This is a genomic window from Acinetobacter nematophilus, from assembly GCF_026344175.1.
Lineage (GTDB): Bacteria > Pseudomonadota > Gammaproteobacteria > Pseudomonadales > Moraxellaceae > Acinetobacter > Acinetobacter nematophilus.
In genome coordinates, this window is the sequence record NZ_JAPKMY010000008.1 from 1 (window position 1) to 115,343 (window position 115,343).

The 115,343-nt window shown below is 38.4% G+C and carries 92 protein-coding genes and 8 pseudogenes (1 of these 100 running past the window's edge); 72 read left to right on the forward strand and 28 right to left on the reverse strand.

The annotated features are described in order from the left end of the window. The 4 genes and pseudogenes from OSH00_RS14260 to OSH00_RS14275 all read left to right on the forward strand — a co-directional run. Positions 1 to 1,507, forward strand: a 1,507-nt coding sequence (locus OSH00_RS14260) for a YadA-like family protein (protein WP_266130973.1), incomplete at its 5' end; no start/stop codon positions are given. 104 nt (positions 1,508 to 1,611) lie between these two features. Beyond that, complete coding sequence (locus tag OSH00_RS14265) at positions 1,612 to 2,445, forward strand: OmpA family protein (protein ID WP_266130974.1); 834 nt, start codon at positions 1,612 to 1,614, stop codon at positions 2,443 to 2,445. A 198-nt stretch (positions 2,446 to 2,643) separates the two neighbouring features. After that, the gene (locus OSH00_RS14270; RefSeq protein WP_266130975.1) at positions 2,644 to 3,222 is read left to right on the forward strand and encodes a hypothetical protein; all 579 of its coding nucleotides are present in this window, start codon (positions 2,644 to 2,646) and stop codon (positions 3,220 to 3,222) included. Between the two features lie 199 nt (positions 3,223 to 3,421). Beyond that, positions 3,422 to 4,376: pseudogene (locus OSH00_RS14275) on the forward strand (IS5 family transposase). A 69-nt stretch (positions 4,377 to 4,445) separates the two neighbouring features. Here OSH00_RS14275 and OSH00_RS14280 read toward each other — a convergent pair. From OSH00_RS14280 to OSH00_RS14305, 6 genes and pseudogenes are all read right to left on the reverse strand, one after another. Beyond that, positions 4,446 to 5,362 (reverse strand): annotated as a pseudogene (locus OSH00_RS14280) (IS3 family transposase); the annotation flags it as partial. Positions 5,363 to 5,576: 214 nt separating this feature from the next. Next, complete coding sequence (locus OSH00_RS14285) at positions 5,577 to 6,917, reverse strand: PepSY-associated TM helix domain-containing protein (protein WP_266130976.1); 1,341 nt, start codon at positions 6,915 to 6,917, stop codon at positions 5,577 to 5,579. Between the two features lie 198 nt (positions 6,918 to 7,115). Then, positions 7,116 to 9,206, reverse strand: a complete 2,091-nt coding sequence (locus tag OSH00_RS14290) for a TonB-dependent siderophore receptor (protein ID WP_266130977.1) — start codon at positions 9,204 to 9,206, stop codon at positions 7,116 to 7,118. A 383-nt stretch (positions 9,207 to 9,589) separates the two neighbouring features. Next, positions 9,590 to 9,994, reverse strand: a complete 405-nt coding sequence (locus OSH00_RS14295; protein ID WP_266130978.1) for a hypothetical protein — start codon at positions 9,992 to 9,994, stop codon at positions 9,590 to 9,592. 33 nt (positions 9,995 to 10,027) lie between these two features. Then, a pseudogene (locus OSH00_RS14300) lies at positions 10,028 to 10,195 on the reverse strand (TetR family transcriptional regulator); the annotation flags it as partial. A gap of 131 nt (positions 10,196 to 10,326) precedes the next feature. Then, positions 10,327 to 10,932 carry an HvfX family Cu-binding RiPP maturation protein gene (locus OSH00_RS14305; protein WP_266130979.1) on the reverse strand — a complete coding sequence of 202 codons (606 nt, stop codon included), beginning with the start codon at positions 10,930 to 10,932 and terminating at the stop codon, positions 10,327 to 10,329. Positions 10,933 to 11,090: 158 nt separating this feature from the next. Between OSH00_RS14305 and OSH00_RS14310 the strand changes: the two genes are divergently transcribed. From OSH00_RS14310 to OSH00_RS14335, 6 genes are all read left to right on the forward strand, one after another. Next, the gene (locus tag OSH00_RS14310; RefSeq protein ID WP_100885835.1) at positions 11,091 to 11,399 is read left to right on the forward strand and encodes an HvfA family oxazolone/thioamide-modified RiPP metallophore; all 309 of its coding nucleotides are present in this window, start codon (positions 11,091 to 11,093) and stop codon (positions 11,397 to 11,399) included. 70 nt (positions 11,400 to 11,469) lie between these two features. After that, a complete protein-coding gene (locus OSH00_RS14315; protein ID WP_266130980.1) occupies positions 11,470 to 12,333 on the forward strand; it encodes an HvfB family MNIO-type RiPP peptide maturase in 864 nt (287 codons plus the stop codon). Further along, the gene (locus OSH00_RS14320) at positions 12,284 to 13,042 is read left to right on the forward strand and encodes an HvfC family RiPP maturation protein (RefSeq protein WP_266130981.1); all 759 of its coding nucleotides are present in this window, start codon (positions 12,284 to 12,286) and stop codon (positions 13,040 to 13,042) included. The genes OSH00_RS14315 and OSH00_RS14320 overlap by 50 nt, the downstream gene beginning before the upstream one ends. Continuing rightward, positions 13,039 to 13,659, forward strand: a complete 621-nt coding sequence (locus OSH00_RS14325) for an RNA polymerase factor sigma-70 (RefSeq protein ID WP_266130982.1) — start codon at positions 13,039 to 13,041, stop codon at positions 13,657 to 13,659. Before OSH00_RS14320 ends, OSH00_RS14325 begins: the two co-directional genes overlap by 4 nt. Further along, entirely contained in the window at positions 13,653 to 13,838 is a 186-nt protein-coding gene (locus tag OSH00_RS14330) for a zf-HC2 domain-containing protein (protein WP_266130983.1), read from the forward strand. The genes OSH00_RS14325 and OSH00_RS14330 overlap by 7 nt, the downstream gene beginning before the upstream one ends. A 165-nt stretch (positions 13,839 to 14,003) precedes the next feature. Next, positions 14,004 to 14,751 (forward strand): IS5 family transposase gene (locus OSH00_RS14335; RefSeq protein ID WP_266130984.1). Its coding sequence is split into 2 segments (ribosomal slippage): positions 14,004 to 14,690 and positions 14,692 to 14,751, totalling 747 coding nucleotides; the frame shifts between segments, so codons are not numbered across the junction. Between the two features lie 488 nt (positions 14,752 to 15,239). On the opposite strand, the pseudogene OSH00_RS14340 reads toward OSH00_RS14335, so the two are convergent. Continuing rightward, a pseudogene (locus OSH00_RS14340) lies at positions 15,240 to 15,422 on the reverse strand (site-specific integrase); the annotation flags it as partial. Between OSH00_RS14340 and OSH00_RS14345 the strand changes: the two are divergent. From OSH00_RS14345 to OSH00_RS14465, 24 genes and pseudogenes are all read left to right on the forward strand, one after another. Beyond that, a pseudogene (locus OSH00_RS14345) lies at positions 15,409 to 15,546 on the forward strand (tyrosine-type recombinase/integrase); the annotation flags it as partial. The pseudogenes OSH00_RS14340 and OSH00_RS14345 overlap by 14 nt on opposite strands. Positions 15,547 to 15,857: 311 nt before the next feature. Then, complete coding sequence (gene arsC, locus OSH00_RS14350; RefSeq protein WP_266130985.1) at positions 15,858 to 16,292, forward strand: arsenate reductase (glutaredoxin); 435 nt, start codon at positions 15,858 to 15,860, stop codon at positions 16,290 to 16,292. A 58-nt stretch (positions 16,293 to 16,350) separates the two neighbouring features. Further along, a complete protein-coding gene (locus OSH00_RS14355) occupies positions 16,351 to 16,671 on the forward strand; it encodes a metalloregulator ArsR/SmtB family transcription factor (protein WP_266130986.1) in 321 nt (106 codons plus the stop codon). Between the two features lie 6 nt (positions 16,672 to 16,677). Continuing rightward, positions 16,678 to 17,151 (forward strand): arsenate reductase ArsC, encoded by a 474-nt coding sequence (locus OSH00_RS14360; protein ID WP_266130987.1) that lies wholly within the window; start codon positions 16,678 to 16,680, stop codon positions 17,149 to 17,151. Between the two features lie 7 nt (positions 17,152 to 17,158). Next, the gene (arsB, locus tag OSH00_RS14365; protein WP_266130988.1) at positions 17,159 to 18,211 is read left to right on the forward strand and encodes an ACR3 family arsenite efflux transporter; all 1,053 of its coding nucleotides are present in this window, start codon (positions 17,159 to 17,161) and stop codon (positions 18,209 to 18,211) included. Next, complete coding sequence (arsH, locus tag OSH00_RS14370; protein ID WP_266130989.1) at positions 18,208 to 18,912, forward strand: arsenical resistance protein ArsH; 705 nt, start codon at positions 18,208 to 18,210, stop codon at positions 18,910 to 18,912. Before arsB ends, arsH begins: the two co-directional genes overlap by 4 nt. Before the next feature lie 137 nt (positions 18,913 to 19,049). Next, on the forward strand, positions 19,050 to 19,235 hold the full coding sequence (locus OSH00_RS14375) for a hypothetical protein (RefSeq protein WP_266130990.1): 186 nt from the start codon (positions 19,050 to 19,052) through the stop codon (positions 19,233 to 19,235). A 756-nt stretch (positions 19,236 to 19,991) separates the two neighbouring features. Further along, entirely contained in the window at positions 19,992 to 21,737 is a 1,746-nt protein-coding gene (locus tag OSH00_RS14385) for a ShlB/FhaC/HecB family hemolysin secretion/activation protein (protein WP_266130991.1), read from the forward strand. A gap of 48 nt (positions 21,738 to 21,785) precedes the next feature. Beyond that, positions 21,786 to 22,310, forward strand: a complete 525-nt coding sequence (locus OSH00_RS14390; protein ID WP_266130992.1) for a toxin-activating lysine-acyltransferase — start codon at positions 21,786 to 21,788, stop codon at positions 22,308 to 22,310. Between the two features lie 55 nt (positions 22,311 to 22,365). Next, positions 22,366 to 33,933: a two-partner secretion domain-containing protein gene (locus OSH00_RS14395; protein ID WP_266130993.1), complete on the forward strand. Its 11,568-nt coding sequence runs from the start codon at positions 22,366 to 22,368 to the stop codon at positions 33,931 to 33,933. Continuing rightward, complete coding sequence (locus OSH00_RS14400; protein ID WP_266130994.1) at positions 33,933 to 34,313, forward strand: hypothetical protein; 381 nt, start codon at positions 33,933 to 33,935, stop codon at positions 34,311 to 34,313. The genes OSH00_RS14395 and OSH00_RS14400 overlap by 1 nt, the downstream gene beginning before the upstream one ends. A gap of 14 nt (positions 34,314 to 34,327) precedes the next feature. Then, positions 34,328 to 34,834, forward strand: a pseudogene (locus OSH00_RS20580) (VENN motif pre-toxin domain-containing protein); the annotation flags it as partial. Between the two features lie 643 nt (positions 34,835 to 35,477). Beyond that, positions 35,478 to 35,840 carry a DUF7674 family protein gene (locus OSH00_RS14410; RefSeq protein ID WP_266130996.1) on the forward strand — a complete coding sequence of 121 codons (363 nt, stop codon included), beginning with the start codon at positions 35,478 to 35,480 and terminating at the stop codon, positions 35,838 to 35,840. Beyond that, positions 35,837 to 36,427, forward strand: a complete 591-nt coding sequence (locus tag OSH00_RS14415) for a hypothetical protein (protein WP_266130997.1) — start codon at positions 35,837 to 35,839, stop codon at positions 36,425 to 36,427. Before OSH00_RS14410 ends, OSH00_RS14415 begins: the two co-directional genes overlap by 4 nt. Before the next feature lies 1 nt (position 36,428). Further along, positions 36,429 to 37,286 (forward strand): Imm49 family immunity protein, encoded by an 858-nt coding sequence (locus tag OSH00_RS14420; RefSeq protein ID WP_266130998.1) that lies wholly within the window; start codon positions 36,429 to 36,431, stop codon positions 37,284 to 37,286. A 146-nt stretch (positions 37,287 to 37,432) separates the two neighbouring features. Then, a pseudogene (locus tag OSH00_RS20585) lies at positions 37,433 to 38,064 on the forward strand (VENN motif pre-toxin domain-containing protein); the annotation flags it as partial. A gap of 1,437 nt (positions 38,065 to 39,501) precedes the next feature. Then, complete coding sequence (locus OSH00_RS20590; protein ID WP_420909533.1) at positions 39,502 to 40,041, forward strand: DNA/RNA non-specific endonuclease; 540 nt, start codon at positions 39,502 to 39,504, stop codon at positions 40,039 to 40,041. Beyond that, complete coding sequence (locus tag OSH00_RS14435) at positions 40,038 to 40,379, forward strand: hypothetical protein (RefSeq protein ID WP_266131001.1); 342 nt, start codon at positions 40,038 to 40,040, stop codon at positions 40,377 to 40,379. The genes OSH00_RS20590 and OSH00_RS14435 overlap by 4 nt, the downstream gene beginning before the upstream one ends. A gap of 228 nt (positions 40,380 to 40,607) precedes the next feature. Beyond that, a complete protein-coding gene (locus tag OSH00_RS14440; protein ID WP_266131002.1) occupies positions 40,608 to 41,078 on the forward strand; it encodes an SMI1/KNR4 family protein in 471 nt (156 codons plus the stop codon). Positions 41,079 to 41,292: 214 nt separating this feature from the next. Next, positions 41,293 to 41,565 (forward strand): hypothetical protein, encoded by a 273-nt coding sequence (locus OSH00_RS14445; protein WP_266131003.1) that lies wholly within the window; start codon positions 41,293 to 41,295, stop codon positions 41,563 to 41,565. Positions 41,566 to 41,744: 179 nt separating this feature from the next. Beyond that, a complete protein-coding gene (locus OSH00_RS14450) occupies positions 41,745 to 42,080 on the forward strand; it encodes a hypothetical protein (RefSeq protein WP_266131004.1) in 336 nt (111 codons plus the stop codon). A 46-nt stretch (positions 42,081 to 42,126) separates the two neighbouring features. Beyond that, positions 42,127 to 42,480: pseudogene (locus OSH00_RS14455) on the forward strand (hypothetical protein); the annotation flags it as partial. Positions 42,481 to 43,035: 555 nt separating this feature from the next. Beyond that, positions 43,036 to 45,096 carry a choline transporter gene (locus tag OSH00_RS14460; protein ID WP_266131006.1) on the forward strand — a complete coding sequence of 687 codons (2,061 nt, stop codon included), beginning with the start codon at positions 43,036 to 43,038 and terminating at the stop codon, positions 45,094 to 45,096. Between the two features lie 254 nt (positions 45,097 to 45,350). Next, the gene (locus OSH00_RS14465; RefSeq protein WP_266131125.1) at positions 45,351 to 45,809 is read left to right on the forward strand and encodes a hypothetical protein; all 459 of its coding nucleotides are present in this window, start codon (positions 45,351 to 45,353) and stop codon (positions 45,807 to 45,809) included. Positions 45,810 to 45,944: 135 nt separating this feature from the next. On the opposite strand, the gene OSH00_RS14470 is transcribed toward OSH00_RS14465, so the two are convergent. The 5 genes from OSH00_RS14470 to OSH00_RS14490 all read right to left on the reverse strand — a co-directional run bounded on the left by OSH00_RS14470 (position 45,945) and on the right by OSH00_RS14490 (position 54,716). Next, entirely contained in the window at positions 45,945 to 47,546 is a 1,602-nt protein-coding gene (locus tag OSH00_RS14470) for a bifunctional aspartate transaminase/aspartate 4-decarboxylase (RefSeq protein WP_266131007.1), read from the reverse strand. Between the two features lie 54 nt (positions 47,547 to 47,600). Next, positions 47,601 to 49,286, reverse strand: a complete 1,686-nt coding sequence (gene aspT / locus OSH00_RS14475; protein ID WP_266131008.1) for an aspartate-alanine antiporter — start codon at positions 49,284 to 49,286, stop codon at positions 47,601 to 47,603. 880 nt (positions 49,287 to 50,166) lie between these two features. Beyond that, positions 50,167 to 51,228, reverse strand: coding sequence for an alpha/beta hydrolase (locus OSH00_RS14480; RefSeq protein WP_266131009.1), 1,062 nt, complete (start codon positions 51,226 to 51,228; stop codon positions 50,167 to 50,169). A 165-nt stretch (positions 51,229 to 51,393) separates the two neighbouring features. Beyond that, positions 51,394 to 53,604 (reverse strand): TonB-dependent siderophore receptor, encoded by a 2,211-nt coding sequence (locus OSH00_RS14485; protein WP_266131010.1) that lies wholly within the window; start codon positions 53,602 to 53,604, stop codon positions 51,394 to 51,396. A 302-nt stretch (positions 53,605 to 53,906) separates the two neighbouring features. After that, positions 53,907 to 54,716, reverse strand: coding sequence for an IclR family transcriptional regulator domain-containing protein (locus OSH00_RS14490; RefSeq protein WP_266131011.1), 810 nt, complete (start codon positions 54,714 to 54,716; stop codon positions 53,907 to 53,909). A 140-nt stretch (positions 54,717 to 54,856) separates the two neighbouring features. On the opposite strand from OSH00_RS14490, the gene pobA reads away from it, so the two are divergent. The 3 genes from pobA to OSH00_RS14505 all read left to right on the forward strand — a co-directional run bounded on the left by pobA (position 54,857) and on the right by OSH00_RS14505 (position 57,880). Beyond that, the gene (gene pobA / locus OSH00_RS14495) at positions 54,857 to 56,089 is read left to right on the forward strand and encodes a 4-hydroxybenzoate 3-monooxygenase (protein WP_266131012.1); all 1,233 of its coding nucleotides are present in this window, start codon (positions 54,857 to 54,859) and stop codon (positions 56,087 to 56,089) included. A gap of 412 nt (positions 56,090 to 56,501) precedes the next feature. Continuing rightward, positions 56,502 to 56,936, forward strand: coding sequence for a hypothetical protein (locus tag OSH00_RS14500; protein WP_266131013.1), 435 nt, complete (start codon positions 56,502 to 56,504; stop codon positions 56,934 to 56,936). A 263-nt stretch (positions 56,937 to 57,199) separates the two neighbouring features. Beyond that, entirely contained in the window at positions 57,200 to 57,880 is a 681-nt protein-coding gene (locus OSH00_RS14505) for a GntR family transcriptional regulator (protein ID WP_266131014.1), read from the forward strand. 63 nt (positions 57,881 to 57,943) lie between these two features. Here OSH00_RS14505 and OSH00_RS14510 read toward each other — a convergent pair whose 3' ends face one another. Beyond that, entirely contained in the window at positions 57,944 to 58,891 is a 948-nt protein-coding gene (locus OSH00_RS14510; RefSeq protein ID WP_266131015.1) for a PDR/VanB family oxidoreductase, read from the reverse strand. 12 nt (positions 58,892 to 58,903) lie between these two features. After that, entirely contained in the window at positions 58,904 to 59,980 is a 1,077-nt protein-coding gene (locus OSH00_RS14515) for an aromatic ring-hydroxylating dioxygenase subunit alpha (protein WP_266131016.1), read from the reverse strand. Between the two features lie 644 nt (positions 59,981 to 60,624). Here OSH00_RS14515 and OSH00_RS14520 point away from each other — a divergent pair. Both OSH00_RS14520 and OSH00_RS14525 read left to right on the forward strand, forming a co-directional pair. Further along, positions 60,625 to 61,971: an MFS transporter gene (locus tag OSH00_RS14520; RefSeq protein ID WP_266131017.1), complete on the forward strand. Its 1,347-nt coding sequence runs from the start codon at positions 60,625 to 60,627 to the stop codon at positions 61,969 to 61,971. 32 nt (positions 61,972 to 62,003) lie between these two features. Then, on the forward strand, positions 62,004 to 63,287 hold the full coding sequence (locus tag OSH00_RS14525) for an OprD family outer membrane porin (RefSeq protein WP_266131018.1): 1,284 nt from the start codon (positions 62,004 to 62,006) through the stop codon (positions 63,285 to 63,287). A gap of 56 nt (positions 63,288 to 63,343) precedes the next feature. Here the strand turns inward: OSH00_RS14525 and OSH00_RS14530 are convergent, their stop codons facing one another. Continuing rightward, complete coding sequence (locus OSH00_RS14530) at positions 63,344 to 63,685, reverse strand: winged helix-turn-helix transcriptional regulator (RefSeq protein ID WP_266131019.1); 342 nt, start codon at positions 63,683 to 63,685, stop codon at positions 63,344 to 63,346. 134 nt (positions 63,686 to 63,819) lie between these two features. On the opposite strand from OSH00_RS14530, the gene OSH00_RS14535 reads away from it, so the two are divergent. The 4 genes from OSH00_RS14535 to OSH00_RS14550 all read left to right on the forward strand — a co-directional run bounded on the left by OSH00_RS14535 (position 63,820) and on the right by OSH00_RS14550 (position 67,486). Then, complete coding sequence (locus OSH00_RS14535; RefSeq protein WP_266131020.1) at positions 63,820 to 64,497, forward strand: DsbA family protein; 678 nt, start codon at positions 63,820 to 63,822, stop codon at positions 64,495 to 64,497. A gap of 4 nt (positions 64,498 to 64,501) precedes the next feature. Further along, a complete protein-coding gene (locus tag OSH00_RS14540) occupies positions 64,502 to 65,362 on the forward strand; it encodes a Vmh family MBL fold metallo-hydrolase (protein ID WP_266131021.1) in 861 nt (286 codons plus the stop codon). A 395-nt stretch (positions 65,363 to 65,757) separates the two neighbouring features. Further along, complete coding sequence (gene hchA, locus OSH00_RS14545) at positions 65,758 to 66,627, forward strand: glyoxalase III HchA (protein WP_266131022.1); 870 nt, start codon at positions 65,758 to 65,760, stop codon at positions 66,625 to 66,627. A 106-nt stretch (positions 66,628 to 66,733) separates the two neighbouring features. Further along, on the forward strand, positions 66,734 to 67,486 hold the full coding sequence (locus tag OSH00_RS14550; RefSeq protein ID WP_266131023.1) for a PA1136 family autoinducer-binding transcriptional regulator: 753 nt from the start codon (positions 66,734 to 66,736) through the stop codon (positions 67,484 to 67,486). A gap of 319 nt (positions 67,487 to 67,805) precedes the next feature. Here OSH00_RS14550 and OSH00_RS14555 read toward each other — a convergent pair whose 3' ends face one another. From OSH00_RS14555 to OSH00_RS14565, 3 genes are read right to left on the reverse strand one after another with little or no spacing between them, the layout of a single operon-like run. Further along, the gene (locus OSH00_RS14555) at positions 67,806 to 70,886 is read right to left on the reverse strand and encodes a MexW/MexI family multidrug efflux RND transporter permease subunit (protein WP_266131024.1); all 3,081 of its coding nucleotides are present in this window, start codon (positions 70,884 to 70,886) and stop codon (positions 67,806 to 67,808) included. Between the two features lie 12 nt (positions 70,887 to 70,898). Next, positions 70,899 to 72,002, reverse strand: coding sequence for an efflux RND transporter periplasmic adaptor subunit (locus tag OSH00_RS14560; RefSeq protein WP_266131025.1), 1,104 nt, complete (start codon positions 72,000 to 72,002; stop codon positions 70,899 to 70,901). Next, on the reverse strand, positions 71,999 to 72,427 hold the full coding sequence (locus OSH00_RS14565) for a DoxX family membrane protein (protein ID WP_266131026.1): 429 nt from the start codon (positions 72,425 to 72,427) through the stop codon (positions 71,999 to 72,001). Before OSH00_RS14565 ends, OSH00_RS14560 begins: the two co-directional genes overlap by 4 nt. Positions 72,428 to 72,750: 323 nt before the next feature. Here OSH00_RS14565 and soxR point away from each other — a divergent pair, with 323 nt between their 5' ends. Then, the gene (gene soxR, locus OSH00_RS14570) at positions 72,751 to 73,230 is read left to right on the forward strand and encodes a redox-sensitive transcriptional activator SoxR (protein WP_266131027.1); all 480 of its coding nucleotides are present in this window, start codon (positions 72,751 to 72,753) and stop codon (positions 73,228 to 73,230) included. A 179-nt stretch (positions 73,231 to 73,409) separates the two neighbouring features. Continuing rightward, positions 73,410 to 74,255 carry a siderophore-interacting protein gene (locus OSH00_RS14575; RefSeq protein WP_266131028.1) on the forward strand — a complete coding sequence of 282 codons (846 nt, stop codon included), beginning with the start codon at positions 73,410 to 73,412 and terminating at the stop codon, positions 74,253 to 74,255. Positions 74,256 to 74,399: 144 nt separating this feature from the next. Here OSH00_RS14575 and OSH00_RS14580 read toward each other — a convergent pair whose 3' ends face one another. After that, positions 74,400 to 75,008 (reverse strand): TetR/AcrR family transcriptional regulator, encoded by a 609-nt coding sequence (locus OSH00_RS14580; RefSeq protein WP_266131029.1) that lies wholly within the window; start codon positions 75,006 to 75,008, stop codon positions 74,400 to 74,402. 206 nt (positions 75,009 to 75,214) lie between these two features. On the opposite strand from OSH00_RS14580, the gene OSH00_RS14585 reads away from it, so the two are divergent. From OSH00_RS14585 to OSH00_RS14615, 7 genes are all read left to right on the forward strand, one after another. After that, on the forward strand, positions 75,215 to 77,020 hold the full coding sequence (locus tag OSH00_RS14585; RefSeq protein WP_266131030.1) for an ABC transporter ATP-binding protein: 1,806 nt from the start codon (positions 75,215 to 75,217) through the stop codon (positions 77,018 to 77,020). After that, on the forward strand, positions 77,014 to 78,792 hold the full coding sequence (locus OSH00_RS14590; RefSeq protein ID WP_266131031.1) for an ABC transporter ATP-binding protein: 1,779 nt from the start codon (positions 77,014 to 77,016) through the stop codon (positions 78,790 to 78,792). The genes OSH00_RS14585 and OSH00_RS14590 overlap by 7 nt, the downstream gene beginning before the upstream one ends. Beyond that, complete coding sequence (locus OSH00_RS14595) at positions 78,783 to 79,724, forward strand: ABC transporter permease (RefSeq protein ID WP_266131032.1); 942 nt, start codon at positions 78,783 to 78,785, stop codon at positions 79,722 to 79,724. The genes OSH00_RS14590 and OSH00_RS14595 overlap by 10 nt, the downstream gene beginning before the upstream one ends. Continuing rightward, the gene (locus tag OSH00_RS14600) at positions 79,724 to 80,671 is read left to right on the forward strand and encodes an iron chelate uptake ABC transporter family permease subunit (RefSeq protein WP_266131033.1); all 948 of its coding nucleotides are present in this window, start codon (positions 79,724 to 79,726) and stop codon (positions 80,669 to 80,671) included. The genes OSH00_RS14595 and OSH00_RS14600 overlap by 1 nt, the downstream gene beginning before the upstream one ends. Continuing rightward, complete coding sequence (locus OSH00_RS14605) at positions 80,668 to 81,438, forward strand: iron ABC transporter ATP-binding protein (RefSeq protein ID WP_266131034.1); 771 nt, start codon at positions 80,668 to 80,670, stop codon at positions 81,436 to 81,438. Before OSH00_RS14600 ends, OSH00_RS14605 begins: the two co-directional genes overlap by 4 nt. 43 nt (positions 81,439 to 81,481) lie before the next feature. Continuing rightward, complete coding sequence (locus tag OSH00_RS14610; RefSeq protein ID WP_420909534.1) at positions 81,482 to 82,432, forward strand: siderophore ABC transporter substrate-binding protein; 951 nt, start codon at positions 81,482 to 81,484, stop codon at positions 82,430 to 82,432. A 139-nt stretch (positions 82,433 to 82,571) separates the two neighbouring features. Next, positions 82,572 to 84,800, forward strand: a complete 2,229-nt coding sequence (locus OSH00_RS14615; RefSeq protein WP_266131036.1) for a TonB-dependent receptor — start codon at positions 82,572 to 82,574, stop codon at positions 84,798 to 84,800. Positions 84,801 to 84,928: 128 nt separating this feature from the next. Here the strand turns inward: OSH00_RS14615 and OSH00_RS14620 are convergent, their stop codons facing one another. The 4 genes from OSH00_RS14620 to OSH00_RS14635 all read right to left on the reverse strand — a co-directional run bounded on the left by OSH00_RS14620 (position 84,929) and on the right by OSH00_RS14635 (position 87,731). After that, a complete protein-coding gene (locus OSH00_RS14620) occupies positions 84,929 to 85,546 on the reverse strand; it encodes a suppressor of fused domain protein (protein ID WP_266131037.1) in 618 nt (205 codons plus the stop codon). Positions 85,547 to 85,587: 41 nt separating this feature from the next. Continuing rightward, positions 85,588 to 86,262 carry a hypothetical protein gene (locus OSH00_RS14625; protein ID WP_266131038.1) on the reverse strand — a complete coding sequence of 225 codons (675 nt, stop codon included), beginning with the start codon at positions 86,260 to 86,262 and terminating at the stop codon, positions 85,588 to 85,590. A gap of 470 nt (positions 86,263 to 86,732) precedes the next feature. Then, positions 86,733 to 87,020, reverse strand: coding sequence for a DUF1330 domain-containing protein (locus OSH00_RS14630; RefSeq protein WP_266131039.1), 288 nt, complete (start codon positions 87,018 to 87,020; stop codon positions 86,733 to 86,735). Positions 87,021 to 87,068: 48 nt separating this feature from the next. Continuing rightward, a complete protein-coding gene (locus tag OSH00_RS14635; protein ID WP_266131040.1) occupies positions 87,069 to 87,731 on the reverse strand; it encodes a GntR family transcriptional regulator in 663 nt (220 codons plus the stop codon). Between the two features lie 148 nt (positions 87,732 to 87,879). Between OSH00_RS14635 and OSH00_RS14640 the strand changes: the two genes are divergently transcribed. The 9 genes from OSH00_RS14640 (at position 87,880) to OSH00_RS14680 (ending at position 97,669) form a co-directional block, all read left to right on the forward strand. Then, on the forward strand, positions 87,880 to 88,482 hold the full coding sequence (locus OSH00_RS14640; RefSeq protein WP_266131041.1) for an amino acid synthesis family protein: 603 nt from the start codon (positions 87,880 to 87,882) through the stop codon (positions 88,480 to 88,482). Then, positions 88,451 to 89,242 (forward strand): alpha/beta fold hydrolase, encoded by a 792-nt coding sequence (locus OSH00_RS14645; protein WP_266131042.1) that lies wholly within the window; start codon positions 88,451 to 88,453, stop codon positions 89,240 to 89,242. The genes OSH00_RS14640 and OSH00_RS14645 overlap by 32 nt, the downstream gene beginning before the upstream one ends. A gap of 24 nt (positions 89,243 to 89,266) precedes the next feature. After that, positions 89,267 to 90,199, forward strand: coding sequence for a flavin-dependent trigonelline monooxygenase reductase component (tgnA, locus tag OSH00_RS14650; RefSeq protein WP_266131043.1), 933 nt, complete (start codon positions 89,267 to 89,269; stop codon positions 90,197 to 90,199). 2 nt (positions 90,200 to 90,201) lie between these two features. After that, positions 90,202 to 91,239: a flavin-dependent trigonelline monooxygenase oxygenase component gene (gene tgnB / locus OSH00_RS14655; RefSeq protein WP_266131044.1), complete on the forward strand. Its 1,038-nt coding sequence runs from the start codon at positions 90,202 to 90,204 to the stop codon at positions 91,237 to 91,239. A gap of 11 nt (positions 91,240 to 91,250) precedes the next feature. Further along, entirely contained in the window at positions 91,251 to 92,720 is a 1,470-nt protein-coding gene (gene tgnC, locus OSH00_RS14660; protein ID WP_266131045.1) for a (Z)-2-((N-methylformamido)methylene)-5-hydroxybutyrolactone dehydrogenase, read from the forward strand. 367 nt (positions 92,721 to 93,087) lie between these two features. Continuing rightward, on the forward strand, positions 93,088 to 94,482 hold the full coding sequence (locus OSH00_RS14665; RefSeq protein ID WP_266131046.1) for a purine-cytosine permease family protein: 1,395 nt from the start codon (positions 93,088 to 93,090) through the stop codon (positions 94,480 to 94,482). 31 nt (positions 94,483 to 94,513) lie between these two features. Further along, positions 94,514 to 95,686 (forward strand): hypothetical protein, encoded by a 1,173-nt coding sequence (locus OSH00_RS14670; RefSeq protein WP_266131047.1) that lies wholly within the window; start codon positions 94,514 to 94,516, stop codon positions 95,684 to 95,686. 142 nt (positions 95,687 to 95,828) lie between these two features. After that, complete coding sequence (locus tag OSH00_RS14675; protein ID WP_266131048.1) at positions 95,829 to 97,286, forward strand: NAD-dependent succinate-semialdehyde dehydrogenase; 1,458 nt, start codon at positions 95,829 to 95,831, stop codon at positions 97,284 to 97,286. Next, complete coding sequence (locus OSH00_RS14680) at positions 97,283 to 97,669, forward strand: carboxymuconolactone decarboxylase family protein (protein ID WP_266131049.1); 387 nt, start codon at positions 97,283 to 97,285, stop codon at positions 97,667 to 97,669. Before OSH00_RS14675 ends, OSH00_RS14680 begins: the two co-directional genes overlap by 4 nt. 122 nt (positions 97,670 to 97,791) lie before the next feature. Here the strand turns inward: OSH00_RS14680 and pdxR are convergent, their stop codons facing one another. Beyond that, positions 97,792 to 99,294 carry a MocR-like pyridoxine biosynthesis transcription factor PdxR gene (pdxR, locus tag OSH00_RS14685; protein ID WP_266131050.1) on the reverse strand — a complete coding sequence of 501 codons (1,503 nt, stop codon included), beginning with the start codon at positions 99,292 to 99,294 and terminating at the stop codon, positions 97,792 to 97,794. Positions 99,295 to 99,407: 113 nt separating this feature from the next. On the opposite strand from pdxR, the gene OSH00_RS14690 reads away from it, so the two are divergent. From OSH00_RS14690 to OSH00_RS14735, 10 genes are all read left to right on the forward strand, one after another. Beyond that, complete coding sequence (locus tag OSH00_RS14690; protein ID WP_266131051.1) at positions 99,408 to 100,046, forward strand: FMN-binding negative transcriptional regulator; 639 nt, start codon at positions 99,408 to 99,410, stop codon at positions 100,044 to 100,046. A 34-nt stretch (positions 100,047 to 100,080) separates the two neighbouring features. Next, complete coding sequence (locus OSH00_RS14695; protein WP_266131052.1) at positions 100,081 to 100,689, forward strand: GNAT family N-acetyltransferase; 609 nt, start codon at positions 100,081 to 100,083, stop codon at positions 100,687 to 100,689. A gap of 626 nt (positions 100,690 to 101,315) precedes the next feature. Continuing rightward, positions 101,316 to 102,914 (forward strand): sensor domain-containing diguanylate cyclase, encoded by a 1,599-nt coding sequence (locus OSH00_RS14700; RefSeq protein WP_420909527.1) that lies wholly within the window; start codon positions 101,316 to 101,318, stop codon positions 102,912 to 102,914. A 120-nt stretch (positions 102,915 to 103,034) separates the two neighbouring features. Continuing rightward, positions 103,035 to 104,015, forward strand: a complete 981-nt coding sequence (locus OSH00_RS14705) for an aliphatic sulfonate ABC transporter substrate-binding protein (protein ID WP_266131054.1) — start codon at positions 103,035 to 103,037, stop codon at positions 104,013 to 104,015. A 179-nt stretch (positions 104,016 to 104,194) separates the two neighbouring features. After that, positions 104,195 to 104,932 (forward strand): YggS family pyridoxal phosphate-dependent enzyme, encoded by a 738-nt coding sequence (locus OSH00_RS14710; protein WP_266131055.1) that lies wholly within the window; start codon positions 104,195 to 104,197, stop codon positions 104,930 to 104,932. 6 nt (positions 104,933 to 104,938) lie between these two features. Then, positions 104,939 to 105,199: a hypothetical protein gene (locus OSH00_RS14715; protein ID WP_266131056.1), complete on the forward strand. Its 261-nt coding sequence runs from the start codon at positions 104,939 to 104,941 to the stop codon at positions 105,197 to 105,199. Beyond that, positions 105,196 to 106,377 carry an aspartate aminotransferase family protein gene (locus OSH00_RS14720; RefSeq protein WP_266131057.1) on the forward strand — a complete coding sequence of 394 codons (1,182 nt, stop codon included), beginning with the start codon at positions 105,196 to 105,198 and terminating at the stop codon, positions 106,375 to 106,377. The genes OSH00_RS14715 and OSH00_RS14720 overlap by 4 nt, the downstream gene beginning before the upstream one ends. Positions 106,378 to 106,382: 5 nt before the next feature. Further along, positions 106,383 to 107,081: a glutamine amidotransferase gene (locus tag OSH00_RS14725; RefSeq protein WP_266131058.1), complete on the forward strand. Its 699-nt coding sequence runs from the start codon at positions 106,383 to 106,385 to the stop codon at positions 107,079 to 107,081. A gap of 20 nt (positions 107,082 to 107,101) precedes the next feature. Next, on the forward strand, positions 107,102 to 108,409 hold the full coding sequence (locus tag OSH00_RS14730) for an aminotransferase class I/II-fold pyridoxal phosphate-dependent enzyme (protein ID WP_266131059.1): 1,308 nt from the start codon (positions 107,102 to 107,104) through the stop codon (positions 108,407 to 108,409). 323 nt (positions 108,410 to 108,732) lie between these two features. Then, positions 108,733 to 109,341, forward strand: a complete 609-nt coding sequence (locus tag OSH00_RS14735; RefSeq protein ID WP_266131060.1) for a hypothetical protein — start codon at positions 108,733 to 108,735, stop codon at positions 109,339 to 109,341. A 61-nt stretch (positions 109,342 to 109,402) separates the two neighbouring features. On the opposite strand, the gene OSH00_RS14740 is transcribed toward OSH00_RS14735, so the two are convergent. Further along, positions 109,403 to 110,044 (reverse strand): alanyl-tRNA editing protein, encoded by a 642-nt coding sequence (locus tag OSH00_RS14740; RefSeq protein WP_266131126.1) that lies wholly within the window; start codon positions 110,042 to 110,044, stop codon positions 109,403 to 109,405. Between the two features lie 89 nt (positions 110,045 to 110,133). Here OSH00_RS14740 and OSH00_RS14745 point away from each other — a divergent pair, with 89 nt between their 5' ends. Next, entirely contained in the window at positions 110,134 to 111,078 is a 945-nt protein-coding gene (locus OSH00_RS14745; protein WP_266131061.1) for a LysR family transcriptional regulator, read from the forward strand. Between the two features lie 110 nt (positions 111,079 to 111,188). Here the strand turns inward: OSH00_RS14745 and OSH00_RS14750 are convergent, their stop codons facing one another. The 3 genes from OSH00_RS14750 to OSH00_RS14760 form a co-directional block, all read right to left on the reverse strand. After that, positions 111,189 to 112,340: an acetyltransferase domain-containing protein gene (locus OSH00_RS14750; protein WP_266131127.1), complete on the reverse strand. Its 1,152-nt coding sequence runs from the start codon at positions 112,338 to 112,340 to the stop codon at positions 111,189 to 111,191. A 250-nt stretch (positions 112,341 to 112,590) separates the two neighbouring features. Continuing rightward, the gene (adeC, locus tag OSH00_RS14755) at positions 112,591 to 114,000 is read right to left on the reverse strand and encodes an AdeC/AdeK/OprM family multidrug efflux complex outer membrane factor (RefSeq protein ID WP_266131062.1); all 1,410 of its coding nucleotides are present in this window, start codon (positions 113,998 to 114,000) and stop codon (positions 112,591 to 112,593) included. Between the two features lie 80 nt (positions 114,001 to 114,080). Beyond that, positions 114,081 to 115,343, reverse strand: partial view of an efflux RND transporter permease subunit gene (locus OSH00_RS14760; protein ID WP_266131063.1) — the end only. Its footprint extends 1,857 nt past the window's final position; 1,263 of the gene's 3,120 nt are visible here — the last part of the coding sequence; its start codon lies off the right edge, out of view — the gene reads right to left on this strand; its stop codon occupies positions 114,081 to 114,083.

The window sequence follows — 115,343 nt, forward strand, 5'->3', positions numbered from 1 at the left end:
ACAAGGTAAAAATATTCAGGTCAGTTCAACAACTGGGGCGGATGGTCAAACAATTTATACTGTTGCTACAGCTGATGATGTCGATTTCAATAAAGTAACCGTTGGAGATACCACGATTACATCAAATGGATTAGTCATTGCAAATGGACCAAGCATTACCAAAAATGGAATCAGTGCAGGAGACCAAAAAATCACTGATGTTGCTGAAGGTGTGATTAGTGCAGACTCTAAAGATGCGGTTAATGGCAGTCAGCTTAATAGTTTAGGTAGCAATGTGACCCAACTGTTTGGCGGTAATGCACTTTATGTGAATAACCAGATTAGTTGGAGCAATATTGGTGGTACTGGTCAGAATAACATTGATGATGCAATTAAATATGTCAATGATCAGGCAGCAAATGCAAACCAAGGTTGGAAAATCACAACAGATTCTGGATCAAATGCGACAAGTACTGTTAAACCAAGCGATACAGTAAATATTAATGGCGATAAAGCTAGCGGAGTTACCGTTACCAATACAGGTAATAATATTACAGTGGGTTTAAGTGACCAAATTCAAGTTGGCTCAGGAAATAATGCTGTATCGATTGATGGTAGTGCGGGAATAATCCAAGTTGGTGATGTTCAAATTGATGGATCAAAAGGAACAATCACTGCAGGTCAAGTTTCAGTAAATGGTGATGCTGGTACCGTAAACGGTTTATCGAACACCACATGGGATCCAAATAATATTGTTTCTGGTCAAGCTGCAACAGAAGATCAATTAAAGCAAGTTGCACAAAATGCAACACAGGCTGCAACTGCAGCGAAATCAACAGTCACTGCAGGTGACAATATCACTGTATCCTCCAGTAAGAATGCAGATGGTAGTACGAACTATCAAGTTGCAACTCAAAAAGATGTGACTTTTGATACGGTTAAATCAGGTTCAGTGACCAGCGATAAAGTAACAGTTGGAAATGTTGTTATTGATCAAGCAGGTATTAATGCTGGAGGAAATAAAGTAACCAATGTTACAAATGGTACCATTAGTTCAACGTCAACAGATGCTATAAACGGCTCACAATTACATGCGAGTAATACGAACATATACAACTATTTAGGTGGTGGTGCTAATTATGAGACCAATACTGGTCCAACCTATAACGTTGGTGGAGGCTCGTACAATAATGTGGGTGATGCACTTAACTCATTGGATCAAAGTGTGACCAATGTGAGTAATCGACTTGAACAAGCCTTTTATACAACAAACAAACGCATCGATGATGTAGAAAATCGTGCCAATGCAGGTAATGCACAAGCATTAGCTACAGCAGGTTTACCACAGGCTTATATCCCAGGGAAAAGCATGATGGCAATCAGTGGCGGTACATTCCGAGGTGAGAGTGGCTATGCGATTGGTATGTCATCAATATCAGATAATGGTCGATGGGTTTTCAAAATAAGTGGAAGCGGTAACTCTCGTGGCGATTTTGGTGGAACAGTCGGCACAGGAATTCAATGGTAACTTTTTAACAAAAGGTCAGATACTTTTGAGGATTTAAAAGTATCTGACACTACACCAAATTGAATTCAACTTACCTAAAACAGAATTGATGCGAGATTTTAATCATGAAAAAATTAATGATATTGGGTTTATTTGCGGGACTAATGGGTGGATGTACCACTGGAACAATCATTACTCAAGAAGGTACAACAGAGCAACCTAAATGGCACAACGCAGAAAAGGTAACCTTTAATAAAGATTTAGGGACCTTTCCAAATTTACAAAGTTTAAATCAGATCAGAGACGGGATGACTAAAGATCAGTTATATGAATTGATTGGACGCCCTCAATATGATGATGGTTGGAGACCTCGTGAATGGAACTATTTATTTCATTTTACAACCCCTGGTCAAGGTGAAAATAATATAACAACGTGCCAATTTAAGGTTCTATTTGATCAAAATATGTATGCACGTAGTTTTTACTGGAATCCAATCAATCCTGAAAATGCTGTATGTCCCCCGAATTTGACACCTCCTGTTAAAGAACCGATTGAGGACAAAGTAACAACACAGCGTTATACCTTAGGTGCAGATGCATTATTTAAATTTGATAAAAGTGATATCCAAAATTTGAATCCAAAAGGACGAGTGGATTTAGATAGTTTGATCACGGAGTTGGGGAAATTTAAAGTACTCAATTCAATCAGAATCACAGGCTATACTGATCGATTAGGATCACCTTCCTATAATCAAAAGCTTTCTCAAGACCGTGCTGAAAGCATCAAACAGTATTTAGTTAATCGAGGAGTAAATCCCAATATCGTGACTTCACAAGGACGAGGATCTGCACAATCTGTTACTGAGTGTGAAAACAATTTATCGAGAACAGAACTCATTAATTGTTTAGCGCCTAACCGTCGAGTAGTCATTGATGTAGATGGTTATATTGAACAGTAATGAAATAACAAAAATTTAGAAATTATTATCAAATGCTGATTTGATAGATTTTTGATTAAAAATAATCCGATGCTCAATACAGTATCTATTTTTATTCAAATTCTTCTAAATAAAGATTAAGAAAATTGATGAGCCAACTTTTTTAGAAAAGTTGGTGCATTCATTTTTTAAATTTAGATAAAAGTAAGAGAAATACTGATGTCAAAAAAGACAATCATATGTTTGTGGTGGATAAAAGATAGTAATTTTAAAATTATTATTGAAGGATTAAGTCTTAGATTAAAAATTGGTGTGTTAAAAATATTAATTTTGATTGCAATAAAATCAAGTGGTAATAATGAAAGTATACTCATTTCGTTAAAAGAGGTTTCATTAGAAGAAGAAGTGATGATTGCTGCATTGTTCTGGTTGTCAAAAATCAAAATAATTAAATTTGATGGAGAATTGGATCTAATGAATGTAGATAAATATTTAATATTTTATTCAGACCAAGAAAAATACTTAAGAGAAACATATGAAGACTGCTGGGTAGAACTTCCAATACAAAATATTTTGAATTTAATTAAGAGTACATCAAGTAATGAGCAGTTAACTTATGATGCAATAAGTAATTACTTAATGATGACTAAAGGATATAAAATAGATAATTTTAAATTAAAGAAAATTTTTTATGATGAGGAGTATTTGAAAGGTAATTACATAGGTACTTGGAGAGAGTTATTAGTAAAATATGAGTTAGTTGAATTTTTAGATGTAGATTATGTGAAAATTTATTAAAATTTCTCATACTTTGAATACATATTTAGTGCTAGCTTTCATTTTACTTTCAATGGTGTTAAGTTTATTTTGTTAATTTGTTTAATGATTAATTTTAGAGAAAATTAACCTATAATTCTGAATGTTGTGTAGTTTATTTAAAAACGGCTTTGTTGCACAAACCTATCTCTAAAGGCTTATTGAGCAATATAATTCTTAGATGAATAAACCTGCCCCAAAAACCTAACGTACAACCAATTGGTCTTCCTGTAATCGAGCTTTCATTAACCGAGGTAATATTTCCATTTGGTTTAATCCAAAAATAGAGTGGTATGCTCAACTAGAATGCAAGCAAGGTCGAAATCAAACCTACTCCAATACAGCTATTTAATGCTGCTTAATCATCAAATCTCTATTTCACCTTTCTTTAGTTATGGTCAGAGGCTTTGTTCATAGCCTCATTAGATTCAGTGGGTTAGATTATATAGCCCCAGATTATTTTAGCTTCTGTAGAAGACAAAAGCATATTGATATTACGATTAGCTATCCAAAAAGTAGCGATAGGTCACATCTACTCGTGGATTCCACTGGTTTGAAGTTTTTAGGTCAGGGGGAGTGGAAACGTGAGAAACAACAGCCTGAATTACGTCGTTAATGGCGTAAACTGTATATCGATATAAATGCTAAAAAACCTGCAAATAAGTGCTGTTCAGATATGGATGAACAATGTCAGTGATTCGCAAGTACTTTTAGATTTACTTGATTAAACTCCACCAGATAAGCGAATTGACTCTGTTTCTAATGACACTACATGCTGCCGACAAATCATTTTAGATCGAGATGCACATGTGGTCATTTCACCAACGAAAAATGCGAAACTTTGGAAAGATCAAATGCTGAGGTCTATGCAGAGAAATGAACTACTAAAAACAGTCAACCGTCTGGGAAGATGTCTTCTGGAAAAAGGAGCACTTCCATGTGCTGAATGTTCGGCATTTTGTGAAGGCTGTAATGGTATGAAGGTAGATTTAAAAAATTATTCAGATCAGACTTTTTGGTTAGAGCGGACAAGTAATATTGATCATAATAAACATGAGCTGTATGCAGGAAATTTTAGTTTCTTAGATAATGAGAAAGTAAAAATCCAATTACAAAGTGTGAAAGAGCGAAATTAGCTAATTTTAGGTCATGGGGTAATACTCCCATTTTAAATTGATTTTATAAGTAGAAAGGCAAAGTCCTTATCATTGTTTAAATTTAGGTGGTTTACCATCAACTGACATATGTGGTCGTTCATGATTATAAAAATGTTGCCATATCGTTGTATAGTCTTTAACTTCTTCAAGCTCTCGAAATAAAAATTGATTCAAACATTCATATCTAACCGTCCTGTTGAAGCGTTCGACATAAGCATTCTGTTGTGGATGACCTGGTTGGGTAAATACATGCTCAATTCCATGTTGAGTACACCATGCTTCCATCAAATCACTAACATATTCGGGTCCATTATCATTACGGATACGCTTTGGCTTACCTCGCCATGTAATTAATTGATCCAATCCCCTCAGTACTCGTTGAGCTGGCAAAGAAAAATCAATCAATATATCCAATGCCTCACGGTTATAATCATCAATAACATTGTGAATTCGGTAACTACGACCATCACTCAGTTGGTCATGCATAAAGTCCATTGACCACGATTCATTTGGTGCTGATGGAACTGTAAACGGTTCAGGCTTTATTCGCTGAATGCGTTTGTTGGGTTTAATTCCTAGGTTAAGCTCAAGCTCCTTATAAATTCGATAAACACGTTTATGGTTCCATGAGTAGCCTTTGACATTACGTAGGTACAAGAAGCAAAGCTGAAAGCCCCAAGTCTTATTCTCGTTGGTGAGCTTCAGTAGCCAGTCTGCAATCATCTTATTTTGCTCATCTAATTGAGCTTTATAACGATAACAGGTTTGACTAAGTTGAAAGATGAAGCAAGCTTTACTCACTGAAATCTTAAATTGTTCAACGGCTCGCTGAGCAAGAGATTTACGTTGTGCAGGCTTTATAACTTCTTTGACAGTGCATCCTGAAGAATATCTGCTTTAAGGCGTTCGTCAGCATACATACGTTTCAGACGAGCATTTTCAGCCTCTAATTCTTTAAGTCGTGTATCATTGAAATATCCATCATAAAAAATCTCCTTGAACAGGATTATTCGATTTTCTACTTTTAATTTCAATTATTTTGAGGGGGGGATTACCATGGTTATTTTGAAGTTTTAGAGACTAAGACGGGTTCACCTTATCAGTTCTTTGAAGATTTCCAACTCGATAAAATTGCCTAATAAAGTGGCTAGGCACTATTTTTAGTGCCTAGCCAACCAATTATAACAATCTGGATTGATACTGTTTAAGCATGATGAAAGCAATAGCCACGGCTATGCTGATTGCTAAGGTAGGCAAACAAATTAGAAGGATAACCAGAGACAGAAGAAGAAGAAATCTCTGTTTTATATTACCATTTCGCCAAAGTTGTAAGCTCTGCTTTACGAAATTGGATGTTGTCTGTTTTAAATTAAATGTACGGCCCCACAGCCAAAAAGCCAAAAGAATCAGAAAGCATAGAGCAAGTGCATAGATCATTAAGATCAATTGATTGACCCAACCAAATAAAACACCAATATGCGCATCAACACCCCAGCGTGTGAGTTTTGCTGCGATTGGAAAATCTTTAAAGTGTAAATGATCAATAACCTTATTATTTCTAAGATCAATAGCGATACTATCTGCTTCTGTAGGCCAACGACGACGTATTTCAGAAACTGTCCATGTTGTATTCATCGTTGTCGGTGGTTTTATTTGAAGTTCAGCACCGCGAATACCATTTTGTCTGGCAACCTGTAGCACTTGATCAAAATCTTCTGCTTTTATAAGCGGCTGATGGCCCATTTGACCCATATCGGTATGATGACGTGCATGACTATCAATCGAATGAGTAGCCGAAAGAGAGCTAACGAGAACTGGTGTTTGCCAACTCAAGGCTTGGCGAAGTATGCGGATATTTTCACCTGTCCATTTAGACCAAGTTAGTCCTGTAATCGCAACAATGAGTAATAATGGAAGCAAGACTATTCCAATTGAGCTATGCCATTTTAAAACTTTATTTCGGACGGTCTTGCTCTGATAAAATTGTTTTCTACGTTTATACCAATGATAAAGTCCTGACAGACTGAGAATTGCTAACCAACTTGCTGCAAGCTCACTATAGAATCTTCCAACGTCACCCAGTAGTAAATTGCTATGGAGTTGATCGATTAGCGTTCTTAAGGGAAGTACACCGCTCGTACCATAAACAGGTAGTTGCCCCATAACCTTTAATGTATACGGATTCACAAAAACTGCTTGGTTATTCAGTTTATTTTCTGGATCTGAATAAATAACCCGAGTGGTTTGATCCGATGCTGGTGCTGGACGTAGCTCAGTAATTCTTGCTGATTCTGCCATCTTTGACTGAGCTGCAAGAACTTGCAGACTCAGTTGTTGTTGAGGGCGAGTTTCACTGTGTATATACAACTGCTCCTTATAAAGATATTGCTCTAATTGCGGAGTGCTGACATACAGAAAACCCGTAAATGCGGCAATAAAAATAAATGGCGCAACAAATATTCCTGCATAAATATGGACTAAGCGGAATAGATTTTGCCAATAAGAGGGTTGTTGGGGCATGGCAATCAGAAGTTAATTATGAGCTATTGGGGGGATGAAATTATAACTGTCTAGACCATATAGCGCGACAGGGTAATGTTAATGCGTATTAAAAGCTTGGCGGTTATATTCGATGCTGACAATATGTTTACACTTTTATAAGTTTAATGGTTAAGGCTATATCAGCTTAGCTAGCCTTAACCCATTCATTCAAATATTTTAAAATTTCCATTGCACTGCCAATGATGCATTCAACGGTTCACCAGGCTGTATCCACATTTCACTATAACTCGCCGTGTAATAAGTTTTGTCGAGAAGGTTATGTAGGTTGAACTGATAACGTATTTGTTCACTTGGCACATAGTAAGCATTTAAATTAATTAATATATATTCAGGAAGATTGAATCCGTTATCGGTGCTATGACCGCTACGTTTCCCAATATAAACAGCTGTTGCCCCAACGCCTACATTTGAGTTGTTTGATAACGTCCATTCATAGTTTGTACTAATTGAACCCCTATGTTTGGGAACGTTACTTAAGCGGGAACCTTTAGCAAGCGTTTGATCCTTCTCAATTTGAGCATCTGTGTAACTATAGTTGGCACGGAGCGATAACTGGTCATTCAGTTGTGTTTCGACATCTAGCTCTATCCCTTGGCTAGAGACTTCTCCCGCCGTTATCTGGAAGTTGTTATCTATTGGGTCTGTTGTGAGCACATTTTCCTTATCCATTTTAAATAATGCAATACTGATCAGACTTTGTGGGTTGAGTTGGTATTTACTGCCAATCTCATAACTTTGACCTTTTTCTGGGTCAAAGGTTTGATTATTACGATCCATCCCACTATTAATTGCAAATGATTGGCCATAATTGGCATAGACTGACCATGCATCATTCAAACGATAGTTCAAACCAAAACGTGGACTAGTTTGTTGTAAGTCTTTTTGATTTGAGGTCGTGGCAATCTTATTCACAAATTCTTGTGTGACATGATCAAAGCGTAGACCAAGTAAAACACTCCATTGATCATTTAAAAATATCTGATCTTGGATATTGAAGGCGAAGTATTTTTGTCGATCCTCAGTGTCAATAAATAGGGGAAGGTTTGGTAAATATTTTCCATAGGTAGGTTGGTAAATATCAATGATGTTGGTGCTATCTGAACTGTGATTACGGCGTAGTTGCAATTGGCGATATTTCATTTGTCCTGTTTCAGCACTTAACAATATTTCATGTTTTGCCCAGTCTTGCTGGATCGTGCCTAACATTTCTGTTTGGAATAACACATCATCACTTTTATTATCCCGATAACGTCGCTGCCGCTCTAAAGTACGACCATCGCTTTGTATACGACGAGGTTCACTTGAAAAACCTTTTAACAAACTATCTTTCACACTTACAGCACTTTTGACCTTCCAATCGTCATTTAACTCATGCGTGAGTCGAATTTGATAAAAATTATCAGTTTGTAAATGATTTCCATCATTTGTTTCACCTGTATAGGTTTTTGGATTCATCACAATTTGTTTCTGATAAGCACTAATACCACGATCAAATAATCCTTCTACGCGAGTGAATTCTGTGTCTAAGTCCAATTGAGTTCGATCGGATAACTTCCAGCTTAATTGCGGAGAAAAAAACCAGCGTGAATTACTCACATAGTCCCGAAAACTCTTATTATCTTCATGTGCAATAGCAAAACGATATGCTAATTGGTCGTTAATAGGAGCGGTATGCTCAAAGCTAGTACGATATTTTTCTAGACTATTCGCTCGTAAATTGATTTCACTAGATGATTCCCATGCTGGCTTTTTAGTATTGATATTGAGTAAACCACCTGTTTCTCCACGTCCATATAGTGCAGCCATTGGACCTTTTAGAAACTCTAGAGATTCAATATTGACCATATCCCGAGACGCACTGAGACCACGATTTACACTTAATCCATTACGAATAATTTGCGGCCCGATATTCGGGTCAGTACTAAATCCACGGAATGAGAAATTATCCCAGAAGCCGCCACCATAATTGGTTTGGCTAAATACGCCACTCACTTGATTTAATGCATCATCTATACGTTGCACATCTTGCTGTTTTAAAACCTCCTGAGAAAGAAAGCTACGACTGGAAGGGGTATCAAGTACATTATGGGTAAATTTAGTTGATGCAGATGTTGTTAAGATATTTTGATCTGTTTTTTGTGCTTGTATGACAATTGTGGGCAGGGAACTCGTTGGATCAGATGTTTGTGCCCAGACTAAGTTTGAGAGTAAGGAACATGAAGAAATTAGATAAAATTTGGAAAGCATAGTAAGAACACACAAAGCAAGTGTAATGTTATATTATTACAATAAATTTGATTTTGCATTTTATTTCTTAAATATTTCAGAAGATTGGAGGTACTTCCTTATTCTAAGCACTCCCAATCACATATTTTTAAAAGAGCGAAAATTCACTTTCAATTAAAAATACTTAAGTAAGGTGATAAGCTTGGTTCTATGTTTAAATTCAGAAAATTTAACAATAAGTGGATAGAGTAATTCACTGAATACGATAGCAATAGCTCAAAGCGTCCAAATGCCTTCTACACCGTAATATTTGCCGTAATTTTTACCAAAAATATAGAAAGTAATAATGATGTAATTTTACTAGTCATACTTTACAATTAATTCATCAATAATTTTGATATTATTTATATATTTTGTTTATAGATGATCGAGAATTTTATAAAGTCAACTAAATCATCTTCAATATTTAACAGATCATCAAATTTATTTTGACAGATATAACGAAAAATAATTTCATAAGCTCCGCCAATCGCCGCGTCATAAAATAAATCAGGAACAGCTACCCACAATTCAGGTTGTTTGATCTTTATAGCACTATGAATTAATTTAAGTCTTTGTCCTAATTCTGAAAAAAATAAATTGCGTTGCTCTAAACATCGACTCCCAGCTTTAGGGAATTCAATTGCCCATGCCTTAGTGAAGTCCTGTTCACTAACACACAGTTGTAAATAGGCACGTAAAGCAGACCTGATCCATTGATCGCCGTTGCTCCCCTGAGCTTTGATATCCGTAAGCACTTGTTCATACAAGGCTTTTCGACCTAAATCATCAGCGGCGAGAAAACAATCTTCTTTATTTTCAAATATTTCATAAAATGCCTGTTTAGATACTCGTGCTGTTTTAACAATGTCAGCAATCGTTGTGGTAGCAAACCCCTTTTCAGCGAATACACTAATTGCTGCTTTAACTAAACGTCGACGTTGATTTTCACGTGTTTCTTCAGTTAACAGGCTGGTACGACCTCTTGGTAAGCCTGCAGCTTGAGTATATCTTTCTGATTTTGGTTTAAAGCGTAATCCAAGTTGCTTTAATAGTTACTAGTGAGAGATATAAGGGAATAAACTTTATTCCCTCATTCATTTCATTTTAAGAAAAAATGCTTCACCCAGTAATCAAAACTTAGATAGCGCCCACCGCCCAGCACAATTAATGCTAATAGCATGACTAAATAAGTTACAGCAAATTCAATACCATTATTTAATATGACAAATGATCCACTTGAGGTTAACCAATCATAATTTCCATGCGTCTCTAAGATTTGACGCGCCTTTTCTAACTTTTCAGTTGAAGCTAGGACTTGAGCACTAGCAAATGGAGCATTGGGATCAGCTATTGCTTGCCATCCATTTGGTAAATGTACCGTAACAATGGCAACAAGCATGGTGATAATGAGTGGAATGCTAATTAACCGGGTCAAGAAACCAAAGGCTAATAGAATTGCTCCAATAATTTCAGCAGAAGTCGCAATGGTTGCTAACAGCATCGGGAATGGTAAACCTAAGCCCCAATCTGTATTACCAAACCATTCCACGGTTTGTTGAAAATGCGCAAGTTTGTTTGTACCTGCCATCCAGAATATAGGGACTAAATAAAGTCTTAATGTAAGTGCTGCGATACCATCACCATGTTTTATGAGACTACAAAATATTTGGTATTTTTTTGATAAAGCATAAATAAAATTGTTCACGATAATTTCACACCGACTGCGATTGAATAGTAATTAGTCGGGTGATAACTGTGTTTCTTACACAATTTTTAATTTGGACTGTAATAAATGGCAGTTTAAGTCGTCTAACTATATGTACCTGAGTACAACACGGTAAATTATCTTAAAGGAATAGAACAATGAACAAACTCAACTCAATCACATCAGTCGCAGCACTGCTAGCTTTATCTGTTGCTGGTGTAACTCAAGTATCAGCAGCCCCAACAACGCATTCGACAGAAACCCATGCGAAGAAAGCCAGTGATGCAAAATGTGGTGAAGCCAAGTGTGGATCGAACAAAATGACGAAATCACAAAAAGCAGCTGAAGCAAAATGTGGTGCTGATAAAAAGGCAGCAGATGGTAAATGTGGTGCAACGAAGAAAGCAACGGATGCGAAATGTGGTGCTGATAAAAAAGTTGCTGATGGCAAGTGTGGTAGTAAATAGTCAATCAGTTAAAGAATGATGTCGCTATCAATCACATAGACGGCATCATTTCCAAAGTTGGAGTATCACCATGGTTAATTTGGCTGGTGTAGGGCTTGGGCTAAGAAGGGATTTTATTGATGAGTTTTTAAGTGCTAAAAAAGTGCCAGACTTTATTGAAATCGCGCCTGAAAATTGGATAGGTTTTGGTGGTCGGCATGCAAAGTTATTAGCTCGGTGTGTGGAAAAAGCACCTTTAATCTGTCATGGGCTGTCTTTATCCATTGGTGGGCCACATCCACTCAATTTAGAGTTTATTCAAAAAATTAAAGGGTTTTTAGAAGATTATCATATCCCGATTTATTCCGAGCATTTAAGTTATACCCATGATCGTGGCTACTTATACGACTTGATGCCAATTCCAATGACTGAGGCGGCAGTTAAATATGTAGCCGAACGTATTTTACGTGTCCAAGATATTTTAGGTAAAAGGCTGGTGATCGAAAATGTCTCAACCTATTTGATGCCAAATGCTGAAATGAGTGAGGCCGATTTTGTATCTGAAGTGCTTCAGCAGGCAGACTGCGAGTTATTACTCGATGTGAATAACGTCTATGTAAACAGTATAAACCACGGCAGTGATGGGTATGCCTTTATTCGAGCAATGCCAAAAGAGCGGATTCGTTATATACATATTGCTGGGCATGAACAAGTTGAACAAAATCTATTGATTGATACGCATGGTGCTGAAGTATGCGATTCTGTCTGGCAATTATTACAATATACTTATCAAGTATGTGGTGTAAAACCAACATTACTTGAGCGTGATTTTAATATTCCATCATGGCAAGAGTTACAAGATGAAATGACGAGAATTAAAACAATTCAGCAGCAGGAGGGCGGTGATGAAAACAGAGCAAATATCTTTCCAAGCTACACAGCAGCAGTTTTGTAATTGGATTCGCTTTCCTCAATCTGAGTTACCAAAAGCTTTCCCTGCGGAACGAATGCAGATTTATCGAGATTTACTTTTTAATAATGTTTGTTCTTTTATTGACTTGGTCTATCCCATTACTCGTGCAATATTACCTGCGATAGAGTGGCAAAAGTTATTAACTGAGTTTTTCCAACAAGCGCAATGTGAATCACCGTTTTATAATGATATTTCCCTACAATTTAGAGAGTATCTGACAGATTGTCAGCATCCCAGCTTACACGAATACTCCTGGTTAGCTGAGCTATTACATTTTGAATGGCTTGAACTCTATTTAGATACAGTTCAAATTGAAAAAAAACTCCTTACTCAGCAGAGTGAATGGCAGTTAAATACTCAAGTCTGGGTGCTCGTTTATCAATATCCAGTCTATCAATGGTCATCAAGCACGATGATTGCTGAAGTTGAGCCTATGCCTAGTGTTATATTGGTTTGGCGAAATGATCAAGATAATATCTGCGTAGAAAGCTTATCTGTTTTATTCGCTGTGGTGATTGAACAACTCAATCAACAAGAGTTAGTTGAACAAGATATTAGAAGTTTAATAAAAGCGACGTTTCCTGATTTTTCTAGCGTTCAGATTCAAACCCAGATCGATGAGTTAAAAGTACTATTAATTCGATTGAAATTGTTAGATCTACCCCATACAAATGATGAGGAAAATGGATGAGCGTAGAGCCTGAAAATGCGAATCAAGAAATATTACAACAACTACAAAATCCAGCTTTTGTAATAGAGTTACGACAACAAATGCTGAAATTCGCAATTCTACAACTGTCATCATTACAGCAGGCTGAAGATGCTGTTCAAGAAGCATTAATGAGCGCATTTCAACATATTGATTCTTTTACTGGCCGAGCAGCTTTTAAAACGTGGGTTTTTGCAATTTTAAAAAACAAGATTTTTGATTTAATTCGGCAAAAATCTCGTTTAATGACGATGAGTGAATTGTTTAATGATGAGGACAGTGAACAAAGTATAGATGCATTATTTGATGCTTCTGGGCATTGGAATAAATATGAAGCACCTCAAGTATGGCCCAGTCCAGAAGAAATATTGGAGCAACAAGATTTTTGGATTATTTTTGATGCCTGTTTGAATCATTTACCAGCCAAATATGCACAAGTTTTCATGCTTAGAGAAATGATTGAACTAAGTTCAGATGAAATTTGTGAAAAGCTAGGACTGACTGTGACTAATTTAAATGTGCTCATGTATAGAAGTCGGACAAGATTACGCGAATGTTTAGAAAACAAATGGTTATTGAAGGATGATTGCTCATGTTAACCTGTCGCCAAGCCACCCAGCTATTATCTGAAAGATTAGATCGAACACTTCAATTTCGAGAGCAGGGCAATTTACAAATTCATTTATTGCTTTGCCGTTCATGCCGCCGCTATGGAAAACAAGTTAAAACACTCAGTTACCTTTCCAAAGAGTTTAAAAATTTTGATGAGGGTAAGTAGTTTGTGTCTGCTGTTTCCAAAAACAAAGTCCTCAGGCCAAGTTGATGTGAGCAATGTAAAAGAACTATTAATTAGATTTTTTTTATATAGGGTGTGTTGACACTTTTAGATTAAAAATAGCGAAGTAGTAAAATTAAATCGCCAAACCCAATTCTACTATTCGCTATGCCTCGTAACATGTTAACAGATCAACCCTGGCAAAAGTTGAAAGCTATTTTGCGTAATTTATCCATTCATCTCAACTCAAATTTAAGAAATTTTATTGAAGCGATTCTTTATAGGATAAGAACTGGATGTCCTTGGCGTGACATACCCACTTGCTTTGGACAACCGAACTCTATTTTTAAACGTTTTAATCGCTGGTCAATTAGTGGTAAGTTACTCACTATATTCAAATTATTATCACTGAATACCGATATGGAATGGCTATTCATCGATGGTTCCCATATTCGTGCTCATCAACATTCTGCGGGTATAGCTGATCAGGCAATCTCTAAAAGTGCAGGAGGAAACTCCTCCAAAATACATTTAGTAGTAGATTCAAATGGGAATCCTATTGATTTCATTATTACTGATGGAACCATACATGATATTAAGGTCGCACCTGATTTAATTTCAAAACTCGATTTAAATGAGGCAGAGATTGTATGTGCAGATAAAGGCTACGATTCAGAGCCATTAAGACAGCAGATTAGAGCAACTGGAACAAAAGCGAATATACCTAAAAAATCCAATAGCCAATCAAACAATGACCATATGGATTGGTATTTATATAAAATCAGGCACTTAGTAGGAAATATGTTTTGTAGGTTAAAGCAATTTAGAGGGATAGCCACTCGATACGACAAGTTAAAAACGGAACTATGAAAGTTCTGTTGCATTAGCTTGTATATTTTTATGGCTCCCCTTGTAGGTTAAATTATGAAACCTAAATGTCAATAGACCCTAGTGTTTTAGCAAAAATACTCTGTAGAGTAATCATACAAGTGTTTGTTACACAGGCCAAACTTTACTGGAGAGAATGGACTAGATAACAGTACCGTTGATTTCACGCTACATGCAAATCACAATAGAGTAGTTAATTGCTCATAAAGAATTTGTACTCACACTTAGAATTTAAAGATATGCATGTAGTCCGATTAACTCTTTTACAGTTAGAGTTTTTAACCCATAAAAAAATGTACAAAAAGCTAATGGGGCAAAATTGGGTAAATTTGATTTGTATAAAAATAAAATTTAAATAAAACAGTAGGTTGTTGATCAAGTTCAACTGACGCCATCTCCACCAAAATTCTTGTTATAAATCAGCCACTTATCTTAAGTGGCTTTTTTATTGCCACATTTTTGCCACACCCCCCACCTTTTTCGCCACATACTTATAAATATTAAAAAAGGCACTTATTAAGTGCCTGTATTTAGTTTTGCCATCTCTATCCTATTTTTATCACCATGTATCCATTTTGCATATCGCTTGATTAGCATTTGCAAGCTATGGCCAAGTTGATCAGCAACGAATACAGGATTAACACCATCCATTAATAACATCGTGACGTAAGTATAACTTGCATTGTATGCATGGCGAATGACTACACATGGATTTAGATCATTATTTAGTACATTAGTGAATGAATCGAATTTATTCAACCCTGATGCTATTGAACAACAACTTGCCTATGCGCCACAGAACCGTATTCGCTCTGCATATAATTGAATGCAATATTGGGACGAACGTGTAAAGATCATGGACTGATATGGGGAGTAAGTAGAAAATTGGTTGCTAAAATTATAGTATGGAAAAAAGAGGCTAAAAAAGCCTCTTATCTTGAGATGATTAAATATTTATCCAACATAAAATTGAGGTGAACCAGAAAGCTATATTTGAATCTATTAGGACATGCCTGGTTTCGCTTTGACCCATTTGTTAATTTAGAGTATTTTTGGGATAATTATATATGGATTTGCATATATATGATAATTCATATATAAAGGTGTTGTAAAATCTCAAAAGAGCTTAATGCGATGACAACTTCATCAAATGTGAAGATTTATCACAACCCAGCTTGTGGAACATCTAGGAATACTTTGGCTTTGATCCGTAATACAGGAGTCGAGCCAATTGTGATTGAATATCTCATTACACCACCTAGTCATGATGAATTAGTGAAATTGATTCAGGACGCAAAATTAACAGTAAGAGAGGCCATTCGCCAGAATGTAGATCTTTATCGGGATTTAGATCTTGATCGTAGCAATTTGAGTGATGAGCAGTTAATTGGTTTTATGCTTGATCATCCAATATTGATTAATCGACCATTTGTTGTTACTGATCTAGGCACTCGCTTAAGTCGTCCCTCAGAAGTTGTCTTAGATATTTTACCATTACCTCAAAAGGGTGCCTTTGCGAAAGAGGATGGTGAAAAAGTGATTGATGAAAATGGTCAACGAGTAAGTTAAAAGTTTACTTTTTGTATATGATTATCTGTATATCCAAATAAGTGAAGGGAAGATAAGAATGGACCAAGTTAATTTTTTTAAATGTTTATCAGATGAAACTCGGCTCAATATCGTGACTTTAGTCACTGAGAATAAAGAATTATGTGTTTGTGATTTGACTGAAAAGTTGCAACTGAGTCAACCAAAGATTTCTAGGCATTTAGCATTATTACGTTCTTCTGGTCTCCTTCAGGACCGAAGACAAAGCCAATGGGTGTATTACAGCATTAATCCTCAGTTACCCACATGGTGCCATGACGTTCTGAATCTTTTGGTAAGCACTCGAACCATAGCGAATAAAGATTCTCATACTATCCAAATAAAAAGTTATTGTGAGTAATAGCGTATGAAATTTCTTTTTTTATGTACTGGCAATAGTTGCCGTAGCATTCTATCAGAAGTGCTTTTTAACAGTCGCGCACTTGAAGGGTGGAAAGCATACAGTGCTGGTAGTAAGCCATCAGGGCAAGTACATCCACTGACCCTTGAGACATTAGAAAATCTTGATCTTTCAACAGATGCTTTGTGGAGCAAAACCATTGATGACTGTGAACAATATCAACCTGACGTGGTGATTACTGTTTGCGATTCAGCAGCTCAGGAAGCGTGTCCACTTTATTTGGGCGGAGCGATTAAGGCGCATTGGGGTTTGGCTGATCCTTCACATTTAGATTTGCCGAAAGAAGAAAAATTAAAAGCATTCCAAATGACTGTTGATCATATCAATCGACGCTTAGACGCTTTATTGGCACTGGATACAGCAAATATGACACGCCCTGAATTGATTGCTGCAATCAATCGCATCTCAGAGATTGCATGAGAACATTATGGCTCAACAAAGATTATCTTTTCTAGATCGCAACCTTACGCTATGGATTTTTATTGCCATGGCATTGGGGATTGCGATCAGTGTGTTTTTTCCGCAAGCCTCCGTTGCTTTAGATAAGATGAGTGTGGATTCGATTAATATTCCAATTGCGATTGGTTTGATCCTGATGATGTATCCACCCTTAGCCAAAGTGAACTATGCAGCGCTACCCCAAGTATTTAAAGACAAAAAAACTTTAACTTTATCACTGCTACAAAACTGGGTGATTGCGCCAGCATTGATGTTTGCATTAGCTATTATTTTTTTGCATAGCTATCCTGAATATATGACAGGTTTAATCCTGATAGGACTGGCTCGCTGTATTGCAATGGTTTTGGTATGGAATGGGTTAGCCTGTGGTGATAACCAATATGTAGCTGCATTGGTCGCTTTTAACAGCATCTTCCAAATTTTATTTTTCAGTACGTATGCGTGGTTGTTCTTGACCTTCTTACCACCTTATTTTGGTGTTGCAGGGCAAGTGATCAATGTCGATTTCTGGACGATTACCCATGCGGTATTGGTGTATTTGGGAATTCCATTTTTACTTGGCTTTATTACGCGGTTCACTCTAATGAAAGCAAAAGGTCTGGATTGGTATCAAAATGTTTTCTTACCTAAAATCAGTCCACTGAGTTTGTTGGCTTTATTGTTCACGATTGTGGCGATGTTTAGCCTAAAAGGTAACGATGTGGTGAGCTTACCGATGGACGTCTTGCGTATTGCCATTCCATTGACGATTTACTTCATCGTGATGTTCTTCATTAGCTTCTTTATGAGCAAATGGATGGGGAACGATTATCCTAAAACCACAGCAATTTCGTTTACTGCTGCTGGGAACAACTTTGAGTTGGCGTTGGCTGTAGCGATTGCAACCTTTGGTTTAGCTTCACCAGTCGCTTTTACCACGGTAATTGGACCATTGGTTGAAGTGCCTGTGTTGATTGCTTTAGTCAGTGTGTCTTTGTGGCTTAAAAAAAAGTTTTTTAAAGAAGAGGTATCAATTCTATGACTCTCCCAAATGTAGATATGAATCTTCTCGATCAACCTACTTTAGATAAAGTACGGGCAAAGGAGCTGAATCATTCACCTCGTATTTTGTTGCTCTATGGCTCTAACCGTGAGCGTTCATATAGCCGATTGGCGGTAATGGAAGCAGGACGTATCTTGGAGCAGTTTGGTGCTGAAGTGAAAATCTTTCATCCTAAAGGTTTGCCCTTACCTGAAGATGCAGATACTGAGCATCCAAAGGTGAAAGAATTGCATGATTTACTTGCTTGGACAGAAGGAATGGTGTGGTGCTCACCTGAACGTCATGGCGCTATGAGTTCAATTTTTAAATCACAAATTGACTGGATACCATTGGCAGGCGGTGCAATTCGCGCAACGCAAGGAAAAACTTTGGCCTTGATGCAGGTGAGTGGTGGTTCGCAGTCATTTAACAGCTTAAACCAGATGCGTATTTTAGGTCGTTGGATGCGCATGATCACCATTCCTAACCAATCATCGATTCCAAAAGCTTTTTTAGAGTTTGAAGAAGATGGCAGGATGAAACCTTCATCCTTCTATGATCGAATTGTCGATGTAATGGAAGAGCTGTATAAATTTACGCTACTGACACGTGGGCAAAGTCAGTATCTTACAGATCGTTATTCAGAGCGAAAAGAGTCAGCTGAAGAGTTATCAAAACGTGTTAATCAGCGCAATCTATAAATATGAACTTACATATGTACTCTATACCCGGATAAAAAATATTTATCTTGATTAAGTTTTAAGTGATCACAGATAACAAAATATAGATTGAAGAAAATGCGAAATAATTTTATTTTCTTATCAAAGAGGAGTCGATCATGAAATATTTTTTATTACTAATGACATTATTAGGCAGCGTGGGGCTTACGGCTTGTGCTGTACATACACGTGAAGGAAGTATTGTTGTTGATCCAGAAGGCCGACTGAATGATGGTCGTTATAATGATGGTCATGGGAATGGACGTTTCTGTCCACCAGGGCAAGCGAAGAAAGGGAATTGTTAGTAGTTTATCAAACTCATTGGTCCATAAATAAATATACAAAAAATTAGTGATCAAGATTGTGTGAATTGGAGTTGTATGAAAAATAAAATATCAATAAAATATAATATTATTGATTTGGTTCAACTGACGCCATCTTCATAAAACTCAATTTAGAGATGTTTGGTTGATTGTAAAAAGCCCTTTAAATCAATATTAAAGGGCTTTTTGCCTAAATTACTATCACCCTCGATCACTAATATTATTCGAGAATAATGCACTATCGAAATTTGATTTTATATAAGAAAGTACATGCAGTCATTCTACTAAGAAAGAATGCAATGCCTTGGAAAGATACAAAAATTTGTTCTCTAGAAGATACTGAACTGTAATGTTTGAATGATTAATCTTGCAAAGTAGAGCCGATAAATTTGTGGAATTAGGTCGAGCTAATCCCCCAAGTTATGCCCTAAATTTGAGTTGCTTGAGTAAGTATTAACATTTAAGTCTTTGTGCAATAATGCCGTTTTGAGTTAAGTTAAAATAAATATTTTAAATGCGATATTTTTAGTCTATTGCTCATTTTTTTGAGAAAAGTATCAATGTTTACAAACTCGTACTTTTTTAAGGTATGGGCATTTTTATGACTACAAATTATTGATTATTGTATAATTTAAAATATTGTTTAGAATTTATTAAAGACTATACTGCTTGTCCTATTTACAAAGTGTAAACATTTAAACATAATAAAACGTAAAGTACATCACAATTACTATTGACATGAAAAATTTAAAATTTAATAAGGTTACGATAGCCGTTTTATTCATGATTTTGGGAACAACTACACGTGCAGATGATCCACAAATACATCCAGCGTTGACGACAGATGCTGTACAGCGCCAACAACAACGTGATGAAGCATTACAAAAACAATTACAGCCTGAAGCTGTAGTACAGACGGGCTTGGCGCAACAATTAATTACACAGCCTCAGCTCCAATATCTAAAATCACACAGTGAAGATGTGTGTTTTGACATTAAAAAGTTTGTATTGATTGGTGATGATGCTCGTAAATTTACTTTTGCGATGCGTCCTGTGACCCAAGGTCAACATAATTTAATTGGACGCTGTATTGGAGTACAGGGATTAAACCAAGCCTTAGATTTAATCCAAAACAGCATCATTAGTCATGGCTATGTCACTACACGCATGCTTTTGCCTCAACAGAACATCGCTTCTGGTGAAATTAAACTCCAAGTCATCGCAGGCAAGATTGACCAAGTACAATTTGCTCAAGGGACGTCTAAGCGCGCGCACAAATTTAATGCTTTGCCTGTTCGAACTGGGGGTATTTTAAATATTCGAGATATTGAGCAAGGTTTAGAAAACTTTAAACGCGTACCGACTGTTGAAGCAGATTTTAAGATTAAACCTTCAGAGCAACGTAAAGAACCAGGGTACAGTGATCTGGAACTCGCTTGGCAACAATCCAAGCCTTACCGCATTCATTTGGGGATTGATGATGCAGGTTCAGATTCAACAGGAAAATATCAAGGCACAGCAACTTTATCTTTAGACCATCTGTTTACCGCAAATGATTTATTTTATGGCAGTTATAACCATGATCTTGGTGGTGGTGATTCGGGTAAACGTGGCACAGATGGTTATTATTTAAGTTATAGCATTCCGTTTCGATACTGGATGCTGAGTAGCAGCTATAGCCAATCTGATTATAATCAGACGGTTGCAGGCGCCAGTGAAAGTTATAGCTATAGCGGGAAAAGTAAGCTGATTGGCGCAGATTTATCGCGTGTCCTTTATCGAGATGCAAAACGCAAAACTACGGCCAGTGTTGGTGGATGGTATCGAGAATCGCAAAACTTCATCAATGATGTAGAAATAGAAGTACAGCGCCGTAAGACAGCAGGATGGAAAGCCAGTCTGGACCATACCGAATATTTAGCCCATGCAACCTTAAACGGAAATTTAACCTATAAGCGTGGTACAGGCGCATTTAATGCAATGCGTGCCCCAGAAGAAGAGTTTGGTGAAGCTTATACCCATGTTGGGATTTTACAAGCCAATGCTAGTCTTCAAGTTCCATTTAAGGTGGGCAATCAAGCACTACAATATCTTGCTGAATGGCGAACTCAACATAGTCAAAAACCATTGACACCTCAAGACCGTTTTTCGATTGGGAACCGTTATACCGTAAGAGGTTTTGATGGTGAACAGACTTTATTGGCAGACAATGGATTTTTGGTCCGCAATGAAATTAGTGGCTCGATGTTTAAGCTACCCATGCAATGGTACACCGGCATTGATTATGGTGAGGTCGGTGGAAAAACAGCGTATGAACCTAATCCATTGTTGGGAACCAGCTTAATGGGTGCTGCCTTTGGATTGCGTGGTCAAATTTTAAAATCCGTCAGTTATGACGTTTTTGTTGGCACACCATTAAAAAAACCAGACCACTATAGAACAGATAAGGTGACAACAGGCTTTAGCCTGAACTGGATGTATTAAGTCTAATCATTAAGCCAAATAAATATTTAAAAAGAATAGGTTGAAACCATGAAATTTGAAGATATAGATGTCATTTCACCCGCGTTATTTCCCAAAGAACAATGGAATGAAGCTGAGGTTCTTGGCGCAATGACATGGTTGTGGCTTTTATCTGAAAATTGTAAGCACTCAACAGTATCGGATATGGCAAGACGTGTTTTACCTGTGATTAAAAGTCGTCAATTTGCACTGTTTAGTCAGGGTTCTCAACCATTGGGCTATATTTCATGGGCGAATTTAGATGAACAATCTGAGGCTGAATATGTACATTCAGAACCATGGATCTATAGCCAACAAAATTGGAATTGTGGTGATCGCATGTGGTTGATCAATTGGTTTGCGCCTTTGGGCCAAAGTGCTTTGATTAAGCACCTCATTGAAAAACACTTATTTCCTGAGCAATGTTTTAGAGCGCTTTATCATAAGGGCGCTATTCGTGGGCTTAAAGTCATGACATTCCATGGCAAATCGGTTTCTAAGTTAGAAACTCAGGATTGGATTAAACAACATCCGATTCTTGCCACTGATCATTGATGGATTTCAAAAAATTCAACATTGAAAAAAGATTAAAAAATTAAGGTAAAACATTATGAATAAGAATCGTTATCGTATTATTTTTAGCCAAGCGCGTGGCATGTTTATTGCGGTTGCTGAGATTGTAAAAAGCCGTACAAAAACGGCAGGGCAATCACATGCGATTGGTGAAATCGAAATAGAGGATGTCACAGGCGCATCTTCAATCACTTATAAAAAGCTAAATCCAGTCAACTTTGCAGTGGTGAGTTTATTAGGCGCGGCAATTTATACCTTGCCGATGGCGACAATCGCTGAAAGCCATATCGTTGCAGATAAATCAGCACCCAATTCACAACAAGCGACCATACTCAATACCAGTAATGGCTTAACACAAGTCAATATTCAAACCCCAAGCGCAGGCGGTGTATCACGTAATACCTATACCCAATTTGATGTTGGGCAAGAAGGTGCGATTCTGAATAATGCGCGAAACAACACCCAAACCCAATTGGGTGGTTGGGTGCAAGGTAACCCTTGGCTGGCCAAAGGCGAAGCTAAAGTTATTTTAAATGAAGTGAACAGTAGTAATCCAAGTCAACTCAAAGGCTATTTGGAAGTTGCAGGTAAACAAGCTCAAGTGGTGATTGCCAATCCGTCAGGTTTGGTCTGTGATGGTTGTGGGGTGATTAATGCAGACCGTTTTACTTTAACGACGGGTCAGGCGGTGATGCATCAAGGTTATCTTGATTCGTTTCGAGTGCGTGAAGGTCAAGTCACGATTGAAGGGAAAGGCTTAAATGGAAGTTTAACGCCTTATACGGATATCTATACACGTGCTTTAAATGTCAATGCAGGCTTATATGCCAATGAGCTCAAAACAGTATTGGGTCAAAACGACATCAGTATTCAAGACCCATCTGCACCACAAATTGCCAAAGCAGCGAGCGGAACGAATACAACATCTCAACCAAACTTTGCCCTTGATGTGGGTCAATTGGGTGGCATGTACGCTGGAAAAATCTATTTGGTCGGAACTGAAAATGGTTTAGGTGTACGTAATGCAGGCTCAATCAATGCAACGACAGGGCAACTAAGTTTAAGTGCCAATGGTGATCTGACCAATACGGGCAATATGATTGCCAATAAAGATCAAGTTATTGTTCAAGCACAAGACGTTAAGAATAGTGGCAATATCAGTAGCACCCAACACAAAATTCAAATCCAAGCCGATAATTTTCAAAACAATGGTTTGATTGCGACCAATGATGAAATTAAACTCAAAGTTCAAGGTGAAATTAACAATAATGAAGGTGTGATTAATGCTGGACGAGTTGATTTTACTGCGCAAAACTTAAGTAATAATAAAGGTAAAATCGAACAAACAGGTCAGCAACAACTCAATATCCACAGTAAAACTTTAGACAATAGCTTAGGTCTGATCGGGCAGGCGGCGAAAGAGAATACAGGTACGGGACAGCAACCTGGCGGCACAACAGAACCTACAGTGACAGATCCCGAGCAGCAATCTACCGCAAAAGATTCCAGTACAGTTGGTGTAGCTGAACCGTCAGATTTAACTCCAAAGACTTTTGAAGCTGGGCATATCCAGATTGCTCAAGATATTGCCAATATTGAAGGTCGTATTGTAAACAATGCAGATATCAGTCTAAACGTACAAGACAGCATTAAAAACAAGGGCGGTGAAATTCAACTGCCTGAATTACAATTTAATGGACAAAATTTCGAAAACCAACAAGGTAAATTGACGGCTAAAGTGGTGAATATCACAGCTCAGAATGTAGATAACCAGAAAGGTCTGATTGATGCCAATCAAAGCTTTGATTTAACGGCACAAAAACTTAACAATAGCCAAGGCCGTTTACAAAGTGCCAAAACATTCAACCTCACCTCGACCAAGATTGATAACAGCCTAGGTCAAATCCTTGCTGCGGATGCACTCACTCTAACTTCTGTGAATACGAATAATACACAAGGCGTAATGGGTTCAGTGAATGCGGATGCCAAACTTTCTATTCAAACTTTAGACAATACTCAAGGGGAGATTTCGGCACAGAATGTACACCTGACAGGCCAGAACTTAAATAACCAACAGGGTACGATCCAGTCTAAAGCAGCTGATCTCAATATCAGTGTGGGACAAATTGATAATGGTACGATGCAGGATTCAGCAGGGAATTTGATTGCTGCACAAAACCTAAAATTGGATGCACAGCAGTTACAAAGTACTGGGCAAATTTATGCTGGCAATAGTGCTGATTTAACAGTCACTCAGTTGAAACAGCATGGTCAGCTTGCTGCACACCACCGAATTAATGTTCAGTCAAACAGCATTGAAAGTAATCAAAATGCCGTATGGGCAGCTGGATTAGACAAAGACGGAAAACTCAGCAATACCGATGCCATCCTTAATATTGATGGACAAAATGTACAGATTGCAGGCAAGATTTTATCAGGCAAACAAATTCAAATTAAAGCAGTTCAACGCACGGACTTAAGCCAAAGTGAAAGCCAAGCCAAAAACGTTAAAATTGAAACTACACAGCTGAATACAAGCAATACCAAAATCATTGCAGATCAGCAATTGGATTTAACTGCAACGCAAAATATTGTCAATCAAAAAGGACAGTACAGTGCGGAACACGTCACTATACATACAGCACAGTTGAACAATGATCAGGGCTTAATTCAACATACAGGTAAACAAGATTTTATTCTGGATGTGGCGGATCAGATTGATAACCATGCTGGTCAGATGATCAGTAATGCCAACAATACAGAAATTAAAACCAATATTTTAAACTCCACAGCAGGTGAAATTCTCCATGCAGGCGATCAGCAGTTAAAAATTACAGCGCAAAACTTGCAAGGACAACAGGGTAAAATCCAAAGTAATAGCCATCTACAACTCGAATTAGGCACAGCCAACCTAGACCAAGCCAGCACCTCAGCGCAACAGATTGATTTAAATGCCACAGCACTCAGCCATCAACAAGGGCAATTGATTCAAAGTGATGCCAATGGACAACTGAATCTGAATGTTGCGCAAACACTGAATAATACTTCAGGTGTAATCAGTGCTGCGGGTCATGCGAACTTTAAAACTGCCGATTTAAATAACCAACAAGGTGTGATCCAAACGCTTGAAGATAAAGATTTAACGATTCTTAGTCAGAAATTGGAAAATCAGTCAGGTAAAATTATTGCAGGACGCAATGTTGATCTACAGACAGATCAATTGAATAACGATGCTGGTACTGTTTATGCAGCAGGAAAATTAGGACTGCATGCAACACAAGATGTTTCCAACCAACAGGGTTTAATTGCTTCAAAACTGCAACTGACGATAGAAGCCAAAAATCTCAATAATCAAAAAGGTCAGATACAAACTGAATCTGGCGATGCAAGTTTGAAGATTACGCAGAGCTTGAATAATCAGGCAGGGAGTATTCAAAGTGGCAACGCATTAAATATTGATGCTGCACATGTTGAAAACCAAGGTGGTCAATTACTTGCGGGTACTGATGCCAAGATAGATGTTGCACAGTTCAATAACCAATCAGGCACAATCTATACTAAAAAACAACTGGATCTGAATGTTTCAGGTACAACGGATAACAGTGCAGGTATACTTGCAGCAGACCAAAATCTCAATCTAAATACACAGAATTTATTCAATCAAGCAGGACAAATCCGTTCAGAAAATGCGGATGTAAATCTTAGTATTATTCAAGATATTCAGAACAATAGCGGATTAATTTCAGCCGCGAAAAATCTGAATTTAACTGCACAGAACGTTATTTCGCAAAAAGGTAAAATCCAGTCGGGTGCAAATGCCAATGTTCAAGTCAATCATTTGAATAATACCGAAGGTGTTGTATATGCCGCTGAACAATTACAGCTCTTAGCCACAGGTGAGCTCAACAATACTCAAGGTGTTGTTGCTGCTGAACAATTGACGGACATCAAAGCTGACTCCGTCATCAATGATGTAGGGCAAATTCGTTCACAAAAAGATCAACTTAAACTCCATGTTCAAAACAATATCAGCAACCAATCAGGTGAAATCTCCGCAGCAAAAGCCATTGAATTGAATGCAGCCAAAATCACCAATCAAAAAGGTAAAGTGATTGCGGATAAGTCTGTTACTGCTACTGTCCAACAGTGGGACAATACAGAAGGTACGGTCTATGCCAAAGATCAATTACAATTAACGGTTGCAGAACAACTCAATAACCAATCAGGTACGATTGCAGCTAATCAACTCGTTCAGATTCAAGCTAAAAATCTGAACAATACGGCAGGCAAAATCCGTTCAGAACAGAATCAACTGGATTTGAACGTAGAGCAGAACCTCAACAATCAGTCAGGTGAAATATTTGCAGGCACGCAAGCCAAGATTAATGCAGCGGCACTGAATAACCAACAGGGCACCATCTATAGCAAAAATCAGTTGGATTTAAGCAGCAAGCAATTGAACAATCAGCAAGGGCAGATCTACTCTGAAGATCAAGCACAAATTCATGTTCAAGGGGATATTCAAAACCATAAGGGTGTATTGCTTGCTGGGAAAAATTTAGATATACAAAGCCATGTTTTGGATAATACTGAAGGTACGATTAGATCAGAAAAATCTGATCTTCAGATTGCTGCACAAGGACAATTGATTAACCAAAACGGCGATATTTACGCAGCACAAAATGCACAATTGACTGCTGTTGGTGTGGACAACAACAATGGACAAATTGCATCAAATGGCTTGGTGAGTTTAGACAGCCAACAACAGCAATTGAATAATCAAAACGGAAAAATAATTGCTAAAACAGTGGCGTTAAAAACAGGAAAACTGGATAACCAAACAGGCTTAATTCAAGCTGAACAGTCAGTTAAGATTGATACACAACAAAATACCTTGCTAAATAATCATTCAGGAAGCAATGCGGGAATACTCAGCCAAGGCAGTCTTGATCTGCTCAATATTACTCAGCTTGAAAATACCAGCGGTTATATTGCAGCGATTGGCTCAGGCAATATCACTGCACAGAATATTAATAACAACAGCGGTCAAATCAATAGCCAAGCAGACTTAAACATTCATCAGAAAACAATTGGCGGACGTATTGATAACCTTGCTGGGCAAATTCAGGCACAGCAAAATGTCAGTTTAAATTCAGATACGATCAATAATAGTGGTGTAGGTAGTCATATTGTTGCAGGTGAAAAACTGACTGCAACGGCTAATCAATTCATCAATGCGCAGACCAAGGATAGCACTGTACTGGGTGGACTTGATGCGAAACATATTGAAATCAATGCACAAATACTCGATAACCAATCTGGTGTGATCCGTGCCAGCGACAATGCCATATTGAATATCAGCCAAGCATTAAAAAATCAATTGGGTTCAATCAGCAGTTTAAATACACTCAGTATGGGTACAGCGAATAAGACGCTGAATTTAAATAATACAGAGGGTGAATTATTAGCAAAGAATCAACTCAATATTAAAGCCAATGAATTGATTAACAAAGGTAAGATCATCAGTGAGGGTAATGTCGATATCGACTTAAAACAAAGCTATACCCATACCCAAGCAGATCAAATTGCTGCCAATGGCACATTAAAGCTCAGCACAGAACAAGACTTAATCAATCAGTCTGAACTGACCGCAGGGCAAAAAGTTGAACTCAATGCAAAAAATATTCAAAACCAAGTAGGTGCGAGTATTTCATCCAATGAGACCCATCTGATTGCTCAAGATACCGCACACAACCAAGGTTTAATCAATGGTGAGCTGACCCATATTCAGGCCAATCGTGTTTGGAATGATGGCGCACGGATTTATGGTACGCATGTTGCGATACAGGCCAACACCTTAGATAACAAGTCCAACTCGGCTGGCACAGGCGCAGTGATTGCCTCCCGTGGTGATATGGATTTAGGCATTCAAATCTTAAATAATCAGTCGGGTGGTATAGTTAAAGAAAGTGCGCGAGATAATGCATGGATCTTTAGTGCAGGTGATTTAAATGTTGGTGGAAGTTTAGATACAGATCTAAAAGCCCAAGGCAATGCGGATAAAATCTATAATGGCAGTGCGGTGATTGAGTCACTTGGTGATATGTACCTAGGTGCCAAATCGATCCAAAATATCAATGAAAACCTTGTTATAAATAAGTTGGTTGAAAAAAGCCGAGAAAAAGTAACCGAATATGAACGTGATGGACAACGTTGGGACTCGAGTATAATTCGACTTGGAAATTCCAGTCGAGGATTAAGTGATGCAGTTTTATTTGTACCTGAGGTGGAGGGTGGTGCTCCAACCAAAGAAATAGGTGAGGAGTGGACACGTTATATCTATACCAATATCCATAGTGAAGATGAGGTGCAGTCTACTAGTCCTGCGCAGATTATTGCAGGGAGGAATCTTGGATTTGATAATAATGCAGTATTTAGCAATAAAGACAGTCAAGTTCTGGTGGGTTTAGCCATTACCAATGGTCTTGATAAGATTATTAATGATGCTACTCAGCTCTACAGTCAAGATTCTGTTGCATCAGGTGGATTTAGTAATACCCATTCCGTCGGTTGGAATAAAACTCATACCAGCCATAAACATGAATGGGGGCGGGATGTTAATTATTCACCAGCACCAAAATCTGAAACGATGCCAATCAAGCTGGGTATAGTCAAAGAATACACGACAAGTCAATCAGATAATCCTGTTGAAAAATTAACAGTAGCGCAAGTCCAACAAAAAATAGAAGATGCTCAAAAAGCCATACAAAGTGCTTTAAACACCCAAGAAGTTCACAAGCAGCAAATAGACTCGAAGTCTGGAACGGTTGTACAAGAAAGCGCAAGTGATGCACAACAACCGCTTGCACCAGATCAATTGGATGTCAATGCAAAACAGTCTACAGATGTGAATGCTCAACAACATGATGTAGATCAGGTCAAAAACCATCAAGTTGAGGGTGTAACAACTGATTCAACTGCAATCAGCCAGACAGGTGAAATAGCGGTACGGACGATTTCGCAAGATTATTTGACGCTACCGAGCAATGCATTATTTATTAGCACCAAAGATAGCCAAGCAAAATATTTGGTCGAAACAGATCCAGCCTTTTCTAATTATAAAAAATGGCTGTCGTCTGACTATATGTTAGATGCGATGGATCTTGATCCAGCGTTGAAACAAAAACGCTTAGGGGATGGTTACTATGAGCAACGCTTAGTTCAAGACCAAGTGGCAAAACTCACAGGTTACCGCTTCCTTGAAGGCTATGGTTCTGATGAAGAACAGTATAAGGCATTGATGAATAATGGTTTAAGCTTTGCCAAACTTTATAACTTAAGACCAGGTATTGCTTTAACCGATGCTCAAATTGCGCAACTTACTAGCGATATTGTGTGGATGGAAGAAAAAACCATCAAACTCGCGGACGGTACGACGACCAAAGCTTTAGTGCCACAGGTTTATGTTCAAGCCAGAGTAGGTGATCTAAAAGGTGATGGAACACTGATCTCAGCTGACTCGATTAAATTAGATGTCAAAGGTGATGTAATTAATTCAGGGACGATTGCAGGACGACAAGCGGTTGTACTCAGTGCGGATAACATAAAGTTATTGAATGGTAGGATTCAAGGGAATCAAGTCGGGCTAAATACGCGTCAAGATTTAAATATTGTTGGCGGTCAAATTCAAGCTGATCAAGCCGTTGATTTAAATGTAGGGCGAAACTTTAATTTAGAAAGTTCAACGCAAAGCAGTCAAAATATTGTTGGTGAAAGTGTATTTAGCTACACAGGTTTGGATCGTTTGGCAGGCATTTATACCAATGCCCCTTTAAAGCAAGCTGATGGAAAAAATCTAACAACTTCGATTTCAATCAAAGTGGGTGGAGATACGACTTTAAAAGCCGCTGAGATTCAGAATAACAATGGTTCAACTAGAATTCAGACTCAAGGAAATTTGGACATTGGCGGTATCTCGACTGAGATTAATAATCGTGGATATGCTGATCAAGATAATTATAATTATAGTAAAAAACAGCAAGATGTAGGATCTGTGATTCAAAGTGTAGGTGACACCCGTTTGCAAGCTGAAAATATCGCAGTGAAAGGTTCACAAGTTTCCAGTGAGAAGGGTTCAACGATACTATCAGCTCAACAGAATATTGATATATCAGAGGGTAGAAAAGTATCAGATATTGAGCAAGCTACACAGTTTTCGAGTAAAGGGGTTTTAAGTAGTAAGTTAGAACAAGAACGTACACGTCATCTGAGTGATGAGGCTGTTGCGAGTACGCTTGATGGCAAAAATGTGATTCTTGATGCCAACAATATCAATATCCGTGGTAGTCAGGTGGTCTCTGACGAACTCACCCAGATTCAGGCGAAAGAGAATGTCAGTATTACGGGTGCTGAAAATAAATACCTAGATTATTCAGAGTCGAGCGTTAAAAAATCAGGTTTGATGTCAAGTGGCGGAATTGGTTTTAGTGTGGGTTCAAAGAAAGAGCGTACGGAACAAGAACAAACTAAACATACCAATACAGGATCGAGCGTTGGCAGTTTAAATGGCAATACCAATATTATTGCAGGCAAAACTTACCAGCAAACAGGAAGTACGGTTTCCTCACAAAAAGGTGATGTAAATATATTGGCACAACAAGTCAATATTGAAGCTGCAAAAGAACAAAGCACGCGTGATTATAAATATGAAATGGAACAAAAGGGCTTAACGCTTGCTGTGAATGTTCCAGTGGTCAGTGCTGTTCAATCCGCATTGGATTCAAGTAAACAGGTGGGTCAAAGCAAGAACGACCGTGTCAATGCAATGGCAGCAGCCAATGCAGGATTTGATGCTTATAAAGCTGGACAATCTCTTCAACAAATTGGCAAGGTTGTGAGTGATATTAAAAACGCGAGCAACGTAGAAGTCGGTGTAAGTCTGACTTACGGTGAACAGAAAAATACCCAATTTAGCCATTCAGAAAGTACGACTGCGAGTCAGAGCCAAGTTTATGCAGGTGGAAAAACCAATATAGTTGCCACAGGCGCAGGTGAAAAATCCAATATTAATATTATTGGTTCAGATGTTGTGGGTATGCAAGGGACTCATTTGGCAGCCGACCATGATGTGAACATTAAAGCGGCTGAACAAAAAACCATTGAAGCGTCTGGGAACAAGAGTGCAGGTTGGAATGCTGGGGTTTCAGTCAGTAGTCAAACAGGGTTTGGGGTCACTGCTGGAGGAAATCTGGGTAAAGGCAAAGGCAATGGCACAGACACCAGTTATGTGAACAGTCATGTGGGTTCTAAAGACAGTTCAACCACGATCAGCAGTGGCAATGCGACCAATATTATTGGTGGTCAAGTACAAGGTAAAGGTGTACAGATTGATGCCAATGAGCTGAACATCGAAAGCTTACAGGACAAAGCAACCTACAAGAGTAAGCAACAAAATATCTCAGGACAAGTCAGTGTCGGAACCAATGGTGCCAATGCCTCAGGTAGTTTTAGTAAGTCGAATGTAAATGCCAATTATGCTTCGGTAAATGAACAGTCAGGTATTTTTGCAGGAGATGACGGTTATCAGATCAATGTGAAGAATAATACTGATTTGAAAGGTGCGATCATTACTTCGACACAAACTGCTGAAAACTTAAAGAAAAATAGTTCGGATACAGGCACATTGACGTATTCAGATATTCGTAACGTCAGTGAGTATGATGCTAAAGGGATAAGTTTAAGTGCAGGGTTTAATGCAGGCAAAAGTGATGAAAAAGGTGGTAAAACGCCTGATACTGTACTTTCTACACCAAACAAAATTGATCAACATGCAACCACGACCACAGGTGTAAGTAAGTCGATCGGTTTTGGTTTAGACAGTGATAAAGATAGCAGTGTGACCAAGAGCGGTATCAATACGTCTAATATCACCATTCGAGATGAACAGAGTCAGCAAGCATTAACAGGTAAAACCGCTGAGCAGATCAAGTCGGACATCTTGACTAGTGTAACGACAGATACAGCCCGAGAAAACAGTGGTGCGTTGAAAAATAACTTTGATAAAGACAAGGTTCAAAGTGAAATCAACTTACAGATGGAGGTGACGAAGAAGTTTGGAGAGAATGCGCCTAAGGCTGTAGCTGATTTTGCTGAAAGTAAGGCAGATGCTCTAAGAAAACAAGGACAAGAGAATGAAGCAAGGAAATGGGATGAGGGTGGTGTATACCGAGTAGCAGCACATTCAGCACTTGGTGCATTAATGGGGGGGGATCTAACAAGCACATTAGCAGCTGGAACAACAGCAGCTTCAGCACCAACTTTAAATAAAATACAAGATCAAGTGCAATCCAGTCTAGAAGCCAGTGGTTTATCCAAAAGTGTAGCAGAAGGGTTAAGTGGTTTTGTCACGACAGCAGCAGCTTTTGGTATTGGGAATACTATAGGTGGAAATACTTCAACAGGTGGAATTTCTGCAAATATTGATATGAATAATCGCCAACTTCATATTGATGAAATTGCAATGCTCAAGAAAGAGGCGGCTAAATTAGCAACCCAAAATGGTCAAATGAGTCGAGATGGTTATGAATATTGGTTCACTCTTTTATATAGTGTTGCCTATAGCAAAGTAGATACAAAAGGTCGTGAACAGCTGATGTCCATGGCAAAACAATGGGATGAGGCTGGCAAAAATACGAATGATTTTAGCTTACAACAACTATCTAAAAATATTACATATGCATCAAAGATAGTTAATTCGATGGCAGGTAAGGTTATAACAGATAGTAGTAATAAACCAATTATAGAAAATGGATCAGTTGTAAAAGCATTCCAAGCGACAGATTCACAAAGACAAAATACATCCCTATTTGGATATGATTTAAAAACGGCAGGCTTAAAAGCAAAAGATGACCCGAAAAGTTATGGAAGTTCAGGAACGGCCAATAAAACAGCGCAAGGTACAGTAAGAAGAGAGAATGAAGATTTAGTAGATGGTTTGGAAAAAGGATCTAAAGGTGTAGTTCCTGTTTATCCTGAATTAGAGTTAATAGGTTCAGGTAAGTTAATCAAAGATTCAGCTAAATTGATTTTAGAAAAACAAGCAGCTAAATTAGCTTCAAAAAAGGCTGAAGAAGCAGCATTAAAAAAACAAACTGTTGAGAGTAATAGTCGTGTAGAAGATTATCAACAATATGATCAATATCGAGAAGAGAATGCTGTACATTGGAAAACAAAAGAGCCATTATCTGGTGGGAATTGGGCTTGGGAAAAAGAAGCACCTAATGGCGGAGCAGTTTTAGGCTCTGAAAAAATTCGGTCAACAGTAGTGGGTGAAAAGATAGATCGATTTGGTGCAGAAACGGGATCGTATATGGCTCCTTCTAAAGTTCCTTTAGATCAGCGTTCGTTACCACCCGGAACTTTGAGGCCAAATTCATTACATAATTATGTAGTTTTGAAAGAGTTTAAAGTGAGAGATGAAATTATTTCACCAGCTTTCGGTCAGCCTGGCGGAGGGTCGCAAATCCGTGCAATAATTCCAGAAGTACCAAATGGATATGCTAATGTTGAGCAATTAAAAAGATTTGGATATTTAGGTGATAAATAATGAAAATTGAAATTGATGGTGAATATGAAGGTTTAGGTGAAAATAAATTTAAATTTTACTTAAATGAATTAGAACGTAACTCTGTGTTATCTAATGCTGAGGCAATTGCTTATAAACAATTAAAAGAAGAGTTAATAAATCATGGAAAAAATGCGCTTATTGCTAATATTGGGGAGTCAGAAGCTAGTTATATTGATGGAGGAATGTGTATTTGCAGAGATGGTGATTTTTGGCTTGTATTTCATAGTGAAAGAAACATAAGGTCGCAATTATCAATATTTAGTTCTCCTTATGATGCTGCAAACTACTTTCTTTGGATTTCTTTATGTAGTCCTAGAAACAAAAATATTTCTATAGGGTGTATACCGAAAGTACAGTAATTTTAAAATAAGACTTAAGTGAACAAGAGCAAACCCAATTTGCTTACGATGACAAAGTCGCCAACTATCAAAAACTGGGAGTATTGGTTGATACGATATCAACAGGATTGTCAGCGCCTACGAGTTCAGGTTTAGGCATAGCGACAGCAACATTAAGTCCTGTTGCAAGTTATGAGATAGGTCAATACTTTAAATCTAAGGATGCAGAAGGAAGCACAGCACATATTTTAGCGCATACCGTCCTAGGTGCAGCAGTTGCAGCAGCGGGAGGAAATGATGCATTGACTGCTGGGCTTTCAGCGGGTGGAGCAGAAGCGGCAGCACCAAAACTTGCGCAATACTTATATGGTAAGGATGCGAAAGATTTAACGGCAGATGAAAAGAGTACGATCAGTGCAATCACTGGTTTAGTCGCCTCTGGTGTTGGAGCGACTACAGGCGATGTATCAAGTACAGTTCAGAGTGGACAGGTTGCTCAGAATGCTGTTGAGGATAATGATTTTTCAGTACCTTATGGAAATACAAATTGGGCACAAGGTGTTGATTCACTCATTAGTGATGCTAAAAAGAAAGGATTAAGTGATAAGGAAATACAGGAATTACTACAGTCTTATAAACAACCTGATGCTAAACAAGGTAGGGAATATGTAGAAGGATTGACTAAAGGTTCTGTGGAGCTAGCTGTCACTTCAATTGTACCTGAATTAGCGATTCAAAAATTAACACCGATAGTGGTTACTGCATCTAAGAGCAGTTGGTTTACAGGTGTTCTAGATACTTTTAAAGGGTGGTTTGGTAAAGGTGATGAGGTTGTACCTGAGCTTTCTAATATTAATACGACTCCTATTGCTAAAGAAGGGCTTTTGGATAATTTAGCTTCTCAAATGCAGAAACCAATTGTAAACGATAAAAAATTACAAAATATTGCAAATGACTTATACAGAGAAAATGCAAAAATTGGGAATGGTAGCACTGGTGCGGCAGTAAGGTATGAGAATGAAACAGGTGAGGCTGTAGGAAGTAAATTACACACACAAAAAGCTAATGACTATTCAGAAGGGTTAAAAGAATGGATCATTAAAAATCCGAATGCATCAACAAATGATAAAATGGCTGCAGAACAAATGTTACGTGATCTACAAAATGCTTTAAATGGAAAGTAAAATGGAAATAATTGATGATTTTATTGTAAAATTAATTGATGAGTTGCCAATGTTAAAAGAAACATATGAGGATGAATTGAATTATTGGTATCCAAAAAAACCACCTTTAACATTATTGATGAGTGATTTTGGAAGAGAAATTGTGAATTTGGAATTGAGTGATGATGTTTTAAAAAAATTAATGGTCATGATAGAAAATGGTTTAAATTCAAAAGATGATCTATTAAGTAATGCAATTGCTACTGGTCTATTGGAAACATTATATTTCAATTTTGTAGGCGAATCTAAGTCGAAGTTTTTGAAATTTTTAGAAAAAAATAGTAAGCATCATATTAATATACTCGAAAATTTTTATAAAAATTGAGGTTAAAAGCCCTGAATGAAAATTCAGGGCTTTTTCAATTTATCCCTTTCAATGTACCGAATTATTCAGTCAAAACCTCGACATCAGGAAATATTAGTGCTAAGAAAATTTCTGAAAATGGAAAAATTATTGATCCACCAAAAGAAGTTTTAAATAAACAACAGCAATTACTTAATAATACAGATAATAATAAATCTGGTATTTTACGAGAGGAAATTGCGGATAGCTACTTCAAAAATAGTGGTTATACAAAACTTGAAAGTAAGTGCGGAAGTAACTGTTTTGATGGTGTTTACATGAAGAATGGCGAAATTTATGTTGTTGAAGTGAAGCCTTTAAAAGAGAGGGGTTCAGTAAAGTTAAGTGATAATAAAAACTCGCCGAATGATATTGGTGTACAAATGTCAGACAAATGGATTGATAGTCGGATAACAGCCCTGAAAGAATCAAATAATATAGATTCGGTTAAGACTAGTGCGATTTTACAAAAGGCTAAGCTAGATAAAAAGCCGATTAATAAAATTGTGGTAGGTGTAAATGAGAAACGAGCAGTAACACTTAATCTTGGTCAAATGAGAGTAAAATAGAATGAGTCTTGCTTCAGAAATTGAAAAAAAAATTGATAGATTGAATTCTCTGTATATTAATGAGGAAATTGAATTATCTATTAGGTTGAGAGAAACTATAGGAAAAAATCAGCATGATGGGTATATATATACTCTAATTAGTATAGGGTATGAAATTAAAGGATTTAAGTCATGGTTAATTGACAATAATGTTGATCAGTTAAAACAATGGTTTTATGTAGCAAGTTTGTTGCGAGTAGAAAGTTGCAATTATTCTAGGGGATATAGTTTATCAACACCTGATGAATTTATCTTCCCTATATTATCCGATAGTGAGGAGATAATTAAGAAGTTTGGTAATCTTGACACTGTAAATTTATTGTGGGGGGATTATGGGCCGAGTTATCAAGAAGCAAAATTTAAACCATCTAAAGATGATCCAAGATATCGTACTCATGCTTTACAGGCAGTTTTACGACATGATTGGGAGGATTATCAACGAATAAAAGACACAGCCAACCAAAAAATTAATAAATTAAGAGAAGTAGTAGAGTTTGAATTTGGTGTATATGATGCAATTTATCATAAGGATAAAGATAAAATTATAGATATTATACAGACTTTACTAAAACCACGAGTACACAAAGCATATAACAAAGATTTTGGTGAAGAGCTTAGTGGAGAAATTTGGTCACATCATCCAGTCATGTTCACCAAATTGGCATGGATGAATGGACTTGAGATAGAAATAGATAATTCGCTTGTTCCAATGGAACTTATGCCAATAAAACCTTTAGAACATTACGACTATCATTATGATTTTTTAGATCCGAACTGGAAACCCCAAAGTTTTTTAGGAAGGTTGTTTGGAAGGAAATAATATTAATGGATTGAGGTATTCAAATCTTGAATCATCAATTGGGTGCTGAAAATAAATACTTAAATTACTCAGAGTACAGCACAAAAAATCAGGCTTGATGTCAAGTGGCGGAATTGGTTTTAGTGTGGGTTCAAAGAAAGAGCTTGCAGAGCAACAAAATCCCCAATTATGCTTCGGTAAATGAACAGTCAGGTATTTTTGCAGGAGATGACGGTTATCAGATCAATGTGAAGAATAATACTGATTTGAAAGGTGCGATCATCACTTCGACACAAACTGCTGAAAACTTAAAAAAAATAGTTTAGATACAGGCACATTGACGCATTCAGATATTCGTAACGTCAGTGAGTATGATGCCAAAGGGATTAGTTTAAGCTCAGGGTTTAATGCAGGCAAAAGTGATGAAAAAGGTGGTAAAACGCCTGATACTGTATATTCAGCACCAGATAAAGTTGATCAACATGCATCCACGACCACAGGTGTAAGTAAGTCGATCGGTTTTGGTTTAGACAGTGATAAAGATAGCAGTGTGACCAAGAGCGGTATCAATACGTCTAATATCACCATTCGAGATGAACAAGGTCAGCAAGCTTTAACGGGTAAAACCGCTGAACAGATCAAGTCGGACATCTTGACCAGTGTAACGACAGATACAGCCCGAGAAAACAGTGGTGCGTTGAAAAATAACTTTGATAAAGATAAGGTTCAAAGTGAAATCAACTTACAGATGGAAGTGACGAAGAAGTTTGGAGAGAATGCACCTAAAGTAGTTGCTGATTATGCTCAGCAACAAGCATTAAAACAAAGATTACTCGGAAATGAAGCAGAAGCAAAAAAATGGGATGAAGGAGGAGTTTATCGCGTTGCAATGCATACAGCTATTGGTGCTTTAAGTACAGGTTCAATAGAAGGTGCTTTAACAACAACTGGTATTGCAGCAGCTGCACCTACACTAAATCAAATTCAAGAAAATATGGTCAAAACATTGACTGACAAAGGAATGAAAACTGATAACGCAGAGGCAGTTGTTAACGGTGTAAGCAGTTTGGCACTACTTGGTGCAGGAACTGCGGTTGGATTAAATACGTCAAGTGTAGCTACAGCAGTAAATGTTGACTCAAATAATCGTCAGTTGCATCGAGAAGAAGTTGATCTCATTCAAAAGCTAGCGAAAGAGTATGCAAAAGAAAAAGGAATCAGTGAAGAAGATGCGAATACAATCTTAACACGTGGTGCATTATATAATATTGATGAAGGATGGAAGAATAGTATTGATCGGAGTCTATCTGAATCAGAAATATCAAAATATCAAGAAGGTTATCAATATTTACGTGCAAAAACTGCCAATACTTCTGTAAGTGATTTGAATAGTGATTTATCGATAACTAACGATAATAAAGGAGCAAAAAAAGGTGAACAACTACCAACCATTAAAGTTCATGCAACCGATACATACGCAGGTCATTTAACTGATGCTGAAATAGAAAAGGCTAAAACTTATATAGATACAATGGGTAAAGGCTTTACTGCATCGCCAGAAGATTTTAAAAATAAAGATGTATTTCTAACAAATACTCTTGGAGGAAGTACGGATACAGAATCAGCAAATTACAATGATAAAAAAGAGTTTATTCAGAAGCATGGAGCAATTAAAAGTAATGAACTCGGTCTTGGTGATCAATTGCTTCAACCATTAAAACGTGATGCGGGTACAGCTGTAGGAACTGTTGAAGGATTAAAAACAGGTATCGAAGGTGCTGTAGAAACAGGATGGAATATATTAAATGGGATTGTTGATTTTGTTGAAAAACCTGCTGAAAGTACTCAAAAGGCGATAGATACAACAGCTACGGTTATTAAAAACGCCCCAGAAATTGCGCAAAAAGTTATAGATGCTGAAGCGATTAATAGAGAAAAATACACGACCACATTAGATCTATACCAGATGCAACAAGATGACTATGAGAAAGCGAGACTTGAAGCCCAAATATATGGTGAGTTGATAGGTGGAGCTGGTATAGGTGCAGTAGGAAAAAAAGCAGGTAAAGAAACAGGTAAAGCCATAGAAGAAGCGATTAAAAATGTTGATGACCACCTCACACCAAAACCAGCAACAGTAGCGGGCACACCAGATGTCAATGGTGGAGCAACTACCATGACTGGAAATGCAGATGTAAGTGGAGGTCTAGGAAAAACTGAAGTTACTGGCGCGACTATGGCGGTTGGTACAGGTGAAAACAAAGAGGTAATCTCTGTTGACTTTGAACAGTCTAAAATAAAAGGAACTCCTGAAAGTGTGGCAGTGAATAACTTAAAGCCGAATGCTAAATATGAATTATCAAATGGTACAAAGTTTGAAACGAATGCTCATGGATATGTTGAAGAAATTAGTTTTACTCCTGATTTTTCAAACCCAGGTAAACGTGACATTCGTCAAACAAATTTAGGTAAATTAGGTGATGAGGGAGATGTAGGAGGACATGTTCAAGCATGTGTTTATGGTGGTACTTGCGATGCTTATAATTTATTTCCACAAAATTCAAATTTTAATAATTCAGCTTATAAGGTATATTTTGAAAATATCGTGAGAAAGGCTGAGAAAGATGGTAAAACCATAGGTGAAGCAACAATTAGGTTTTCCAGAAATGATCCTAGTTCATTAAGGCCAGACAAAGTTTTTGTAGAATTTACTATAGATGGTAAAAAGCTAGATCCTGTAATGTTTGAGAATAAAGCTGGTGGAGGTATAAAATGAACAAACAGATTGAAATTTTAAATGATATTGTTAAATACATACATACTAATAGTATTGTGAATTATGATTCATTCATTTTTGAATATAAGTTCAATCCCGATGAGGGATGGGCAAATTTTCACTTAGATTATTGCAAAGATAATAAGAGTTATTTAGCTACTATACAGAAATTCGATTTTTCAACTTTAGAAGATTTAAGTAAGAAGCTTCATGATGAAATGCAATCACATACAGGTGGTGATTGGAGAAAGTTTATATTAACTATAGATGAGCAAGGAAAAGCGAAAACGCAGTTTATTTATGAAATACAGTCATGTATGGATGAATTTAATGATTAATGCAAAAAACCTCTAAAATTTTAGAGGTTTTTTTAAGAGTAAATTTCAGAAAAATCAATTAGAACAGTTACGTTTAGGCGAACCTAAAATTGAGGGTTATACATGGCATCATAATGCACAGTCGTCACCCAATAGTAAGCAATTGGTGCCAAATGAATTTCATTAAAATAAAGCTGTTCCCCATTCAGGTCAAAATTCATTAAAAGATGGTAAATAGTGGTGTAACTTATGGATATTCGTAGAGATAATGGTAAAAACTCATTAGATGAGATTAAAAGGGTCCAAAATGAACTAGGTTATTTTTTTCCTAACAATTATATTGATCTTATACGAAATCATGATGCTTTGAGATTTGAGAAAAATATTTTTGATTTTAAAAATATTTATAATAAAGAAGATGAACGGGATTTGAACTTTTTAAGTTTTAAATCTGATCATTTGGATGGTGATATTTTAAGTAATCAGGATAATGTAAATGACCTTGAAAATTATGGTATAAAAGATCTAGTTGTTTTTGGAATATGTGCAAATGGTGATTATATTTGTTTTGATTATCGAGAGGATTCTAAAACTTCAAATCCTAAAATCGTATTAGTTTATCATGATGACTTTGTTGATTTTGACGATGGAACAAGTTCTATGGTTGTTAATGATGTAGCTAATAATTTTGATGAGTTCTTAAAATTGTTACATGAGTAGTAGATATTAATAAAAGGGGTTGGTGTTTTTAGTAACCCCTCCACTTTAGTGGGTGGAGAAAAAATAAATATAAAAATAAAGATGTAATCAGCTTAATAGCAATATGCATAGTCAAATGATATTAGATGCTAAATTAAATACTTGTACAGGACAAATTGCTCAAAGAGATGGCTATACAAATTTGAAGAAATTGAAAGTAGTGGAGGAGTAACATATGTCATATTCGGAAAATAATGAATCTTTTAATGAAATATTAAGTGGTAAAAGGCCAAGTGAAGTATTCAATTCATTTCTTTTAGAGAATAATATTTTAGATAAATATGACTTAGCAGATATGTTTTTAGCTCATTTTACATTGTTAGACAGCAAAGTTTTACCATTAATATGGAATTGGAGAAGTATAAAATCAATAAGAGGAATAAGTGATGAACAGTTTGATGAGCTAATTATTGAAAATATGAAGAATTCTGGTTATGAACTCTCTTAAAATACTATTTTTTTTAGAAAGGCAGAGAAAGATGGTAAATCTATTGGTGAAGTAACAGTTAAGTTTTCAAGAAACGATCCAAAATCATTAAGACCTGATGCATTAGAAGTTAGATACAAAATAGATGGTGTTAGTCAAAAACCTGTTAATTTTAAAAATGAGTCTGGAGGTGGGAAATAGTGCATAATCAAGTTGAATTATTGAATAAAATTGTACAAGAAGTACATAAATATCGACCTTTTGATTATGATTCATGGAGATTCGAATACAAATTTAATCCTGATGAGGGGTGGTCTGAATATGGGGTATTTTTCTTTCGCAATCATACAGAGTATTTACCTCCAGATTTTAATTACGATTTGATTATAAAATTTAGCCAGGAACTTCATGATGAAATGCAGTCACATACAGGTGGTGATTGGAGAAAGTTTATATTAAATCTAGATGAACAAGGAAAAGCAAAAACGCAGTTTATTTATGAAATACAGTCATGTATGGATGAATTTAATGATTAATGCAAAAAACCTCTAAAATTTTAGAGGTTTTTTTAAGAGTAAATTTAAGAAAAGTCAATCCATTATAGACAAACAAAAACAAGGCTTGGTCTTAAGTAAACAAGAGCAGACCCAATTAAATGCCTATAATGACAAAGTCGCCAACTATCAAAAACTGGGTGTATTGGTTGATACGATATCAACAGGATTGTCAGCGCCTACGAGTTCAGGTTTAGGCATAGCGACAGCAACCTTAAGTCCTGTTGCAAGTTATGAGATAGGTCAATACTTTAAATCCAAGGATGCAGAGGGAAGTACAGCGCACATTCTTGCGCATACTGTCCTAGGTGCAGCGGTTGCTGCTGCGGGAGGAAATGATGCATTGACTGCTGGACTTTCAGTGGATTGTGCGGAAGCAAGCAACGTCAGTATCCAAGATTTGTTTTTAATTCATCATGCTTTATCTGGGCTCGAGCGTCTCAAATTTATCACTTAATCCTTATGTTAACGGGGTGTTGTAATTTGTTTCGTATTGTTTTTGACTTTATGGGTTCTGTTATACTCCGGATGCAAATCATTCCTCGAAAGGGGAAGTAATGAAAGTTTCTCACCAATTTGATTACTCATTTTTTGGTCTGTGGTGATTACTGAAGTCTATATTTGACAGCTGTTGCTTGAAAGTTCGACTTGGAAAGTGCGGTAGCGCTCTCTGGTTTATTATGCTCCATTATTATTTTGCTGTTTATGTATGACCCAGTCAAAACACTTAAACAGGATCAGATTAGTTCTACTGCAAGACAAGTGATCACGAAGTGAATCTAGTCATCACATTACACAACTGAAAAATCAGAAACATTTTAATTTGAGTAACTAACTTTTGTTTTCATTTTCTATTCAGATATGTATTTCATCGACTTAGCGATGGACAGACGTGGATGAATGTTTTCTTTTTTTTCTCTAACTTCCTGAGGATTGTATGGCAACAGATAATCCAAGAGCAGTTAATGATGCGACATTAGCGAATAAAGACCATTTAAATCGTGTGGTTTTTTATGTTTCAGCTCTACTTATTTTAACATTTGCACTTGTTACGATTTTATTTAATGACTTTGCCAATCATTTATTGAATGTGGTGTTGGCTTGGGTCAGCGATAAATTCAGCTGGTATTATTTATTGGCTGCCACACTGTATTTAATCTTTGTGATTTTTATTGCTTTCTCACGTTATGGCGATATCAAACTGGGTCCTAAACACTCTAAACCTGAGTTTAGTTTATTGAGCTGGTCGGCGATGTTGTTCGCTGCCGGGATTGGGACAGACTTGATGTTCTTCTCGGTTGCAGAGCCGTTATCGCACTATATGAACCCACCGGTCGGTGAAGGACAGACTTATGAAGCTGCACGACAGGGCATGGTCTGGACATTGTTCCACTATGGTTTAACCGGGTGGGGGATGTATGCCTTGGTTGGGATGGCATTGGGATATTTCAGTTACCGCTATAATTTGCCATTAACAATTCGTTCTGCATTATATCCAATCTTTGGTAAAAAAATTGATGGTCCTATTGGACATACTGTTGATACGGCTGCTGTGATCGGCACGATTTTTGGTATCGCCACTACCTGCGGTATTGCGGTCGTTCAGATCAATTATGGTTTACATGTGCTGTTTGATATTCCAGAAAATCTTTGGATTCAGATTGCACTGATTTTAGTCGCTGTGATTGTAACCATTATTTCGGTGACCGCAGGGGTAAATAAAGGCATCAAGGTTCTGTCTGAAATTAATATCTATGCTGCAATTGGCTTGATGTTGTTTGTATTGTTTCTTGGAAATACCGAATTTCTGCTCAATGCACTGGTACAGAACTTCGGTGATTATATCAGTCGCTTTCCAAGTTTGGCTCTAGAAAGCTTTGCCTTTGATCGACCAAAAGACTGGATGAATAGCTGGACCTTGTTCTTCTGGGCATGGTGGGTAGCTTGGTCTCCATTTGTCGGTTTATTTCTGGCGAGAATTTCTCGCGGTCGTACGATCCGTGAATTCGTCTGCGGAACCTTGATCATTCCATTATTGTTCACGATAACATGGTTGTCTATTTTCGGTAATAGCGCTCTACATAGTGTGATTTTCGATGGTAATACTGCATTGGCACAAACGGTGTTGACCAATCCTGCGCACGGATTCTATGACTTACTCGCACAATATCCAGGCTTTGCCTTTATTGCGGGTATAGCCACAGTGACAGGTTTACTCTTCTATGTTACCTCAGCAGATTCAGGCGCTTTGGTACTCGGAAACTTCACGACCAAATTCTCTAATGTTGATAATGATGCTCCCCGTTGGTTACGTATTTTCTGGGCTACTGCAATCGGTCTACTGACGGTAGCGATGCTGATGGCCAATGGGATCACTGCTTTGCAAAGTGCAACAGTCATCATGGGGTTACCTTTCAGTTTTGTCATGTTGTTGGTGATGGCTGGTTTGTATAAATCCTTGCGTTTAGAAGATTATCGTAAAGCAAGCCGTAGCCCAAATGCAGCGCCTGTTGTAGGGAATGTTGATATTCTAAATTGGAAGCAACGTTTGTCTCGTGTCATGTTTCATCCCGGTCGTCGCGAAACACTCAGTATGCTCGATAACGTGTGTAAACCTGCGATTCAGACAGTTGCGGATGAATTAGTTAAACGTGGCATGAGTGTCGAAGTAACACAGGGTGAAGTCGAAGATAGTGATTCGCTGTATCATCTTGATTTAACGATCTACATCGAAGAAGAATTTAATTTCATTTATCAGATCTGGCCTGTGCGCTATATTGCGCCGACCTTTAGTGAACGGGGTAAACGCGGTATGCAACATTACTATCGTTTAGAAACCTTTTTGTACGAAGGTTCTCAGGACAATGACTTGGTTGGATACACCAAAGAGCAAGTGATTAATGATATTCTGGATAAGTATGAGCGTCATATGACTTTCTTGCATATCAACCGAATTAGTCCCGGAAATCGTCCTTTGTACCCTGACTCACAAGATTAGGGTTTAAATATGAAAAATCCCCATGAGTTGTACCTAACTTATGGGGATTTTTTAATATGTAGATGATTTTAAAAATTTTGATATAAATGCTTATGAATGATTGTCAAAAAATCATCATGACCACCCGAAACATCAAACAAGCCAAACTATTGGTGAAAATGGTGAGGTAATAAATGTTTAAGTAATTTTTTATTTTCTAAAATTAGCATAAAATTACAGACAATTTAGGACCTTATAAAATGGAAATTAAGATGATGAACAAAATTTTATTGATTGCCTTGGCAATATTGCCAGTATTTGCACAAGCACAAAGTTTTAAATACAAAAACACTGAATCTGGTTTTAAAAATTATCAAGGGCAAGCCACTTTAACAGGTAAATTTTCACGTAATTTAGATCCTGAATATGTGGATTACATGGGGGATGATATTTGCTTTGAGCCGAATAAAACATCCGCTGCACTTATTCCACGTCCAAAAGGTGATACTCGTGATGTGTGGTTTTGTTTTAGTAACTTTGATGCAGCCAAAAAGACTTTTAAGTTACCAGACAATATCAAAAAGGGGTATTGCGAATATGAAGGACAGGCGACCATCCAAATTAAAGATTACCACTTATTCATAGAAGAAACAGAAGGGTTTGATTCAACTCAATTAGTTTCTGCAACCAATATCACGCCTGCGAAAGCAATAAAATGTAAGGCTCAAAATTAACTCTTTTTGAATCAAATCGTGAGATTTGATAACAACAGATGAGTGGATGTTAAATCGCTTCGCATTTACAAATTAAAAAAAGATCGCATGAATGCGATCTTTTTATTTAACTACGCACACATAAATTATCTATGCTTATTTATTCTTTTTGCTGATTTTTTTATATTCCTGATATGCTTCTTCTGCAAATTTACGTAATGATGATCCAATCGCTGCGTATTGGAATTCATTTAAATTGGCAAGCGAGGCACGTGCAGACGGATGCTGAACACCAAAACCAGAACCCGGAAGCAGCACCACACCTGTTTCATCGGCAACTCGGAAAAGTAATTCAGTTGGATTCTTATTTTTCATAATCCAATCCGCAAACGCATCTCCGTAGAGTGTGCGTGAGGTATTTTCTAAATTGACCAGGGTATAGTAGTCAACGGCATTTGGATCTTGGGGAACTTCAACCCCAAGCTGTCTATACAGAGCTGCATCACGTTCTCTTACCACAGATTTCACTGCTTTTTTATAACTTTGGCGTGAGTCCATCATATTAAATAAAGCAAACAGCACCATTTGTACTTGTTGAGGTGTCGATAATCCAGCAGTATGATTCAATGCAACATTGCGGCTATCTGCGACCAGACGGTCAATAAACTTAATGCTTGATGGATCGGTAGTGAGTGATGAATAACGCTCCTCAAGTTCCTTTTTATCTTTTTTGGAAAGGGCTGCAATCTTTTTATCTAAAATGTTTTGTTGACTCAGTGCAATGACACCCAAGCGCCAGCCCGTCGCACCAAAATATTTTGAAAATGAATAAACCAAAATAGTATTGTCTGGGCAAATCGCAAACAAAGATTTAAAATTATCAGCAAACGTTCCATAAACATCATCGGTTAAGATAATCAAATCAGGACGCTTTTTAACAATATCTGCCAGAATGGCTAAGCCTTCATCACTCATTTTTACAGACGGTGGATTACTTGGATTCACCAAGAAAAAGGCTTTAATCGATGGATCTTCTAATTTGCGTAGCTCTGATTCTGGGTATTGCCAGCCCAGATTCGGGTCAGCCGCAATCAACACTTCTTCAAGTTGATAATCATTGAGTTTTGGAATTTCAAGATAGGGGGTAAAAATAGGAGAACCAATGGCAATACGATCGCCATGTGCAATGATTTTGTTTTCTTTTAAAGAGTTAAAAATATAAGCCATTGCAGCCGTACCACCTTCGACTGCAAATAAATCAAGCTGTTCTTTCGGCATACCTTGAACGCCCATTTCGCGTAAAATGTATTCTTTAATAATTTTTTCGCTGACTTTGAGCATTCGATCGGGAACAGGATAATTACAGCCGAGAATACCTTCGACCATTTCAAGTAAAAAAGCATCTGGGTCGAGCCCTAGTTGGTCACGAACATAAGAAATCGCTTTGCCAAGAAAGACAACGCCGGGTTTATCACGATTTTCTAAAACAAAATGGTCAAAGCGGGATTGCAGCCCTTCTACACGAGGAAATCCACCGAGCCCTTCTGGCATATAGGAAAAAGAAAATTCTGATTCAGTGGCGGAAAATAAACCCAATTGGAAAAAGGCACGACGTGGAACAGTTGCAAGAAAGTTTGGATTGCCTCGTCCTGCATTGAGCATCATGCGATCTGTATGGCTTTGAGCCAAAGCAATTAATTCATCTTTAAGTTCAAATGGACTGAGTTTTGCGTATTTTGAATAATCAACGTTCCCCATGGGAAGTCTCCTTCTTTATCTTGATATCAATGTGTTTGGGATTTATAGATTTATTTATGCTAAACCAACAATCAGTGGGCCGAGCAGGGTCAAAAATACATTTGCAAGTGCATAGGTAATCGCAAATGGCACAGTGGGGATTGAATTTCCTGCTTTATCTAGCACGCCACCAAAAGCAGGATTGGCACTTCGGGAGCCAGTTAATGCACCAGCCATCACTGCGACATTGTCATAACGAAGTACATAACGTGCGAACAGCATGGAAAGAATCAGTGGGACAAGGGTGACGACAACGCCAATCATAAACAGTGATAAACCACTTTCTTTGATGGTCTGAATGGCTTGTAATCCTGATTGCAATCCCACAGCGGCTACGAAACCTGCAAGACCTAAATCCTTAAGAAGTTGCGAAGCTGCCAAAGGCATGTTGCCATGCACTTGATTTCGACTACGAAGCCAACCAAATAGCAGACCAGAGAGTAGTGCACCACCACCTGCACCCAGCGTTAAAGGCACATCTCCGATGCGGATCACAAATAAACCAATCACTAAACCGACCACCAAACCCGCGCCATGAAAAATCCAATCTGTTTTCAAGCTTTCCGGCAAGGCTTTACCTGCTTCTTTGACTAATCGATCAAGATCACTTTTTGTTCCATACACCGTTACAACATCGCCTTGGCGGAGGATAGTGTCATCACTTAAAGTCTGAGACTCGCTGTTACGTTTAATTGCAAGTACATAAATGCCATGTTTTAAATAATCTGGGGTATTGGTCTTGATATCTCCAAGTGTGCGATTGGCATATTTTGAATTTCTCAAAATAACATCTGTTGTATCCATGATCATTTCCATCCCTTGTGAGGACTGCAATTCAGATCCAATCGATTCAGCAATCGAAACAATACTTGCTCTTCGACCAACCACAAGAACCACATCGTCTTTTTGCAGATTAATCTCAGGAGAAACATCAATAAATTGATCTTTACGTTTCAAGCGTTCAATGGTCACACTGGGTAATAAGGCTTCAACCTCTGCAATACTTTGTCCTGCTGCTTGTTTGACTTTGTAGATACGTCCGACAATTTCAGGCATTGCCAGTTCTTGTCCCGATGCAAGTTGAAAAGCGCCTTTCAACTGTTCTGCTTGTGCCTTCAATGCATCATCATGAATCTCTCTACCCATGAATTTGGGTAAGAGATTTACACAGACAATAATGGCACCCAATGAACCAAAAATATAAGTGACAGCATATCCAATTGCTACATTGGCTTGGAGCTTTTGGATTTCTGCAAGCGGCAAATCCAAACGAGAAATCGCATCTCCTGCCGTACCGATGATTGCTGATTGTGTCATTCCACCAGCAGCAAGTCCCGCAGCCAAACCTTTGTCCAGATCAAAGATTTTAGCCATCGCTAGGACAGTAATCAGACCACATACCGCCATAAAGATTGCCAAGAGAATTTCTTTAATCGATTGAGGACCAAGTGATTTGAAAAACTGTGGACCACTTTCAAAGCCAACTGCATAAATAAATAAGGCAAACAGGATGGCCTTTACGCCATTGTCGATAGGAACTCCGATCAGACTGAGGATAACTGCGACAAGTAGTGATCCTGCAACACCACCAAATTGAAACTTACCGAATTGAAATTGTCCGATCCAAAAACCTATTGCTAAAGATAAGAACAATAGAATTTCAGGACTATGTTTTAATTCACTTTGTAGCCATTCAATCATTTTACGGCCCACCTTTATTATTTAATCTATATTTGATTATGAAATAAGATATTCAAATTTTTACCTTCCATGAAAATACTATTTAGTTAAAGCGCTGTAAATTTTCAGGTTAAGATTTAAATTATTTCATCATTATTTTTTTTGAATTTAAATCTATTGAATATACAAAGAATATAAAATTATTCTTAAGGGAGTGCATTCTTGTGATGGGTTAAAGTTATAATTGTCTAACAATTTATTATTGAGACGCTGTGTTTAATAAGTAAAGTTAAATAGTTAAAGTAACTTAAAAAAATTATTATCATAATTTAATAGATTTTTTGTTATTTTTAAAGCAGTTTTATCGTCTTGTAACTTATTTTAAGTATTTGAAAACTATAAAATTTATTAGTGTTTTTGCTTTTTTTGTTTTGATGCTGTTGCTAATGTGTATCCATAGGTAAATTAAAGCCAATATATAAACATTTCAAATTTTTGAAATTAATTTTATGATTTGGTGGTAATACATATGACTTGTTTTAATTGTGAAAGTATAAATTATATTCATTATATAGATAATTTGTGAATTTAATAGGGTAAAAACAATAATGTGTGATTTTGTTTTTGTTTTAATGCGATCCTGTATTTTATAAAATGAATGGTAAGTGGTTTTGAATTCTGCTAAACATGCTGATTTAAATAAAATGATGGCTAGATCGTTTTAAATAATAATCTTGGGGTGAGGTTAATTCACAGTAGTCTGATTTATTTTATAAAAATTAATTAATTTTGAAATATAGAGATAAGTAACTTAGGCAATGACAGAGTGGTAGTAGCGGTCTAAATACCACCCTATATTGAATAAAAATGACAGTCCTATCCTGTGAAGTAAAAACAGCTTCTAGGATACGCTTTTCATCTGCCATTGAGGATAAATTGACAGGATATAGTGCTGAAATTGCTGTATTGCTTTAGGGTTGTTGCTACGTTTTAAATAATCTAAAACGGCATCCAGATAAACCTCACTGGGTTGTATTTCAAAACCTAACTTTTGGCTCAATCGTGCGTAATGTTGCTTCACCAGATCAGGATGTTCAGGGATGTCCTTAATATTGACTTGCATGCCCTCAAAAATATAACGCAAGCCATCAAGATTGCCTTTCAGTGGGACAGTACCGTGATCTTCACCCTCATATTGAACATATTTATAATTCAGATCATGAAAGGGCTGCTGACTCAAATATTGATTGAATTTTTGAATCCCATTGTAGTGACTGTCTAGACTGGCAGTATTTTCGCTACTCCCGACCTGGGTCAAGAAGAGTTTTCTATGTTGAAAATCTTTACTCTTTGCATCCTTAAAACGTTTGAGCATGATTTCATCATCCCACCAAATACTAGGATCATGAACAATGTAAGCTTGGATATTTTGATGACCATTGAGCATATGATTCAGTACAGTAATCCCACCAAAAGAATGACCGATCAATATATTGAAGCCATTGGTACGATATTTTTTCTCTATCTCAGGCATGAGCTCGGTTTCTAAGAAATTAAAGAAAGCAATATTTCCGCCCGTTTTGCCTTCAATGCGGCGTCCTTCTTTAATCTCTGGTTTTTGCTGGGTGGGTGTTAAGTCTCGTGCACGATCTGTATTAACGATACCAACGACGACCATTTCAGGTATCGAAGGATAAGGAGACTTAGATAATTTTTCGACAATTCCTGTCACGTAATGGAAGTTGCTTTCGCTATCCAATAAGTAAACTACAGGATATTTCTGATGAGGATATTTGTTGTAGCTTGCTGGAAGATAGACTTGAATGGCTCTTTTTTCATTCAAAACAACGGAAGCCAAGGTTTGTGTTTTTCCAATCTCGATGCTGTTATTTGCAAAACCATGTGTTGGGATTTGCATGGACAATATGCCCAAAGCCAAGTAGAGAAAAGTTTTCTTGATCATAAGAAGATCCGTTTTATATCTGTGATGTCTGTACACCAATTTAAAAAATGATTACTTGTCTAACCCGAAGCAGAAATCATGTGTAAATCTATACCTATGGCATGCACCATGATGGGACTGAACCCAATCATGGTGCTCAGGCTAGGTTTTAAGTCAATTTCAGCTTTAGAATTTATATTGAAGTGATGCTGTATAGCGTCTTGGGTCACCGTATGTATTTGCCCAGGTATTGAGGCGATATTTTTCATCGCTGAGATTGCTGATATTCAGTCCAAGATTAAGGTCTGGGCTGATTGCATAACGAGCCATTACATCAATCAAGCCAAAGGATTTTTGACGAAAAGCTTCATAATTTAAACCAGTTTTAGTTTTATCGTAAAACTCGCTTTGCCAATTGATTCCTGCACCAACGGTTAACTTATTTTCCATCACGGGTAAGTTATAGGTGGTAAATAATTTAAATTGTTGTTTTGGGCGGTCGGAGTTGATACGTTGACCATTTTTATCTTTGGTTTCAGCTTGAGTATAGCCCGCCTGAATATTCCATTCAGGTAAAATTTGCCCCGAAATTTCAAGTTCAAAGCCTTGAGTTTTTGCACCTTTCACGCCGTGATAATAGGTTGATCCCGATGTTGTCCATCCATTGATGACCGCTTGATCCGTATCACTATATTTTCCGGCAGATTCAGCAACATTGTCCATTTTTGCCTGAAAATAAGCGGCACTCATATTTAATCGGTCATCATAAAAACTGGCTTTAAAACCGCCTTCATAATTGTCGCCTTGCTGTGGGTCCAACATATTGTATGCATAATCACGGTTGCTTTGCGGCAAGAAAATATGGGTATAACTTGCATAGGCCGTTAGATACGAGGCGAGATCATAAGTAATCCCTGCATAGGGGGTAAGTTGGTTAGACTCTTTAATTTTAGAATCTGAAACTGTATTTCTGACTGTGTTAGTCGAATGGGTTTTTAAATCATAATTCGATAAACGACCTCCAATAATAATATGCAAAGGATCAATAGGGTTAAGTCGAGTTGCAAGATAATATCCACTTTGCTGATAGTCTTTATTACTTACACCCGTCGCAACGAGAGCTTCTGGTGGTAGTGCAATTTTTCCATCCCATGTGTTTAGGTCAATACGGTCTTTACTGCTATATCCCGCATAAGCATTGTTGTTACTTTTTAGATTTTGATAACTTGCTCCCAGCATCAATTCATGTTCACGTCCAAATACAGAGTAGTATCCTGTTGCTGAGAGATCAAGGCTATGTTCTTCTGGACTGAAATCATTCTGCGATGCCGCAAGTGAAGCGGTCATTTTGGTGTAATCGACTTGGGCAACACCAATGACGCCATATAAGGCGTCAATGTCTTGTTTGGTATAATTATAATTGGCTTGAATTTTCCAACGATTGTTGAATTCATGTTTTAACTCAGTAAATAAATTGAGTGTATCCACATTGCTATAAGCCCAACGTGCATTGGGGTTAAATTCACGATTGAACGGCATCAATGTGCCATCATCACCAAATACCGTAATACCATGTACACCTTGTCCATTGAGGCGAGAACGGCTGAGTAATGAACCTATACTGAACTGAGTTTTTTCACTCAGATCTGCATCCAATACTGCATAAAGTGTGGCATCACGTTGATCACCCCAGTCTCGCCATGAGTCGCTTTGACCATAGGCCGCGACGACTCGGCCACGAATGTCACCTGACGATGATAATGCACTTTGTGCATCGAACTCGGAACGAATCGCTTGCTCTGAACCCGTACTGAATTTAATTTGACCTGTTGGTGTTGTACTGGTTGCATGTTTGCGGTTGAGGTTAATACTGGCACTTGGATAACCTGCACCATTGGTGAGTCCTGCAGCTCCTTTAAGCACGGTAATATTTTCATAAATAATCGGATTTAAATTGCTGAGTGATGAACCATTCTTGCCACTGGTTGCAGGGGATGTCATTACACCATCTACTTGATAATTCAAGATTTGATTGCCACGTGCATAATAGAATGTATATTCTCCACCATTTCCAACAGCACCTTGTGCGCCATAACGTTGTACATAAATACCAGGTGTTTGCGCTAAAACTTCTTCAAGGGTGTTTAAATTTTGATCTTCAATATGTTGGCTGGTCATGACCGTTACGGACTGGGGAGTTTCTTTTAAGGTCAAATCAAGTTTGGTGGCTGCACGAGATTTTCTTTCGGTATATCCTGTTGCTTTTTCTGTGTCTGCTTTTACTTCGATTGTTGGCAATTGCAAGGCTACGGTTTCTGCGATTGCAGTACAACTGAATAGAGTGAGAGAGCTAAAAAGAACATGACGGATAGAGTGGCTAAGAATTGAATGTTTCATTAAAATAAATTTTTATAAAGATGTTAATGATAATTATTATCGTTTAAAATAATAAGATAAATCAACAAATATTTCATTATTTTTCTTAAATAATTATGTTGTTAAATAAAAATAACTTATTGAAGCTTCTTATTTTTATATAAAATAATGGTTAAGTATTTGTTATTATTAGTATCTTATTCAATTAAATGGATGGCCAATCAATTGGGGAGTATGTAAACAAGCCAAAGCGTGGAGGCAACCCAAACAAGATCAATTAGAGCGCCGTTCCGACGGTACTAAAGCAAAAATATAAGAATGTTTTAAATCATACTTCTTAATTCATGAGCTGTATTTCTCAGTAAGGGTAAAATTTGCTGAAAGAGTTGTTCATCCGTAATTCGATGCGTTTGTGCGATACAGTTTAGCGCAGCGACAGTATTGCCTTGCGCATTTAAAACTGGAACAGCGATCGCAATAACCCCGAATTCATGTTCTTCTTTCGATAAACAGTAATCTTGTTTTTGTACTTCATTCAATACTTGATAAAACTGTGCTTGATCTTGGATGGTATAAGCAGTCATTCGTTTTAAACCATATTTGTTTAGCCACTGTTTTTGCTCTTCCGGGTGCAAAGCTGCCAATAAAACTTTACCTGTTGATGTCGCATGAGCAGGTAGGCGATTGCCCAAGTGCATGCCATATGGACTTACCCGCAGATGATCGTGTTGAGGTAAATAACTTCGTGCGATTGGCACAACCTCATGTTCATCTAAAACCACCAATGAAAAAGTCAAACTCGTTTGTGCACTCAACAAATTTAAAATTGGTTGTACGACTTTAGGTAGATGGGCAGAGCTGAGATATGAGCTCGATAAGCGTAAGACTTTGTGCGTTAACCAGAAATAGTGATCGTCACTTTCTAAGTATCCTAAATATTTTAAAGTCCGTAAATATCTTCGAGCTGCTGTACGGCTTAATCCAGTCCGTTCAGCAATTTGTGTTGAATTGAGTTTTTGGCGATCGATACCAAAGGCTTCAAGCAGGCTCAGTCCTTTGGCGAGTCCAGCAATATAATCATCTTGCTTGATGGTTTCACCTGAAATTTCATTTTTGATTAAATCGTATCGCATCGTTCATCCATTCTCGATTATGTTTATTTTGACCGATATACGGTCATTACTGCCAATATACGGTGGCTATCCCAATTTCACCATATAAAAAGTACATCAAAAAAATTAATTTAAATATCTGGATATGGAGAAAAAATATTATGGAAAATTTAACCACTCAAGTTGCGATTATTGGTTCAGGACCAGCAGGCTTATTGCTTGGGCAACTGTTGTTTAAGGCGGGCATCTCGCATGTAGTCATTGAACAACGTAGTGCTGAATATGTCGCTGCACGTATTCGAGCAGGCATACTTGAACAAGTATCAGTAGATTTATTGGCTCAAGCGGGTGTGGATGAAAACTTAAAGAAGTTTGGACTGCCACATGATGGTATTGAAATTTTAACCAATGGCTTAAAGTATCGTGTCAATTTAGCTGAATTAACTCAGGGCAAACAAGTGACAGTTTATGGACAAACGGAAGTCACAAAAGATTTAATGCATGCGCGTGAAGCGGCAGGCTTATGCACTTATTATGAAGCTGAGCATGTACAAATTCATGATTTTGAAGAAAGTCCGACTGTTACTTTTCAGCAAAATGGTCAATCGTACCGTCTTCAATGTGATTTTATTGCAGGCTGTGACGGTTATCACGGTGTCTGTCGTGCAAGTGTGCCTCAAGATAAAATCAAAACTTTTGAAAAGCTTTATCCATTCGGTTGGTTAGGTGTGCTTGCAGATGTTCCTCCCGTTTCAAATGAGTTGATTTATGTACAGTCAGAACGGGGTTTTGCCTTATGCAGCATGCGCTCCCAAACACGCAGTCGGTACTATCTGCAAGTACCGTCCAGCGATCGTGTCGATGAATGGACAGATGAAAGATTTTGGAATGAATTAAAAAATCGTTTGGATGACGAAAGTCGGGAAAATTTAGTGACAGGGGTTTCTCTTGAGAAAAGTATTGCACCTCTACGTAGTTTTGTGACAGAGCCAATGCGATTTGGAAAATTATTTTTAGCGGGCGATGCTGCACATATTGTGCCACCCACCGGAGCAAAAGGTTTAAATTTAGCAGCTTCTGATATTGCTTATTTATCCCATGCTTTGATTGATTTTTATCTCAATGATTCAGAGAAAGGCATTCAAGAGTACTCGGAAAAATGCTTGAAGCGAGTATGGAAAGCGGAACGCTTTTCGTGGTGGATGACTCATTTACTGCATCGTTTTGAAACAGAAAGTGAGTTTGATCATAAAATTAAACAGGCTGAGCTCAGTTATATTTTAGAATCAAATGCTGGATTAACCACATTGGCAGAAAACTATGTCGGTTTACCTTATGAAATTAAAACATTGAATGAGATACAAGGAAGTCGTTTAGATATGATCGAATATTAATATAAAAAACAGAAAGTTACCTATATTGATCAAGACCTTAAATTTAAATCAAATACAGGTAACTTTTTTGTTGCTAAAAAATGAAAGACAAAATAAAAGCATGCTCTTTATGTTTATGAATAAGCTGAATTTAAATGATAGGGCGTTATTCACATTTTGTTTAAAAAAAATTTGATAAAATATAAAAGATAGAGTGAAGAAAAAGAGATGAGGAGTAGAAAAAAGTAGTGTGATTACTCATAAATAATGTGGTAAAAATAATGGAATTTTAAGAATAAAAACAAAGGGATGAGATTTTTTAAATTATTTTATAAACAAATACTGAGCGATGAGAAAATACCAAGAATTGGGGATTTTTTTACCAGTTGGAAAATAATAATTTATTTATTCCATAACTCAAAGAGTAATTAAAATGACCGATTTAAATATTTTAAGTATTGACCAAAATGAAGAGTACATTGTGGTTTCCCTTAAAAATAATCAGGGTAAAAACTATGAGATTGGTTATCCAAAATCAGCAGGATATAGCTTAGAGCTTGTAACTGATACATTGAATAAAAAGCAAATGGATAAAGTTGCAGGAGTCCGTTGTGAGCTGAAATGGGAAGTCAATATAAAACCAGGTTATACATCTGATTGTGCAAAAGCATTAGGTATTGCCGAAGGCAATGTAATCGGCGGTATCAGTAAGCTATATCAATGCCGCATACAATTTCGTAATACAAAAGGCTGGGGATTTACATTTTATGATTTAAGTGGTGATGACTATACTTGTTCAACTGTTTTAAATGGGTGGCATTATATTGATTATAACTCTAGCGAGCCTACAATCATCGCTGTTGACTAATCAAATTATTTATCTAATTGATTGATATGCTTTAGCACTGATAAAAAAGCACATGTGCTTTTTTATCAAAGAATTGCAGCAATTAAGATCGTCTAAAATAGTTAAGGTTCGTTTTAATATTAACTAAGTTTAATCTCTATATGACCACTTCTTAAACCAAAGCCTTAGATTTAGACCGAATAGATTCAAATCAAAAATTTGTTTTCCTTTTATGGGTGAACTTGTTAGCATCAAAGGGTATTTTTGAAAGCGTGCAGCAGTGAATGTCTTCAGGTCAACAAGTCTTAATTAAACTTAGAAAAATGATTATTGATGGGGAGCTAGAGGGTGGCGCCAGAGTGGCAGAGATCCCAACGGCTGAGTTGCTTGGGGTATCTAGACAGCCTGTGCGTATGGCATTTCGGTTGTTGGAGCAAGAAGGTTTACTGATTAAAAATCCGACTCGGGGTTACACGGTTCGAGAAATTTCAGAAAAGCTGATCAATGATGCACTTGAAGTACGCGGTATCCTTGAAGGACTGGCTGCTAAAACCATGGCAGAACAAGGTTTGACTGAAGAACAGAAAAAAACACTACAAAATTGCATTATTGAAACTGAAAAACTTTTTGATGGAAAAACTGAGTTTGGTGATCATGAACTGGAACGTTACCACCACTTTAATGTGATTTTTCACGATACCATTATTCAAGGCGCGCAAAATATTGCGTTGATCCAAGCCTTAGCCAAAAATAATCAGTTGCCTATGGCCTCGGCCCAAGCCATTACCTATGACCAGACTCAAGCACTTTCAGAATATCGTCGCTTACATTATGCCCATCTACAGCACTGTTCAATTTACGATGCTTTAGTGCATAGGCAGGCTGGGCGTGCTGAAACATTAATGCGTGAACATAGTAGTGTTGTGGTTTTAGGCGAGACCTTAAGAAACGTGTTGTCTCAATAAAACTGAAATGAAATATCAACAGACTCTAAGCAGCTTTTTTAATCGAATCCAAGTACTGTTTTTTCATTCAAATTCAATCACCAAACTTGTAGATTTTGCCCGAGAACAGCAAGGCGTGAACTGATTATTTAACGCATGCTCTTCGTCAGTCATAAATACATCACGATGATCTGGAATTCCTGCAACCACACGCGTAATACAGGTTCCACAGATACCTTGTTCGCAAGAAATAGGGACATCAAAACCATTTTCAATTAATGCTTGGGTTGCTGTTTGATGAGGCTGTACTTCGATACGACGTTCACTGCCTTTGATTTCAATGGTAAAAGCCGTATTGTCGGATGTCTCTGACTTTTGTACCACAAAGTGCTCTTGATGTAGCTGTTCCGCCTGCCAGCCCATGTGTTGAGCTGACTGCATTACAAATGCCATAAAACCTGCTGGCCCACAAACATATAAATGCCTATCTGATGCGTTCTGCTCCAAGACAGCAGACATATCACATTGAGTTTCTGGTTGATCTTGAATATGAAAATAAATCTGACCTGCAAAGTGTTCGGTTAAGTTTCCATAGAAGGCAATCATTTCATGACAACGTACAAAATAATGCAGCTCAAAGGGGATCCGCTGGGATTTAAGTCGATATGCCATTGAAAGAATCGGGGTAATACCAATGCCACCTGCAAATAAGATTGCCTTTTGGGTATGAGGATGAATTTTAAATAAGTTACGTGGTGCGCCAATACGTAATAGATCACCTTCACGGTACTCGGTATGCATGCAACGAGAACCACCTCTAGAATGCTCATCATGTAAAACACCAATCACGTAACGATGTTTTTCACGACAACAGTTTGAAAGTGAGTATTGGCGCGTTAAGCCGTTTTTGAGATGCACATCAATATGTGCACCTGCCTCAAAGTCTGGAAGGGCAGAACCATTGCTTGAAATCAATTCAAATGCTCGAATTGATGGGGTGAGCTGGTGAATTTTATTAATAATAACGTCCATGTTTGTTCTCCTTTAAATCACCCGAATATTTGGAAACTTATGTTTTGTTGTTTCAGGCGTGAGCGTACTTTCTTGTGCCAGTAATCGGTCAATTACTTTACGTGACTGTACGCCACCAGCATCGATATTCAGCATCAGTAACTGGCGATGGGGATTTCGCAAAATATTTTGTTGCTGCTGTTCCAACATTTCTAAATCTTCGGTAAAAATCTTGCCTTGACCTTCGCGGATGAGATCGGTGAGGGTCGGGTTATCTTGTTGAAAATTACGAGCCATTCCCCAAAAATACCAATGTGAGGTTTCTGTTTCGGGACTAATAAAATCAACCACAATCGATGATACCTTTTTCTCTTTTGGGGCATGATATCCGCCATGTCCAGCATGAGCCACACCCACTTCAATATGTACATTACTAGGAGCAACGAAGTGACAGCGTTGCCAGCGATCTACTGCAACATCATCTGCTAAGTGATTACAACGAAGTGCCATTTGCCAAAATGGGGGAGCAATGACATTTTCGATATAACGTTCAGTAATGACATGATCACCATCAACCTTGGTGACAGGAAGTGCCTCATCAATTTCTTTTTGACCAATACTGCTCGAATGAACATAGGTTTCATGGGTCAGATCCATAAGGTTGTCAACCATTAAACGATAATCACAATTGATATGGAATAAACCACCGCCATAGCTCCACTCAGGATGATCTGCCCATTCGAGTATTGGGAGTTTGGACTCATCAGCCAAAGCTCGATCACCTGGCCAAACCCAAATAAAACCAAACTTTTCTACAGCAGCATAGCGCTTATTGCATGGGAAACCGTTTACGCGTTGAGCTGGCATAGAAATGGTTTTTCCCTCGCATCCCATGACTAAACCATGATAACCACAAACTAAATTGCCATCTTCAACATAACCTAACGATAATGGGGCACCACGATGTGGACAAAAATCTTCAACAGCAGCGACTTTATTTTCTTTACCTCGATAGAAAACAATTTTTTCACCACAGATGGTGCGACCAAGCGGCTTGTCTTGGATATCTTCAGGATAGCAAGCAACATACCATGCATTTTTTATAAACATTTGTGATGACTCCTTATCACTTATTGGATCCAATTTATATCAACCTAAGTAAACGGTCAATAAATAAAATGATCATTTTTGCTCATTAAATACTCTGAGTTAGGCTTATTTGTTTTATATTTATCGGTATTTTGCTGTTTTTATCTAAAAAAATATCACGACAATATTTATGTGGTTGATTGTACTTTTGTTTATGTTTTGGATCCAATTTGTGGTTTTGTTGAATCTACATCGCATTGCGAAAACTGGAATATTTCAAAATAAGGTGCAAGACTTTTAATATCCTCAACAAGGTTATTTTGGGGAAGTGATAAAATAAAATAAATGGATCCATTTTCATGTAATTTTTAAAACTATATGTATTATCTCTAATACTGTTTTCTATTTATATTCAAATAAATCAATCATTTTTTTCTTTTTTATAAGTTTGTGCAATTATTTTTTAATAACACTATTGATTTTTTGGATCCAATTGGTCAGGATGAAATAGAGCAGGACGCTCCAAAAAAAATTCTTGTTCAAAAACGAGTTTTAAAAATTAAATTATTCCTCTAGGTAATTATGGATACGGATATGCATAACCACCCAACGACGCAACCCAGTAATGTCGTGTGTATATCCTACCCAGATTGGGAGATACACAAATGGAAAGAGATGTGCTTCAAGAGATCAGTCAAAATAAAATGAACCGCTATCAATGGTTCGTGATTTTGATTTGTATTTTCCTCAATATTATTGATGGTTTTGATGTCATGGTTATGGCATTTACCGCACCCTCTGTTTCAGTGGATTGGTCGCTTTCTGGTGCTCAAATTGGTTTGCTATTAAGTGCTGGTTTATTTGGCATGGCTGCTGGTTCGATTTTTCTGGCACCTCTTGCCGATAAAATAGGTCGCCGGTTACTGATCTTAATTTGTTTAGTGATCGCTGGAATCAGCATGCTGGCATGTGCTTTTGTCAATAGTCATAGCATGTTGGCAGCCCTTCGTTTTGTCACAGGGATTGGGGTTGGCGGTATTCTTGCCAGTAGCAATGTTTTGGCCAGTGAATATGCCAATACGCGTTGGAGAAGTTTCGCGGTAAGTTTGATGTCTACAGGATATGGGATCGGTGCCACAATTGGTGGAATATTATCGCTGACACTGATTGAACATTTAGGCTGGCGTTCGATTTTCCTTGCAGGTGGGGCCACAACCATTGCAATGCTGTTGGTGAGTATATGGTTATTGCCCGAGTCCTTGGATTATTTGTTGGCAAAAAGACCACAACAAGCGCTCGCGCGGATGAACTCAGTGTTACAGCGTATGGGCTTAAATTATTTGGATGCCCTACCTGATTATGCAAAAAGTGATAAAAAAGGTGGCGGAGATTTTGCCAAATTATTTGGTGGGCCTCGGGCCTTTCAAACATTATGCCTATGGGGCGCTTTCTTTCTTGTGATGTTTGGCTTTTATTTTGTGATGAGTTGGACTCCGAAAATTTTAATTTCAATGGGAATGTCACCTGAACAAGGGGTTACCACAGGTATTTTAATTAGTATTGGGGGGATCTTTGGTGCAGCAATTATTGGTTTGCTGGCATCCCGTATCAAAATCTTCTATGCCTTGAGCCTCTTTCTAGGACTAACCGCTGCCTGTGTGTTTTTATTCGTGGCTGTCTCGGTTCAAGTGAGTGTGGCATTGATTGTTGGTTTATTACTTGGAACGTTGATTAATGGTTGTATTGCAGGTTTATATTCTATTTCGCCTACAATTTACGATGCTGATATACGTAGCCGTGGTGTGGGCTATGCTATTGGTTTTGGACGTATTGGTGCCATTTTATCCCCCACAATTGCAGGCATTTTTTTAGATAAAGGTTTAGCACCAGCCACACTTTATGCATATTACGGGGTGGTCTTTATTTTGGCAATTGCGCTTATTTTGATGTTGAGTCATGCATTTTATCGACATAAAAATGAACCAGCCTATACGCTTAAAACAACATCTTAATCGTCTAAAAATTAAATAGTTGAGATAAAAAAATGAAAAAAACATCCTTGTGGGTGTGGGTATACTTTTGCCCATTATTTAGTGCTCTGGCGCATGCCGATTTTGTGAAAGACAGCAGTGCAGAGCTAACGCTTAGAAATTTTTACTTTGACCGAGATTATAAACAAGATCCATATCCTTATACTGCTGCGCGAGATTGGGCACAAGGGATCATCTTTAATGGTCAATCAGGCTATACCGATGGAACAGTTGGCTTTGGTGTTGATGTATTGGCAATGGCTGGATTTAATTTAATCGGAGATCGAGCCGATGACTATGCACGGAGTAGTTTATTACCTGTAAATACAGATAATTCACGAGATAATTACTATGGGAAAATAGGACTGACTGCCAAAGCAAAATTCAAAAAAAATGAGCTTTTTGTGGGAGATTTGGTTCCACGATTGCCCACGATTTTTTCTTCACCTGCGCGTTTGTTTCCTCAAACTTATCGAGGTGCTCGGTTTGTTTCCAATGAAATTCCAAAGTTGCAATTGGAAAGTTTTTATGTAGATCAAGTTCGTCAGCGTGATTCGATCCATTATCGTGATGTTGGTACGGACAATATCAATCGCCGTTTTGATCAATCAGCAACAACGGATTATTTCTATAGTTTTGGTGGTGCTTATCAACTCAATGAAGCGTATCGAATACGGGCTTATCAGGCTGAACTGCATGATATCTACCAACAGCAATTCTTGGGTTTTAATGGTAAACAGCCTTTAAATGAACAGTTAACTTTTTTAAGCGATGTACGATTTTTCAATAGCCAGGAGGTTGGTAAAGAGAAAATTGGAAATGTAGATAACCAGCATTTAAGTGGAATGTTTGGTCTAAATTATCAAAATCATACACTCTCATTGGGTTATATGCAGTCTTTTGGTTCAACAGGGTTACCATTTTTATCGGGAACTGAAAGTCCTGTGGTGCTTGATTTTATGAGCTCGGATTATTCCAATAAAGACGAGAAAGTCTATTCACTACGTTATGAATATGATTTTAAAAATGTAAAATTAGCTGATATTTCTCTCAATGGACTGCGTTTTATGACCCGCTACGCCAAAGGGCAAGACATTGATTTACTTAATTATGGCGATAAACGATTTAAAGAAGAATCGATGGAGCTGGATTTAGCTTATAAAATTCCAGAAGGGAAGTTGAAAGGCTTGGGGATGCGAGCACGTTTTTCTCATTACCGAAATGATATGCCGACCGATATGGTCTTTCACTCAGCCAATGAAACACGTTTAAATATAGATTATAGCTTTAAGTTCTAAGCGTTGTGTATCGCAAAACGGTTCTTTGCTTCAAAGAAAGGTTTTGCGATTAATTTTTAATCGCTATTCTGCTCAATCCAATGCACCAAGTCGTAAATTTTTTCAGCGACTTCAACGCCTTTATTTTCCGATAAGGAGTATTCAACATGAGGAGGAATCACAGGGTATTCTTTGCGTACAACAAAACCGTCATTTTCCAAATCACGTAAAGTTTGTGTCAACATTTTTTCGCTGATGCCATCAATTCTGCGTCTTAACTCACTGAAACGATGGGTTCCTCGTCTTAAGCAAAACATCACAAGTACGCCCCAACGATTGGTCAAATGCATCAACTGCGTCCGAGATGGACAGTTTTTTGATAAAACATTTGCGGCTAAACAGGAGGTGTCGATATTCATAAATTTCCCACTTTAGAGTCACTTACTTTTTTGTAAGTACTTACAAAAAGTAATTGTCTTCTTTACTATAACAAATCTCCACCGAAATGTGTTTTGCATATTTCGAGAATATATCTATTTCTAAGAGGAAGTTTATGGCGTCTCCGATTCTACACTGGATCATTGATCCGCTTTGTGGCTGGAGTTATGGTGCATTGCCTTTGATAAATGCAATCGAAGAAAAATTTCCGCATCTACAGCGTTTACATTTGGGTGGTTTATATGATGAAGATCATCAACCGCAGATGACGGCTGCAATGCGCACACAAATCATTCATTATGATGAACAAATCCATCAACTCACGGGCGTAAGTTTTGGTAATGATTATAAAAATGGTTTATTAAAAGACAGCACGCTGAAAATGAATTCGATTCCTGCAACCCGTGCATTGTTAAGCATTGAGCAGACACGGGGGCATGACTCGATGTTGGCATTATTAAATTTAATACAACAAGCTTACTATCAAAAAGGCTTAAATGTCACACAATATGATGTACTTGCTCAGCTTGGTACTGAATTGGGCATCAGCCTTGATCAGTGGTCAAAATACTTGGATGCTGTAGATCAAAATCAGCTGTATCAACATATTGACCATAGCCGTCAATTATTATCACGTGTACGAGGACAAGGTTTTCCTACCGTAATATTTGAAAATCAACATGCTGAGATTGGGCAGGTTCCTATTCATGGTTTTTATGGTAAACCACAGGACTTTGTACGTTTTGTAGAGCAACAATTACTTAAAACTTCATTTAATTCTAAAGAGAGATAAATCGATGAAATTATTTTTAAAATCAATTCTAGTCAGTTCAGTTGCTTTGAGTGCTTCAGCTTTTGCAACTGAATTGACCTATAAAGTATATAACCCTCAGACTCAGGGTATTTTCCCAGTGACATCGACGTTAATTTCGGGAGAAAAGGATGCGGTATTGGTCGATGCACAATTCAGCAGCCACGATGCCAAGAATTTGGTCAAATTGATTCAAGACAGCGGTAAAAATCTTCAATATATTGTGATTACTGCCGGTGATCCAGATTATTACTTCGGTTTAGAGCCATTGGTTCAAGCCTTTCCGAATGCCAAAGTGATTGCTACACCAGAAGTCGTTAAACATATTGAAGCCACCAAAGTCGGCAAATTTGCATATTGGGGACCAATTTTAAAAGATGGAGCTCCTACGCAAGTAATTGTTCCGAATGCCACCGAGGCGAAATCAATTGAGCTAGAAGGTGAAAAAATTGAAATTAAATCACCTGGCAAATATGCCTCTTATCTTTGGGTGCCAAGTAATCGTACCGTTCTTGGTGGAGTAGGTGTATCTTCTGGAATCCATTTGTGGACTGCTGATGCTCAAAGTGAAAAAGAGCGAGATGCATGGAAAAAAACGCTGAAACAAATGAAGCGTTTAAGCCCAAGTGCTGTTATCCCAGGTCATTTTATTGGTGAAATTCCAAAAGGAGTACACGCCGTCGATTTTACTTATCAATATCTTGTAGATGTTGATAAAGTTTTAAAGGACCATAAAGATTCAGCCTCTGTGATTGCAGCATTAAAAGAAAAATATCCAAGTCTAGCCGAAGAAAGTTCTTTAGAGCTGAGTTCTAAAGTGCTTACGAGCGAAATGGAATGGAAGTAATTCAATCCTTGTTTTGGTCATATAAAAATGATCGGTGATTGATAAAGTACCAGCCAGAAACTTAATTTGTCATTGAGATTAAGTTTCTGGTTTTATAATCGAATGATCATGATAAATACATCAAAGAATAAAAAATGAAGGTCTGATGTATTCCATTAAAAATCAAAAAATAAACGTGAATAACAGCATGGTTTTAATGACTCAATCATATTTTCTATATTTCATCAGATCAATCAAATCGCTATTTTCTCTGAATGATGCACGATTTAAATGTGTTTCATGTTTATGTTCTAGATTTGTATGTCTAGGGGTTTTCCCTTATTTAAAACATGTTTTACTCATGAATATACTGGAGTTGTTAAGCCAAATCACAACAAGATTTTTTGGAGCGAAAAATGACTGAATTAAGTAAATTACCCACCCCTGACCTTGCCGAAGACAATGCTTTTTTCCCATCCCCATATTCTTTGAGTCAATATACATCAGCAAAAACTGATTATGATGGTACAACCTACGCCACACCTTATACGGGTCATAAAAAAATACTGATGATTGCAACAGATGAGCGTTATATCCTGATGCAAAATGGAAAGTTTTTTTCAACAGGTAATCATCCTGTAGAAATGCTACTGCCAGTGTTTCATTTGGATGCTGCAGGTTTTGAAGTTGATGTGGCTACACTATCTGGTAATCCTGCAAAACTTGAAATGTGGGCGATGCCCAATCAAGATAAAGCTGTTTTAGATACCTATCATAAATATGCAAAAAAACTCAAAGAACCCTTGCAACTTGACAATATTCTTACAGAAGCCACAAGTGAAAATTCTCCTTATGCCGGTGTATTTATTCCGGGAGGGCATGGCGTTTTAGCAAAAATTCCAGAAAGTAAAGCGGTGAAACAGCTTCTGGAATGGGCGGTAAAAAATGACAAATATGTGATTACGTTGTGCCATGGACCGGCATCCTTACTTGCCGCAGCCGTAGATGAACAGCCTGAAAATTATATTTTTAAAGATTATGAGATTTGTGTGTTTCCAGATTCTTTAGATCAAGGTGCTAATATCGATATTGGCTACATGCCAGGTGCATTGCCTTGGCTGGTCGGTGAAAACCTAGAAAAATTGGGTGTGAAAATTATCAATAAAGGCATTACTGGTCAGGTACATAAAGACCGTAAGCTTTTGACCGGAGATAGTCCTTTAGCATCACATAATTTGGGTAAGTTAGCAGCTGAAACTTTATTGGCTGATTCTGAGTTGGTTTAAACATTGAATAAAGTAGTTTCTCTACAGAAACTACTTTTTTTTACATTATCTTGATTTTAAAACTAAGGTATAAACTTAATGCTGATTGTTAACCTAGAGATTAAAATTGACGAATAAAGTAATACGATTTGAACCTCATCAGTTGGCTAACTTACTGTTTCAGACAGTATATCAATTGAAACAGGCACATGAATTGCAGCAGGTCTTTCAGATTTTAGTCAGTTTTGCTGATGCATTAAATTTTGATCGCATCATTGTATGTAGTCTTTTTCCACATCATCAAAGCGAATGGGTGGATGAGATTTTCTTTGTTTCAGGCCCTTGGTCGAATGCAGAGAATATTGAGGAACGTGAAACTTATTTGCGCCGTTGCCCCATTACCCGCCATATTTTTGAATATGACGAAGCTTTCTTCTGGACCAAGACTTTGAATAAAAAAACAGGAAAAGAAAGTTATCGAATCATTCAGAATGCTTTGCATCAAGATGAGCTTAGCGGTATACAGGTCCCTATTTTTGGTCGAACAGGTTTAGAAGGTGCTTTGTCATTTGCTGGAAATCTTTCAGATACCCGTGAAGATTTTAAATTAACCGTGCAAATGGTATGTCAGCTTGCATTTCGAAAAATTTTATCTTATCAGCCGAACACTTTGATTCATCAGCATAGACTGACGCAACGAGAAAAAGAAGTTTTACAATGGGCTGCAATTGGACATAAGCAGGTTGAAATTGCTGAAATTTTAAAGATTTCAGAACGAACAGTGGAAAATCATTTGAGAAATGTTCGCAAACGTTTAGGGGTTAAATCTACAGCACAAGCAATTGCTTCAGCAATGATGAGCAAAGAAATTGAAATATAACGAACTGTTTAAATATTGTTAAACCACCTAATTATTTATACGAATGATTTACATCAAATCATTGACCATCTATGGCGCTTTAGGCTTTTCTCTATAAATAAATTTTAATCAGGTCACGGTTAAATCTTTTAAAGCGTAGTGATGATTTTTAATATCTTCGCGCTTGGATTTTAAAAAAGACTTTATTGTAAAACAATAAAGCCTTTTTCATAGGTCGCTCGCATATTCGTTTGGACATCAACGATTTTCAATAGATAGATATTCACCCACTGATTGAATTCGTGCAAATCATGACTTGGATTGAATGCTCTTTATCTTTTTATTCCAACCTTTCAAGTTGCTTCAGTGCTTTAAAACGACCAGACTCAGCATCTTGGTTATGCCGTCTTGCCAACAAACTGTATATGGTCGGCAAAACAAACAGGGTGAAAAATGTTCCGATCAGCATACCGCATACAATAACCAGACCTAAACCAAAACGGCTATGTGCACCTGCACCGGTAGCAAACAGTAATGGAATAAGGCCAAAGACCATTGCCGCTGTGGTCATTAAAATAGGACGTAAACGAATTTGAGCTGCTTTTAGAATCGCATCGCGACGGTTTAAACCTTCGTGAACCTGTAGTTCGTTGGCAAATTCCACCATCAAAATACCATGTTTACTGATTAAACCAATCAGTGTGACCAGACCGATTTGTGTATAGATATTCACAGTTGCAAGACCCAATGCCAATGGAATCAGCGCACCACAAATCGAAAGGGGCACAGTAATCAGGATAATGAAAGGATCCATTAAACTTTCATATTGAGCCGCTAACACGAGATAGATGACGATCAGTGCAGCCAAAAATGCAAACATTAAACTGTTGCCTTCTTGCATATACTGACGTGCATCCGCCTGCCAGTCATAGCTAAAACCTGTGGGTAATTCTGTTGCAACCTGTTCTAGAAAAACCAAAGCCTGACCTAAAGATACACCTGACGCAGGAATGGCCTGAAAAGTTGCTGAATTTTGCTGATTAAACTGGGTCAGCTTGTTGGGTTCTACCTGTTCACTGAGATGGACAATCGTAGAAAGGGGAATTAATGTCCCTTGATCCGTTCGTATAAACTGTTGAGTTAATGCCTGAGCGCTTAAACGTTGCTGCCCCATACTTTGGGGAATGACATCATAAGCACGTCCTTGCATACTAAAGCGATTGACATAATTTTCTCCTACTAATGTTGCCAAGGCCTCACCAATATCTTGCATACGAATCCCTAGACTATTGGCTTTAGATTGATCTACTTCGATTCGGGTCATTGGATTATTAAAATCTAGATCACTGTCGACCACGACAAAAAGTCCACTGTCACGTGCTTTCTGCTTGATGTTTTCCATGGTTTGGTAAAGCGTGGAATAGTCTAAAGCGCTCCTTAACACCATCTGTACGGGCAAGCCTCCAGTAGAGCCAGGTAAGGAAGGATTTTGAAATACGAATATACTGGTGCCTTCTACATTTCCAACCTGACTTTGCAACCCTTGTTGAATTTCATCGGCAGAGCGACTGCGTTCACTCCACGAAGAAAGCGTAGTCCCGCCAAAACTGGATGCAGGTCCATCAGTACCATTAATAATCCAGGTCGTACTGGTTTCTGGAAACTTCCAGAAGATTTTATCCAATTCATGATTAAAATGTTCAGCATACTTTAGATTGGCATGTTGTGGCGCTTTAATGGCAGTCAGTACACTTGCCTGATCTTCGAGAGGCGCCAATTCTTTTTGGGGAAATTGATACAGGAAGGGAAGGCTGGCAAAAATACCAATTGCAAAAAATACAGTGATCCAACGATGGTGCAAAGAAAAATCCAGTATTTTTCGATAGATTTGAGTTAAATGTTCAAAGAACCACTCGGCAGCCTTTGCCATTTTTCCTTCATGTTGTTTCGGTTGAAGCAGAAATGAGCTCATGACTGGCGATAAGGTCAGGGCAATGATGCCTGAAACTAAAACAGCGCCAGCCAAGGTAAATGCAAACTCTTTAAATAAAGAACCAGTAAGCCCACCCATTAAACCAATAGGTGCATAGACTGCGGCAAGCGTCATGGTCATTGCAATCACTGGTCCTGCAACCTCACGTGCCCCTATCATTGCAGCAGCAATGGGAGATAAGCCTTCTTCGATATGTCGATGGACATTTTCCACAACCACAATTGCATCATCTACGACCAGCCCAATCGCAAGCACCATCGCTAAAAGTGTCAGTAAGTTGATACTAAAACCACAAAGCAACATTAGGCCCAATGCTCCGAACATGGACAAAGGGATGGTGACCACTGGAATCAATACACTACGTAAAGAGCCCAAGCATAGATAGATCACAGCAATGACAATAATGAGTGCTTCAATAAAAGTATGTAAAACCTCATCAATCGATGCATCGATAAAGCGTGCCGTTTCATAAGCCAAGTTGACTTTGACACCTGGAGGTAAGGTCTTTTGAATATCCGGCAGTTTGTCTTTGATGCCTTGAACGATCACCAATGGATTCCCTGTCGGTGTGGCTTGTAATCCAATAAAAATCGCCGGCTTTTTATCCATAAATGCACTGGTTTCTGTCGATGCAGCACCTAACTCAACTGTGGCAACATCTTGCAGTCGAATGAGGCTTTGTCCACTATTGTGAATCACCAGATTTTTAAAATCCTGAATACTGGTGAGATGGGTGGAGACATTGACATTGGAAATAACCAGTTCACCTTTGACTTGCCCCGGCGCTGCCTGATAGTTATTTTGTCGAATGGCATTGGCAACATCAGCAGCAGTAACGCCACGACTTGCTAGACGATCCGCATCCAACCAAATTCGCATGGCTAAACGTTGACTACCATAAGTCTGTACTTTGGCGACACCTTCAATGGTGGAGAGCATCGGTTCAACGACTCTGGACAAATAATCAGTCAACTCAGGCAGCGACAATTGTTCTGTTGAAAATCCAATATAGGCGACATCTGTCGACTCCCCTGAAGAGCGTTCAATGACAGGATCAAAAGCTTGTTGCGGCAATTTGTAACGAACCTGATTCACTTTGGCCATTACCTCAGTTAAAGCTTGAGTGGAATCTCGATTCAATTGCATCCGTAAAGTAATGACGCTTCGGCCTTGGACTGTGGATGAGCTGAGATAATCAATTCCTTCAACTGAAGAAACTGCTTGTGCAATCGGTTGGGTGACAAAACCTTGTAATAACTCAGCAGATGCTCCCGGATATTCAGTACTGATACTAATAGTTGAGCTTTCAAGTTGAGGATATTGACGAATCGGAAGTTTATTCAGTGCAAATAGGCCACTGAGTAAAATTAAGGTGCTGACCACCAGTGCGAGGACAGGGCGTTTGACAAAAAGATCGGTAAATTTCATCATATGATCCTCTTAAGCTTTTGTTTTAACTGAAGAGGAGGTGGAAGTTTGCAACGTGTTGAGGGTTGCTTCAACCTGCATGCCATCGCTTAATTTTAACTGTCCAGAAACGACAACTTGATCACCTGCTTTTAAGCCAGATTTTATTTCAACATGTCCTTGTTGTCGCTCACCTACTTCTACCGCAACACGTTGTACTGTGATTTTTTGATCTTGATGTTTGGCAAGAAAAACAGTATTGCCGTAAGCAGTATAGGTGATTGCAGTTTCTGGTATGATCAGACGCGGATGTTGTGCTTCTTGAATGCTTAATTTGGCATACATTCCGGGTTTGAGTTGACGATTTTGATTGTTCAAAATTGCCTGGCCTGAAATAGTTCGAGACTTACTCACGATGGGTTCGATAGCATTGATCATCGCTGCAAAGGTTTTTTCGGGAAATGCATCAATTTGTAGCTGTACGGCTTGTCCTATTTTGAGTCTTGATGCCAGTTGTTCATCGAGTGTGAAATTTGCCAACATTTGTTGTGAATCAACCAGGTTGGCAATGCCTGTTCCAGCTTTTAAAAATTGACCTTGATGCACTTGGCGAATGCCCATGACACCCGCAAAAGGTGCACGAATAGATTTCTGTTTAATTGTGGCTTGAAGTTGCTGTATCTCTGCACGTGTCATATCGCGGTCAGCCAAAGCACCATCCATTTCTGCACGTGAAATCGCATGGCTATCGATAAGCAGTTGACTGCGTTTATAAGTCATTTCTGCCTGTTTTAGTTTGGCCTGTAAACGACCGAGTTCGCTTTGTTCAACATTGCTTTTGAGTTGAACCAATAACTGTCCTTGTTGTACATACTGCCCTGATTGAAAATAAATTTTCTCAATCATTCCTCTACTTTCAGAAGAAACTTGAACTTGTCGTATTGCTTCCAATTCACCAATGCTTGAAAGAGTTCGAGGCATCATTTGTTCATTGACTGTACTGAGAGCAACTTTAACAAGCGGATATTGTTGGGGTTGTGTTGCTATGGTTTGATTAGAATGCAAGTAAAAGTAACTGCCGCAGCCGATGAGCAGTACAAGTATGCTGATACTCAACATCCATATTTTACTTTTCATGCGATTACTCCGTGATTACGGAGTTGCTGACGAAAGTGGCTTGCAATTGTAATACTCCAGAGCCCACCAATCACTGCGATATGTTCAATGGCAAAGTAAAGAGCGATCGTGGCCTGTAGTCCTGACATTGTCCAAAAAGTATGAACGATCAAGATTGTCAGGAGCAAAAAGACAGAAAGTAGTAATGAACCCAGCCACATGTGTCGTTCAAATAGAATAGAGTAGGCGCCGACCAGTAAAATCAGTGCTGAAGCATAATTAAAAAACCATACAGGTGTTAAACCTGCTGCCTGCATTTCCATATATCCTGCTTCAACATCTATCACTTTACTAAACCCTGAACTTAAAAATAAAAGGGCGAGGCAACATTTGACCATGACCCACAGCCACTGGCTTTCTAAACTTAGTTTAACCAAATAGGGCATAAGAATATTTCCAAAAAGAAATTAAACTGAATGATTAAAATTCTTAAAAAAGAATAGCTTGTTGGTACTAAACAGCACCGTATCCAGCAGTCTAAAACCTCAAGTAATCTTGAGGTCAATGGTTTTCTCAGTATAATATTGGATAGATTTAGACCACTGATTAAGTGTGTAATCCAATGGTTTTGAACAGAATGAGTGGTCTTTTTTTATAATTTTGAATGTCAACAGTGATCTATCAAAACTTAAGCTCAAGGTACTGAGATCAATTGACAAATGATTTGACTTAACCTATAAAACCTCAAGTAATGTTGAGGAATATTGCAATGGAAAAAGACATCAAAATTGATTTTGATCGGATGATGACGGTGGGCGAAGTCGCCAAACGTAGTGGGGTTGCTGTTTCAACCTTACATTTTTATGAGTCAAAAGGTTTAATTAAAAGTATCCGAACCAATGGTAATCAACGCCGTTTTCCTGCGATCGTTTTACGCTATATCGGGATCATCAAAGTTGCCCAGAAAGTGGGAATTTCTCTGGAGGAGATAAAATCTGCCTTGAGTGTTTATCCGATTGGCAGCAAATTGACTGCAGAACAATGGTCTGAATTATCCTCACGGTGGCGTAAAGATTTAGATGAACGAATTCAAAAATTGACACGTTTAAGAGATGAAATGGATTGGTGTATTGGCTGTGGCTGCTTGTCGTTAAAGCAATGCCCTTTGCGGAATCCTGAAGATGTGCTGGGGCGAGAAGGTTCAGGTCCACGTATTTTAGAGCGTACTGAACAATCAGACGCTATTTGAGTGATTAAACGATATTTTTCATATTTTTTTAAAAAACAGCAGCGTTTAAATTCTTATATTAATGTAAATGATAATCATTAATTTTTTGTGCTACTATTTTAGCATAGCTTAAAAAGCTGCAGATGAATACAGCCGATTTCTATAACGAATTGATAAAATAGTCACAAGGGTAAAGAAATATGAATGCTCAAAACGTTGAATTATTAGAAAAACAAGACCATATGAGTGGTATGCAACATCTTGAAATGACGATTACATCCCTGACACAGCCCTATGCCTCGATTGCACGATTACGTGGAAAAATTGAAACTGATCAAATTGAATTATGGAGTACTGCGAATTTAGCGGTACGAATTGATGTTGAACAAGCTGTAAATTCACGACCAACTTCACGTATTTATACCATACGCTCATTTGACAAACTCAACCAAGAAGTTGAAATCGATCTGGTGCGACATCCATCTCCAAGTCCAGCAATGCGGTGGCTAAATACAGTTAAAGTAGGTGAAAAAGTCACATTGACGGGGCCTCGTGTGCATATCAATCCAAATTTTGGAACAGCTAAGACATGCTTTATTTTTGCAGATGACACGGGAATTCCTGCTGTTTATGCAATCTTGAATCAATGGCCGGAACATGTTCAAGCTGAAATATTTTTAGACACTCATGAAGCTGAAATTTTAAATGAATTACCTGTTATTGAAACAGTCAATTATCACCTGATCAATCAAATTGAGTTTAAGCAGAATACTCAAAATCAAGGTTTGTTTGAGCAATTGAAGCAGATAGAACCTGTTGATGAGATGACAGTTTGGGCAGCTTGTGAACGTCAACAAGCTCGTCTAATCCGTGAATTCTGTTTGCAAAAATTCAAAATGGCCAAAGACGATGTACGTGTATTTGGCTATTGGAAAGCTGGTGTGAGCAGTAGCATCATTGATGAAGCCCGATTAGAGCACTATTCAAAACTGCTACAACAGGGTCATGGTTTAACTGAGTTTGACGATCTTGATGTAAAAGTATGATTTACAGAAATCGCGACGGGTTAATGTAGGCATATTATTTGTGTTGATGCCTTTAATCCATCGCGTTTTCTTCGCACTTTTACACTTTAAAAAGTGAATAAATGTGTATTATCTGCCATACATGCAAAGCAGATCTATAAATGACTATTTTGTATCTAGCATATGCAGTGTGCCAATAATTAAGGCTTGCATACTTTGAATAAATTCAGCTTCCATCTCTGCCTCTTCAATTTCACGATGATTGGCTTTAATGGGCTCTTTGCCTGCAACTGAATAAATGGTGTCAGCGACGGCAATACAATGAAAGGCAATTGTTGCATTTAACCATCGTGCTTGATCCTGAGTAAGTTGATAGGCTTCAGCAACAGCTTGGTGATGATGCTCTATTTTAGTCACCATTGAAGGCGTTGAAGCCATTCTGCGAATTAAATAGGGTGTGAACCCTGGATTTGATTTGACCAATTCTCGCAGCGAATGCATAAAAATAACCAAATAATCTTTTAATGGTGTTTGAGCTGTATGTACAGGTTGAGGAATCTGCCATCTCAAAAAAATTTCTTCTGCGATTAGATATTTAAGCTCTTCAAGACTGGCAATATGCTTATATAAAGCCATATGGCTGATACCCAACGCTGCGGCAACGCCAACAAAAGTAATATTCAGTAAACCTATCTCTATACCTGCATTCATGATGCGTTCATGGGTGATTGTACGTGGGCGTCCGCGAGAAGTTGATTTGGTAAGCGAGGGCATAATTATTCCATACAATTGATTTTTTCATGTTGCCATGTGATGGGATTTGGGTCAAATCCGTTTACTTTGCTTAATTAGTTTACTACAATGCAACTAAATCTATTGATATTAATTCTCATTTATATTTGTAAATAGATTTACTGTCATTTTCTAAATCACATCAGAATTTGGCGGAACGTGAATAATCAAAACAGGTTTTTTATGTTATGTGTGCAACTGATGTAAAAGAAGTACAGCCCCAGCAGGTCAATCCACTCAGTTTTGTCCTGAAACCAATACAAATGCCTCTATTTTTCGCTTCGATCATTGCCGCACTTGGATCAATGCTGACTTTAGTACCATTGATCGGCATAGCCTATTTGGTCAAAGCGATGTTTGTTGGTCACAGTGCCATGGGGATATTTAACCTAGATTCATCTCAAGTCTTATGGACATTATTAGGCTGTTTGGGATGTTTATTGTTGGGGATGTTACTGATCACCCTCAGTGAATTCATTGCACATTTAGCTGACCATAAAATTACGGGAATATTACAAAAAGATATTACTCAGCATCTTACTCAACTGCCTTTAGGATGGTTTACACAACGCAGTTCTGGGGAAGTAAAGCAAGTTATTCAAGATGATATGGGGCAGCTTCATAGTTTGACTGCACATTTTTATCCTGCTGTTGGTCGAGCGCTAGGGATCATTATTACTGCTGTCTTTTTTCTATTTTATATCGATTGGCGAATGGCAATTCTGTCATTGCTCCCATTCATTGGCTTTGTGTTTTTTTTGCGCAAAGCGATACATGCAAGTGAGCAGAATATCCAAGATTTTGCTACTCAAATGGGGCAGATTAATAGTGCTGCTGTTGAATTTACCCGTGCAATACCAGTCGTCAAAACTTTCGCTCAAAGTGGACAGGCTTCGATGGGTTATCAGCAGGCCGTTCGTACTTTTGCGCATGCATTTAAAGTATTCACACGCCCGTTGGTTAAATCAATGGCGCATGCACATGCCATGATTTCACCGATCACGATATTGGGTGTGGTCATGCTGTGTGGTGCAATTTTCATATATCTAGGTGGGTTAAATCCCATAGATTTATTGGTATTTGTTTTGATTGCGCCAGCAATCTGTGCTCCCTCTTTATTGTTACATACCTTATTGCATGATTTGCAAGCCAGTCATGGTGCAGCACAACGAATACTGGCATTGTTAGAAAAACCGATACTACAGGTCTCTCCAACAGCACAATCACTTGCACTCGAAGATCAGACCGTCTGTTTTCATCAGGTGAGCTATGCCTATGATCAAACACATGAGGTGCTATCTCAACTGAATTTTTCGCTGCAACCTGGAACCTTCACAGCCATTGTCGGCCCATCTGGAGCAGGAAAATCAACCATAGCACAATTGATCTTACGATTTTTTGACCCAAGCCAAGGCCATATTACCTTGGGTGGTGTTGATTTGCGTAATATTCAGCCGAGTATGTTGTATCAGCAAATTGGATTTGTGTTGCAAGACACGCAACTGATTCATGCCAGTCTATATGACAATATTGCTTTAGGACGATCCAATGCGACCCAGCAGGAGGTCGAACAAGCAGCAAAAGCCGCCAATATTCACGAACGTATTATGCGTTTACCCAAACAATACCAAACCATGATCGGTGATGAGATTCAACTGTCTGGTGGTGAGCGTCAACGGATCAGCATAGCCAGGGCAATTCTACTCGATCCCCCCATTCTTATACTCGATGAAGCGACAGCAGCAGCGGATATCGAAAATGAAATGGCCATTCAAAATGCACTGTCCAATTTTGCTCAAGACAGAACCCTTTTAGTGATCGCACATCGCTTAGATACCATTATGCATGCAGACCGTATCTTGGTACTCAACCAAGGAAAAATCATTGAGCAAGGCACACACAAACAACTCTTAACCAATCAGGGCTTATATGCCCAATTGTGGTCACATTTAGACAAGCATACTCAACTATCAACTGGAGAAACCTTATGTTGAAAACACTTTCTCAATTGTTGGGTGATGATGTTTCTATTTTTCATCGTTATCTTGGGGTTGCTCTGGTATACGGTCTAATTTGTGGTTTAAGCGTTTTGGTACTGGGGTTGATTCTGTCACAGTTAATCCTTGGCAATATTCAACAAATTGGACTTTGGTTGAGTCTATTGTTTGCTGGGATGGTGTTGTGTTGGTGCCTACGCCGTGTTGTAGAAGAAATGGGAATCAAGGTTGGCATTGCACTTCTAGAACGTGCTCGTTTAAGTCTAGGTCAGCATGTTGCGAGCCTACCCGTCGGTTGGTTTAATCCTCAAAACACAGCAAAATTTAACCATCTGGTAACACAAGGCATGATGTCGGTTGCGCAGCTTCCAGCCCATGTTTTTACCCCTTTAATTACAGGGGGGATTATACCATTGGTGATTATTGTCGGTTTACTGTTTCTATATGGTATTTTAGGGTTAATTGCATTATTGGCAATTCCTTTAATGGTTGGCATGTTCTGGCTCAGCTCAAGAATTGCAAAATATGCAGATGAAACTTATCAGCAGCGTTTTGCCGAAACCAGTCAACGTATTGTGGAATTTGCACAGGCACAATCTGTTTTTCGTGCTTTTAATGCTGAAGGAAATAGCCAGCGTTTTCTTGATCAAGCAATTAATCAGCAGCGTCAAGCCAGTTTTAAACTCATTATATTGTCATCGTTATCCTCAGTATTGAATACATGGGCAATTCAAGCCATTTTTGCCCTGTTAATTCTGGCAATGTTCATACTCGTAAATCAGCAAATGACAGGGCATTTGCTTAGTCAGGATATGCTGAGTATCGCTGTATCGTTGTTATTCATCAGCCGCTTTATAGATGCATTATTAGAGGTCGCAAGTTATAGCGAAGTGTTGCGCAGTGCAGACAGTCAGTTACAGGAAATGCGCGATATTTTAAATATCCAAGTATTTACGGAAGGAAAAAAACCACAACAGCTTGTAGATGCTTCAATTGAATTTAAAAATGTCGATTTTCAATATACTCATGATGGGCAAAACATATTACAAGACGTGAGCTTATTTATTCCTTCAGGAACGATGACAGCATTGATCGGGGCATCGGGTTCAGGAAAAACCACTTTGGCTAAATTGATCGCGCGTTTTTTTGATGCTAATCAAGGTCAAGTTTTGATTGGTGGGGTGGATGTCAAACAATTGCCTTATCAACAACTTAGCCAACAGATCAGTCAAATTTTTCAAGATAATTATTTATTTGCCGGCACGATTGCAGAAAACATTCGGATTGGTCAGCCTCATGCAACAGATGCAGAAATTCTGCAAGTTGCTGAAAAGGTGGGGATTTCAGAAATGATTGCTCGTCTGCCAGAAGGTCTTGAGACCAAGACAGGTGAGGGGGGAGCCCGACTTTCAGGCGGAGAGCGACAACGCATTGCGATTGCCAGAGCATTGATTAAAGATGCACCAATCTTATTGGTGGATGAAGCAACTGCTGCATTGGATGCGGAAAATCAAGCAATTATTGCTGAGGTGTTGAACCGATTACGTGGAGAAAAAACCATCTTGGTGATTGCTCACCAGCTTTCAACTATTGCAGCCGCAGATCAAATTGTTGTATTGGACAATGGGCAAGTCATTGAGCAAGGGACGCCTTTACAACTGTGCTTAAGTGGTGGTTATTATGCCAAATATTTAAAACAGAGTCAGAGCGTCAAGGGATGGAAAATTAGGAAAGAAATACAGGCTGAGGCAATTTCAAAATGCCTCTAGTTTTATTTTTTGTTTTCTGTCTGCTTTGCATTGGTTCACTTTTGCTTGGTGCACAACAACTTGATTTTAATGGTTTGTTATCCATGTCGAGTGAAGCATGGTTGACTCTGAGTGCAAGCCGTATTCCACGGTTGATTGCCATTATTTTGACCGGAATTGGCTTATCTGTATGTGGTGTGATTTTACAACATATTGTCCGTAATCGTTTCGTCGAACCTGGAACTACGGGTGGTTTAGATGCAGCAAAACTTGGGATATTGGTGTCACTCACACTCATTCCAGCAGCAAGTACGTTGAGTAAAATGTTATTTGCAATGTTTTTCTGTCTGATTGCCAGTTTGCTTTACATTGTGATTATTCGCCAAATTCGCTTTAAGAACACCGTATTAGTCCCTGTGATTGGGTTGATGTATGGCAGCATATTAACTGCACTGGCGGAATTTTATGCCTATCAAAATAATATCATGCAGAGTATGCAAACTTGGCTGATGGGAGATTTTTCTCGTGTAGTCCAAGGGCACTATGAAATTATTTATTTTATTTTACCCATCATCCTACTGACCTATGTTTTTGCACATCGTTTTACTGTACTGGGTATGGGCGAAGACATGGCATCAAGCTTGGGGCTAAATTATGCCACGATGACTGCAGTCGGCTTATTGCTTGTAGCAGTTACAGTTTCAGCAACAGTGATTACGGTTGGAGCAATTCCATTTGTAGGGTTGGTGATCCCCAATCTGGTGGCTTTGAAATATGGTGAGAATTTAGCAAAAACTTTACCCATTGTTGCTTTGGCCGGGGCTTCACTACTTCTTCTTTGCGATATTGTAGGACGTTCGATCATTTACCCATATGAAGTTCCTATTGGTCTCACTGCGGGTGGAGCAGGGGGAGTGATCTTCCTGATTTTGATTTTGCGAGGGTTGCGCTGATGAATAGAGGCAAACTTGGCGCAATGTTATGTGCAACATTTGGACTTGCAATTGGTTTTGTATTTATCGACTCAGGTCTTGATATGGATTATGTCATTCCTCAGCGGCTATTTAAACTTGCTGCGATTGTATTGGGTGGGATTTGTGTTGCTACCACTTCAATTATTTTTCAGACCATTGTGGGGAATCGGATATTAACCCCTGCCATCATGGGTTATGAGGCTGTCTATCTGCTCTGGCAGGTCATGCTGTTATTCATCTTTGGTACGCAAGGATTGTTATGGCTTGGCTTAACTGCTCAATTTTTTATTTGTATTTTCCTAATGTTGTTCTATTCGTGGGCACTTCATCAAAGCTTATTGTCACGTACACATAAAGATATTTTTCAGCTTTTATTATTTGGTCTGGTCTTGACCATGGTGTTAGGCACCGTCACTCAATTTATTCAATTAAAAATTAGTCCTGGTGAGTTTTCTGTTTTTCAAGGATTGAGTTATGCATCATTTAACCGTGTTCAACCACAAATCCTAATGTATGCCTTAATTGCAGTTGTTGTGGTTTTATGGCGAGTAAGAAACACATTGCCGATTTTGGATGTAATGAATCTGGGGCGAGAACAAGCGATGTCCTTGGGTGTTGATCATCACCACTATGTAAAATTGTATTTGGCTTTAATTGCGGTATTGGTGGCAATTTCAACCAGTTTGATTGGCCCTACAGCGTTTATGGGCGTGTTTATTGCCAATATTGCCTATTTTTTTGCAAAAAATTATCAGCATAAATTTACTTTAGTGATTGGTTGTATGGTCGCAATTGCAATTTTTCTGATTGCTCAAATTCTTGTTGAACATGTATTTAACTATAAAACTACAGTCAGCATTTTGATTAATTTGGTGTGTGGTATTTATTTTCTCGTGTTGGTGGTTCGTGCCAGAGGTATGACATGATCAGTGTCCGTAATCTCCATAAATCCTATGGTGTCAAAAATATTTTGTCTGATGTGACAATCGATTTTCCTGAAAAGCAATTAACGTCTTTGATTGGTCCGAATGGTGCGGGTAAATCGACTTTATTGATGATGATAGCAAATTTGTCTAAACCAGATCAGGGAGAGATATTATTCAATACAAAAAATATTCAGGATATTCATCTCTCAGATTATGCCAAGTCCGTGGCAACGCTCAGACAGTCACCGGGGGTGAATTTACGTATAACCGTAAAAGAACTCATTGCTTTTGGGCGCTTTCCTTATAGTCGTGGTTCATTGACTTCATATGATCATCAAGTGATTGAAGAGGCAATCCGATTTCTAGATTTAGATGCTTTGAGTGACTGTTATCTCGATGAACTCAGCGGTGGTCAGCGTCAAATGGCATTTTTGGCAATGACTATTGCCCAGCAAACCGAGGTGCTGTTGTTGGATGAACCTCTCAACAATCTCGATATGAAACATGCTGTTCAGATTATGCATGCCTTACGTCGACTGTGTGATGAACAGGGGCGTACCGTGATTCTAGTGATCCACGATATCAACTTCGCTGCGAATTATTCAGATCATGTTGTCGCATTGAAAAACAACAGCATTTATTTGAGTGGTCCAACCCATAGTGTGATTACAGCAACACAATTAAGTGATCTGTATGAGCTTAATTTTGACATTACATATAGCGAGCGTGGCTATATGTGTAACTACTTCAACTCATCTGGAGCTTGAATACATGAAGTGGAAAAATAAATATCAGCGGCTTGGTGTTGTTATGTTGGTTGCATTAAGTTTCACTGGTTGCCAAGAAAAACCGAAAGACCAAGTAAAACTCAATGATCAAACACAAAAAGTGATCAAATTAAAGACCCCCCTCGTGATTGAACATGCACTTGGTACGACACAGCTAAATTATCGGCCACAACGTGTTGCTGCATTGGATATGAATGAAGCAGATTTTCTCGATCAACTTGATGTTCCCTTGGCAGGCATGCCCAAGGACTATATACCGCACTTTTTAAACACCTATAAACAAGATAAAAATGTTCAAGATCTGGGGGCTATTGTTCAACCCAATATGGAGAAGATTTATGCATTAAAACCTGATCTTATTTTGATGACGCCATTACAAGCAAATCAATATCAAGCGCTATCTAAAATTGCACCGACATTGCACTATGATGTCAATTTTAATAACAGCCAGCAGCATCATATGGACACCATCAAAACACATATGATCAACTTAGGGAAAATTTTTGATCGATCAGAGTTGGCGCAACAAAAAGTGGCTGAGTTAGATGAAAAAATTAAACAGGTTCAACAGATAACCACCAGTCGACCAGAAAAGGCATTGGTGGTTCTCCATAATAATGGTGCATTTAGCCATTTTGGCATTCAGTCGCGCTATGGTTTTATTTTTCATGACTTGGGTGTAAAGCCTGCCAGTACAGTCGCAGATACTAGCTTGCACGGACAACCGATTTCAAGTGAGTTCATACAGCAAGCAAATCCCGATATTTTATATATCGTAGATCGCACTGCGGTTATGGAACATCGCCCGACAATTAATATAGAAAATGTCAGCAATCCTTTATTGCGTCAGACCAAGGCTTGGAAAACAGGCAAAGTCGTTTTTGTCGATGCAGATGCATGGTATACCACAGCAGCAAGTCCAACATCCATGCAGATTTTAATGAATGATGTACTCAAGGGGTATCGACTATGAATTAAGTCTTTCTACGATAAATTTATAGCCAGATAAACTTCTAGCCAAAAACACACCACCAACACATCCAGACCACATGCTTTTTATCAAAAAAGTGTGCTTGGGGAACGTGTGTCTAAAAATCAATGGAAATATAGATATGCAATTTCAAAATAGCTCAGTGTCGACTGATAAAATACGATCATTCAGATGTTTACCATCTAAATTTAAACTTAAAAACTTGATTTCTGCCCAGATGATGTTGGGTTTCGGGCTCACACTCAGTATTCCCATTTGTTCCGTCCATGCAGAAGTGATAAATAAAAACAACTTGTCTCAATCTTCGGCACAACAATTACCGACCATTAATGTACAAGCACAACAAGATAAAACCACGATTTTAGGAGGGCAGATTTCATCGCAAAATAACTTGGGTTTCCTCGGTGATAAAGACTTTATGGAAACGCCTTTCAGTACTATTGGCTACACAGATCAATATATTGAAAACCAACAAGCCAAAGATATTACTGAGGTGATTGCAAAAACTGATCCTTCAGTCTTTACCAATGGGGCGAGTGGCGGGTGGAGTGAAAATTACTATATTCGTGGATTTGCATCGAGTACCAGTGATATGTCGATGAATGGAATGTTTGGAATCACGCCTTTCTATCGAACTTCTCCTGAGATGTTTGAACGCGTTGAAGTTTTGAAAGGCCCCTCGGCTTTATTAAATGGTATGCCTCCAGCAGGTTCAGTAGGTGGGGTGGTTAACTTGGTGACCAAACACGCGGGTGATGTGCCATTAAATCGTTTTACTGCGACTTATATGTCGGATTCGCAGTTTGGTGGTCATCTGGATCTAGGCAGACGCTTTGGTCAAGATAAAGAATTTGGTGTGCGTTTCAATAGTGTCTATCGTGATGGAAATGGAGCAATCAGAGATCAAGATAAACAGACCCAACAATTTGCTTTAGGACTCGACTGGCGTGGGAAAAATACCCGTATTTCTGCGGATATATATAGTGCTGAAGATCGTGTAGATGGTGTCAATCGAGGAATTAATCTTGCATCAGGAATTGATATTCCAAAACCGCCTAAGCCAGATACTTTACTCAATCCAGATTGGTCGTTTGTTGAAACCAAAGATAAGGGGGCAATGATACGTGGTGAATATGATATCAATGATCAGTTGATGGCTTATGCAAGTTATGGACAGAGTAAAACTGACTATAAATATAATGGTGCAATGTCTGCCACACTACTTGATCAACACGGGACTTTGGAAACCAAAATGGGTCAACTGGCATTTGATCTTGAAAAGAAATCGGCAGATGTGGGTTTCAAAGCAAGATTTAATACAGGGTCAGTTGATCACCAATGGGTTGCCAATGCGACTTATTATGAACATGATCAAAATGATTATGGGGTCAGAAATGTCGCTGGTGCTGAATGGATAACCAATTTATATGATCCAGTATGGGGAAAACCAGTACCATTCAATACACCACATATTTCCAAGACTTCATCTCGTCTCAGCAGTTACGGTATTGCAGATACTTTGTCTTTTGCTCAAGAGAGAGTTCAATTAACACTCGGTATACGACAACAGGATGTGGTGAGTGAGTCCTTTAATATTGTGACAGGCAACCGAACTTCTCGCTATGACAAAAGTGCCACAACACCAGGCGCTGCAATCTTATTTAAAGCTACAGATTATTTGTCACTATATGCAAACTATATTGAAGGCTTAAGCCAAGGAACAACAGCACCTTATACTGCTGTAAATGCGGGCGAGGTATTCGCACCGTTTAAAACCAAGCAAAAAGAGTTGGGATTAAAAGTTGAGTTAGGCCAATTCAGCAATACTTTAAGTGTGTTTGAAATTGAAAAACCAAGTAGTTATACCGATCCAGTGACCAATATTTTCACTGCGGATGGTGAACAGCGTAATCGAGGTGTTGAATGGAGCTTTTTAGCGACACCAATTGAACATATTCGTTTACTCGGTGGTCTTGCTTATATTGATCCTGAATTAACCAAAACAGCAGGTGGAAAAAATCAGGGCAATACCGCAACAGGGGTTGCAAAACAACAGGCTAAATTAGGTTTAGAGTGGGATACGCCGATTTTGCAAGGCTTAACATTGACAGGAAATGCTACGGCAGTTTCCAAGCAATATATCAATCAGGAAAATACCTTATCCGCTTCAGGTCGGACATTATTTGATTTAGGCGCAAGATATAAATCAGAATTGGCACAACTGCCAGTGACCCTTCGTGCCAGTGTAAATAATGTCACCAACAAAGCTTATTGGGGAATGCCACAATTATCCAGTTTGGCACTCGGTGCTCCACGGACATATATGTTGTCAGTTTCTTTGGACTTTTAATATGTCTTGCTTAAGTTTTTCCAAATAGTGAGCAACCACGAAGACATCAGGTTGAAAAGAGTGACTATACTCTTTTCAACCTATATTAAAGTTTTTAGTTCATTCACAGATTGCATATATTCGTCAAATTAATCTGGACGTTTAGGATCTATGATGGAGTAAGAAAGTTGCTCTATATAGTCATCGAAAGCATCAATTCCTTTTTCCAGGATCATTTTAGATTCTTGGCTGCTTATAGGAACCACCCATAACACATTGACTTCTTCATTGCCTATTTTTATGGTCTCTAAACTTTCACTTTCCCCTCGTAACTCATCAATTAATATCGCCTTGGTTTTCCATTTCTCAGGAGAAAGATGACTTTCGCTCATAACACGTGGAGGAGCTGAGCTGTTTATATGCTCAATGTTGTGAGTGATAAGGTCGCAAAAATATGAGAATATTCTATCGATACTTTCATCGCCTAATTTATTTTCTAAGCCCAGCATCCATTCTGTATGGGTATATTCCCCCGTTATTCGTGGTGTATTGGATAATCCAACTGTTGCAAATCTAGCAGGATCGTTTTCATCACATGGAGGGAAATAGTATATTTCTATATAAATATTCTTCTCCTGATTTTGCAGAATTACTCTGTACTCAGGTAGAGCCCATTCTTTTATATAAGCGCCGAGAATGAAGGTTCTTCTGATATCAAAAGATAAGACATTTTCTTTTGTGGGCTCTATTTTAATATCGGCATTCATCCTTTTTTTCTTCCTAAGTTTACTTATATATTTCAATATGATTAAGCACTTGGTATATCAAGACACAGTCTTAATCCAGCCAGTTTTTCTGGCATATTGGACAAAGGCAATTGAAGTTCAGTTAATAGTGTTGCGAACTGAGAATATTGTTGAAATGGATAAAATCCAGCAGCTCCTCCACGAATAATAACTTCATTTCTAGGTGGTTCTATTTTGGTAAATGTTGCTACGGTCAATGATGCGATACCAAAGTGATTGGCTGCTTCTTTGTTAAGTCTTGCATCACCGAACTGTGTTAGACAAATATTATTGAGTAGAGCGGGATCAGGAATTTTTTCTCCACTTATAAATAGGTGATTTTGAAAATCTTTTGCGACATATTCCCATTCAACATCCCAAGGCATTCTGTAGCCAGTTTTTTCCAAAAATGTGGAAGCTTCATCGGTACTTATATATATTGGATAAGGACCATCTTCGCGGTAAAAATCAGGTCTTTCTAAGCTCGGGGATAAATCAATGTGATCTTCCACCACCCACTCATATAAGGGAAATCGACTCATCAGAAATGGATTCACATTTCGATTTTCGATATTGTCTGAGCGATGTATGAGATGAGAAATTATATGCCACTCTTGGGGAAAGTGGGTGTTTTCTATTTTTTCGATGTGAGATGAGGATGCTCCATATTGAAAACTTCCTCCAATGATTAGATTCATAGGGGTTTCATATTTTTTGTCATAAAAGCAGGGAATCTAATAGGTTGTTTGTTGATCGGGTGTTGAGAGATGAAAGGTTTGATTAACTTATATCTTTTAGGAAGTCTGCTGAGTATTTCATTGCAAATTTCTTTTCGTCGTTCATTTGAACTTGACTGCCACAAATCTAAACTCATTATTTCTTTTATGTCATTCATGAAATTTCTCTTTGATTATTCATCCAAATACATGATCTGAGGAGCATTTTTTGCCACTGTATTCGCTACCCTCTATTTTTTTCTATCTGTGGCATTTCGATTTAACAATTACGAACTATTGAAGGTCCAAAACAATGAATAGCCTATGTCAGCATTATCATGATTCTTTACATTATTCTGAGTCAAGAAGTCATCAAATTCTGCATAGACGCTGCGATGACCCAGAAATTTTATAAGTTCTAATGCATTTATTTTTGAGCTTGATAAATACGATTAGTTTAAACTTTCAACAATACTGATCATGACATCAGCACAATTTTCACGTGCCAATCTGGCTTTACGGTATTCTTCGGAATGATAACAAGCCTGAGCTGTGGCCAAATCTGCGAACTCAATAATGACATGCCTTGCATATTCAGAACCTTCCATCACCACTGATTTGCCACCACGTGCAAGAAATTTTGCTCCGTACTTATCAAAAGCCAATGGGGCTAATGCCATATATTGCTGATATTGTTCTAAATCATGAACAGTCACATGGGCAATCCAATATGCAGACATCTTTTTCATTCCTTTATTGAGGTTTTAAGTATTTCACGATTTAAGATTTCAGGTATTCAAAATATTTTTTGCTACTGAAGCAGCTTCTGCAATATGTTCTGCAACAGCTTGTTTGGCTTTTTCAGCATCCTGATGCAAATAGATCGCTTCACACATATTTTTAATTCGTTGATAACCAGAAGTTTCTCGTTTGGTCGATTTCATGGTCATGACACGCAGACGGCTGATACGTCCATTCAAGCGTTGCACAACTTCCCATGCGATGAAATGTTTGGCTGTGGTAAAAATGGTTTCATAGAGTTTGGCTGAAGTTGAAATAATCAAATCTATATCATCGGCAGCAAATGCTTGCTCAAGTTCGTTGAGTAAACATTTGAGTTGTGTCGTCGTTTCATCGGTGAGGTTCTTGGTGCAATCAGCAACTGCACTTTGTTCCAGTAAAAGACGAATTTCATAAATTTGTGATGCAAGTTCCCAATCCAACAGGGATACAATGGGACCTTTATTCGGCAGGATTTCAACCAAACCTTCTGCTTCCAAATAACGAATCACTTCTCGAACCACAGAACGGCTCACACCCAGTTCTTCACATAAAGTTCTTTCAACTAACCTTTTTCCAGAAGGAAAGTATCCTGTAATAATGGCATTACGAAGCTTGTTCAAACACAACTCACGTAAAGTCACAGGTGGATTTTCAATTTTAAGATTCATGGTGATTGAACTTTCCCAATTTTAGTCATGCACAATTTTGTTACATGTTTCTTTGTCAAAATTAGCATAGCAAACTCTTGCTTTTTTTTCATTATGTATTATGGTATACCATAATACGAATGACAAGTTGAATTCACAAGGAAGAGCAATGAATCTAATCCGTAAAACTGTACTGCATGTTGAAACGACCTATGTCGATGGTGGTAAAGAAGCAGCAATACCTTTAAAAATGGTTGCAGCAGCAGCTGTAATCCAAAATCCATGGGCAGGACAGGGCTATGTTGAAAACTTGGCACCAGAGATTCGCCGTATTGCACCTATTTTAAGTGAGCATTTAACTGGTCTGATTTTGGATGAGATCGGTTCAGGTGAAGCTGTACAAGCATTCGGTAAAAGTGCAGTCGTGGGTTTAAACGGTGAGCTTGAGCATGCTTCTGCACTGATTCACACCCTACATTTTGGTAATACTTACCGTAGTGCGGTCGGTGCAAAATCTTATTTAGCATTTAACAATACCCGTGGTCCTGCCAATGCACCGATCTTGATTCCTATGATGGATAAAAATGATGAAGGTCGTCGTTCTCATTATCTGACTTTACAATTTGCCATCCCAGATGCGCCTGCAGCTGATGAATTGGTGGTGGTGATTGGTGCCGCAACAGGTGGACGTCCACATCATCGTATTGGTGATCGTTATCAAGATTTGGAAGAGTTAGGTCATGATCTCAAAAACCCTGCAGCTGTCAAATAATCGGATCGCTCATTATTTTGAGCAGGGTGAAGGTGAGCCATTGGTGCTCATTCACGGGGTGGGTATGCAAGCCGAAGCGTGGTATCCACAAATAGAATTTTTCTCGAAACACTATCGTGTAATTTCGGTGGATATGCCAGGTCATGGTCAGAGTACGCAGTTGGCCAATGATGCGCCTTTACAGGCATTTGTTGACTGGACTATAGAGTTCATTAGCCAACTGAATGTGGGGGCTGTGAATTTAGCTGGGCACTCAATGGGATCTTTGATTACCACAGGCGTGAGTGCGACACGTCCTGACTTGGTTAAGCGAATGGCTGTTTTAAATGGTGTTTATAAACGTACAGAAAAAGCTAAAAATGCAGTGCTTCAGCGTGCTGAAGCACTGAAAACAGGAAAGATCGACATTGATACACCATTGCAACGCTGGTTTGGCGACAGTGAGGCAGAGCGTCAAGCGGCGTTAAAAGTGAAGTCATGGTTACAGGCCGTGGATATGTCTGGCTACGCTACGGCTTATTCAGCATTTGCTCAAGGAGATTCAACCTATGCAGATGATTGGTCAAAAATCACATGTCCTGCTTTGATTTTAACAGGAACAGGTGATCCCAACTCAACTGCTGAAATGGCAATACAAATGGCTCAACAAGCACAAAATGCAAAAGCAATTGTGATTGAAAATGAAAGGCATATGGTGAATTTAACTGCACCAGACAAAGTGAATAATGCAATGCAAGCTTGGTTGGAAACCAGCGTCTAAATTGCTTGATGAAGGAATATGGCAATGAGTGAAATGGATACGATAAATAAAATACGTGAACTACGTGACGCTTTTGGATCATTTATGACCGGCGTTACAGTAGTCACAACCTGTACAGATGATGGAACCGCTCTCGGTTTTACTGCAAACTCTTTTGCTTCGGTGTCTTTGGACCCAGCATTGCTGCTGGTCAGCATTGCCAAGACATCGAGCAATTATCATCATTTTGCCAAGGCACAGCATTTTGCGATTAACATTTTGGCCGAAGAGCAGAAAGATATTTCCAATACTTTTGCACGACCAAGTGATGATCGTTTTGCAAATCTGTCTTGGAAGACGAGTCAGTATCAAAATCCAATTATTGATCACGTGAGTGCATGGTTTGATTGCACCACTTATCAAATTGTAGATGCAGGTGACCATGCTATTTTGATTGGTCAAGTAGAAAACTTTGCTTCAGCAGGCTTTGCCGGTCTTGGTTATTATCGTGGCGCTTATTTCACCCCAGCTAAATCATCGACAGATGTGATTTCAAGCATGAAAGTCATGATGATGGCCTTAATCGGTCATGAAAACCAGATTTTGCTTGAACAAACTGCTGACGGAAAATGGACTTTGCCACATTTGCTCGTCGACAAAGACGGTGCTGAAAAAGCCCTCGAAAAAATCTTCAGTGTCTATCAACCTGAAGCATCGCCAAGCTTTATATATTCTGTATATGACGATATCACCACACAGCAACAGTATATTGCCTTCTTATGTAATACCCCTGTACTTCAAGCACATAAAGGTCAGTTTATAGATTTGAATGATCTTGAACAGCTTAGTTTTGTTGATAGTGCCTTGGAAAGCATGTTGATGCGTTATCGTAAAGAAAATTACCTGAAAACATATGGGGTGTATTACGGTAATCAAACGACAGGTACAGTTCGTCAAATTGTTAAAGAGGAAGTTTAACTATGCGTTTTTCATTATTTGTACACATGGAACGTGTTTCTGATCAGCAAACACAAAAACAGCTTTATGATGAAATGGTTGAACTTTGTCAGATTGCAGATCGAGGCGGAATGCATGCGATTTGGACAGGTGAACATCATGCGATGAATTTTACCATTGCGCCTAACCCATTTATCAATTTGGCTGATTTGGCCAACAAAACTCAACATGTGCGCTTGGGTACAGGCACAGTCGTTGCACCATTTTGGCATCCAATCAAATTGGCCGGTGAAGCGGCGATGACTGATATTATCAGCAATGGTCGTTTGGATATTGGTATTGCCCGTGGAGCTTATTCTTTCGAATATGAGCGCATGGTACCGGGTATGGATGCATGGAGTGCAGGGCAACGCTTGCGTGAAATGATTCCTGCCATTAAAAACTTGTGGAAAGGCGATTACGAGCATCAAGGTGAGTTTTGGCAATTTCCGAAAACTACCTCAGCTCCTCAACCTTTACAAGAGCCACATCCGCCGATTTGGGTTGCGGCACGTGATCCAAATAGTCATGAATTTGCAGTTCAGCATGGCTGTAATGTGCAGGTGACACCATTGCATTTGGGCGATGAAGAAGTTGAGAAATTGATGGGCAACTTTAATGCAGCATGTGAAAAATTTGCAGACATTCCACGTCCTGAAATTATGCTACTTCGTCATACCTATGTCGCTGACAGTGAGGAAGATGCTCAACTCGCCGCAGATGAAATCAATACATTCTATAATTATTTTGGTGCATGGTTTAAAAATGAGCGTGAAATTAGCCAAGGGCTGATTGCACCGATGACCAAGGAAGAAATGGCGCAGCATCCGTTCTATAGTCCTGAAGCGATGCGTAAAAATAACGTGATTGGTCAAGCTCAAGAAGTGATTGATCGTTTAAAAGCTTATGAAGCAATGGGCTATAACGAATACTCATTCTGGATCGATACAGGAATGAGCTTTGAACGTAAAAAAGCCTCATTGGAACGTATGATCAACGAAGTGATGCCAGCTTTTGCATAGGAGAGAAGACCATGACTTCTCCGTTTCAGTTATATATCAATGGCCAGTTTGAGGATGGTGCTGCACAATTTGACAGTATCAATCCTGCAACAGGACAAGTTTGGGCAAAAATGCCTGAAGCACGTACAGATGAAGTTAATCGTGCGGTTGCAGCTGCTTCACAGGCATTAAAAGATTCAGCTTGGGCCGATTTAACCGCGTCTCAGCGGGGTAAGTTGCTGTATAAACTTGCGGATTTGATTGAACGATCAGCACCAGAGTTGGCGCTGTATGAGACACAAGATACCGGTAAAATTATCCGTGAAACGTCGAGCCAGATTGCCTATGTGGCTGAGTATTACCGCTATTATGCGGGTGTTGCTGACAAACTTGAAGGCCGATATTTGCCGATTGATAAGCCTGATATGCAAGCTTGGACCATTCGAGAGCCTGTAGGTGTTGTTGCAGCAATCGTACCTTGGAACAGTCAGTTGTTTTTATCCGCAGTTAAAGTTGGTCCTGCCTTGGCAGCAGGCTGTAGTGTAGTGTTAAAAGCGTCGGAAGAAGGTCCAGCACCTTTGCTGGCTTTTGCACGCTTAGTACATGAAGCTGGTTTCCCTGCGGGTGTGGTGAATGTGATTACAGGGTTTGCGGCTGAATGTGGTGCTGTTTTAACCCGTCATCCTGACGTTGCGCATGTAGCATTCACAGGCGGACCTGAAACAGCACAGCATATTGTCAGAAATTCTGCTGAAAATCTTGCCAAAGTATCTCTTGAGTTAGGAGGGAAATCTCCATTTATTGTGTTCGCAGATGCTGATTTACAAAGTGCTGTGAATGCTCAAGTCGCAGCGATCTTTGCTGCAACTGGACAAAGTTGTGTGGCAGGTTCCCGTTTATTGGTTGAAGAAAGCATCAAGGATGAATTTGTACAACGCTTGGTACAACGTGTGCAAAGCATCAAAATTGGGTTGCCTGAGGATATGGCAACTGAGTTTGGTCCATTGTGTACTTTACGCCAAAGGCAAAAAATTGAACAGGTTGTCGCAAGTTCAATTCAGCAGGGGGCAAAGCTATTGACAGGTGGAGAGAGTATTGACCGTGCAGGCTATTACTATCCACCGACTATTTTGGATTGCAGTGATGCGACTCAGGCCGATTGTGTAATGAATGAGCTGTTTGGTCCAATGCTGTCCGTGGTCAGTTTTAAAACAGAGCTTGAGGCAATACACACAGCAAACAGTACGGCTTATGGTCTTGCCGCAGGCATCTTTACTACAAATCTAAGTCGCGCACACCGCATGACGAAAGCGATTCAATCAGGCATTGTTTGGCTCAATACTTATCGTGCAGTGTCACCACTTGCACCTTTTGGTGGTCATGGCTTATCTGGGCATGGTCGAGAAGGTGGTTTTGAGGCGGTATTAGACTACACCACCACCAAAACGGTTTGGTTACGTACTTCTGATCAACCGATTGATGATTCCTTTATCATGAGATAGATAAGAGTCATGAGATAGATAATAGTCATGAGATAAATGATGGTCATGGACTAAATGATCACATTTTAATTCAAGGAATTTAACTTCAAGGATGAAAATATATGCAGAACCCTGAAATTCCATAAAGTTTACTGAAATTGAAAAAGATAGGTGTTGTTGAGCTTTTCATAAAGTCTCGCTTGAGGAGCTTTTTACCTTTTTTCAGCTGAATCTATTCAGATGATTGAATGTCAGCACGCCGAAAAAGTAGAAACTGAAGTCAGGTCATCAGGATATGGCACTGACAGGGCGGGTTGTGAAACCTAAGTATACGCTTACAAATACATGGTTATTGAGGAAATGAGTTCCTCAAAGAGAGATTAAGGATATGAGTCAAAATGAAAAAAATGCTTTTGCGATAGAAAGCCATTCGATTGATTATGTAGATCCCTCTGAACGCAATGGCAAGGTTCGGGATCTTTTTACCTTGTGGTTTTGTACCAATATTGCGCCTTTGGCCGTGATTACAGGTGCAATGTCCATGCTCACCTTTCACTTGAGCTTAATCAGTGCCTTAGTGGCAATTTGTGCAGGACACTTCTTTGGCGCAGCGATTCTAGCATTGACCTCTGCACAGGGACCACAAGTGGGCATTCCACAAATGATTCAAAGCCGTGCGCAATTTGGACGTTATGGTGCATTGTTGGTGGTGTTGTTTACGACTTTGATTTATCTCGGATTCTTTATCTCGAATATTATTCTATCGGGTAAAACTTTACATACGGTTGTGCCTGCAATTCCTGTACCTACAGCAACCGTGATCGGGGCAATTGCAGCAACGACCATTGGAATCGTCGGTTATCACCTGATTCATAAGTTCAATAAGATTGGAACTTGGTTTATGGGTGGTTCGCTGCTGATTGGCCTAATCATTATGCTGCCGCATATCAATGCTGAGGTGTTGGCAAAAGGAACTTTCAACCTGAAAGGCTGGTTTGCCATGTTTGGTTTATGTGCGGTTTGGCAAATTAGTTTTTCTCCGTATACTTCAGACTACTCAAGATATCTGCCTAAAAGTATTGGCATCTATAAACCATTTATTTTTACCTATTTAGGCGCATCTCTAGGCACAATCTTCGCAATGGGCTTTGGAACTGTAGCGGTCAGTATTGGTTCAACAACTGATGCCATGGAGGCGGTAAAGTCAGGCACAGGATTATTTGGCTATGTCCTGATGATTTTATTTCTTTGCAATATTATTGGTCACAATGCCATGAATCTATATGGTGCAGTTTTGTCCTGCATTACCTCGATTCAAACCTTTGCAGGCCAATGGATACCGAGTAAAAATATTCGAATTGTGCTGTCAGTTACGGTACTGATTCTGGCAACTTTCACTGCATTATGGGCTTCGAGCAACTTTATCAGTTTCTTCCTGAACGTGATTTTTGCCTTACTCTTCATTTTGGTGCCGTGGGTGTCAATCAACCTGTTGGATTTCTATGTGGTCAACAAGAAATCTTATGATATTCAGTCGATCTTTGCTCAAGATGGCGGTATCTATGGCAAGTTCAATGCCAAAGCACTCACCGCTTATTTTATTGGAATTATCATACAGATTCCTTTCCTGACCAATGCCTTTTTTACAGGGCCATTTGCCCATGTGATTCCTGATGTTGATGTATCTTGGGTCATTGGTTTGGTGGTCAGCTTTGCGGTGTATTACCTGTTTAATCTAGGAAAGATTAAATCTACGCATTCGGCTTTGAATATTGAAGCCTAAAATGAGATGTGATGAGAAAGGAATCCTCACGATGAAAAAGAAGAACTTACAACGGGTTATGGCAGCAATTTTTGCTGCGTATATTTCACCAAGCAATGCTGGAATGAGTTTTGGTGAATCCAACAGTGAAACAGGTCAGCTCACTGTATCTGGTTATGTAAGGGGTAATTACCAAGTTAAAGACTATGGTGAAAGTGCCGATGATCAAAAAATCCGTTTCGATGCAGCGCAACTTAAATTGGATTATGAACGTGGAAATCTGTTTGGACACGCAGAATATCGTTGTTATCAGTATGAGCGGTTTTGTGATTTTTCCAGCATGATTGATGCTTATGCAGGTTATCGTTTGAATAAAACGGATCAACTTGTCGTGGGTATGCAAGCCATTCCATTTGGACCTGGACGTTTCTGGGGCAATAGCTTGTATGGAAGTATCAACACCACTGCGGGGTTAGAAGACGTACATAATGTTGGTGTGAATTATCATGCTGAATTATCGTCAGCGACCAAATTTGATCTTGGTTATTTTGCGATTGATGGTGGTCATTATTCTGGTACTTATACACCAGATTCGGGCCGCTATACGGCAAATTACGTTCGTTCTGATGATGTGACACAAACCAACTTACAAGAGAAAAATATGTGGGTGGGACGGGTAAGTCAAAATATTCCCTTGGGTATCGAGGGTTTAGATACGCAGCTTGGTGCGTCTTACTGGATCTCGCAAATAGATAACAAGAAAACCAACCAGACTGGACGACGTCAAGCTTGGTCAGTATTTACCAAGGTCAATTATGGGCAGCTTGGATTGACTTTGACTGGAGGTAAAAATGATGTCAACAATAAAGATTTAATTCAACCTGACACTTCGCTCATGGGATCTTATGATACTGAATATGCCGTCGCTAACAAAGCCAGTTATTACACGGCTGATCTTGGATATGCATTTAAAGATGTTGGAAAAATTGGCAATATTACCCCTTATATGATGTATAGCGTTTACAACAAAGATCAGGCTGAAGCAAAAGATTCCATCCGAAATATTTTGGGGGTCTCCATTGATCATAAACAGCTTTCTTTAGTAGCTGAATATATCTTGAGTAAAAATGATCCTTTTATTGGTGGTCATGCGGCATCGTTAGCGTTGGGGGATGACAATAAGTGGAATAAGTTATTGAATTTAACTTTATTCTATTATTTTTAACCTTGAATCATAACATTCGGGCAACCGAAAATTTTTTTCATTAATTTTATGGTATGCCATAATACAGGACCAAGTGTGTGCTTATACAAAGCATAGATGTATAAACACACATGGATGTTTACATCTAAACAGGATGATCCATATGCAACTCAAAGACATGTCTCTCTTTCACCAACAAGCCTTTGTCGCTGGGCAATGGTGTGATGCTGACAACCTTCAAACTACAGATATTTATAATCCTGCAACTCAAGCGCGCATTGGGACCGTACCCAATATGGGGAAAACCGAAGCACAACGAGCCATTCAAGCTGCTGCCAATGCTTGGGCAGCATGGAAAAATAAAACAGCAAAAGATCGTTCAATCATTTTAAAACGTTGGTTTGAATTGATGGTTGAACAAGCAGATGAACTGGCTTTTATTCTCACCAGTGAACAGGGCAAACCTTTGGCAGAAGCGAGAGGAGAGATTTTGTATGCTGCCAGTTTTGTGGAGTGGTTTGCTGAGGAAGCAAAGCGCGTATATGGGGATGTCGTGCCAAGCCCATATCCAGATGCACGTATTGTGGTACAAAAACAAGCGATCGGAGTCGTTGCAGCGATTACGCCGTGGAATTTTCCAGCAGCGATGATTACACGAAAAGTAGCGCCTGCATTGGCGGCAGGTTGCCCTTGTATTGTTAAACCTGCACCTGAAACACCGTTTACAGCTTTAGCCTTGGTTGATTTAGCTGTGCAAGCGGGGATTCCTGCCGAAATTTTCAGTGTAATTACAGGGGATGCAGTCACGATCGGAGATGCTATTTTTGAAAGTGATGCGGTGCGGAAGTTTACCTTTACAGGATCTACCCCTGTGGGAAAAATGCTTTACCAACGTTCAGCACAAACCTTAAAAAAAGTCTCTTTGGAATTGGGTGGTAATGCACCATTCATTGTCTTTGACGACGCAGATTTGGATGCCGCCATTGAAGGTGCATTGATTGCAAAATATCGAAATGCAGGGCAGACCTGTGTCTGTGTAAATCGTTTTTTGGTTCAAGCAGGCATCTACGATAAATTCATCGATGCATTAAGTGAAAAAGTCAGTGCTTTTCAAATTGGCAATGGCTTGGATGCCGGTACTGAAATTGGCCCACTGATTAATCTGAATGCTGTAAAAAAAGTTGAAGCTCATATACAAGACGCATTATCCAAATCCGCGCGTTTGGTGACAGGGGGACAACGTCACAGCGCAGGTGAATTATTTTATCAGCCAACCATTATTGCGGATGTGAACGCAGGCATGGATGTGGCAACTCAGGAAACCTTTGGTCCCCTTGCTGCCATATTTAAGTTTGAAACCGAGCAACAGGCGCTAGAGATGGCCAATGCAACAGAGTTTGGTTTAGCGGCTTACTGTTATACCAAAGACCTTGGACGTGCTTGGCGCATGAGTGAACAATTGGAATACGGCATGGTGGGTGTCAATAAGGGATTGATTTCCAATGAGGTTGCACCATTTGGCGGAATCAAACAATCAGGTTTAGGGCGTGAAGGTTCAAAGTATGGCATTGAAGATTACCTTGAAATTAAATACACCTTATTTGGAGGATTAAATCCATGAGTAATGAAACATTTGAAAAAGGTCTTGTGATTCGTAAACAAGTACTGGGTGAAGATTATGTCAATCAATCGATCAACAATGCCGATGACTTTAATTTACCCTTACAGGAGTTAGTCACCGAGTATTGCTGGGGTGCAGTGTGGGGACGTGAAGAACTGAGCAAACCTGAGCGCAGTCTGATTAATCTCGCCATGATTTCTGCATTGAATCGCCCACATGAGCTAAAATTACATGTTAAAGGCGCATTGCGAAATGGCGTATCGAAAGAGAAAATTCGTGAAGTACTATTACAGGTTGCAATTTACTGTGGTGTACCTGCTGCGGTAGACAGTTTTCGCATTGCCAAAGAAGCTATTCAGGAATATCAACAGGAACAGCACTAAACCAAGAATTGACTCTGTGCAGTTGGATTCAGATCTAAACTGGTCTGTATAGATAGATCTGCACAGACTCATATTGATCCAGAGAAACTCGATTTTTTCGATATATGTTTTTAACTGATTGACTAGATGGATACTGATTTAACATCAGCATGATGAATGAGATCAGCTAAAGTCATGACTGCACTTTCCATCTGCTCGAGATTAAAATCACCTAAGCCAAGAATTAAACCTGAACGTTTTCGTTGTGCTGAAAAAGTTGGAGAAATGGCTTTTACTGCAATTTTCATGTCTACGGCTGCTTGGGCGATGGCAAGGTCATTGATATGCTCTGCGAGCCAAAGCACCATATGCATGCCTTGATCTCCAGACTCTAAATAAGCGAGATGTTCAGGGATATGTCGTGCAATCATCGTCATCAGATGCTGACGGTTTTCGGCATAAACATGGCGAATTTTACGGATATGCCGTTCTAAATAACCCTGCTCAATAAACTTGGCGAGCACATGTTGATCTGCCGATGCAGGATGGCGGTCGATCAACACTCTTAAACCACAAAAAGGTGCAACCAAGGCTTGCGGTAAAATTGCATAACCCAGTCGAAGTGAAGGGAAAAGGACCTTGCTAAAAGTACCCAAATAGATGACACGTTCAGGTGCTAAACCTTGCAGAGCTGGAAAAGGTTGCCCGTGATAACGCAGTTCACTGTCATAGTCATCTTCAATAATCCATGCATTTTTTTGTGATGCCCATGCCAATAAGGCATTGCGACGAGACAAACTCATGGGCATGCCCATCGGGTATTGATGGGAGGGGGTAACAAAAGCTGCCTGCGCGTCAGGAGCAAGATGGATGCCTGTATTGACTTGAATTCCTTCTTCATCGACAGGGACGCGAACGATTTGAATTTTTTGTACCGCATTCTCTAAAATGGCTGATGTTCCACGATAGGCAGGATCTTCAAGCCAGACCTGATCTTGTGGTTGAAATAAAATTTGACTGCAAATATATAATGCTTGTTGTATTCCATTGGTAATCACAATCTGTCCAGGTTGGCAATGAACTGAACGAGAACGACGAACATAATCTGCAATCGCAACTCGCAGTGACCCTATGCCCTGAGGATCATCATAACCAGAGGGTATGCCTTCTCCGCGTGCACGATAACGATTGCCAAATTTACGCCAGACATCATTCGGTTGTGTACGTCCAATAGGTACAGATACTGCAAAGGGTAAATGAGGCAAGGGTTTAAATTCTTTTAATATCTCGGCATAGGCTTGTGCGGCTGCTGTCAAATTTGATTTAAATGCTTCCGTAATCGTGTCTTTTTGAAGTTGTTGAGGTGGCGTGTTGGTTAAAGACTGTGCAACAAAGGTTCCCTTACGTGGATGTGCCTCTAAAACACCTTCTGCCAATAATTGATCATACGCTTCAATCACCGTTCCACGGGAAACACTTAAGCTGAGCGCCAATTCACGTGACGAGGGCAAAGAATCACCTGCCTTTAAATCTCCTTGTTGTACAGCTTCTCTGAGGGTTTGTATCAATTGTGCAGTCACTTTACCTTGCTGTTTGTTGAGTTTTGAAATTGAAGGAAGCTCAACCACTTTTGCCATTCTCGCCATAATTCTGGATCACTTAAATAAATACAAACTGGTACTTTTGAATAATCCAATTAAACCCGAAAATTTACAATAACAAGATCATGTTTTATTTACTGTTGTGACAGGAGGCAGTCATGTATATCCCTAAAGATTTTGAAATCACTGACGTTAAAGAGATGCATCAACTGATGTGTGAATATCCGTTGGGAATATTGATGAGCCATGGTACACAGGGACTAGATGCAAACCATTTGCCTTTCGAATTGCAGTTTGAGCAGTCTGAATTGGGTACACTCCATGCCCATGTTTCGAGACAGAATCCAATTTGGCAGGTGTTAAATGATGGTGATGAGGTGTTGGTGGTATTTCGCGCAGGAGATGCTTATATCTCTCCACAATGGTATCCAAGTAAACATGAACATCATCGGCAAGTCCCGACATGGAATTACAGGGTGGTTCATGCACATGGCAAAGTTCGTATTCATGATGACGAGCGTTATGTACGGGGCGTTGTGGCGCGATTAACTCGGACACATGAAGCAACTCAACCTACGCCGTGGAAAATGTCTGATGCTCCCAAGGATTATCTGGAACCAATGCTTCAAGAAATTGTGGGTATCGAAATTGAAATTACACGACTTCAAGGAAAATCAAAACTCGGTCAGAACAAAGATTATCGAGATGTTCTTGGTGTTGCAGAGGCACTATCCAATACTGAACATAGTGTGATTGCTGATGCAATGCATCAAGTTGCTGAAACTAAAAACAAATAAAGAATCATATTTATATGGGTAGTAGGAGAATTGAATGGTTTGGTTAACACCTCAGGTTTTGGAAAATGATCATGTCATTTTAACGCCGCTAAAAAAGCAACATACAGCAGCATTAATGGAAGCCGTATGCGATGGCGAGTTGTGGAACTTATGGTTTACTCATATCCCAACCCCAGAGCAAATGGAGTCAGAAGTTCAGCGACGATTGAATTTACAGACTCAGGGAAAGATGCTGCCTTATACTGTTATTGAAAAACAAACAGCAAAAGTTTTAGGCATGACCAGTTTTATGAATGTCGAAGCGACCCATCGCCGTGTCGAAATTGGTTCAACCTGGTATAGACAATCTGTGCAACGGACACATGTCAATACAGCATGTAAGCAGTTACTTTTAAGTTATGCTTTTGACCAATTGGATTGTATTGCGGTTGAGTTTCGAACATCATCATTTAACTTTAAAAGCCGAGCTGCTATTGAACGCTTAGGTGCAAAACTCGATGGTATATTGCGCAGTCACCAAATTGTGAGAGATGATGTTTTGCGGGATACCTATGTCTATAGTATTGTAAAAAGTGAATGGGCTGCGGTACAACAACATTTAAATTTTTTGCTTGCCAAACCCTATGTTACTCAAGGCAAATGATCGTATTAGTTAATTGCAGTTATAAGGTGACTGGCTGAAAACCATACCACTTGATGATGCAGAAATATCAAAATTACCATTAATATGGAATTTTGTTTTTAAAGTAAATCTGCTTGAATCATTGAATAGGATATAAATGACCACCTTATGTTTAGTTTTTTCGATTAAGGAAAAGCTCTTTTACATAGAATGCACTTTTTATAATCTGGGTTCATTTCCAGAAAAATACAATGCTTAAATATTGCCCATTGGTTTTGTAATGGGGATGAGTGAAAATATGTCATTGTTTGGATGGTTATACGCTATCATTTTAGCTGAAATAAAGAATATGACAAGTTAAGCTTAATATATGTTTAAAATAAGATTGATGAAAATAATATATTTTTACATTAAATCTGAAAGGTGAAAAATACATCCCCTGAGTATATATTTAAATTAGAAGGTAATAGCAATTTCTTTTTTATATTACAGAGAGTTATAATTTTTCTAAGTGTTATTATATGAATTGGCGCTTATAATTTGTTGATAATATTATGCGCATGTGATTTTAAAAGAGTAGGAAATAAGTTTAATAATAATAAAAATATTCTAGTAATAATGATTAAAAGAGCATAAAATTCAAGCAAATGCTGTTTGCAATTGACTCAATGAAACTAAAAAAATTCATATTTTGTTTAAAATTAAACCTAAGAAAACTTATTCTATTTTTGGCCATTTTCAGTATTGTAATCCTATTCATTGCATCTTTATTCGTAAACTACTCTATTCAGAAAAAAGAATTATTAGATACATCTTTGTCTGTGAATATGGAGTATGCAACGAAGATTGCGCAAAAAACGGATTCACAGATCCAGACGGTATTAAAACAACTTGATTACAGTGCCATGTTATTGGGACAGTCATTTGATGACGAAAAATTTAAACAATCAGAAGTAGATCGTCTCAAGTTCCAGTCTAACTTTTTTGATAGTGTGATTATTTCTGATAAAAATGGTCGAATCCTCAATTTTTCACCCTCGAAAATTGCACTGAATAAAAATGTGATCAATAGAACACTGGGTTTTACTGAATCTTTAGATACGCGGAAAACAGTCATTACAAGCCCTTATTACTCAGTAAAAAAGAATTTGATTGTGTTTATTTCACAACCAATTTTTGATAGGCATAAAAACTATTTAGGCTTTGTAGGTGGTGCGATTTATTTAAAAGAAAGAAATATTATCAATGAGTTGTTGACCATTAGTTTTAATTATAAAGACAGTTATATGTATGTGCTCGATAGTCAGCATAAAATTATTTTTCATCCTGATGTTCATCGAATAGGAACATATGCAACAGACAATACAGGTCTGGATTATATGGAGAAACATTCAATTGGGAAAATCAGATTGATCAACAGTAAAGGCGTAGACAATTTGGCGGGTTTTGCAAAAGTGAAACACACTGATTGGATTATTGTTTCGCAACAGCCCACGCACAAACTATTAGAAAAAGTACCTAATCTTATATATAAAATTATTGCTTATATGCTTGTTTTTTATATTCTAATTTTTTTAATCATTTGGAAAATTTCATATTATATTTCTGCACCATTAAATCGTTTGGCCACGATGGCGAGCCATTTAAACAATCCAGAAACAGCCAATCAAATTAAAGATGTTGATGCGCTCTATTATGAAGTCAGAAATTTTAAACGTTCTTTGTTGCAAAGTTCTTCAAATTTTAGCAAACGGATTTCGACACTCAATCATTATGTCAATACGGATCCTTTAACAGGGCTTTATAACCGTCGTGGGATGGAATTACATATTGAACGTTTGATGAAAGCCAATATCCCTTTTGCCATTATTGCTGTAGATATTGATTACTTTAAAAAGATCAATGATCAATACGGGCATGAGATGGGGGATTTGGTGTTAAAGCGGACCGCCCAGAATATTAAAGACTGTGTACGAAATATTGATATTTGCTGTCGAATTGGAGGCGAGGAATTTATCATTCTAAGTCCAATAGATAGCCAGAATCTAAGTATCAATATTGCCGAAAGAGTGCGCCAGCTGTTGGAAAAAAGTCCAATTGACCATATCCCTCCAGTGACTGTATCGATCGGTATTGCGCACTGGCCTGAAATATCTACCGATATTCATAAGGTGTTTAAATCCGCAGATGAATATTTATATTTAGCCAAAGCAGAAGGGCGTAATTGTATTCGTTATAAAAAATAGAATATTGAAAAGTTTAGAAACTATAGTGAATATTATGTGATAAATATATAAGGATTATATATTTATCAATACTTTATTGTCTGTATACACTCGATGAAATCTTAAATGATTCGAGCGAATATGAATAAGTTAGCGGCTTACGGGATAATTACCATTTTTAGCACAGGATTACTGCTATCAGGTTGTTCAAAACAGACGCCAAATGATAAAAAAAACATTGATCAGAATCAGATCAGTACACTCAATATTGGCTATCAAAAAGCGGCTTTAAAATTGATTGTGGCGAAACAGAATCGATGGTTTGAAAAAGAATTCCCTCATGTAAAAATTGAATGGAAAGAATTTCCTGCTGGTCCGCAGACTTTAGAAGCCTTATCCGTTCATTCAATCGATTTCGGTTATACCGGTGATGCACCGATTGTATTTGCTTTATCTGCGGGTAAGCAATTGAACTATTTAGGCTATGAGCAATCATCACGTCAGGCCCATGCGATTTTATTGCCGAATCAAAGTCCGATCAAAATCCTTGAAGATTTGAAAGGTAAACGAGTGGCATTAACCCGAGGCTCAAGTGCGCATAACTTCTTGGCTGAAACGTTAAAGCAAGCGCATTTATCATGGGCTGATATACAACCTGTTTGGCTTACACCATCCGATGCACGCGCTGCTTTGGATAAAAAGGCAATCGATGCCTGGGCAGTGTGGGATCCTTATATCAGTGCTGCTGAAATTGATGGAAATGCAAAAATTTTATTCGAGTCCACGGATTTGCCAACAACCTATAGTTACTATTTGGCACAGCCAGATTTTGTCAAAAGCCACCCTTTGGATGCGCAAAAAGTATTGACTGTATTAAATCAAAGTGATCAATGGATCAGTGCCCATCCATCTGAATCGGCACAAATTTTGGCGAAGAGCACAGGCTTGGATATCAAAGTGACTCAAAAAGTAATTGCGAAAAAGCCAAGCCCAAATCCTGTAGCGCTTTTAACACCTGAGGTCATTGAATCACAGCAAAAGATTACGGACCTTTTTTATGCCCAGAAATTGATTCCCCATCATTTTGAAGCTGCTCAGTTTATTTGGAAACCTGCTCAATAATATTAGCTATGGCAAAATCCCAATCCCTTTAATGTCTGGTGCGTGATTTAATCACGGTGATGAATGGTTTTTTGGGTAAGCGCAAGTGATTTGTCGAGTAAGAGGATAAAAAACTTGCGCAGTTTTTTAAAACATATTATTGTCATAGGACAAAATTAATTTGTCATGGGTTATTTCTTATGGAACGCTTTATTACGCCAAGCAATTTGATTGGGTTGCAGCAAAACTTTAGTGAGGTTCAGCAACGGATTGAAGCGATATGCCAAAAAATAGGACGTAATCCTGCAGAGATTCGCTTATTGCCTGTGACCAAAACTTTAGCTATTGAAAAAATTGAGCAGGCATATCAATTGGGCTTTTGCAGTTTTGGTGAAAATAAAGTGTTAGAGGCGAAAGCCAAGTATGAAGCGCTACAACACTTACCAATTCATTGGATTTTGATTGGGCATCTACAAACCAATAAAGTGAAGTATGCTGCCAAATTTATGGATGAGTTTCATGCCTTAGACAGTATTAAACTTGCAGAAAAACTGAATCATCGCTTATTGCTTGAACAACGTAAAATTCCTGTTTTTATTCAGGTAAATACATCCAATGAAAACAGTAAATTTGGCGTTGAACCAGAACAAGCCTTAGCCTTGATTGAGCAGTGTCAGCAGTTTACTCAGTTTAAAATTGTTGGATTAATGACCCTGGCTATTCACAGCCAAGATGTTGTTGAGGTGAGGCGATGTTTCCAGACTTTACGGGTATTAAGAGATCAAATTCAAAAAAATTATCCTGATGTCCAGCGTTTATCTATGGGCATGTCTGGCGATTTTGAAATAGCCATCGAAGAAGGTGCAACGGATATTCGCGTTGGGCAGGCGATTTTTGGTGCAAGAGCATTGCCTGACCATTATTACTGGGCGGAGTAAGTCAAGATGAGTCAACATTATCAATTAACCATCTATCAACAGGGTAAATTATTGGGACATTTTCAAAGCCAATCTCTGCATGCTTTAATGAAAATCAATACTTTGTTGAGTTATCTACAGCATACGACTGAATTGAGTTATGAATTACATCAGGTCATTGAAGATGCTCGTTTTCTTATGCAGAAAGAAGGGGCGATGCAGCGCTTGGGGACGGCATATGTCTATAAGCCCTGTTCGATGAATATTTTGTCGCAGGAGATCACATGAGTTATTTAATGCCTGTTTACCAACCTTTAGACATTGAATTTCAACATGGTCAAGGGTGTTATTTATGGGACCGTCAAAATAAGCGCTATTTAGATGCCATTTCTGGAGTCGGTGTCACCTTGCTTGGGCATGCACATCCTGACATTCATACGGAAATCGTCGCGCAATCACAAAAAATTTTACATCTCTCAAATTTGTTTAAACATACTTGGAATGAGCGTCTAGCTGAAAAACTGGCACAGATCACAGGTTTAACCCAGACATTTTTTTGTAACTCAGGTGCAGAAGCCAATGAAACTGCCATTAAGTTGGCGCGTTTATATGGCCATCAGCGGGGTATTCAATGTCCAAAAATTATTGTGATGCAACATGCATTTCATGGTCGAACATTAGGTGCATTGTCCGCAACGGCTAAACCTGATTATCGTCAGGCTTTTGGTCCGTTATTAACAGGTTTTGAATTTGTCGCATTTCATGATTTTGCTGCCATTGAAATGTATCAAAATGATCCAGATATCGTGGCGATCTTGCTTGAGCCTATTCAGGGTGAAGCAGGAGTGAATATTGCTTCCCCATTTTATTTAAAGCAACTCAGGGCATTGTGTGATCAACAAGATTGGTTACTGATGTTGGATGAAATTCAATGTGGACTCGGGCGTACCGGAACATGGTTTTATTATCAGCAAGCTGAGATTTGCCCGGATGTACTCACTCTTGCCAAAGGTTTGGGCAACGGTTTGCCGATCGGTGCTTGTTTAACACATCCTAAATTGGGTGAGTTATTGCAGTCAGGTTTGCATGGTTCTACCTTTGGCGGAAACCCTTTGGCCTGTCGGGTGGCGTATCGAGTGTTAGACCTGCTAGAAACCCACTATTTATCCTCAATTCATGCCAAAGGTTATCAATTACTCGATTTACTTCAGTCCAAATTGACAGGATTAAACAATGTTCAATCCGTTCGTGGCGTGGGCTTAATGATTGCGATTGAACTCATACATCCAATTGAAAACCTGACAAAAATAGCCAGTGAAGAATTTGATATCTTGGTGAATGTCACGCAAGGAAAAATTATTCGTTTACTGCCGCCTTATATTATCAATAGCGTACAAATTGAGTATTTAGCTGAACAAATATGTGGCTTGCTTAAAGCCACCCATCCCAAGGAAAAAGTAGCGTAACCACGATGAAAATGATCTATGCGATTCAAACTTTGGCATTTGAAGATTTAGGCAGCTTTGCACAGACACTGAATGACTTAAATTATCAAATTCAGTATTTACAGTTAGGTGTCGATACGCTGGATGATGCCCTAGCTTCGAAACATCCTGTTATTTTATTGGGCGGACCGATTGGTGTCTATGAAACGGCAAACTATCCTTATTTATCGGATTTAATTGATGGATTACGTATACGTCTAGCCCGCAACTATCCAACATTGGGCATTTGTTTAGGTGCTCAGTTAATAGCAATGGCTCTAGGCGCAGCAGTTTATCAGGGGCATATCAAAGAAATAGGTTGGAGCCGATTGACCATTACCAGTCAAGGCTTTGCCTCGCCTTTAAAGCATCTGGAAAATGTACAGGTTTTACATTGGCATGGTGATACTTTTGATTTACCTGAATCCGCTAAACGCTTGGCAGGTTCAATTTATTATCCCAATCAAGCCTTTTCAGTCGGACTTAATATTCTGGCATTGCAGTTTCATGTTGAAGTTGACCCTAAAACATTAGAGCGTTGGTTAATTGGACACGCTACTGAACTTAATCAGACGAAAATTGATATTTTAAAGTTACGTCAAGAAAATGTACTATATGGGCGACTCTTACAGGACAAAGCTCATCTGTTATTAAGTGACTGGCTCAAAAATCTCATTCCTGTATAAAACTTAATATAGATTTTTTTATGAAAATTAAAGGCAACAGCGCTCAGGATATTCAAGACAATATCCGTGCATTGATTAATGAAGGGCAGTTAAGTGAAGGTGACTTCCTGCCCAGTGTGCGTGAGTTAGCGGAACAACTTGGGCTTAACCGAAATACGGTAGCTGCTGCCTATAAAAGTTTAGTGGCAATGGGTATTGTGGTGTCTAAAGGACGCTTAGGCACACAAGTCAAATCACAGCAATCCTCTCGCATATCAGAAGGCTTTCAATCCTTAGATGAGGGTACAGTCGATTTGGCACACGGTAATCCCCATCGAGGATGCCTACCTGCTCTAGATCAAATTAATTTCAGCCATATGAACGGTCATTTATATGGCGAAAGCATCTATCATCCTGAATTATTAAACATTGCACAACAACAGATTTTTGCGGATATTTCTCAACCATTTTCGATTGAATTTACCTATGGCGCAGTCGATGCTATCGAGCGAATACTCACTGCCTACCTAGTGCCATCAGATTCAGTGGCTGTTGAGCAACCAGGGTTTATCACCAGTATCTCTGCCATTGAACATCAGCAATTTAAAATGCAACCTTTTACAGTCACAAGCAACGGTTTCGATCTCGATACAATTGAACAAGCTTTATATGAAGGTGCTCAAGCGCTGGTGATTACGCCACGTGCGCAAAATCCTACAGGCTATAGTTTAGACCGCATGCAGGCTGAAAAAATTTCTAGGCTGTTGATAAAATATCCACATGTATTGGTCATTGTGGATGATCACTTTTCTGTACTTTCCCGAAACCTTTATCAACATATCATTCCGACAACGACCAAGCACTGGGCAGTGGTGCGTTCGGTATCCAAATATTTATCGCCAGATTTCCGTTTTGCATTTGTTTGTTGTGACGCTGAGACTTCAGATAGATTACGCCGTAAATTGAATGCAGGGTCAACATGGGTGAGTCATATCATTCAAGAAATGGTGCTTCAATTGTTCAGTGCTCAACAGTTCTCGATAAATTTAAATCAGGCAAAATCTTATTATCAGCGACAAAATCAAAAAATTGTCCAGTATTTACAGCAGTTTAATATTCCTTGTGCTGAGTACTATGATGGTCTAAATATTTGGCTTGAATTGCCCTACGCAGATAAAATCAGCAAAATTTTATCGCAACGAGGTTGGTTGGTACGTTCAGGTCGAGATTTTAGTGTCAATCAAGATATTGAGGGAATAAGGATCAGTACGGCTGATATGACAGAACAACAGATGAAAGACTTTTGCCAGCAATTAGAACAGATTTACCAAGTCATTATTAATTTATAAATCAATTGTTTATTTGAGCGCATTTATGGGTTAAATTTTTCCCCATTTTTAGAATTTAGTGAACAATTTTGATGGGTAGCATATTTAAATGGTGGTGTATGAGGGTATAAGTTTTGCTATATAAAAAGTTCTGTTTAAGATTGTTTCAATATTAAAGTGGAAGATACTTTTCAGGATATTGGATAAATTTTACGAAAATGCCTTATAAAGTGATCAATTGTTAAAAAAAATTAAAATAATAATTCATTTATTTGACGATATATCTTGAAATTGTAAAGATAAGCTTATAAAACAGTATAGTCATATTTAAAAGGGCTGCTGTGATGACTTCTCGATATAAACCTAAACTTCATCCTATTAAAGTCATTAAAGATTGGCAAGGTGAGGACTGGGATGTCTATCAAGAGTATAAGACAGAGATTGGTCAAATCATTTATAAAGGTCGAGCTTATAGCACGTCCCGAGGCAGTTATGCCTGTATACTGACACCAGAACTGGCAGATTTTATACGGCAGAACTCCCGTCAAGCTGTGATGAAGCATTTGAATTTTTCAGGTATCAAAGTTTCCCGACTTCGAAAAGAACTGAATATTCAACGGGAAAAAGTTGTTTTAAATCATCGATGGGCAATCGAACATAAAGATGAACTGTTGGGAGATGGTTTTGAAGATCTGTATCACCAATATGGTCTCAACAAAGATCAAGTCAGTAGTTATGCTCGCTATTTAAGGTGTTATGCAAAAGTCAAAAAACCTCATCCGCAACGTATTGAAAATAAGCGTTGGCTTTTGGCAAATCAAGCAATCATTACCAGTTCAAAGATGACCATGCGACAGATTGCCGAACAACTGCAAACCACCAAAGAAAAAATTGTGATTGCAAGAAAGCAGTTAAAAAGGCTTGCATCTTTAAGCAGTTCATTGAATACATAATTTTTATGGTGTAAAGATTGCACTGCATGATAATAAAAATCCATTTGAAAATGCCTAAATATTATAGACATATATCGATAACTTTATAGGCAACAGTGAGTTTGCCTTTTTTAATTTTATACGCCGTAATTTCAATTTGACCAATGTCTGATAAAGATTGAACATGTGTCCCACCACAAGGAAATGCCGGTAGGTCACCAAAACCTACTTCACGATAACCTTGGTCATTTTGTTGCGTAATACGGGGAAAATCACTATGGATGTATTGCTGACACATCTCTTGTAGATGGATTTGATCGATATCTTGTGAGTTTTCCGATTGCGAAAATTGAACTTTCGCATCTTCTGGCCAATGCTGTGCCTTTACAGGATGCCATCCAAAACCCTGCATGATATGTCCGATTAAATGACCTGCGGAATGCAGGCGACTATAAAATTGTCTCTCTCTCAGGGCAACTTGAGCAAAAGCCTGACCCTGCGCAATTTCACGCTGACAATAGTGAATAATCTCGCCATTCTGTTGAACAACATGCACGACATCTACATCGTTGATAGTACCCAAGTCACTTGGCTGTCCCCCACCTTGAGGATGGAAGGGCGTTTGTTCAAGCCGAACTGAGAATAAGCCATCTTGATTTAATTCGCAGGATAAAACTTGAACATCTGCACTGGTCTGGTCTGATAAATATAAAGCCTGAGTCATATAAACGTCTACATAAATGTCTAGAAAAGCATTATATGAAGCAATCATAACGATGATAATCTAGTAAAAAATGAATTTACTTTTTCCTTATGGGCACAAATCAAAGCATCGCATTACTTCAGGAAATGGCTATTTTTGTTAAAGTTGTCGAAACAGGAAGCTTTTCAGAAACAGCACGCCAACTGGGCAATACCCCTTCTGCAATCAGTAAAGCGATTACAAGACTTGAACAGGCATTAGAAACAAGGCTGTTGCAAAGGACGACACGAAAGTTACGCTTGAGTGATAGTGGCCAGCAAATTTATGGACATTGTCTCGAAATGCTCAATGCCGCTCAGGCAGTGATCGACAACACAGGAAAATTAAACAGTGAACCCAGTGGTATAGTACGGATCAGCGTACCGAAAGCAGTGGGACACTATATGATTCACCCGTATATTGCTGAATTTTTAGAACAATATCCCAAAGTGGATATTCAAATGCTGTTGGAGGATCGCTTAGTTGATTTTATTGATCATGAAATTGATCTGGCAATACGGATTACCAATGAACCGCCGTTGGGATTGAAAGGAAGAAAACTAATACAGATTGATCATGTACTGGTCGCGACACCAGAGTATCTCAAACGTTATGGTATTCCACAACAACCTCAGGATTTAGTAAATCATCAATGTATCTTTTTGGGTGAGCAAGCCAGCGATTCAAAATGGAAGTTTCAGAAAGGCAGTAAAACCACGAGCGTTGTTGTTAAAGGACGTTATTCTGCAAATCACACAGGTATACGCTTAGAAGCAGCATTGAATCATATGGGGATCGCAAGCCTACCTTACTTTGTGACCCGACAGGCTTTGGCAAATAATTTATTGGTCCAGATATTACCTGAATGGTATTTTAAAACCTACTATAGTGGCGATGCGTGGTTACTCTATCCACCGACACGCTATTTAGCTCCCAAACTATCGGTATTTATTCAATTTTTAGCACAGAAGTTAAAATCAGAGCCAACACTGAAACATGATGAATTCCATATTTAAATAATTGTTAGTATTTAAGGATCTTGTAATTTTCTTTGAAATACTGATGCTAAGATGTTTTTAACATCAGTATTTTGGCAGTGTGGATGTTGATTTAGCACAAATATATTTTATAGATATTTTAAAATACGGATATGTTTGTTTTGATGTTTAAACTTTGAAAATTTAAGCATCAATGGATAGAGTAAAATACTCAATAGTATTGAGATCAACCATAAACTAGAGACCTGATCTACGCCAAAATATGGACCATGTGTGGTGCCAAAAAATTGAACTGCAATAAGGTACAATGCTTTCAAAAGATACAAATGAACAATGTAGAAAAACATGGGAACTGAACCAAAAACAATTAAGGGTTTAACCCATTTCTGTGTTTCAACTTTTTGTAGAAGAACCAGAAGAATAAGACCCATACCTGCATTCCAAAGAATAAACAGCAACGAAGGTGGATACTTGGTTAAGTTCATAAAGCTCATTAATGTTTGCGTGAATGATGGCATAACTTGCCATGCTTGATCACCATAGAGATTGATGATTCTAAAGATGAAAAATAGAGCGATGCCCGTTAAACCAAAGCCGAGCAAGATCCGATTTCTCTTGGCAGCATCATTGGATGGGACAAAAACCAGATGGCTGATACAATACCCTAGGGTAATGACACCAATCCAAGGCAAAACAGGATATGAAGTTCTTAAACGAACGCTATTTCCAAGTTCGATCCAACCACGTTCATGCAAGATGAGCCACAGATTGTGTAAAACTGGAATATTTTCAAAAGAAATTTGATCGAGTAAATTATGACCAAAAATAATCATCAAGCTGATACACCACAGTAGTTTTTGTGGTAATCCAATCAGCACTGCCAAAGCAAGCATACTTATGCCAATCGCCCAAATCACTTGTAAATAAATGACATCTGGTGGAAATTTTCCTGTCCATGCAAAGTTGATAATGATCAGTTCCAGAAAAATTAAAAAAAGCCCACGTTTGATTAAAAACTCACGGGTCATGCGAATGCTATTATGTTTTGCTTGATAGAGATATGCGGATAAGCCAGTTAAAATGACAAAAACTGGTGCACATAAATGCGCCAAAATTCTACTCATGAACAGTGGTTCTTCTGTTTCAGCAATGAGCATTGGATCTGGAACTTGATGATGTAGATAAAAGGTTTCTCTGACATGATCAACCATCATGATTAAGATGACTAGACCTCTTAGCGCATCAATAGCTTGTAAACGTTGATTCAGGGAAGCAGACATAGGAAAAGGGATGAAAATAAATGTTATGATATACTGTAACATTTATTTTTCTGCTTTGAAAATTGAAACTGATCAGAAAAGTTGATGTTTATAAAATAAATCCGAACACGGGATATTATCTATTAACATGTCAGCTAAGCATCTGATATGTACGCTGTAAAAGATCGTTAGGATTGAGTTAAAAGCACAGCAGGTGAAGCCTTGGTTTACTCAAGCGTTATGATTTGCATAAAGCTTGAGTAAATATGACTTATTTTTGATTTAATCCGCCGCCCAAAGCTTTATACAGTTCAATTTGATTGTTGAATTTGCTTTGCTCTAGTGTGAGTAAACCCTGTTGAGCCGTATAGGCAGAACGCTGCGCATCCAGAACTGAGAGATAATTGTCAATTCCTGCTTTAAATCGGGCAGAAGAGAGTTGATAAGTCGTTTGTGTTGCTAAAACGAGCCGGCGCTGCGCGCCTAAACGTTCATCAATATGAGCTTGTGCTGCTAGGGCATCATTCACTTCACGGAAGGCAGATTGAATGGCTTTTTCATAATCTGCGACTGCTATCATTTGATCTGTTTCGGAAATTTTTATATTGGCTTTTCGAGTTCCCCAATCAAAAATTGGCAGATCCAGACTAGGCCCAATCGACCACACAAAGCCGCCTGATTTAAACAAATTTTGTAGATCTGTAGATGCATATCCAGCAGAACCCGTTAGGCTAATGGTAGGAAACAGTCTTGCTTTCGCAGCACCTACATTTGCACCCGCAGCCAGTAGCTGATATTCAGCAGCCTTGATGTCTGGTCGATTATTCAGTAAATCACTTGTCAAACCTGTCGCAAAAGTAGCCTGTGTGCGAATACGTTCAACTGCTTGATTGGGAAGCAGGTTTTGGGGAACACGTTGTCCAACCAATAAGTTAAGCAGATTTTGTGCTTGTGTGACTTGAGTTTTATAGGTGGCAACATCATTTTGAGCGGTTTCCACAGAAATTTGAGTCTGACGCAATGGGACTTCACTATCAATGCCAACATCAAATCGCTTTTTATTGAGATTATATGAGTCCTGTTGCGCGATGAGGGTTTGCTCTGCCAATTTCAAATTCGCTGGTGCAAAGGCATAATCCAACCAAGCCTGTGTCACTTGACTGACTAAGCTAATTTGAGTGGACTGTTGCGCACTTTGAGTTGCAAGATAATGATTTAAAGCCACATCCTTTAAGTTTTTTACACGCCCCCAAAAGTCAAGTTCATACGCCGTCATACCAAGTCCGACTTGATATGATGCATAAGGATGATTGGGATTTATGCTTGGGTTGACTTGTCTGAGCGCATTGGCATTCGCGCCAATTGTCGGGAGTTGGTCATTTTTGGTGATTTGATACTGTTGTTGTGCGCGTTGGATATTGAGTGTTGCAGAACGCAAATCACGGTTGTGATTTAAGCTCATTTCAATGACCTGCAATAAACGAATATCTGAAAAAAATGTTTGATAGCCCTGATGAGCAATTGATGGACCTGCATGATTTTGATCAGCATTTTGTGTAAAATTTTCTGGAATATTGGATTGAATCACCGGCTTTGGGGCTTGCAAATTGATACAGGCTGTCAAGGCTATTGAGAGTGTGGAAGTCATCAGTCCACGATAAACGAGTGTCGATTTAGACATGGCTTTTACCAAATAATATAGAATGAACGCATAAGAAAGATCAGAGGAAAACTACTTTTCCTCTGATGAATTAATTTGAATTAAGCTCGGGGATTGTGTTTGGATGATTTTGCTGAGAATCGTTTTTCTACAGCGCCTAAGACAAAAATGAAAAAGACGGGTACAAAGAAGATAGCCAGAATCGTCGCGGAAATCATGCCACCAAATACACCTGTTCCTAATGCATGCTGAGTTTCAGAACTAGCACCAGAGGCAATCACCAAAGGAATGACACCACAGGTAAAAGCAAGCGACGTCATGAGAATCGGACGTAAACGAAGTTTTGCTGCTGCAACTGTAGCTTCAATTAAGCTCATGCCTTCTTCTTTGAGCATCTTGGCAAATTCAACAATCAAAATCGCATTTTTGGCAGATAAACCAATAATGGTAATTAAGCCAATTTTAAAGAACACATCATTCATCATACCTCTCGACATGATCGCAACAATTGCCCCGAAAATGCCTAGGGGTACAACCAACATGACTGAAAGCGGTATGCTCCAACTCTCATAAAGTGCTGCCAATACAAGGAACACCACCAGCATAGACAACACCAGTAAAAATGCCATCTGAGACTCGGTTTGCTTTTCCTGTAAAGAAATACCTGTCCATTCATAGCCGATACCTTTAGGTAATTTGGCAATCAAATGTTCCATTTCGCGCATTGCATCACCTGATGACGTGTCGAAGTTTGGAATACCTGCAATACTTAAGGATGGTCGACCGTTGTAGCGGTTATATTGTTGGGGTGCTTTACTCCATTGAGGACTCACGACTTCAGACAGCGAAACCAATTGTCCACTCGAGCCTGCAACTTTAAGATTTAAAATATCTTTCAATTGCATCCGCGATTTGGCATCGACCTGTACAATGACTTGCTGCATACGACCCTGATTAGGAAAATCATTGATATACATCGAGCCCATTGAGGTTGAGATAATGTCAGAAACATCAGAAAACCTCACACCCAACGCATTCAACTTTTCACGATCGATCTTTAAAGAAATATTGTCACCCTGTGGTAAACCTTCATTCCAGACCATATAGAACTTTTTATTTTTGGCAGCCATTGCCATCAGCTGATCTTGGGCTGCCAGTAAAGCAGGCATACCCAAATTACCACGGTCTTGTAGACGTAAACTAAAACCTGAAAACGTGCCTAGTTCATCAATAGCAGGTGGCAATACCGCCATGGTTGCCCCTTCTTTGCTATTGGCCATAAAAGCATTGACTGAATTGGTCATCTCTGTTGCTGTCGCGGTACGATCTTTAAAATCTGTTAGCGTAGTGAAAGCCATTGCTAC

Excerpts from the sequence above, each read along its gene's own strand:
- OSH00_RS14265 (WP_266130974.1), top strand. The coding sequence starts at position 1,612 with ATGAAAAAATTAATGATATTGGGTTTATTTGCGGGACTAATGGGTGGA.
- OSH00_RS14270 (WP_266130975.1), top strand. The coding sequence starts at position 2,644 with ATGTCAAAAAAGACAATCATATGTTTGTGGTGGATAAAAGATAGTAAT.
- OSH00_RS14285 (WP_266130976.1), bottom strand. The coding sequence starts at position 6,917 with ATGCCCCAACAACCCTCTTATTGGCAAAATCTATTCCGCTTAGTCCAT.
- OSH00_RS14290 (WP_266130977.1), bottom strand. The coding sequence starts at position 9,206 with ATGCTTTCCAAATTTTATCTAATTTCTTCATGTTCCTTACTCTCAAAC.
- OSH00_RS14310 (WP_100885835.1), top strand. The coding sequence starts at position 11,091 with ATGAACAAACTCAACTCAATCACATCAGTCGCAGCACTGCTAGCTTTA.
- OSH00_RS14315 (WP_266130980.1), top strand. The coding sequence starts at position 11,470 with ATGGTTAATTTGGCTGGTGTAGGGCTTGGGCTAAGAAGGGATTTTATT.
- OSH00_RS14320 (WP_266130981.1), top strand. The coding sequence starts at position 12,284 with ATGAAAACAGAGCAAATATCTTTCCAAGCTACACAGCAGCAGTTTTGT.
- OSH00_RS14325 (WP_266130982.1), top strand. The coding sequence starts at position 13,039 with ATGAGCGTAGAGCCTGAAAATGCGAATCAAGAAATATTACAACAACTA.
- OSH00_RS14330 (WP_266130983.1), top strand. The coding sequence starts at position 13,653 with ATGTTAACCTGTCGCCAAGCCACCCAGCTATTATCTGAAAGATTAGAT.
- arsC (WP_266130985.1), top strand. The coding sequence starts at position 15,858 with ATGACAACTTCATCAAATGTGAAGATTTATCACAACCCAGCTTGTGGA.
- OSH00_RS14355 (WP_266130986.1), top strand. The coding sequence starts at position 16,351 with ATGGACCAAGTTAATTTTTTTAAATGTTTATCAGATGAAACTCGGCTC.
- OSH00_RS14360 (WP_266130987.1), top strand. The coding sequence starts at position 16,678 with ATGAAATTTCTTTTTTTATGTACTGGCAATAGTTGCCGTAGCATTCTA.
- arsB (WP_266130988.1), top strand. The coding sequence starts at position 17,159 with ATGGCTCAACAAAGATTATCTTTTCTAGATCGCAACCTTACGCTATGG.
- arsH (WP_266130989.1), top strand. The coding sequence starts at position 18,208 with ATGACTCTCCCAAATGTAGATATGAATCTTCTCGATCAACCTACTTTA.
- OSH00_RS14375 (WP_266130990.1), top strand. The coding sequence starts at position 19,050 with ATGAAATATTTTTTATTACTAATGACATTATTAGGCAGCGTGGGGCTT.
- OSH00_RS14385 (WP_266130991.1), top strand. The coding sequence starts at position 19,992 with ATGAAAAATTTAAAATTTAATAAGGTTACGATAGCCGTTTTATTCATG.
- OSH00_RS14390 (WP_266130992.1), top strand. The coding sequence starts at position 21,786 with ATGAAATTTGAAGATATAGATGTCATTTCACCCGCGTTATTTCCCAAA.
- OSH00_RS14395 (WP_266130993.1), top strand. The coding sequence starts at position 22,366 with ATGAATAAGAATCGTTATCGTATTATTTTTAGCCAAGCGCGTGGCATG.
- OSH00_RS14400 (WP_266130994.1), top strand. The coding sequence starts at position 33,933 with ATGAAAATTGAAATTGATGGTGAATATGAAGGTTTAGGTGAAAATAAA.
- OSH00_RS14410 (WP_266130996.1), top strand. The coding sequence starts at position 35,478 with ATGGAAATAATTGATGATTTTATTGTAAAATTAATTGATGAGTTGCCA.
- OSH00_RS14420 (WP_266130998.1), top strand. The coding sequence starts at position 36,429 with ATGAGTCTTGCTTCAGAAATTGAAAAAAAAATTGATAGATTGAATTCT.
- OSH00_RS20590 (WP_420909533.1), top strand. The coding sequence starts at position 39,502 with ATGGCGGTTGGTACAGGTGAAAACAAAGAGGTAATCTCTGTTGACTTT.
- OSH00_RS14435 (WP_266131001.1), top strand. The coding sequence starts at position 40,038 with ATGAACAAACAGATTGAAATTTTAAATGATATTGTTAAATACATACAT.
- OSH00_RS14440 (WP_266131002.1), top strand. The coding sequence starts at position 40,608 with ATGGATATTCGTAGAGATAATGGTAAAAACTCATTAGATGAGATTAAA.
- OSH00_RS14445 (WP_266131003.1), top strand. The coding sequence starts at position 41,293 with ATGTCATATTCGGAAAATAATGAATCTTTTAATGAAATATTAAGTGGT.
- OSH00_RS14460 (WP_266131006.1), top strand. The coding sequence starts at position 43,036 with ATGGCAACAGATAATCCAAGAGCAGTTAATGATGCGACATTAGCGAAT.
- OSH00_RS14465 (WP_266131125.1), top strand. The coding sequence starts at position 45,351 with ATGAACAAAATTTTATTGATTGCCTTGGCAATATTGCCAGTATTTGCA.
- OSH00_RS14470 (WP_266131007.1), bottom strand. The coding sequence starts at position 47,546 with ATGGGGAACGTTGATTATTCAAAATACGCAAAACTCAGTCCATTTGAA.
- aspT (WP_266131008.1), bottom strand. The coding sequence starts at position 49,286 with ATGATTGAATGGCTACAAAGTGAATTAAAACATAGTCCTGAAATTCTA.
- OSH00_RS14480 (WP_266131009.1), bottom strand. The coding sequence starts at position 51,228 with ATGATCAAGAAAACTTTTCTCTACTTGGCTTTGGGCATATTGTCCATG.
- OSH00_RS14485 (WP_266131010.1), bottom strand. The coding sequence starts at position 53,604 with ATGAAACATTCAATTCTTAGCCACTCTATCCGTCATGTTCTTTTTAGC.
- OSH00_RS14490 (WP_266131011.1), bottom strand. The coding sequence starts at position 54,716 with ATGCGATACGATTTAATCAAAAATGAAATTTCAGGTGAAACCATCAAG.
- pobA (WP_266131012.1), top strand. The coding sequence starts at position 54,857 with ATGGAAAATTTAACCACTCAAGTTGCGATTATTGGTTCAGGACCAGCA.
- OSH00_RS14500 (WP_266131013.1), top strand. The coding sequence starts at position 56,502 with ATGACCGATTTAAATATTTTAAGTATTGACCAAAATGAAGAGTACATT.
- OSH00_RS14505 (WP_266131014.1), top strand. The coding sequence starts at position 57,200 with ATGTCTTCAGGTCAACAAGTCTTAATTAAACTTAGAAAAATGATTATT.
- OSH00_RS14510 (WP_266131015.1), bottom strand. The coding sequence starts at position 58,891 with ATGGACGTTATTATTAATAAAATTCACCAGCTCACCCCATCAATTCGA.
- OSH00_RS14515 (WP_266131016.1), bottom strand. The coding sequence starts at position 59,980 with ATGTTTATAAAAAATGCATGGTATGTTGCTTGCTATCCTGAAGATATC.
- OSH00_RS14520 (WP_266131017.1), top strand. The coding sequence starts at position 60,625 with ATGGAAAGAGATGTGCTTCAAGAGATCAGTCAAAATAAAATGAACCGC.
- OSH00_RS14525 (WP_266131018.1), top strand. The coding sequence starts at position 62,004 with ATGAAAAAAACATCCTTGTGGGTGTGGGTATACTTTTGCCCATTATTT.
- OSH00_RS14530 (WP_266131019.1), bottom strand. The coding sequence starts at position 63,685 with ATGAATATCGACACCTCCTGTTTAGCCGCAAATGTTTTATCAAAAAAC.
- OSH00_RS14535 (WP_266131020.1), top strand. The coding sequence starts at position 63,820 with ATGGCGTCTCCGATTCTACACTGGATCATTGATCCGCTTTGTGGCTGG.
- OSH00_RS14540 (WP_266131021.1), top strand. The coding sequence starts at position 64,502 with ATGAAATTATTTTTAAAATCAATTCTAGTCAGTTCAGTTGCTTTGAGT.
- hchA (WP_266131022.1), top strand. The coding sequence starts at position 65,758 with ATGACTGAATTAAGTAAATTACCCACCCCTGACCTTGCCGAAGACAAT.
- OSH00_RS14555 (WP_266131024.1), bottom strand. The coding sequence starts at position 70,886 with ATGAAATTTACCGATCTTTTTGTCAAACGCCCTGTCCTCGCACTGGTG.
- OSH00_RS14560 (WP_266131025.1), bottom strand. The coding sequence starts at position 72,002 with ATGAAAAGTAAAATATGGATGTTGAGTATCAGCATACTTGTACTGCTC.
- OSH00_RS14565 (WP_266131026.1), bottom strand. The coding sequence starts at position 72,427 with ATGCCCTATTTGGTTAAACTAAGTTTAGAAAGCCAGTGGCTGTGGGTC.
- soxR (WP_266131027.1), top strand. The coding sequence starts at position 72,751 with ATGGAAAAAGACATCAAAATTGATTTTGATCGGATGATGACGGTGGGC.
- OSH00_RS14575 (WP_266131028.1), top strand. The coding sequence starts at position 73,410 with ATGAATGCTCAAAACGTTGAATTATTAGAAAAACAAGACCATATGAGT.
- OSH00_RS14580 (WP_266131029.1), bottom strand. The coding sequence starts at position 75,008 with ATGCCCTCGCTTACCAAATCAACTTCTCGCGGACGCCCACGTACAATC.
- OSH00_RS14585 (WP_266131030.1), top strand. The coding sequence starts at position 75,215 with ATGTGTGCAACTGATGTAAAAGAAGTACAGCCCCAGCAGGTCAATCCA.
- OSH00_RS14590 (WP_266131031.1), top strand. The coding sequence starts at position 77,014 with ATGTTGAAAACACTTTCTCAATTGTTGGGTGATGATGTTTCTATTTTT.
- OSH00_RS14595 (WP_266131032.1), top strand. The coding sequence starts at position 78,783 with ATGCCTCTAGTTTTATTTTTTGTTTTCTGTCTGCTTTGCATTGGTTCA.
- OSH00_RS14600 (WP_266131033.1), top strand. The coding sequence starts at position 79,724 with ATGAATAGAGGCAAACTTGGCGCAATGTTATGTGCAACATTTGGACTT.
- OSH00_RS14605 (WP_266131034.1), top strand. The coding sequence starts at position 80,668 with ATGATCAGTGTCCGTAATCTCCATAAATCCTATGGTGTCAAAAATATT.
- OSH00_RS14610 (WP_420909534.1), top strand. The coding sequence starts at position 81,482 with ATGTTGGTTGCATTAAGTTTCACTGGTTGCCAAGAAAAACCGAAAGAC.
- OSH00_RS14615 (WP_266131036.1), top strand. The coding sequence starts at position 82,572 with ATGCAATTTCAAAATAGCTCAGTGTCGACTGATAAAATACGATCATTC.
- OSH00_RS14620 (WP_266131037.1), bottom strand. The coding sequence starts at position 85,546 with ATGAATGCCGATATTAAAATAGAGCCCACAAAAGAAAATGTCTTATCT.
- OSH00_RS14625 (WP_266131038.1), bottom strand. The coding sequence starts at position 86,262 with ATGAATCTAATCATTGGAGGAAGTTTTCAATATGGAGCATCCTCATCT.
- OSH00_RS14630 (WP_266131039.1), bottom strand. The coding sequence starts at position 87,020 with ATGTCTGCATATTGGATTGCCCATGTGACTGTTCATGATTTAGAACAA.
- OSH00_RS14635 (WP_266131040.1), bottom strand. The coding sequence starts at position 87,731 with ATGAATCTTAAAATTGAAAATCCACCTGTGACTTTACGTGAGTTGTGT.
- OSH00_RS14640 (WP_266131041.1), top strand. The coding sequence starts at position 87,880 with ATGAATCTAATCCGTAAAACTGTACTGCATGTTGAAACGACCTATGTC.
- OSH00_RS14645 (WP_266131042.1), top strand. The coding sequence starts at position 88,451 with ATGATCTCAAAAACCCTGCAGCTGTCAAATAATCGGATCGCTCATTAT.
- tgnA (WP_266131043.1), top strand. The coding sequence starts at position 89,267 with ATGAGTGAAATGGATACGATAAATAAAATACGTGAACTACGTGACGCT.
- tgnB (WP_266131044.1), top strand. The coding sequence starts at position 90,202 with ATGCGTTTTTCATTATTTGTACACATGGAACGTGTTTCTGATCAGCAA.
- tgnC (WP_266131045.1), top strand. The coding sequence starts at position 91,251 with ATGACTTCTCCGTTTCAGTTATATATCAATGGCCAGTTTGAGGATGGT.
- OSH00_RS14665 (WP_266131046.1), top strand. The coding sequence starts at position 93,088 with ATGAGTCAAAATGAAAAAAATGCTTTTGCGATAGAAAGCCATTCGATT.
- OSH00_RS14670 (WP_266131047.1), top strand. The coding sequence starts at position 94,514 with ATGAAAAAGAAGAACTTACAACGGGTTATGGCAGCAATTTTTGCTGCG.
- OSH00_RS14675 (WP_266131048.1), top strand. The coding sequence starts at position 95,829 with ATGCAACTCAAAGACATGTCTCTCTTTCACCAACAAGCCTTTGTCGCT.
- OSH00_RS14680 (WP_266131049.1), top strand. The coding sequence starts at position 97,283 with ATGAGTAATGAAACATTTGAAAAAGGTCTTGTGATTCGTAAACAAGTA.
- pdxR (WP_266131050.1), bottom strand. The coding sequence starts at position 99,294 with ATGGCGAGAATGGCAAAAGTGGTTGAGCTTCCTTCAATTTCAAAACTC.
- OSH00_RS14690 (WP_266131051.1), top strand. The coding sequence starts at position 99,408 with ATGTATATCCCTAAAGATTTTGAAATCACTGACGTTAAAGAGATGCAT.
- OSH00_RS14695 (WP_266131052.1), top strand. The coding sequence starts at position 100,081 with ATGGTTTGGTTAACACCTCAGGTTTTGGAAAATGATCATGTCATTTTA.
- OSH00_RS14700 (WP_420909527.1), top strand. The coding sequence starts at position 101,316 with ATGCTGTTTGCAATTGACTCAATGAAACTAAAAAAATTCATATTTTGT.
- OSH00_RS14705 (WP_266131054.1), top strand. The coding sequence starts at position 103,035 with ATGAATAAGTTAGCGGCTTACGGGATAATTACCATTTTTAGCACAGGA.
- OSH00_RS14710 (WP_266131055.1), top strand. The coding sequence starts at position 104,195 with ATGGAACGCTTTATTACGCCAAGCAATTTGATTGGGTTGCAGCAAAAC.
- OSH00_RS14715 (WP_266131056.1), top strand. The coding sequence starts at position 104,939 with ATGAGTCAACATTATCAATTAACCATCTATCAACAGGGTAAATTATTG.
- OSH00_RS14720 (WP_266131057.1), top strand. The coding sequence starts at position 105,196 with ATGAGTTATTTAATGCCTGTTTACCAACCTTTAGACATTGAATTTCAA.
- OSH00_RS14725 (WP_266131058.1), top strand. The coding sequence starts at position 106,383 with ATGAAAATGATCTATGCGATTCAAACTTTGGCATTTGAAGATTTAGGC.
- OSH00_RS14730 (WP_266131059.1), top strand. The coding sequence starts at position 107,102 with ATGAAAATTAAAGGCAACAGCGCTCAGGATATTCAAGACAATATCCGT.
- OSH00_RS14735 (WP_266131060.1), top strand. The coding sequence starts at position 108,733 with ATGACTTCTCGATATAAACCTAAACTTCATCCTATTAAAGTCATTAAA.
- OSH00_RS14740 (WP_266131126.1), bottom strand. The coding sequence starts at position 110,044 with ATGACTCAGGCTTTATATTTATCAGACCAGACCAGTGCAGATGTTCAA.
- OSH00_RS14745 (WP_266131061.1), top strand. The coding sequence starts at position 110,134 with ATGGGCACAAATCAAAGCATCGCATTACTTCAGGAAATGGCTATTTTT.
- OSH00_RS14750 (WP_266131127.1), bottom strand. The coding sequence starts at position 112,340 with ATGTCTGCTTCCCTGAATCAACGTTTACAAGCTATTGATGCGCTAAGA.
- adeC (WP_266131062.1), bottom strand. The coding sequence starts at position 114,000 with ATGTCTAAATCGACACTCGTTTATCGTGGACTGATGACTTCCACACTC.